The organism is Prosthecobacter fusiformis, from assembly GCF_004364345.1.
GTDB lineage: Bacteria > Verrucomicrobiota > Verrucomicrobiia > Verrucomicrobiales > Verrucomicrobiaceae > Prosthecobacter > Prosthecobacter fusiformis.
Map to the genome: position 1 here is coordinate 594,753 of NZ_SOCA01000002.1, position 115,343 is coordinate 710,095.

At 55.2% G+C, this 115,343-nt stretch carries 83 protein-coding genes and 1 other RNA gene (1 of these 84 only partly in view); 46 read left to right on the top strand and 38 right to left on the bottom strand.

Annotated elements, in window-relative coordinates; translation table 11 throughout:
- Positions 1-351 precede the first annotated feature (351 nt).
- On the bottom strand, positions 352-591 hold the full coding sequence (locus tag EI77_RS08365; RefSeq protein WP_243838722.1) for a helix-turn-helix domain-containing protein: 240 nt from the start codon (positions 589-591) through the stop codon (positions 352-354).
- 84 nt (positions 592-675) lie between these two features.
- Here EI77_RS08365 and EI77_RS08370 point away from each other — a divergent pair, with 84 nt between their 5' ends.
- A complete protein-coding gene (locus EI77_RS08370; protein WP_133794609.1) occupies positions 676-1,203 on the top strand; it encodes a hypothetical protein in 528 nt (175 codons plus the stop codon).
- Between the two features lie 26 nt (positions 1,204-1,229).
- Here EI77_RS08370 and EI77_RS24185 read toward each other — a convergent pair whose 3' ends face one another.
- Positions 1,230-1,484 (bottom strand): helix-turn-helix transcriptional regulator, encoded by a 255-nt coding sequence (locus EI77_RS24185; RefSeq protein WP_166647125.1) that lies wholly within the window; start codon positions 1,482-1,484, stop codon positions 1,230-1,232.
- Positions 1,485-1,704: 220 nt separating this feature from the next.
- Between EI77_RS24185 and EI77_RS08380 the strand changes: the two genes are divergently transcribed.
- From EI77_RS08380 to EI77_RS08420, 9 genes are all read left to right on the top strand, one after another.
- Positions 1,705-3,348 (top strand): McrB family protein, encoded by a 1,644-nt coding sequence (locus EI77_RS08380; protein ID WP_208300303.1) that lies wholly within the window; start codon positions 1,705-1,707, stop codon positions 3,346-3,348.
- A complete protein-coding gene (locus tag EI77_RS08385; protein WP_166647126.1) occupies positions 3,345-4,799 on the top strand; it encodes an McrC family protein in 1,455 nt (484 codons plus the stop codon). Before EI77_RS08380 ends, EI77_RS08385 begins: the two co-directional genes overlap by 4 nt.
- Positions 4,800-5,306: 507 nt before the next feature.
- A complete protein-coding gene (locus tag EI77_RS08390; protein WP_133794615.1) occupies positions 5,307-10,460 on the top strand; it encodes a DEAD/DEAH box helicase in 5,154 nt (1,717 codons plus the stop codon).
- A gap of 6 nt (positions 10,461-10,466) precedes the next feature.
- Complete coding sequence (locus tag EI77_RS08395; protein ID WP_133794617.1) at positions 10,467-13,328, top strand: SNF2-related protein; 2,862 nt, start codon at positions 10,467-10,469, stop codon at positions 13,326-13,328.
- An 18-nt stretch (positions 13,329-13,346) separates the two neighbouring features.
- Entirely contained in the window at positions 13,347-13,913 is a 567-nt protein-coding gene (locus EI77_RS08400; protein ID WP_133794619.1) for a DUF6998 domain-containing protein, read from the top strand.
- Positions 13,914-13,919: 6 nt separating this feature from the next.
- On the top strand, positions 13,920-18,317 hold the full coding sequence (locus EI77_RS08405) for an Eco57I restriction-modification methylase domain-containing protein (RefSeq protein WP_208300304.1): 4,398 nt from the start codon (positions 13,920-13,922) through the stop codon (positions 18,315-18,317).
- Between the two features lie 11 nt (positions 18,318-18,328).
- Positions 18,329-20,407: a coiled-coil domain-containing protein gene (locus EI77_RS08410; RefSeq protein WP_133794621.1), complete on the top strand. Its 2,079-nt coding sequence runs from the start codon at positions 18,329-18,331 to the stop codon at positions 20,405-20,407.
- Positions 20,408-20,438: 31 nt separating this feature from the next.
- Positions 20,439-22,739 carry a restriction endonuclease subunit S domain-containing protein gene (locus EI77_RS08415; protein WP_133794624.1) on the top strand — a complete coding sequence of 767 codons (2,301 nt, stop codon included), beginning with the start codon at positions 20,439-20,441 and terminating at the stop codon, positions 22,737-22,739.
- A 24-nt stretch (positions 22,740-22,763) separates the two neighbouring features.
- On the top strand, positions 22,764-24,194 hold the full coding sequence (locus EI77_RS08420; RefSeq protein ID WP_133794626.1) for a hypothetical protein: 1,431 nt from the start codon (positions 22,764-22,766) through the stop codon (positions 24,192-24,194).
- A gap of 104 nt (positions 24,195-24,298) precedes the next feature.
- Here EI77_RS08420 and EI77_RS23310 read toward each other — a convergent pair whose 3' ends face one another.
- Complete coding sequence (locus EI77_RS23310) at positions 24,299-24,454, bottom strand: hypothetical protein (RefSeq protein ID WP_166647127.1); 156 nt, start codon at positions 24,452-24,454, stop codon at positions 24,299-24,301.
- On the opposite strand from EI77_RS23310, the gene EI77_RS24240 reads away from it, so the two are divergent.
- On the top strand, positions 24,453-24,674 hold the full coding sequence (locus EI77_RS24240) for a transposase domain-containing protein (RefSeq protein ID WP_486659998.1): 222 nt from the start codon (positions 24,453-24,455) through the stop codon (positions 24,672-24,674). The two genes, EI77_RS23310 and EI77_RS24240, sit on opposite strands and share 2 nt — an antisense overlap.
- On the opposite strand, the gene EI77_RS08425 is transcribed toward EI77_RS24240, so the two are convergent.
- The gene (locus tag EI77_RS08425; RefSeq protein WP_133794628.1) at positions 24,581-25,090 is read right to left on the bottom strand and encodes a hypothetical protein; all 510 of its coding nucleotides are present in this window, start codon (positions 25,088-25,090) and stop codon (positions 24,581-24,583) included. The genes EI77_RS24240 and EI77_RS08425 overlap by 94 nt on opposite strands.
- 146 nt (positions 25,091-25,236) lie before the next feature.
- Here EI77_RS08425 and EI77_RS23315 point away from each other — a divergent pair, with 146 nt between their 5' ends.
- A complete protein-coding gene (locus EI77_RS23315) occupies positions 25,237-25,395 on the top strand; it encodes a hypothetical protein (protein WP_166647128.1) in 159 nt (52 codons plus the stop codon).
- 34 nt (positions 25,396-25,429) lie between these two features.
- On the opposite strand, the gene EI77_RS08430 is transcribed toward EI77_RS23315, so the two are convergent.
- From EI77_RS08430 to EI77_RS08455, 6 genes are read right to left on the bottom strand one after another with little or no spacing between them, the layout of a single operon-like run.
- Entirely contained in the window at positions 25,430-26,782 is a 1,353-nt protein-coding gene (locus tag EI77_RS08430) for a hypothetical protein (protein WP_133794630.1), read from the bottom strand.
- Between the two features lie 8 nt (positions 26,783-26,790).
- Complete coding sequence (locus EI77_RS08435; protein ID WP_133794631.1) at positions 26,791-27,540, bottom strand: response regulator; 750 nt, start codon at positions 27,538-27,540, stop codon at positions 26,791-26,793.
- Positions 27,537-31,301, bottom strand: a complete 3,765-nt coding sequence (locus EI77_RS08440) for an ATP-binding protein (protein ID WP_133794633.1) — start codon at positions 31,299-31,301, stop codon at positions 27,537-27,539. The genes EI77_RS08435 and EI77_RS08440 overlap by 4 nt, the downstream gene beginning before the upstream one ends.
- Positions 31,298-32,854: an ATP-binding protein gene (locus EI77_RS08445; protein WP_133794635.1), complete on the bottom strand. Its 1,557-nt coding sequence runs from the start codon at positions 32,852-32,854 to the stop codon at positions 31,298-31,300. Before EI77_RS08445 ends, EI77_RS08440 begins: the two co-directional genes overlap by 4 nt.
- Positions 32,855-32,856: 2 nt before the next feature.
- The gene (locus tag EI77_RS08450) at positions 32,857-33,417 is read right to left on the bottom strand and encodes a hypothetical protein (RefSeq protein ID WP_133794637.1); all 561 of its coding nucleotides are present in this window, start codon (positions 33,415-33,417) and stop codon (positions 32,857-32,859) included.
- Positions 33,418-33,460: 43 nt separating this feature from the next.
- Positions 33,461-34,042 carry an RNA polymerase sigma factor gene (locus EI77_RS08455; protein ID WP_133794639.1) on the bottom strand — a complete coding sequence of 194 codons (582 nt, stop codon included), beginning with the start codon at positions 34,040-34,042 and terminating at the stop codon, positions 33,461-33,463.
- Between the two features lie 102 nt (positions 34,043-34,144).
- On the opposite strand from EI77_RS08455, the gene EI77_RS08460 reads away from it, so the two are divergent.
- From EI77_RS08460 to EI77_RS08495, 8 genes are all read left to right on the top strand, one after another.
- A complete protein-coding gene (locus EI77_RS08460; RefSeq protein ID WP_133794641.1) occupies positions 34,145-34,555 on the top strand; it encodes an EF-hand domain-containing protein in 411 nt (136 codons plus the stop codon).
- Between the two features lie 72 nt (positions 34,556-34,627).
- On the top strand, positions 34,628-36,094 hold the full coding sequence (locus EI77_RS08465; RefSeq protein WP_133794643.1) for a DUF1549 domain-containing protein: 1,467 nt from the start codon (positions 34,628-34,630) through the stop codon (positions 36,092-36,094).
- 1,144 nt (positions 36,095-37,238) lie between these two features.
- A complete protein-coding gene (locus EI77_RS08470) occupies positions 37,239-39,515 on the top strand; it encodes an AAA family ATPase (RefSeq protein ID WP_133794645.1) in 2,277 nt (758 codons plus the stop codon).
- Between the two features lies 1 nt (position 39,516).
- Positions 39,517-41,493 carry a UvrD-helicase domain-containing protein gene (locus tag EI77_RS08475; RefSeq protein WP_133794647.1) on the top strand — a complete coding sequence of 659 codons (1,977 nt, stop codon included), beginning with the start codon at positions 39,517-39,519 and terminating at the stop codon, positions 41,491-41,493.
- Positions 41,494-42,154: 661 nt separating this feature from the next.
- Positions 42,155-42,607 (top strand): SRPBCC domain-containing protein, encoded by a 453-nt coding sequence (locus tag EI77_RS08480; protein ID WP_133794649.1) that lies wholly within the window; start codon positions 42,155-42,157, stop codon positions 42,605-42,607.
- Positions 42,608-42,694: 87 nt separating this feature from the next.
- Positions 42,695-43,966: a DUF1552 domain-containing protein gene (locus tag EI77_RS08485; RefSeq protein WP_133794651.1), complete on the top strand. Its 1,272-nt coding sequence runs from the start codon at positions 42,695-42,697 to the stop codon at positions 43,964-43,966.
- 50 nt (positions 43,967-44,016) lie between these two features.
- The gene (locus EI77_RS08490; RefSeq protein ID WP_425606518.1) at positions 44,017-46,473 is read left to right on the top strand and encodes a DUF1592 domain-containing protein; all 2,457 of its coding nucleotides are present in this window, start codon (positions 44,017-44,019) and stop codon (positions 46,471-46,473) included.
- 74 nt (positions 46,474-46,547) lie between these two features.
- Positions 46,548-47,258 carry a hypothetical protein gene (locus EI77_RS08495; RefSeq protein ID WP_133794656.1) on the top strand — a complete coding sequence of 237 codons (711 nt, stop codon included), beginning with the start codon at positions 46,548-46,550 and terminating at the stop codon, positions 47,256-47,258.
- 27 nt (positions 47,259-47,285) lie between these two features.
- Here EI77_RS08495 and EI77_RS08500 read toward each other — a convergent pair whose 3' ends face one another.
- Complete coding sequence (locus EI77_RS08500) at positions 47,286-48,419, bottom strand: L,D-transpeptidase family protein (RefSeq protein ID WP_166647129.1); 1,134 nt, start codon at positions 48,417-48,419, stop codon at positions 47,286-47,288.
- Positions 48,420-48,491: 72 nt separating this feature from the next.
- Positions 48,492-49,460, bottom strand: coding sequence for a class I SAM-dependent methyltransferase (locus tag EI77_RS08505; RefSeq protein ID WP_133794660.1), 969 nt, complete (start codon positions 49,458-49,460; stop codon positions 48,492-48,494).
- A gap of 395 nt (positions 49,461-49,855) precedes the next feature.
- Here EI77_RS08505 and EI77_RS08510 point away from each other — a divergent pair, with 395 nt between their 5' ends.
- Complete coding sequence (locus EI77_RS08510; RefSeq protein WP_133794662.1) at positions 49,856-50,629, top strand: hypothetical protein; 774 nt, start codon at positions 49,856-49,858, stop codon at positions 50,627-50,629.
- A gap of 26 nt (positions 50,630-50,655) precedes the next feature.
- Here EI77_RS08510 and EI77_RS08515 read toward each other — a convergent pair whose 3' ends face one another.
- The 12 genes from EI77_RS08515 to trpA form a co-directional block, all read right to left on the bottom strand.
- Positions 50,656-52,971, bottom strand: a complete 2,316-nt coding sequence (locus tag EI77_RS08515) for a prolyl oligopeptidase family serine peptidase (protein WP_133794664.1) — start codon at positions 52,969-52,971, stop codon at positions 50,656-50,658.
- A gap of 68 nt (positions 52,972-53,039) precedes the next feature.
- Complete coding sequence (locus tag EI77_RS08520; protein WP_133794666.1) at positions 53,040-54,758, bottom strand: hypothetical protein; 1,719 nt, start codon at positions 54,756-54,758, stop codon at positions 53,040-53,042.
- 57 nt (positions 54,759-54,815) lie between these two features.
- Positions 54,816-56,546, bottom strand: a complete 1,731-nt coding sequence (locus tag EI77_RS08525; protein WP_133794668.1) for a dynamin family protein — start codon at positions 56,544-56,546, stop codon at positions 54,816-54,818.
- A 124-nt stretch (positions 56,547-56,670) separates the two neighbouring features.
- On the bottom strand, positions 56,671-57,540 hold the full coding sequence (locus EI77_RS08530) for a polysaccharide deacetylase family protein (protein WP_133794670.1): 870 nt from the start codon (positions 57,538-57,540) through the stop codon (positions 56,671-56,673).
- Between the two features lie 122 nt (positions 57,541-57,662).
- A complete protein-coding gene (gene recR, locus EI77_RS08535; RefSeq protein WP_133794672.1) occupies positions 57,663-58,268 on the bottom strand; it encodes a recombination mediator RecR in 606 nt (201 codons plus the stop codon).
- 132 nt (positions 58,269-58,400) lie between these two features.
- On the bottom strand, positions 58,401-59,117 hold the full coding sequence (locus EI77_RS08540; protein WP_243838724.1) for a glycosyltransferase family 2 protein: 717 nt from the start codon (positions 59,115-59,117) through the stop codon (positions 58,401-58,403).
- Between the two features lie 46 nt (positions 59,118-59,163).
- Entirely contained in the window at positions 59,164-60,237 is a 1,074-nt protein-coding gene (locus EI77_RS08545; protein WP_166647130.1) for a phosphodiester glycosidase family protein, read from the bottom strand.
- A gap of 39 nt (positions 60,238-60,276) precedes the next feature.
- A complete protein-coding gene (locus EI77_RS08550) occupies positions 60,277-61,689 on the bottom strand; it encodes a DUF1501 domain-containing protein (RefSeq protein WP_133794677.1) in 1,413 nt (470 codons plus the stop codon).
- A gap of 30 nt (positions 61,690-61,719) precedes the next feature.
- Positions 61,720-64,233, bottom strand: coding sequence for a PSD1 and planctomycete cytochrome C domain-containing protein (locus EI77_RS08555; RefSeq protein WP_133794680.1), 2,514 nt, complete (start codon positions 64,231-64,233; stop codon positions 61,720-61,722).
- 81 nt (positions 64,234-64,314) lie between these two features.
- Entirely contained in the window at positions 64,315-65,193 is an 879-nt protein-coding gene (dapA, locus tag EI77_RS08560) for a 4-hydroxy-tetrahydrodipicolinate synthase (RefSeq protein WP_133794682.1), read from the bottom strand.
- A gap of 20 nt (positions 65,194-65,213) precedes the next feature.
- Positions 65,214-66,026, bottom strand: a complete 813-nt coding sequence (dapF, locus tag EI77_RS08565) for a diaminopimelate epimerase (protein ID WP_133794684.1) — start codon at positions 66,024-66,026, stop codon at positions 65,214-65,216.
- 18 nt (positions 66,027-66,044) lie between these two features.
- Positions 66,045-66,860, bottom strand: a complete 816-nt coding sequence (gene trpA / locus EI77_RS08570) for a tryptophan synthase subunit alpha (protein WP_133794686.1) — start codon at positions 66,858-66,860, stop codon at positions 66,045-66,047.
- Between the two features lie 138 nt (positions 66,861-66,998).
- Between trpA and EI77_RS08575 the strand changes: the two genes are divergently transcribed.
- A complete protein-coding gene (locus tag EI77_RS08575) occupies positions 66,999-67,739 on the top strand; it encodes a 3-keto-disaccharide hydrolase (protein ID WP_133794688.1) in 741 nt (246 codons plus the stop codon).
- Here the strand turns inward: EI77_RS08575 and smc are convergent.
- The 4 genes from smc to dusB all read right to left on the bottom strand — a co-directional run bounded on the left by smc (position 67,714) and on the right by dusB (position 74,263).
- Positions 67,714-71,706 carry a chromosome segregation protein SMC gene (gene smc / locus EI77_RS08580; RefSeq protein ID WP_133794690.1) on the bottom strand — a complete coding sequence of 1,331 codons (3,993 nt, stop codon included), beginning with the start codon at positions 71,704-71,706 and terminating at the stop codon, positions 67,714-67,716. The genes EI77_RS08575 and smc overlap by 26 nt on opposite strands.
- A gap of 179 nt (positions 71,707-71,885) precedes the next feature.
- Complete coding sequence (locus EI77_RS08585) at positions 71,886-72,602, bottom strand: N-acetylmuramoyl-L-alanine amidase family protein (protein ID WP_133794692.1); 717 nt, start codon at positions 72,600-72,602, stop codon at positions 71,886-71,888.
- Positions 72,603-72,644: 42 nt separating this feature from the next.
- Complete coding sequence (locus tag EI77_RS08590; protein WP_133794694.1) at positions 72,645-73,187, bottom strand: hypothetical protein; 543 nt, start codon at positions 73,185-73,187, stop codon at positions 72,645-72,647.
- A 56-nt stretch (positions 73,188-73,243) separates the two neighbouring features.
- Positions 73,244-74,263 (bottom strand): tRNA dihydrouridine synthase DusB, encoded by a 1,020-nt coding sequence (dusB, locus tag EI77_RS08595; protein ID WP_133794696.1) that lies wholly within the window; start codon positions 74,261-74,263, stop codon positions 73,244-73,246.
- 234 nt (positions 74,264-74,497) lie between these two features.
- Here dusB and EI77_RS08600 point away from each other — a divergent pair, with 234 nt between their 5' ends.
- Entirely contained in the window at positions 74,498-75,736 is a 1,239-nt protein-coding gene (locus EI77_RS08600; protein ID WP_133794698.1) for a hypothetical protein, read from the top strand.
- A gap of 53 nt (positions 75,737-75,789) precedes the next feature.
- Here EI77_RS08600 and cobA read toward each other — a convergent pair whose 3' ends face one another.
- Positions 75,790-77,319 carry a uroporphyrinogen-III C-methyltransferase gene (gene cobA, locus EI77_RS08605; RefSeq protein ID WP_133794699.1) on the bottom strand — a complete coding sequence of 510 codons (1,530 nt, stop codon included), beginning with the start codon at positions 77,317-77,319 and terminating at the stop codon, positions 75,790-75,792.
- 70 nt (positions 77,320-77,389) lie between these two features.
- Positions 77,390-77,484, bottom strand: an RNA gene (gene ffs / locus EI77_RS08610) — signal recognition particle sRNA small type.
- Between the two features lie 160 nt (positions 77,485-77,644).
- Between ffs and EI77_RS08615 the strand changes: the two genes are divergently transcribed.
- The 6 genes from EI77_RS08615 (at position 77,645) to EI77_RS08640 (ending at position 83,161) form a co-directional block, all read left to right on the top strand.
- Positions 77,645-78,727 carry a hypothetical protein gene (locus EI77_RS08615; protein WP_133794702.1) on the top strand — a complete coding sequence of 361 codons (1,083 nt, stop codon included), beginning with the start codon at positions 77,645-77,647 and terminating at the stop codon, positions 78,725-78,727.
- Between the two features lie 51 nt (positions 78,728-78,778).
- Entirely contained in the window at positions 78,779-79,564 is a 786-nt protein-coding gene (locus tag EI77_RS08620; protein WP_133794704.1) for a hypothetical protein, read from the top strand.
- Positions 79,565-79,590: 26 nt separating this feature from the next.
- Positions 79,591-79,788, top strand: a complete 198-nt coding sequence (locus EI77_RS08625; protein WP_133794706.1) for a hypothetical protein — start codon at positions 79,591-79,593, stop codon at positions 79,786-79,788.
- A 145-nt stretch (positions 79,789-79,933) separates the two neighbouring features.
- Positions 79,934-81,160 carry a radical SAM/SPASM domain-containing protein gene (locus EI77_RS08630; RefSeq protein ID WP_133794708.1) on the top strand — a complete coding sequence of 409 codons (1,227 nt, stop codon included), beginning with the start codon at positions 79,934-79,936 and terminating at the stop codon, positions 81,158-81,160.
- Between the two features lie 88 nt (positions 81,161-81,248).
- Positions 81,249-82,313 carry a PA0069 family radical SAM protein gene (locus EI77_RS08635; RefSeq protein WP_133794709.1) on the top strand — a complete coding sequence of 355 codons (1,065 nt, stop codon included), beginning with the start codon at positions 81,249-81,251 and terminating at the stop codon, positions 82,311-82,313.
- Positions 82,314-82,366: 53 nt separating this feature from the next.
- Entirely contained in the window at positions 82,367-83,161 is a 795-nt protein-coding gene (locus tag EI77_RS08640) for a 3-keto-disaccharide hydrolase (RefSeq protein ID WP_133794712.1), read from the top strand.
- A gap of 76 nt (positions 83,162-83,237) precedes the next feature.
- Here the strand turns inward: EI77_RS08640 and EI77_RS08645 are convergent, their stop codons facing one another.
- Positions 83,238-83,678, bottom strand: a complete 441-nt coding sequence (locus tag EI77_RS08645) for a DUF5069 domain-containing protein (RefSeq protein ID WP_133794714.1) — start codon at positions 83,676-83,678, stop codon at positions 83,238-83,240.
- 113 nt (positions 83,679-83,791) lie between these two features.
- Entirely contained in the window at positions 83,792-84,901 is a 1,110-nt protein-coding gene (locus tag EI77_RS08650) for a tetratricopeptide repeat protein (protein ID WP_133794716.1), read from the bottom strand.
- A gap of 184 nt (positions 84,902-85,085) precedes the next feature.
- Here EI77_RS08650 and dapB point away from each other — a divergent pair, with 184 nt between their 5' ends.
- The 6 genes from dapB to EI77_RS08680 all read left to right on the top strand — a co-directional run bounded on the left by dapB (position 85,086) and on the right by EI77_RS08680 (position 91,269).
- The gene (dapB, locus tag EI77_RS08655) at positions 85,086-85,823 is read left to right on the top strand and encodes a 4-hydroxy-tetrahydrodipicolinate reductase (RefSeq protein ID WP_133794718.1); all 738 of its coding nucleotides are present in this window, start codon (positions 85,086-85,088) and stop codon (positions 85,821-85,823) included.
- 17 nt (positions 85,824-85,840) lie between these two features.
- On the top strand, positions 85,841-86,377 hold the full coding sequence (gene folK / locus EI77_RS08660) for a 2-amino-4-hydroxy-6-hydroxymethyldihydropteridine diphosphokinase (RefSeq protein WP_133794720.1): 537 nt from the start codon (positions 85,841-85,843) through the stop codon (positions 86,375-86,377).
- 81 nt (positions 86,378-86,458) lie between these two features.
- Positions 86,459-86,959: an RNA pyrophosphohydrolase gene (locus tag EI77_RS08665; protein ID WP_133794721.1), complete on the top strand. Its 501-nt coding sequence runs from the start codon at positions 86,459-86,461 to the stop codon at positions 86,957-86,959.
- A 16-nt stretch (positions 86,960-86,975) separates the two neighbouring features.
- Positions 86,976-88,745, top strand: a complete 1,770-nt coding sequence (locus tag EI77_RS23320; protein ID WP_166647131.1) for a hypothetical protein — start codon at positions 86,976-86,978, stop codon at positions 88,743-88,745.
- A gap of 72 nt (positions 88,746-88,817) precedes the next feature.
- Positions 88,818-90,239, top strand: coding sequence for a DUF1501 domain-containing protein (locus EI77_RS08675; protein ID WP_133794723.1), 1,422 nt, complete (start codon positions 88,818-88,820; stop codon positions 90,237-90,239).
- A 43-nt stretch (positions 90,240-90,282) separates the two neighbouring features.
- A complete protein-coding gene (locus tag EI77_RS08680) occupies positions 90,283-91,269 on the top strand; it encodes a hypothetical protein (RefSeq protein WP_133794725.1) in 987 nt (328 codons plus the stop codon).
- 35 nt (positions 91,270-91,304) lie between these two features.
- On the opposite strand, the gene EI77_RS08685 is transcribed toward EI77_RS08680, so the two are convergent.
- The 3 genes from EI77_RS08685 to EI77_RS08695 form a co-directional block, all read right to left on the bottom strand.
- Positions 91,305-93,320, bottom strand: a complete 2,016-nt coding sequence (locus EI77_RS08685; protein WP_133794727.1) for an ATP-dependent helicase — start codon at positions 93,318-93,320, stop codon at positions 91,305-91,307.
- 639 nt (positions 93,321-93,959) lie between these two features.
- On the bottom strand, positions 93,960-94,853 hold the full coding sequence (locus tag EI77_RS08690; protein ID WP_166647132.1) for a serine hydrolase: 894 nt from the start codon (positions 94,851-94,853) through the stop codon (positions 93,960-93,962).
- Between the two features lie 292 nt (positions 94,854-95,145).
- Positions 95,146-100,836 (bottom strand): beta strand repeat-containing protein, encoded by a 5,691-nt coding sequence (locus EI77_RS08695; RefSeq protein WP_133794731.1) that lies wholly within the window; start codon positions 100,834-100,836, stop codon positions 95,146-95,148.
- A gap of 411 nt (positions 100,837-101,247) precedes the next feature.
- Here EI77_RS08695 and EI77_RS08700 point away from each other — a divergent pair, with 411 nt between their 5' ends.
- From EI77_RS08700 to EI77_RS08715, 4 genes are all read left to right on the top strand, one after another.
- Positions 101,248-101,697, top strand: coding sequence for a MarR family winged helix-turn-helix transcriptional regulator (locus tag EI77_RS08700; RefSeq protein ID WP_133794733.1), 450 nt, complete (start codon positions 101,248-101,250; stop codon positions 101,695-101,697).
- An 86-nt stretch (positions 101,698-101,783) separates the two neighbouring features.
- Entirely contained in the window at positions 101,784-102,449 is a 666-nt protein-coding gene (locus EI77_RS08705; protein WP_243838727.1) for a purine nucleoside phosphorylase YfiH/LACC1 family protein, read from the top strand.
- A gap of 18 nt (positions 102,450-102,467) precedes the next feature.
- The gene (gene ispE, locus EI77_RS08710) at positions 102,468-103,325 is read left to right on the top strand and encodes a 4-(cytidine 5'-diphospho)-2-C-methyl-D-erythritol kinase (RefSeq protein WP_243838729.1); all 858 of its coding nucleotides are present in this window, start codon (positions 102,468-102,470) and stop codon (positions 103,323-103,325) included.
- A gap of 353 nt (positions 103,326-103,678) precedes the next feature.
- Complete coding sequence (locus tag EI77_RS08715) at positions 103,679-104,122, top strand: SufE family protein (RefSeq protein WP_133794737.1); 444 nt, start codon at positions 103,679-103,681, stop codon at positions 104,120-104,122.
- An 8-nt stretch (positions 104,123-104,130) separates the two neighbouring features.
- On the opposite strand, the gene EI77_RS08720 is transcribed toward EI77_RS08715, so the two are convergent.
- Both EI77_RS08720 and carA read right to left on the bottom strand, forming a co-directional pair.
- Positions 104,131-105,855, bottom strand: a complete 1,725-nt coding sequence (locus EI77_RS08720) for a potassium channel family protein (protein WP_133794739.1) — start codon at positions 105,853-105,855, stop codon at positions 104,131-104,133.
- 86 nt (positions 105,856-105,941) lie between these two features.
- Positions 105,942-107,105 (bottom strand): glutamine-hydrolyzing carbamoyl-phosphate synthase small subunit, encoded by a 1,164-nt coding sequence (gene carA, locus EI77_RS08725; RefSeq protein ID WP_133794741.1) that lies wholly within the window; start codon positions 107,103-107,105, stop codon positions 105,942-105,944.
- 141 nt (positions 107,106-107,246) lie between these two features.
- On the opposite strand from carA, the gene EI77_RS08730 reads away from it, so the two are divergent.
- The 3 genes from EI77_RS08730 to purN all read left to right on the top strand — a co-directional run bounded on the left by EI77_RS08730 (position 107,247) and on the right by purN (position 109,967).
- A complete protein-coding gene (locus EI77_RS08730; RefSeq protein WP_133794743.1) occupies positions 107,247-107,855 on the top strand; it encodes a lysophospholipid acyltransferase family protein in 609 nt (202 codons plus the stop codon).
- A gap of 7 nt (positions 107,856-107,862) precedes the next feature.
- On the top strand, positions 107,863-108,828 hold the full coding sequence (locus EI77_RS08735; protein ID WP_133794745.1) for a phosphatidate cytidylyltransferase: 966 nt from the start codon (positions 107,863-107,865) through the stop codon (positions 108,826-108,828).
- 71 nt (positions 108,829-108,899) lie between these two features.
- Positions 108,900-109,967, top strand: coding sequence for a phosphoribosylglycinamide formyltransferase (gene purN / locus EI77_RS23765; protein ID WP_243838730.1), 1,068 nt, complete (start codon positions 108,900-108,902; stop codon positions 109,965-109,967).
- A 34-nt stretch (positions 109,968-110,001) separates the two neighbouring features.
- On the opposite strand, the gene EI77_RS08745 is transcribed toward purN, so the two are convergent.
- A complete protein-coding gene (locus EI77_RS08745; protein ID WP_166647133.1) occupies positions 110,002-111,501 on the bottom strand; it encodes an alpha/beta hydrolase-fold protein in 1,500 nt (499 codons plus the stop codon).
- 138 nt (positions 111,502-111,639) lie between these two features.
- Between EI77_RS08745 and EI77_RS08750 the strand changes: the two genes are divergently transcribed.
- The 4 genes from EI77_RS08750 to EI77_RS08765 form a co-directional block, all read left to right on the top strand.
- Positions 111,640-112,692: an ABC transporter substrate-binding protein gene (locus EI77_RS08750; RefSeq protein WP_133794749.1), complete on the top strand. Its 1,053-nt coding sequence runs from the start codon at positions 111,640-111,642 to the stop codon at positions 112,690-112,692.
- A gap of 36 nt (positions 112,693-112,728) precedes the next feature.
- Positions 112,729-113,493: an ABC transporter permease gene (locus EI77_RS08755; protein WP_133794751.1), complete on the top strand. Its 765-nt coding sequence runs from the start codon at positions 112,729-112,731 to the stop codon at positions 113,491-113,493.
- A 55-nt stretch (positions 113,494-113,548) separates the two neighbouring features.
- Complete coding sequence (locus EI77_RS08760) at positions 113,549-114,262, top strand: ABC transporter ATP-binding protein (protein WP_208300305.1); 714 nt, start codon at positions 113,549-113,551, stop codon at positions 114,260-114,262.
- Positions 114,263-114,350: 88 nt separating this feature from the next.
- Positions 114,351-115,343, top strand: the 5' portion of a protein-coding gene (locus EI77_RS08765) for an NAD(P)/FAD-dependent oxidoreductase (RefSeq protein WP_133794754.1). The gene runs 264 nt beyond the window's last position; 993 of the gene's 1,257 nt are visible here — the first part of the coding sequence; its start codon is at positions 114,351-114,353; its stop codon lies off the right edge, out of view.

A 115,343-nucleotide genomic window follows, 5' to 3' on the forward strand; every position in this document is an offset into this window, starting at 1 on the left:
CACTGCCGCCTCCGTGTGAGAATTCTGGGGCACTGCCGCCAAAATTCTGGCACGCTTTCATTTGGGTCTGACGTCACATTTTATCAAATGACGGGCATCTCGCCCTGGCTGGCACCGCCGAGCCTAATGAGAAACTTTATGGGCACCGCCGCACAAAGATTTCAGTGACCGCAGATAGAATCATAACGACAATCAAATGCAAGCATTTTATGGCTGAAAACGCATCATCGAAGCGGCATAACAAGCTGTTGTTTCTGACACCCCTTGAGGCTACTCACACGCACCTTCTTGGCCAGCTCTCCGGTTGATCTGAGCCCAACTCAGAAGCTGAATCTTGATGGCATGGAAAGATCAATACCCCGCTTCCCGAAGCAAATCAGACGCCTTCAATTCCAGAGCACGAGCAATGCGGTCAACCGTCTCAATATTGGGCGAACGCTCTCCGCGTTCCAGAAAGCCGATGTAGGTCCGGTGGTGCCCTGTCAGCACCGCAAATTCCTCCTGGGACAGACTCCTCTCTTCACGCAACTGCCTCACCACGCGTCCAAGACTGCGGGCGATTTCACGGGAGTTTTTTGAGAGCGAGGCCAAGCCTCAATGAATAGCGCGCTGCTACTTTTGATTCGACATACAGAAAGTAGCGTTAAATGTGTTTGAGCCGCTGGGCTCAACATCATGAAATCCATCCATCCTCGCTTCATTGCCCCTCTGCTCGCCATCTCCATCTTGGCCAGCTGCCAGTCCTTCAACTCAGCCGTGACGCCTGGAGTGCGTGTCACCAAAGATGATTTTGATGGTGCGACGATCATCCGCCAGGATCCCGTTTGCGCAGCATCCAGCATGCGTGAGGAACCGCTGCCTCTGGGCTTCAGTTGGAATTCCTCCACCCCTGACAAAGTTTACCTCACTGTTGGAGTGGTCGGTATTCAAAACGTGTTTGGCCTCGCCTTCAATGTCGGTGGCCGGACAATTGTGGCTCAAACGGCCAGTCTCACCACAGAGTACGGCCCCTGGTCCACCCGCCGTTTTATGATCGACTACAACGACTTCGAGACCATCGCCACGGCCCCGCTGGTGAAGATGAAAGTCTCAGTAGCCAACAGCTACGGAGTCTGCTCCTTCGGCACCTCAACGAACGCACTGGTTGGAAAGAAGATCCCAGCATTTCTTCAGCAAGTGCGCGCTGCAAGGGGCAGCCAATAAGGATGCAAGCTGCTGAATTTTCAGGCTCAACACCGGGAAGAATTCAATCGGCGCTCAACCTCCGCCACAATATTTGCCAGTGGCACCTTCATTCCATCTGCCAGCATTTTGCAGATGAGGATTGATGGAATCCGGTCCCCTGCCTCCATGGTCACAATACCGGTTCTTCCCACGCCGGAAATTTCGGAAAGCCTCTTCTGCGACAGTCCAGCCTTCTCCCGCGTCTCCTTGAAGACGGAGGCGAGAACACTGGAAAATTGGTCGGGAGGCGGGTTTGCCACCCAACACGTTATCGCTTGCTAAGTATTGCAATATGTCCGCATTAGGACACGTCTGGATAACACCCCACTCCATGTCCTGGCAGCAGACAACCACTCCTTCTTTATCGTGACTAGTGCTACTCGAATTCGAAATCTCTACACCTACTTGATCGACCATCGACGGCCTCATGTAGATGGATGGCTTCTCGACTACCTGCATTTTTGTCGTAAGGTGGCAAATGTGCGTGAAGCACTGGTGGCTGGGCACAAACTCCGCGAACACTCCGCTTACACCAACACTGCCTTTGCTGAGTCAGAGGATCCCTGGCGGGCATTCGCCAAGCAGCTGATCTATGAAAAGACAAACGGCATTTCATCCCGAGGCCAGTCGGTTCTTAGCTGGGAAAATTTCCTCCGCTTCATCGAGGAGAACAGCTTCGTTTTGGCTTTGGAGGAAATGATCAAGGCTCCGAACCGCGAGACATTTGATGGCTTCTCGGCTGCGTGGGAGATGGTCCGCCAAAAGCATGGAGCCAGCCGGAATCCGCTGCTGATCAACCGCACCCTCGCAGCCTGCACTTGTGATGTCAGCAGCACGGTGAACGGGGCTGATTTTGAAACAGTTTTCGCGTGGCTGGTTAATGAAGAACTCATCGCGCCGACAGATGCTCTTGAGGCAGACTGGTATGATAAAAATGTCCACTTGATGGGCTGCCTTCACGAGGTGTTTGCCCATGAAATATCGATGAGCGATAACGACCCGAAAAAGATCCCTGAACAGCTGCTGAGCATCTTTGTCTGGGAGCTTTCTCAAAACATCGCCAACCCCTTCAGTCTTAAGAAGCAAGTGGTGAAGTATGGCGCACCAGGGACGGGAAAAACGTACAGCGCCAAACAGAACTCCCGGCTCCTGTTCTCCATCTGGCAGGAAAAACATGGGCGAATTGATCCTGAGTTGAAGTTTGATCAATGCTCCGAGATCGTCCAGTTCCATCCCTCCTACGGTTACGAAGATTTTATTGAGGGATTGCGTCCCGTCTCCACGCTGGAAGGCAGCTGGCAGCTCCGGTTGCAGAATGGCATCTTCAAGCGGTTCTGTCAGAGAGCAGGTGCCTGGGAAATTGACGTTTACCAGATTCCCGGTGATGGGCCGGATTTGGCCGCGAAGTGGCCTGAGTTGACCCTTGGACAACTGAAGCCTCACATTGGAGGATCCTTACAGCATCCGAGTTGGCAGAACATTGCCACCTTGGATGATTCGGTGAAGATTGCGGACGTCACTCCGCCTTTCTTTTTCATCATTGATGAAATCAACCGGGCCGAGCTTTCACGGGTGCTGGGTGAACTGATGCTCTGCATTGAGTATCGGGGGACTCAAGGAGCCATCTCCACACAGTACGCCGCTTTGAATACCGGAGAGAGCACCATGCTTAACACTGCGGGTGGGCCAAGGTTTTTCATCCCGCACAATGTTTATCTGATTGGCACCATGAACACCATTGACCGCAGCGTGGAGAGTTTTGACCTCGCTCTCCGCCGCCGGTTCCGCTGGGAGCGGATTGATCCTGACATCTCGACTCTTCGGTATCATCTTACTCAGCGGGATGTTTTGCAGGCAAACAGATCAAGGCCGTGGGCAAAGCTTGCAGACAACCTGGAGGCCTTGAATAGAGCGATCCGGCAAACGGATATCCTCGGTCCCGACTATGAAATTGGGCATGCCTATTTGATGAATCTCAGGTATCCCAACACGCTGAGTTGCAGCGAAGTCCGCTCTAGAGTCTGGGAGGATTCCATCGAACCCCTGCTTGAAGAATATCTCCGAGGATCGGGGCGAGCGGAGGGCCTCATGCCTGAATTCAGAAAAGCTTTTGGAATCGCGTGATCAAGTCACTGAGCCAGATCTTGAGCGACGGGACTTTGGTGGACAACACGCATCACCAGGCAGTTCTGGGAGTCTTCCAGTCGGGATGGCGTCAAGAAAAGGTAGAGATTAGACAGGGACGCACTGCGAATAATCCAGCGGCTGTGTGGCCACTTTTGCAAAGCGCTGCCAACCTCCAGATCGACCCAGCTAACATTGTTCTGCGTTCTCCACAGGCTGACTACGAACACAACACGGATGATCCGTTGATCGCCCTGAGTGGATTCGATCCTCTGAATTTCAGCCTCACCACAGGAAACCTCATTGGCTCCATCAAGTCGGGAGGCCACACCCTCCGCATCTCAAGCCGCTTTGGCGACGAGTTCCTCCGCTACATCATCGCAGACGCCGATGGGTTTGCCGAGATCCCAGAACAGGGTGGAACGGCCAAAGGAGGTTACGAATGGCTGCTGAATTACTTTTGGCTGATCAAGCTGAAGAAGGCGTTTCGCTTGGGAATGCCGAAATCGTATGAAACCCGCAAAGAATCCCTGACGCAGGTGCGAGGACGGATGGATCCAATCGATTGCCATTTGAATCAGTCGAGGGCTCGCTTTGCCTGTACCTACCGCGAGCACAGCTATAATAATCCAGCAACTCAGCTCATAGCCCGCACTCTTGAGGATCTGGATGCACGCTCAGGTCTTCACGGCCTGCATTCTCTCAAGCAGACTTTCCAGACGGCCACAGGAGGTCGTCGTCATCCTCTGCAAACACTGCTTGCAGCACCTCCCATCCGAAACCCTTACTATGCCGATTACAATCCGGTCATGGACCTGGCCAAGCGCATCTTGAAAGGTGATCTGGCCGATGTAGGTCACAACAATCAGACCAGCGCTCTCCTGTTTGATGTCTCGATGCTGTTTGAGTATTTCATACGAAAGCTGCTTCGCAAAGCGGGCATGCAGTTGCATGACAAAGCGACAAGCAAGTGGTCCATTTCCCCAGGCATTCCTCACGCCCGCCGAGCGCTGATCCCGGACCTCGTTTTTGAGCATAAGGGCCGAACTTTTGTGTTTGATGTCAAATACAAGAACTTTCATTTCGACGGGAGAAGCCCCGGTGTGAATCGAGAAGATCTCTTCCAACTGCACACCTACGTCGGACAGGCCACGAACCATTTTGATGTCGGGGGCTGCGGTTTGATTTACCCGGTGAGGGAATCGCAATGGCATCGCCAAAACCTCGCTACTACCGGAGGTATTCTCACCAGCACAATCAGGCAAGGAGGTCGGGACATTCCTTTGCACGTCGCCTTCGTCATGGTGCCCGAGCGTGGGGATGTTCCAGAATCTGAATGGGGACAGGTGTTTCAGAGGCGCTTTCAGACGAGCATTGATACCTTTTTGGATTGTTTTTGTAGCAATATTTTCGGGGCATTCCACATCGGCCAGAGAGGCGTGTGGGGGTAAAGCAGCCAAGCTGCATGTGCAATTCTGGGATCACTGCTCATTCGCTCCAGCGCCTTGTCCGCAGCTGACATGGTCGCGTCAGCAATTTTCGACACCCCTGCATCCTCGGCAAGCAGTCGGATGACCTCCTTCCAACGGCGAGTCATCGGAAGGGTTCCAAGGCACGTGTCCCATAGTTCAGTGAGAGAATTGCTTAACTGTGTCCCACCAAGGCGGTGTTTGGCAACCAAATGTTCCAGCTCGGGAGATTTCCATGTTGTCGACGACAAGATCAGCTCGCGGTGGATAAAAAGGCTTCGCCCCTTCTGTGCCCAAGGGCTTTGAGAGAGGATGCTCGTTTGTAAGGCTTCTTTGGGCGGAGTTGACCACCACGGCGTCTAAAATTGAGCAGTTTTTCGAGCGGGTCGCTGCTATTCTTGCAGTTTTTGTCGAAATTGCGAGGCGGCAACCCTATGAATGTCTCATCACACGCAAATGCTGGCCACCAGTCGCACATAAAAATCGCAAATGGACGCTCTCTCCCTTCACTCCAAAATTCTGGAAGGCTACCAGGACTACATCAAGAGCTTCATCGATATTCACGACTCCGATATTCGGTACAAAGTCGAGGAAGCACTGAAAACAGGGAAACTCTGGCCTGAGCCACTCATTCAGTTCAACCCTTCCTTCGAGAAGAATGGCTCCATTGAAACCCTGGTCAATGATGGAATGCTGCACGCTGAGGGTGGAAAGGTTTTTAGCGGATTTTCTCTCTACTCTCATCAAATTGAGGCGATGAGGCTGGGGGCAAAGCCAAGCAGTTTTGTCGTCACCTCGGGCACGGGCTCAGGCAAGTCACTGACCTATCTGGGTTCCATCTTCAATCATCTGTTTCGCTCCGGCGCAGGCAAGGGTGTGCAGGCGATCCTGGTCTATCCGATGAACGCTCTCATCAACTCCCAGGAAGAGGAATTGAAGAAGCTCGCCGCAGCCTATGAAGCTAGCACGGGCAAACCTTTCCCGCTCAAGTTTGTTGCATACACAGGACAGACCAAATCCGAAATTCGCAAGCAAGTCATCGACTCACCACCAGACATCCTTCTCACGAACTACATGATGCTGGAGTTGCTGCTGACTCGGCACGGCGAGCGTGGGATCCGGGACTCAATCTACAGCTCACTGCGCTTCTTGGTTTTTGATGAACTCCACACCTATCGAGGAAGGCAGGGAGCTGATATTGGAATGCTCATCCGGCGAATTCGTGGTTGTTGCAAATACCCGATAACGACCATTGGCACGTCGGCGACGATGGTCTCCAGCGGCAGCTATCATGATCAAAAAGTCGCAGTGGCATCAGTCGCGGAGCAGATCTTTGGCGAGCCTTTCACCGCAGATCAAATCATTGGAGAAACACTGGCTAGGTCATTACCAGGGTCAGGCGTTACCCCAGAGGCTGTGGAGCTGTCAAAAGCCGTCCATTCGCGCATACCGACTGCTGCTGGCGTTGAAGCTTTAATGACCTACCCAACCGCCCTTTGGCTGGAAGGAAAGATCGCTCTTAGTGTTGACCACGAATCGGGTGGGAGACTGAAACGCGGCACTCCCCGCCAACTTCGAGACATCGCTTCTTTGCTTGCCGAAGATAGCGGTGAGGACGTGGAGGCATGCATTTCACATCTTGCCGCACTCTTGTTGTGGATCAGTGAAATCAATCTTCGGCTAGCAAAAGCTGGCCAGCGCTACACCATTCTCCCGTTCCGGCTCCACCAGTTCTTCGCTCAGACAGGTTCCGTCTATTCCACCCTCGGCATTCCTGGAGACCGCTTCATCACACTCGAACCCGGCGTTCACCACTCCGACCCTTCAGGTGAGCGGTTCATCTTTCCCCACGTCTTCAGCCGCGCCTCGGGCAAAACGTACATCTGCGTTTTCCACGACACAAAGACGGGCAGGTTGCTCCCTCGCGATTTCAACACTCCGGAATCGCAAAGCGAAGATCATGTCGCTGGCTACATCATCCCCGGTGAATTAGAGATCTGGAACCCATCTGAAGATCTCGAGAATCTTCCGCCTGCCTGGATTCAAAATCTCGACGCAGGGACCGTAAAGAAGGAATATGCCGAGCGAATGCCCATGCAGGTGTCCTACGATGCTGAAGGACGTGTCGAGTTCGGAAAGGTGAGCCTTCCACTCATGGGGTGGTTCATGCGTTCTGCCCCCAAGGGACTTCTTTTCGATCCTACCGCCGGATTGTTCTTCGATGGCAACACAAACGAGCGCACCAAGCTGACAACCCTTGGCAATGAAGGTCGCAGCACTTCGACCACCATCACTTCTTTTCTCGTCCTACGAGAGATGTCCGCGCGGCAATTTCCCCTACAAGATCAGAAGATACTCAGCTTTACTGATAATCGTCAGGATGCGGCTCTCCAAGCTGGCCACTTCAACGACTTCATCCGTGTTGTCCGCGTCCGCGCAGCTATTGCCCGCGCCCTTGCCACGGCTCCTGGCAAAACTCTCAATTACAAGCAAATCGGAGAAGCTGTTTTCTGCGAGTTGAAACTGAACTTTGCCAGCTATGCCCACTCGTCAGACCTGAATCCATTTCCTGCCGTCCGCACTCAATACGAAGAGGTCTTTAGTCGCTACCTTGCCTATCAAGCCATTCACGATCTTCGCCGAGGCTGGCGCGTCATTCTGCCCAATTTGGAGAAGTGCGCTCTGCTGACCATTGACTACGAACATCTCGACTCAAACGCAGCCCATGAGCCGGGCTGGGCCAATGTGCCATACGTTTGCAATCTCGGGCCAGAGAAGCGTGCTCTCTTCATTCGAAATGTTCTCGATTACTTTCGTTTAGAGTATGCGATTTACAGCCAAACGCTGCTGGAAAGCTCCACGCTAATCGAGGCTGACAAGGAGTTCAAAGACAAACTCCGTGCTCCTTGGACTTTTGAAGGCCCGGATGTGTTTCGTCCCACCATTCTGCGCACCTGCAAGCTGCACCGGCGGGAAAATCGCAGCGGTTCCTTGGGCATTGCCAGCGCCTTCGGCAAATACGTCAAACACTTCATCAAAGAACAGTTCCCTGAAGCCGTGGTGGACAGAAATGCCTATGACGAATTTCTTGCCACCTTACTGGATGCCCTGTGCCGCGCGGACTACCTGATCACCCGTAAGGCCCGTTCGGAATCCAATGCAGAAGTTTCTGTCTATCAGCTCAAACTCGATCACATCCTCTGGAGAGCAGGTGACCAAAAGACGGTGCGTCGTGATGAGGTGAAACTGCGGAGCTACCGAGAATATGGAGAAAAGCCCAATAACTTCTTCCAGTCTCTCTATCTGACCGACTTTTCCGCTCTGAAAAACCTCGTCGGTGCCGACCACACCGGGCAGCTAAAGAATGAGCCTCGTATCGAGCGTGAGGAGAAGTTCCGCGCTGAATGGAAGCTCCCCGATGGCTCGGCTGATGAGTCTAAGATTCGCGCTGACTCCATCAGTGCCCTGTTCTGCTCGCCCACCATGGAATTAGGCATCGACATCTCCAGCCTTAGCATTGTTCACATGCGCAATGCTCCACCGAATCCGGCCAACTACGCTCAACGCAGCGGACGTGCTGGACGCAGTGGACAGGCAGCGCTGGTCTTCACCTATTGCTCATCCTATTCGCCTCACGACCGGCACTATTTCCAAAACCGCGAGAAACTCGTCTCAGGTTCCGTGGAAGCACCGCGCCTGGACCTTGCCAATCGAGAACTGCTCGAATCCCACCTCAATGCCTTTGTTCTTTCCGATGTAGGCCTGCCGCAACTTCACGATTCTGTGACGGACATTCTGGAAGTCGAGCATCCGCAATTGCAAATGCGCACCGATGTTCGTGCCCGTCTTACGCTTGATGAACCTACCCGTTCCCGGATTACCAAACAGTTCCGCAATGTGCTTGGCCTTCTCCACGCGAATCTTGAAACACAGCTTTGGTTTACCCAGGAATGGCTGGACAAGCACATCACCGGTATTCCCAATTCTCTTGATGCCGCGCTCACTCGCTGGCGGACCTTATACAGGGAGGCTCGAGCCAGCCTAACCAAAGCATCGCAAAGCATTGAGAGCGGGCTGCTCATTTTCGGCAGCGATGAATATAAGCAGCAAAAGCGCCTTCAGGATCAGGCATCAATCCAACTTAAACTCCTGAAAAACGAGAGTTCCGGAGGAAGCACGGAAATGACGGAGTTCTATGTATTCCGCTATCTAGCCTCCGAGGGCTTCCTTCCTGGTTACAACTTCACGCGTCTTCCCGTCCGTGTTTTCGTGAGCGAAGGAGATGGTGGAGACTACATCTCACGCCCTCGCCTCATCGCCCTGCGTGAATTCGGCCCCGGAAACATTATTTATCACAGCGGCGCGAAGTATCGCATCAACCAAGTGATTCAGCCAGAGATCGCCACTCAGCTCCGCACGGTTCGTGTTTGCAAGTCCTCGGGCTACTGGCTCAGTGACACGGAGAGCATGCTCAATTGTTGTCCTTTCACGGGTGTGGATCTTACCGAATCCAAGAATCGCGAAGACTTTGTAGATGTCTTACCGCTGACGGAATGCAAAGCCGAAGTCAGGGAATACATCACCTGCGAGGAGGAGGAACGCCGCCGTTTGGGCTTCGAGATCGATACCTACTTTTCCGTTCCCGACGGTGACATGTCTCGGGTTCAGCGTGCAGTCGTCAGGTCGGGTACTGACGATTTACTCAATCTCGCCTTTATTCCTGCCGCTCGCCTGGTTCAGCTCAATCGACGTGACCGAGGCCGCAAACAGGAAGGATTTCCCCTGGGCCTGAATACAGGCTTCTGGAAAAGCGCAAATCAGGATCAACCCTCGAAAGAAGAAATCCGCTCCGTCCTGATTCAAACCCACTCCACCGCTGATGCCCTATACATCGAGCCGGTCAAAAGTCTGGGTTTGAACCGCGATGGCGTACTTTCACTCATGTATGCGCTCAAACGTGCCATTGAGAACACCTTCCAGATCGAATCCTCCGAACTCGGCAGTCAGCCTATGGGAGGCAGCGACACGCCCAACCTCTTTCTCTATGAAGCCAGTGAAGGCAGCCTCGGTGTCTTGTCTGAACTCGCTACAGATAAGGATGCCTTCCAGCTTGTGGTCGCCGAGGCCATCCGCCTGTGTCGTTTTGAGGATGCGACACACACCGAGCGTGCGACTTACGATGACCTTCTCAGCTACTACAATCAGCCTCATCACCTGACGCTCGACCGCTTTTTGATTCAGGATGCCCTGCAAAAAATGGCTTCCTGCACCATTGAGGTGCGCACTTCGCAGAGCCATCTCAGCTACGATCAGCAGTTCGAGCAGTTGATGAAGGACAAAGACCCGACTTCCTCCACGGAGGAAACCTTTCTGAAGTTCATCCACAAGCATGGCCGCCGCCTTCCAGACGCCGCCCAAAAAGGTGTCCCAGGCCTGTATATCCGCCCGGATTTCTTTTACGCGCCCGACACCTGGGTCTTCTGTGATGGGTCACCGCACGATGAGAACAGCGTCATGGAGGATGACCATACGAAACGAGAAGCAATTCGCAACAAAGGCGACGAAGTCATCATCTGGCACTACAAAGACGACCTCGCTGCACTCGTCTTAAAATACCCCGACATCTTCAAAAAAGTCCGCTAGCAAGCCATGTCTCAAACTCTCTCCCGACAGCCCGGCACACTCGTCCGCATCCGTGAACGCGACTGGGTCGTGCAGCCTTCGGAGAATGCCGATCTTCTCATGGTCAAGCCACTCGGTGGCTCCGATGAGGAACTCACAGGCATCTTCCTTCCTCTGGCTGAAGGTGCCGATACTCCCCGTGATGCCGAGTTTCCTTGTCCAGGAAAGGATGATCTCGGAGACTTTGCCCGCGCCCGTCTGCTGTATGATGCCGCCCGTCTTGCCTTTCGCAGCGGCGCGGGGCCATTCCGTTCTCTTGCCAGGATATCATTCCGCCCGCGCAGCTACCAAATGGTGCCCCTGGTCATGGCATTGCGTCAGGAAACTGTGCGTCTGCTCGTCGCTGATGATGTCGGTGTCGGTAAAACTATCGAGGCCCTCCTGATCGTGCGCGAGCTTTTGGACCGCCGCAAAATGCGCCGCTTTGCTGTCGTCTGTCTGCCTCATCTTTGTGACCAATGGCAACAGGAAATACGCGACAAGATCGGCGTCGAGGCCGTGGTCATTCGGTCGAATACGCAGGCCCGTCTGGATCGCGAAATCCAGGGAGACACATCCGTCTATCAGTATTACCCGTTTCAGGTCCTCTCGATTGATTACATCAAGCAAGACTCCCGCAAGGCTACCTTCATCAATGAATGTCCTGAGCTGGTGATCGTGGACGAAGTTCATACCTGCGCCCGCCCACAGGGAGCCGCCGCTTCTCAGCAGCAGCGCCATGCTCTAATTAAAGCAATCGCGGCCAAGCAGGGCCAGCACCTCATCATGCTTTCCGCCACCCCCCACAGCGGAAAGCCGGAGGAGTTCGGCTCTTTACTCGGCCTAGTAGATCCATCTTTTGAAAATCTCGATGTCGCTACCGCATCTCAGCCAGAGCGTCAGCGGCTTGCCCGTCACTTTATCCAACGTCGTCGTCAAGACGTTGAGCGCTGGATGAATGAAGACACCCCATTCCCAAAACGCGATTCTGGCGAGTTCGACTATGACCTGTCAAAACCCTACCTCACGTTCTTCGATAAGGTGCTGGACTTCGCACGCAACCTCGTCGCTGGCGATGAATCTTCCGAACGCCAGCGACGCGTCCACTACTGGACAGCGCTCGGCCTCCTGCGAGGCGTCATGTCCAGTCCGGCGGCTGGTGTCGCCATGTTCCGGGCTCGGCGTTCCAAGCTCGGGGATGACCTCCTGCCGGATATCGAAGCAGATGATCCCAGCCCCGTCCACGATCACCCTGAGGGACACGAGTCCGATCTTGCCCCGGTCGAGGTGGTCGAGAGCACTGGTTGGTCTGAGTCTCAGCAACGCCGAATGAGGGAGTTCGAGAAGGAACTCGCCAGCCTCACAGGGCCGAGGTTTGATCACAAGCTAGAAGCCGCTCGCATGATCATTGAAGACTGGCTTCAGCTAGGCTTTTATCCAGTGATCTTCTGCCGCTACATCCAAACAGCAATTTATTTGGGCGAGCAGCTTAAGCCATTGCTCGCCAAAAAATTTCCCAAAGCTGCCGTTGAAGTCGTCACCTCCGAAGATCCTGACGAAGTCCGCCGCGACCGCATTGCGGCCATGGGTGCCTACCCTCAGCGGGCCCTGATCGCCACCGACTGCCTTTCTGAAGGCATCAACCTTCATGAGCACTTCACTGCGGTTCTCCACTATGATCTGCCCTGGAACCCGAATCGCTTGGAGCAGCGTGAAGGGCGTGTGGACCGCTTTGGTCAGCGGGCCAAAGAAGTGAAAGCCTACCTCCTCTTCTCCAAGGACAGCGCCGTGGATGGCGTCGTGCTGGACGTCATTCTGCGTAAAGTCCGCGAAATCAAAAAAGCCACAGGCATCAATGTCCCGTTCCCCGAGGATAGCAAAGGCATCATCGACACCATCACCCAGTCTCTGCTGCTCAATCCCGACAGGAAAATCAGCACCAGGCGGTCGGACGCGAATCAGATCGAATTCAATTTCGAGGAATTCAACGAGGCTCAAAAACTCGAACTCGAAGTCTCCGACAAATACAAAAAGGCCGCTGACCGTGCCAGCCAGAGCCGTTCCATCTTCGCCCAGCACGCCATCAAGGCGGAGGAGATCGAGCAAGACCTTCGTGAAAACGATGAGGCCATAGGCTCCCCTCAAGTTGTGGAAAATTATGTGGTGGTGGCACTACGTTCGCTGTTCGGCGTGCAGATTGACCGCGAGATAAATGGCTACCTGCTCTACACGGCCAACCTGCCACCAAGCGCTAAGATACTCTTGCCAGCTAAAGCTTCCGTGAAGGTGTCTTTCGAGTCTCCCACGCCTGAAGATCACATCTACCTCGGGCGCAATCATCCCCTCGTCGAGCAGCTTTGCCAGATAACTCTCGCCCGCAGCATCGAGAGGCATCGCAGCCGTGCCGCACGGACCGCCGTGCTCCGCACCACTGCTGTGGAAAAACCCACCACACTCCTCATGTTCCGCTGTCGGAATGTCATCGAGGAAAAGCGCGCTAGCGGACAACAGCTCGTGGCCGAGGAAATGCTGCTTTGGGGATATCGCGGTTCTTTGGATGATCAGGACTTTTTATCCACCTCAGAGGCTCAGCGACTACTCTCAACTGCTACGCCCTCAGGTGATTTCTCGCCAGAGCGCTCCGCACGTTTGATCACCGATCGAGTTGAGACTCTGAGCGACCTTCGCCCCGCCTTTGACCAGCTCGCCGAGCAGCGTTGCCAGCACCTTGTCGAAGCCCACGAACGCTTTTCTAGTCTTGTCGAAAAGAAACGCTTCGGCGTTGTCTATCCCGTCCTCCCCATGGACGTCCTCGGCATTTACGTGCTCATGCCCACGCAAGGAAACTGATTCATCACTCCTCAATTCATGGCACGTTCATACATCCATAACTCTACATGGTTGCTTCCCGACAAGTTTTCGAAGCCTATGCAGAAGGTTCGAGAAGCTGCCAGACAGCTCAAAGCATCTGCTGGCCACGAATTCCTCAGATTCACCCTTGATGGTCATCTTGTTGGCGATCTTGGCGTGGCAATTGCAGAGCACTTTTTTGCGATCAAACTGCATGATTCCCATCGAACGGGTCACGATGGCACGCTCGAATCGAAAGGAACAATTGAGTCCGTTGAAATCAAAATCCGTCGGGAATCAACGGGTATATGGTTCGATTCGGAGCCTGAACACATTATTGCCTTCCGCCTCGAAGATGCGGATTCTCGTGTCACGCTGGTTTATGCGGGACCCGGTTCAGTGCTGCGGGAAATTCGTCCCAACGCCGTAATCGCCAAGACTGTTCCCACAAATGTTGATGCGAAAATTCATAAGTTTACCGCACGCCAAACCGTCTCACTCAATCAATTAGCAAAGCACTTCACATATGAGGACTTCATGAAGAATCCTTCTATCCCCTTCCGCAATCAGCCCATTGTTGCCTGACAACCCATGCTTCACCCCTCCATCCGCCTTGAAGGCTCCATCCTTTCTGCTGACATCCTCGATGCTATTGAGCGGGGGGAGCGTTCGCATCAGATGCCCAGGGATTTCGGACTCGATCCCACCACCAAGGTCAAGGATGAGATCGCCGATGCCTGGGCCGCCGCCCGCGCCTTCTGGGCCGTCTATCAGGTGAAAATTTCCCGGCTCAAACCCGGAGCCACCGGCACCACTGAGACCCGTAATCAATGGCTCGTTCCTCTGCTAGGCCTGCTCGGCTACCAGCTCAACCTTGCCGATTCAGAGATCCTCCAAGGAAAAACCTACCGCATCTCCCACCGCGATCCCGCGCGTGATCAACTCCCCGTCCACCTCATCGGCTGGCACGAGTCGCTTGACCGCCGCAGCACCGTACCCAACGCCCCACGCATGTCCCCACATGGGCTGGTTCAGGAGTACCTCAACCTCACCGAGCACCTCTACGGCATCGTTTCTAACGGCCGCCTGATCCGCCTGCTCAGGGATTCCCCCCGCCTCGTCAAACTCACCTTTATCGAGTTCGACCTCGAACGCATCTTCACTGAGGAACTATTTGCGGACTTCGCCCTCTTCTACCGCCTGCTCCATGCCTCCCGCATGCCCGTTCGGCAGGACGCCGTCGCCGAGGCACCAATTGAAATCTATCACCAGGACTCCCTCGACTCCGGCTCTCGCATCCGGGACGGCCTCAGCACCGCCGTTCATCGCGTTATCCTCGATCTCGCCAACGGCATGCTCAACCACCCGGCCAACCACCACCTCCGGGATCTGGCTGCTAACGATCCCCACGAGCGCTTCGCTGCCGACTTCTACACCCACCTCCTCCGCCTCATCTATCGCCTTCTCTTCCTCATGGTCATTGAGGAACGCGGCCTCGCCCATCTCCCTAAAACCGACAAGCGTCTCCTTGAAATCTATGACCTCGGCTACTCGCTCACCCGCTTGCGCCGCCTATCCGAAAAGCCCCACTTCGGCGACGCTCGCCACTGTGATGCCTGGCTAGCCCTCATCGCCCTCTTCCGCCTCGTGGATGAATCGGGAAGGGGGCTCAAACTCGGCGTCGCCCCGCTTGGTGGCGATCTCTTCAATCATGGCACGCTCGGGGTGCTGGAAGATTGCTCGCTCGACAACGCCACCTTCCTCGGGGCTCTCCGCCAGCTCACCCTTTTCACCAATCCAGTCACCCGTCAGCTCATGCGGGTCAATTACGGTGCCCTCAATGTGGAGGAATTCGGCTCCGTCTATCAGAGCCTGTTAGAGTTCAAACCCCGCGTGACCGGAATCAACGGCAAATGGCACTTCGCCTTCGCGCAAGGTGATGACCGCGCTGCAACCGGCTCCCACTACACCGAGGACGAACTCGTCCAGCCCCTCCTCAAGCACTCCCTCGATCACCTCATCGCGGACAAACTTAAACAACCCGATCCAGCCGCTGCCCTTCTTTCCCTCCGCGTTGCCGATATTGCCTGCGGCTCCGGCCACATCCTGCTCGCCGCCGCCCGCCGCATCGGCATGGCCCTCGCCATTGTTCGCACCGGCGATGACCAACCCAGCCCCGCCGCCCACCGCGAGGCCGTCCGCGATGTGATAAAGCGCTGCATCTACGGCGTGGATCTCAATCCCCTCGCGGTCGAACTCTGCAAAGTCGCCCTCTGGTTGGAAGCCCACGTCCCCGGCGAACCCATCGGCTTCCTCGACCACCATATCAAATGCGGCAACGCCATCGTCGGCTTCGTCACCCGCGACGAACTCGACAAAGGCATTCCCGACGAGGCCTTCAAGACCCTTCCTGGCGACGACAAGGACATCGCTGCCGCCTTCCGGAAAACCAACAGAGCCGAACGCAAGGAACGAATTACCGGCCAGAAGCAACTCATGCTTGCTCCCGAGCTTCAGGAGAAACTCGACGCCGTCCTCGCTCGCATGACGGAACTATCCGCCATGCCCGAGCAAACCCCCGCCGAAATCGCCGTCAAGAAACAGCGCTACGCCACAACCCAATCCCAGGAAGCCGAGTTACTCGGCCAGATCGCCGCCATCCCCGTCGCCCAGTTCTACCAACCGAAAACCGCCGGCAACAAAGCCAACCTCATCACAGACGCCACCTTCCGTCACTACCTCGCCGGCCACACCCCGCAAGGCCAGGCCACCGCATCAGCTTGGGCACTCGCCGAACGCAAAAAAGCCTTCCACTGGTTCCTCGAATTCCCCGACATCATCGCCAATGGCGGCTTCGACTGCATTCTGGGAAACCCTCCCTACCTCGGCGGCCAAGCCCTCAGCGGGACCTACGGCCATGCCTTCTGCGAATATGTGAAGTGGCAATATGCCCCCACCGGACTCAGTGAATTACTCGTCTTTTTTCTCCGCCGTATTTTCACCATTCTTCGCCCCAATGGCTTCACCGCCTTCATCACCACCAACTCGATCAAGGATGGCGACGTGCGGAAGGATGGCTTGGAACAAGTGATTGCCGCAGGCGGCACCATCAACATGGCTGTGCGCGGCATTAAATGGCCGGGCGTTGCAAATCTCGTCGTCTCCATCGTTTCCATTCATCGCGGCAATTGGAAGTCTCAGTGCTACCTCGACGGCAAATCGGTGGAATTAATCAGCGCATTCTTCGAGGACTCCCAAGACGGTGGCGAGCCTGTGAAACTCGAAGAGAATGAGAAGAAAATCTTCCAAGGTTCGATCTTTCTCGGAGAAGGTTTTCTTCTCTCTCACGAAGTGGCAGACACTTTGCTGAAGAATTCTGCTAAAAACGCGGAGGTGATTTTTCCGATTCTCAATGGCCAAGAAATCAACAGCTATCCAGATCAGAAGCCCGAACGAAAGATTATCAATTTTCGAGACTGGCCGATAGAGAGAGCGAGCGATTACTCAGAACCATTCGCAAAAATCGAACGGGATGTAAAACCGGTTCGAGAGAAATCAAATCGTCAAACCCGCAAAGACCGCTGGTGGCAATATGCCGAGAGAGCGACTGGTTTATATACAAGAATTGGTAATCTTGATCGATGCTTCGCCGCTGCCGTGGTAACAAAGCACCTGTCATTCTCCACTGTTCCCACCGATATAGTTTTCACTCACAAGCTATACGTCCTCACCAGCGACCGATGGGATCTCTTTTCAGTGATTCACTCGACGATTCACGAGATATGGGCCAGGAAATTCAGTGGGACACTCGAAACCCGACTGAACTACTCACCCTCTGAGTGCTTTTTGACCTTCGCCTTCCCCGCCGGGCAGTGGCAGCACCCCGACCCGGACCTAGCCGCCATCGGCGAGCGCTATCACGAGCACCGCCGCGACCTCATGCTCCGCCTCTGGCTCGGCCTCACCGACATTTACAACCTCTTCCACGCCCCCGATCTCGACGCGCGCCTCGACAAGCTCTTCCAGAAGCGCGCCAAGGCCGGCGATTGGCAGCGCGCCGAAAGCGTCCCATCTGAACACCGCGCCACCGCCGGCTGCCTCACCCCTGAACAAGCTAACACCGCCATCATCGAGCTCCGCGCCCTCCACCGCCAGCTCGACCAAGCCGTTCTCACCGCATACGCCTGGCACCAACCCGGCCCCGACGGCCCCGCCATTGATCTAGCCCACGACTTCCAACAAGTCGAAACCCTCCCCGAAAACGACCGCACCCGCTACACCATCACCCCCCAAGCCCGCAAAGAACTCCTCAAACGCCTTCTCACGCTCAATCACCGCCGCGCCGAAGACCAAAGGAATTCAGGATCCGCAAATGCAAAACCTGCACCATTCGCCAAATCGACGAGCAAAGCAACCAAATCTCAGGAACCACAACTCAACCTCGACATCTTCAATGTCCCTGCGCTCACGCCCGCAACACCTGCAATGGCATCATTTGCTTCGTCTTATCCTGTCACATTGGCAGACAGCTTCTTCTGCTCCATTACTTTGGCGATGCTCGATTGGTCTGACGCTATCTCAGCATCCGATCATCTCGATGCACTAATCCTCATCACTGATGTCAATCTTTGTGACACTCTTTTCTCGCCAGGGTTGACACCGGAAAACAAGCGCCTCTTAAAATCCATCTCAAAAGAGGCTGATATGGCCAGGAGGGACGGACTCAAATGGTCAACATGTCTCCATTACCTCCAGCACCGTAAAGCGGTCACGGTCGACCAAAATACCCCACGGATCATTTGCAAGGGGACGGAATTCATCACGGTTCAAAAATCCCTGCCCAGTGCCAAGAGCGCGATTGCTGTTCTGGCTCTCGCGGTAGTCCGAAATCTCAACGAGATCAGGAATCACCACGATCTCACACCGGTTCAAAGAGCCGCCTTTGCCAGCTTCAATAAAATCCACGACGAAATCTACGCTGCGGCTTAACCCAATTAATCATGAGCATCCTCGCCCAAATTTCGCAGTCGCCAATCAAGGCCTCACCCGAAGTGTGGATTCACAAGATCGGCCTTCTGAGCCGAATTGTTCCTGAACCCGAGTTCATTCGCGAGACCATCACCCTTCGCAAGGGGCTCAATATCATATGGGCTGAGGAGCCAGAGTCAGCAGAAGCCGGAGGCGACATTGCCGGCCACAGCGCTGGGAAAACAACCCTATGCCGGATTATTCGCTACATTCTCGGGGAAAAGACCTTCTCCAACAAAGCTAACACGCATGCTGTCAAAAAGGCATTCCCGAATGGCTACGTCGCCGCAGAACTCTACGTGAAGGGGCAGCTTTATGCTGTGCTTCGGCCCCTGGGTGAAAATCGCAACTCCTACGTTCTAAAGGGGGGCACAATGGAACAAGTGATCAAAGACAAGGGCGAAGTGGCCTATCAGGAAAACTATCCAGTGAAACTCGGATTAGCTCAGCTTATTGATGATTTTCCGACCGGCACCGTTGTTCGAACTAACGAGCCCATACAGTGGGGCCATATTCTCGCATGGTGCGCTCGTGACCAAGAAGCACGTTTTCAAAATATCCATGATTGGCGCTCGTCCCGTAGCGAATCTGACTGGCCATCTTTTCGTTTCCCCAAGTCGGATCCACTATTTGTCATGCGAGTCGCATTGGGTCTGTTCCTTCCTGATGAGTTAAAATCGGAAGAAAGTCTCGCTGAAATTTCAAGGCAGCTAGCTAACGCGGAATCAGAGTTTGAACGAGCGAAACGCGAACCTGAATACTGGCGAGATCACCTCACTGACAAGCTTAGAAAGGAGTTGATCAAGTACGCGCCTAACCGACGAACAGAAATCCAAGAAGCTCCATTACAGGGGGAAGGTCTTTTCCCAGACCTGAAGCGACTAACAGCTAAAACTGCATATGAATTAGGAGAGAAGCAAGACACTGAGGAGGAGCAGATCAAGGTCATCGACACCCAAGCCAAGGATCTCCTAGAACAGACCGTGCAGATAAAAAGTGAAATCAAACAACTGCAGGCACTTTTTCAAGTGGACACGAGAGCAGCATTAGAACTCAAGAAGGAGCTAAATGCTCATGAGACCGCAAAAAAGCAAATTGATGAGGCTAAGTTTCTAATGTGTGGATACGGCCACCTTTTAGTGGGTGAATGTGCTCATGTAAAAAATCGTCAAATGCTTCTTTCGGGGAAACCGATGCCTAATGAAGTTTTGAGTCCTGAAGATCTAAAAGCTCGCGAGGCGGAACGCAAAAAGGTTGAAAATCAAATTTCAGGCCTCGACCGAGTCATTAAAGCCAAGGAATTCGAAAGTGATGGACTCGCCAAGCGGAGGGAGGAGATTAAAACTTCAATAGAGACGCGAGGTAGACTCTTGACTGACCTGCAAGAGTGTTTAGAAGACTTGATCACTTGGTCAGAGCGTGCTTCGAGCCCACTCAAATTTGAGAAGCTAAAGCATAAAGCAATAGAAATAGAAAAACTAAAACTCAGTATCACCGCTAAGCAGGTAGCACTGAATGAGCTGATTGCAGAGCATGATAGCAATAGGGATTTACTGTCGCTGATTTTCTCTGCGTCTGCCAAAGCAGTGTTGCCGTCTTCAGCCTACGATGGGGTTGTGAAATTCCAAGATCGTGAGCTTAATTTTCAGATTACCAAGAAGGGTACAATGAGTGGTGAGGCAATGGAGACCTTGGCGGTCTTGCTTGGTGACCTAAGCTGCTTGATCTACAATTCTCTCTCCGAAAAGTCTCACCTGCCCGGCATTATGATCCACGACAGTCCACGGGAAGCTGATTTGGGACTTAGACTGTACCACAGTTTCATCCGCTTCGTTGCCAAACTGGACCAATCGTTCACAGAGAAGACCGGTTGTCCGTTTCAATACATTCTTACGACCACCACTCCGCCTCCCGACACCTTAAAAAAATCGGATGCGGTGCGTCTGCAACTGGACGCATCCAAGCCGGGCGGACTGCTTTTTAGGACCGATCTGTCCTTTGTAGGCCAGGAATCAGACCTACTGTCGGGCCAGCCACAGCCTTTGTCCTAATTCCTATCAGCCCCCACCCTGCCATAATCTCATGAACTATTATCGGGACCTGCTGGCCTCCGCCTTTGGCGTCCTTTCCGGCAACAACACTCCGAAGATCATGGCCCTCGTGACCTCAGCCGAAAGATCTTCGGGCACGAACGAGACGTTGAACGAGCCGTGGCCGGTGGGCTTTCTGAGTGCGTCTCTGCCTCCGGGTACAAACATTCAATGCCTTGAGGGCGGAGAGTCCTTCATAAATGACGCAACTTCGGCGGTTGGCATATCAAAAGAAAAAAATGTGTTCGCGTTTCCACCACTTTTAGGAGGCCCCAGAATGACTGCGGAGTGGCATGATCGCTTCGGAAGACTGGATATCGCGGGTGCTTTGGCCGAAACCCTCATGAATCAGACAGATGACGGACGGCAGGTCGAAGTCCTTGCCATGCTGGTTCCAACGCACTTTTTGAGTTCGTTACGGTCCAGCTCCTGGCGCAAAGAATTCTTTCCAGCTCACAGCGCAGTCGTGATCGAGCATGAACACGATGACGTGCCTGCGGCACTGGGACTTCCGTTTCACAGTGCGGTCCGGCTTACCACGGTCTTCTTTCGACGACAACCTGGCCCCATTCGATTTTTCAAGATCACGACTGAAGCCCTTGCTGAACCTCCTCAACGTCTGGCGTCCGCTTTGCAATCACTGATCAAGCAGCCGGCTGGAAAGAACCGTTTAGGCTACGTCTATAAGGGCCAACTAGAGGATGGCTATCCATGCAGCCATGACTATTACTCAGAGGAAACCGAAAGGCTCCGCCAGGAAATCGGGGTGCTTGGTCAGCGCGTAGCGCTGAAATCTGTTGCCGATGTATTAATGGGCCTGAGACCGTGCAATCCAGACCAGCTACCCGGAAATGGCGAGGTCGGCCTACTTACGATTCGTGCCGCCGACATCACGCGAGATGGGCGGGTGGATCTATCTGATATTCAGCCTTACATCCGCCCGGCTATTGTTCGGCACTACCTAAAAGATGGTGATTTCTGCATTCGCAGCATTTATCAGGGAGACACAGGTTTTGTCGTGGGAGTTTTTGAAGGAGATGGGCGGCCAGTTACTTTCGGGCACTCCGTCATTGTGGTGCGTCCCCATGCCAGCCTTAATTCTGCACAGCGTCAGGTGCTTTTGAGTTTTCTCCGTTCTCCGCTGGCCCATCGCCTGGGCAACGCCAAGCAGGTGATGTCCAGCATGGCAGGTAGGTACCGGGTGTCGCCCCATGTATTGTGTGAATTCCCTGTGCCTATCGCAGATGAGGAACTTGTCTCCAGCATTCAACAGCTCAACGACGCCAGAATGGCCTTCACAAAGTGGATTAGCCACATTGATGAGGAATCCAACGCCATATTGATTGAATCAACCGCACATGGATCGCGCAGCCGCCTCTTGAACGCAGGGCAATTAGCCCGCCAAAGACACCGGGCAGGCGAGCAGGTGGAAGAATTCGACTATCGCGTCCGAACGCAGTTTCCACATCCACTGGCTTATGTCTGGAGAGAACTGCAGGTAGCAGGCGCTGATCGCTACCACCGGTTTAGGGCCGTCACGAAAGCTGCGGAAGGCCACACCTGTTTCCTGGCCTTGATTGCAGTTCTAATGAGCCGTGCGGCAGGCCAACCCATCAAGTATGTTGGAGAGATCGCGAAACGGCTCTCTCAAAGACGCAGCGGCACCAATTTCGGCGACTGGTTTGCCATCCTCGAGGAGGTTAATGAAGGCAAAACATTCCGTGGACTCAAAGGCAGCAGTCCCTTTGTCGAATTGACACAACTCAGTGCCAATGGAACTTGGGAGCAAGCGATCAGGCATTTGATGGCCCTGCGAAACGATGACAGCCATGGACGAATTGCACCGGCCAGCGTCTCCGCAAATCTTCTCACGGAGGCCGAGAAGTCGCTCGAAACTGTTTATCGTGCCACTGAGTTCCTGACAGACTATCAGCTTCTTTTCATCACGGACACGCAGTTAGATTCACTCCGACAAATCAACCGGTTTCAGTACCGGGACCTCACAGGAGACAATGCACTGGCTCAATTACGTGAAGATCAATCATCACGGGCCGACCTTGAAAAAAACAGCCTGTACCTGCGGGACCGCCAGAAGAACCTCCATCTTTTCCGGCCTCTGCTGCAATATTTGGAGTGTCCTGAGTGCCATCAGTTGTCCACCTTCTTCCTCGACACCTACGACCCGGCTTCTGGCGGCAGTGCCGTGGGACTGAAAAGCTTTGAGAGAAACTCCGTGCGCACCGAGCCTATCGCCGAGGACTTCCGGCATGTGGGGCTTTTGCCCACAATATGAAGACAGCCCGACCGCTCAATCACCATGGCACGCAAACCTTTCCATCGGGCATCATTCGACGATCTGAACATTAGCCCCTATCAATCGGCCTTGGTCAGAGAATGTGAGATTTGCAAGTGTCAATACACCATCGACGCCCATGAACCTTGGGAGTGGGCGGGAGGTGTAACATCGTTTGCCAATTTCGAGTGCTGTGAACACTGGTGCCTCGCCTGCACACTCGGAGTAGGCCCGACCGATTTTCCTGAATCCTATCCCGAAGAGGAGAGTGCAGCAGAACTTGATCCGACCGATGAAGCCGCTGTTGCAGAGCAAGCCAGAGGAAACATCGCTGCTCTCCAGATCGGACCAAGGTATGAAGATTGGGCAGATGACCGCACAGACGAGGTTTATGCAGCCCAGTGTCGTGGAGACATCCTGAAAGCTTATTCCTTCTTCACGGATCAGGGCATTACACTGATCATCATGCCACTGAATCGGGCTATCAGTGACCGCTCGGTTCACTACCCCAACGGCATCACCTATTACCCTCCTGGCACGCCAAATCTCGATGGCCTGGATCATCTAGACCAAGTGGCAGACCCAGATGATCATGATCGAGCAATGCGCTTGTCCGAATACGCGGGAGCGAACCTCGGCAATCTCAGACAGCACGCACTGCTGGTTTTTCCCGCAACCCTGAATCCTCAGCTCATCGCGAAAGCAGATCACGATGTTCATCTCGATCTCATTCGCCGCATTTCAGAAGAGGTGGACAAGGTTTGCCTCAACTTTGTGCGCTACTACAGTTGCAAACTGGAAAAGCCTCATGCCATTCCTGCACGGGCGGGCCAGACGGAGTCGGACCCGGCCATGAGTATTTGCCTCGTTTATGATCCCGCGAAAAAGACGTCCCGAATCTACGGGGGAGCAGCATTCCCATTCGCTTTCACAGGCGGAATCGGCATCTGGCTGCGACAGCCCGAGTGGCAAAGATTCCCAGGCGAAGGGGAGGTAGGCAAGATCGTGTATCACGCACTCACGCTCTATGCCACCATGCTGGAATCCAGCAGCGATACTAACCGGTTTATTCAGGCACTTTCACTGTTGGAATTTCTAGCCTTCCCCAGCGGCTATGCAAAAATGGTGGAGGTCAAGAAAGTCATTGCGCGTTACGTCGCGACAGATCAAGCCTCCTATAATTCCGTTCTCGAACGATTTCGTGAACTAACCGCAAATAAAGACCCCGTTTCAAAAATCGAGTCGGGCCTGCGCACCCGCGTGATTCATATCGGTGACCGGATCGAATCGCTGATCCCAAATCCCAGAGACCGGCGGAAGCTATTTGTGGAGCTGGACGGTTATATACGCCCGGTGATCGATCACATGATTCTCCACTCCGAACTCGGGTTTGATGAATATTCCGAGATCCGCAAAACCTTGCCTGCATTCTTACAGCAGACTTTGCCCTCCTGAGCACGGCGCAGCCATCCAGTTTATCATCAATCAGTCTCCTCCCATTCTCATGAGAAAACAATCTGGCAGTGTGGTTTACTCCCCAAGCGATCTGGTTCGCTATTTCACATCACCGTTTGCGTCATGGATGGATCGTTTTCATCTGGAAAATCCAGCTGTGTATGTTCCTGAAGAGGAGACGGAGGATCAACGATTGATTTAAGCTTTCGCATCTCAGCCCAGGCTTTGGGGGTGATGTCCTTGACCTGCTGGTTGTTCATGGGCGACGCCAAAAGCGGTGCACGCGCCGCCGTGTTCTACACGCTGATTGGCAACTGTCACCGAGAAGGCATCAACGCCGAATCCTATCTCACAGACCTCTTCACCCGCCTGCCCTCAGAGACCAATCAGACCGTCCACCGCCTCACCCCCAAAGCCTGGGCGGCTGAACAAAGTGCTCTCAACCAATCGCAAGCAAAAACCTGCGTGGCCTCAATGTAGCCAAAACTGTCAAGCTCCCAGGGGCGGAGCTGCGTTTGACGGATACTGAGAAGCTGCATCGCCAGCGGGATTTGCGTGGCATCTGTGATCACCATCTGCGCGCCGCCCGGCAGCAACACCTTCAATGCACCCGCCAAGGCCGGGGCAGGCTGCAAGCCTGCGTCCACCAGCACCTGGGCAAAACACACCGGCTCGGGCCTGTCCATCTCCTGGTCCCGGGATGTTGTCCCCGCCTTGTTCCTGCGCTGCTGGAGCCAGGTGGCGAAGGTTGAGTAACGCACCCCGGCCAGTTCAGCGAACCGGGTCAAGCTCAGGCCGCTGCGATCAAACTCGGCTAGCAACGCCTCCCGGCGCTCCGGCGGCAGCCTCACACGCCCCCGTTTGTCTGTCTTCAAGATCATCGACGTCACACTCATAAACGTCGTACTTCATTCGCTACGAGATTTACGATTCCACCGCTATCCCATGGCGCTTGGCGTAACGGTTACCGGCAAAATGGAGCGATACTCAAACATGCGGGCGAACCCGGCCAAAAGCATCGGCTTCAGCTCCGCCGAAGCCGATGCGCAAAAAGCAGATCGCCGCTCGCGGTGTGCCGTCGAAATATCACGTCGTCAAAGGCATCACACACTACGGCATCTATCGCGAAGGCTTCGAGGAAGCCATGCGAGTAGAGACAGCTTGGTTTGAGAAGCATCTGAGAGGGGCGACACTGAGGTGACACGCACTCATGAAGTATATCATCAACTCACCAACTAGGCGCAAGCAGAGGTAAACGTCACTCTTAGATTCGGATCTGAAGTCCCCAGATAAAGTTCATGACCCAGCAGGTTTGACATGTCGAGGACGGTTGCATCAACAAGAAGGACATCCCAGTTTGTTGAGCCCTCCTTGAACTCAAGAGTCTGCCCACGCAGTTCTTGCCAAGGCATACCGTATGGTTTTATCAAAACGACCAAGTCTGCACTGTTGCTAAAACCAGAGGCTTCCCATGTCAGCGTCCAGTGACTTCCTGCTTCCACACTGACTTGTATCCAGTGAACACTCAGCGGCCAAGTTTTACATTCCCATTCCAAGTTGCCTTCCCCCGGTACAACTCTCAGTTCTATCCGAAGGCTCGGCAGCCGAGGTGGAAAACGACGAGCTATGGCCTCCGCAGTGCTCCCAGGGACAGGGATAATCAGCGTCTTGCAGAAATTCAGCCATTCATTCTTCAGGGTGGTCTGGTTATCGTTCAGGATGACATCAAGGGCTTTCCACGGCCCCTTCGTCAACGCGGCGGTATTCGTATCTGAAATGGAAGGCCCTGATCTCATTCCGGGTCTGCACCAGATTTCGCGGTGAATCCCCTGACAGGTGGATTCCAAATGTTCCATGAAAGGGAAAGTCCAGTATGGACTCGGACTCAGACGGGAAATGTTACCCACACCGGTGATTCCAAGAGGAGCACAGCGGAGGAAATCAGGTCCATAATCAAGATACGAAGCGGTATTTTTAGCTGCGCCAACTTCTGCAAAGACTGCACTCATTTCTGCCAGAGAGAGCCAGTGTGGCTCCATGAGGGTGTCATTCAATGCGATGAACTGCCAAACGTGCTCCAGTTCGTGGGTCAATGCCGAGCACAGCCAATCTTTTTCTTGCTCGACCGAACGCAGAGGTTGGGGCAACTCGATGCAGACCAGAAACTCGAAGCAGTCTCGCTCATCATTAAAATGCGGCATTGTGAACGCCTCACTGGTTTCACCCGTGACGAACTTCATGACTGGACCGATGACAACCAGCAGCTCAAACTTGACGCCGTTCGTCTCCGAAAGGAGTCCAAGATGAGCAGCCCCCCAGTTACTCAGGACGTCCTTCGCTGCCACCACCAGTTCTTCTCGCACACCGATCCAAACCTGAGAATGGAATTCAGGGAGCAGTTTTGGATATGAATTCCATTTGGACGGTGGTCTGAAACTGATCAAATACTCCCCGGCGTCGGGCTTCTCTGGCACCAAGCGCATCTCGATGTTCTTACTGACTGGCTTGCTACGCCAGGGTAGGCTTGAAGTGACATGGCGAACACGCTCATGGCACCGTTTTTGCCTGTTGTTGGTTTTGGGTGGCATGGGGACAGCTAGTTTTTGGTGGAACGATCCCAGCAACTGAATGCCCGGAATCCGATGCGCGTAATCTTGGTTGAGAGAGTGTCATTTGGCTCAATGTCGAACAGTTCCAAGGCCCTGCCGCGTGTCGGTTCGTCCAAAGCGGGCCAGACAGTGTGCATCCGATGAATGAACTTGTAGATATTGAATCCCTCCGGAGTATTGCTTGTTCTACGTCCAATAGGCATCTCAACGGCACCCAACTCTTCGGGTAGCCACTCGCTTGCCAGTGGCTCCTTAATCTCAGGAAAGAACAAGTCTTTGGCTAGCAGAGGGAGGTCGGATGCTTTTTTCGTGTAAAGTCCCCCACGAAAAGGAATCGGATGATCCGAACTCGGCCAGAGCGCTACCATGTCAGGATCGTCGGAATATGAAGTGATTTGCCCTATCCAACGTGCTGGAGGCTTGCCGGCTAGCGCCTGATATACACAATACTTACCCAATTCAGTGCTTTTCACAGGATCTGCTCCAGTGATGGACGGGAGAAGATAGTCCAGTAAAACAGCATCGTATGGTGAGGCTTGTTCGACGGCTGACCTGAGTAGCGACATTGCTGACTCGGCATCCTGGGCAAGTGTGAATTGGATATCGTAGTAGCTCCCAGCAAAGTCGATCAAGAACTTCATTAGTTGATCGCGCCAGATAACTTCATCCTCGACCATCAGAAGACGAAAGGCAGGCAATACAATTGAGATGTTTGTTAGTGACTCTTGTGTGTTCATGTGTTCATTGCATTTAATCCCATCTTTTCCATGGAGGTGCGTACAGGCATAACAAATTCAAAAACGGCACCTTTGCCAAGCTCCCCTATTTCGCGAACACTTCCACCGTGCGCCTCAATGACTCTCCGAACATAGGCAAGTCCTAACCCTCGCCCGTTAGTGTTTGCCGCGTTGCGAAAAGATCTTCCGTCAAAAATTCGCTCTTTAATATCCCCTGCCACACCACAGCCATTGTCTGCATAGCGCAAAACGACAGACTCTTGATCATTCAAAAAGACCGACTGTAATGACAAGACGATACTCAATTCTGCATCCTTCCTTACAAAATCACGTGAGTTGTATGCGAGCTCGATAAAGACATTCGCCAAGTGATTCCTGTCCCAAAGTCCATTTACTTGCCGGGGGATGCTCTCCCAGCACCACTGCCCGTCGTTCGTAACGACGATGCGGAGTGCTCCCTCGACAATCTTTGAAAGGTCAGATTGCTCAAGATGAAGTCTGACTTCACCGATTCGATCTTTAAGTCTTCGCACAGAATTGCGCGCTTGATCGTGAAATGCTTCAAGATCATCATTTATGGGTTTCAGTTCCGGCAACTTTGCCTCGCGGAGACGGTAACGGGCTATAAAGGCGGCAAATGGACTGATCTGGCTCAATAAATTATGGGCGGTCGTCCGAAGCGCCTGTTCATGGGCATCCACGACGATCATCTTCTGTCGTATCTCCTCCCGGCTAACTCTATCGAGCAATCCCCCCAAAACCACGGACAATGCACCAAGTTGCTTGGGCAACTCTGCGGGCAATTCTTCGACCGCATCAGCGGAGAAATTGATCGTCAACTTGCCTAAGACGCTTTTTTCTGAAAGCAGCGGCAGATCAATGGAGATGTCGCCCTTTTTGCGTTCGAGAACTTCAAACTGAGATTTCCATTTTATGCAATAATACTTTAATCCTCTTAATGTGCTGCCCTCACGATCAGCCTGGCCATCGTCAGTCAATCTCAGTGCGATCGGCTCGCGTTTCCTGATGCAAAGCCAAGCGGTCTCATTGTCGGCTCCATCGTCGTCGAAATAGACCTCCCCCGCCATGAAACGTTGCTTGTGTTCTGAACTGAGTCCAAGAGAGAGTTTTCCGACAAGCCGATTGGGGCGTTCAGCGTCGCGAAGATAAAATCGCAGCTTTGCATGTTCAACGCGAAGCCATTTCTTGATCTCAGCCAAAATGAGTTCCAGAGCAGCCGAGAAATTGTTCATGCCCTCCAGCTTTCTTATCAACTCAAAGGAGTTGTAGAGAAAGGCGCGATCTCGAAAAGTTAAAACCCACCCCCTAGGGGCACCTTCTTTGTCTGACAGTGGATGACACTCCCTCAGCCAGACACCACTCATCCTGCTAGTGATGCACTCTTCCTCTCGGCTTTCTCTTACTTTTGAAGGAGTGAGAGCTTCGCGAACTTTTGGCGTGAGTTCAAGAGAATCAAGATAAATGGGCTCCGTTTGCCATCCTGGAACGGAGAGCCGTAGTTCAAGCAAGTCACAAGCTCTCTGATTGGCGAATAGGATGCGCTGGTTGCGATCTAGAAGGAGCGATGGCGAATAATTGGCTTCAATGCTCTCTTGTAGCAGCTTGAGACGAAGCCCCTGATCCCAACTAGGTTTGATGCGTTCACTCAAGTTGCAGACAAACCTAGCATCTGCCTGACTGAATACCTCATTTTCTGCGCTCTCCAAAAGGAGAATGCCTTTGACATCCGGCAACATAATGCACGCGACCTCTCTCTTGAAGGCACTCAGTCGGGTTTGGCGTAGAACGCTGTTCACGCGATCGGCTGGAAGCAGAATGCCTTTTTGGCCACTGATACCCAACAATTGAGCGAAATGAGATGGGATCGGTATGTGAACGAAGTCGCTTCGCTTGAGCCCTGGTGCCAACGAATCGAAAAGAGGTGAAAGGGTTTCGCCCTCAGCCTGAGGGTGCCTAATCGCTAAGTAGATGATTCTGCTGACCGAACGCAGTGAACGAAGAATTGGTGGCGCTATGGCAGAGAGCACAGAATCCGTCTCCCAGGCTGCGTCCTTAGTGAGTCTCCAGAAAACCTTGAGAATCTCCTGCTCAGCCTTCTCTCGAAGCGCCCTGTCCAAGAAAAGCCGCCTCTCCCTAGCCCGCCTGTATCCCCGGAGAATACGCTGGATAGCACTAGTGCGCAGCGGGTGTTCATGCAGCGGGTCGTCCCTGCCATCAATCAATATAGCGGAAGCCGGTTTTCCATCGTGATCACGACAAAGAACCCAGTGGTATCCATCTTTGCTGGAGTGAAACTCTTCCTCTTTCGTTTCAGGTTTGGTTGCAAGCAAAGCCCATATTGAACGCACAGGCTGGGGTAGCTGCTCAATATCGCCAAGTTGGCTGGTTTTGACCCATGCTTCCTGCCAATCGAGTGACCAGCAGCTGATCTTTTCATTAGGAATACCTGTGAGATGATTCAAAGCCTGGCGCAATTGATAACGCAAGTTAGCAATTGCCTCACCATGACCATTTGTAGCCTCACTTATTGTGCGGTGAAAGCGTATCGCGACACCATCCACAAGTCGCATGAGAGAAACGTGATCGCTGTCGGAGAGAGGGCGCACCTTTTCCTCAAACGGAAGTTCCTCGTAGAGGCGGTAGGCGTTGCCCCAGTCATGTCCAAACGCATAAAGGTCACCGATGCTGCGTCTCGTAAAATAGTCGGTGGCGAAAGATTCCGTATAGGGGCTGAACCATCTAAGCATGCCCTCTTCACGCCGGGCGAAGCCTGCAAGTTCTAACAGGTGGGGTTCCTCGCCGACATAAACTGGCTCGTGCGTCCATAGCAATTTTTCCAGATCCCCCAGCACTGCGAGGCTTTCTCTCTCGGAGTGCAAAGATAGCCTGTTAGATTCGACCGGACTTGCTTCTTTCGCTGCAGCGAGAATGCAGTGACAACCGTAGCGAAAGGGCACGACGCCTGCGACTGGAACAATATGTGTATCAGTCAGTTTTACAGGTAGATGCCCCAATCCAATGCGTGTCGGAACCAATCCTGGTTGTTCGAAATGAAAGTTCAGTTTGTCTCCGATACTCCAGAACACTGCACGAGCCAGAGACACATCTCCGCCAGTTCTCTGAAAAATCTCATGGAAGACCTTGCGCGCCTCGTTCAGCGCTTTGGGGAATTGAAGGCGTGCTTGCCTCATGCGCTTGGTCAAAAACCGGTGAAAATGGCGGCGGTCATGCGAATGAACCACAAGTTGATTAGCGCAACTCCACGCTGACGTGGGGCTGCCGTCAACGAGATCGATCAGATTTCCCTCTCCGGTGACGACCGTGATCAGCACCCTGTCTTTAACAAGGCTCTGAACGCTGCTAAGCACGCGATGAGCCAGCGTCTTGGAGATTCCATCCAAATTTGTCAGGAACAACCTTAGCGGGTGGTTGGGCGAGTAGTTTTGTCTCACCGCATCCGACCACTCTTCTATCGTATCACAAGACTTCACATCACCTTTTATTGAAAGAGCCTGAGCCACGACGTGTTCTCGACATATTAACTTAGGTCCCGCAAAGGCCACTATTGGGAACGGCTCCCTGCCTTGTTTTTCGCGGAGCCGATTAATGAGTTCAAGCAGGTAACGTTTGCCTGCACCAGGCGGCCCGATGATTACAGCGCTCAAATCGCGATCAAGCAACTCGTCGAGCTTCCGCGTAGATTGGTCACCAATCAGGCAATATTCAAAGTGGGGCTTCATGAGAGAGGCGAACTGGTTCTTGCTCCTTCCAACTCTTCTTCTAACAGAGCTTCAAATCGGGAGCGTTGCTGGTGGCTCTCCGCAACGATGTCCCATCGCGCCATCCGGTAAACACCACTCTCATAGCCAAGGAGGTGATGAATAACAAGTTCGTCGCAAATCTCGATGCAACGAGCGACTCCCACTCCAATACCGTGCTTTTTGAACTGAGTTTTAAGCCAAAGAGGCTCTGCCTCGCCTCCCTTTTCTGCCGAGTGGGCAAACAGCAGAGCTGCCGCACGCGCCTCGACACAAGACAAATCGTTCAATAACCCAATGATTCGTGTTGCTGAGATGATTCTGTTGAGAGCCTTGCGCAACGCCTCTGAGGGACTGGCTCTGCCGGCTTCCTCGACGAAAAATGCTCCCAATTCCTGGACGAGTCCAGGGACGCGTCCAAGCCTGTGGATCGCATTGCGAAAGTCATGACGACAAGACGAAAAATCGAAGCCCATATCTACTAGCGGGCGCTCTATAATCTCCATGGCCTCATCAATGCTCAACGGCGGCATTGGGGCAGCTTCCAACCTGATAAAATTGTCGTCTTTCGAGTGCACAGCATGTTTCATCAAGCCCCAGCGACCAACGAGAATCATGCGATAAAGTCCATTGACGGCGAGATGAATGAGCACGCCCATCGTAGGCAGGTCCAAATGTTTATCCGTCTCGTCGAGGACGATTTCGAAAGGCCCGCCCAGTCTTGACTTTACCTTTGCCAAGAAATCGGGCAATGAGTCGGCCGGATCGTGATAGGCTGACAAACTAGGGTCAATGGCCATTCGAATCGCTCTGGCAAGCGCGAGGTCTTGGACCGGTCGGGCGAATAGATCCACATAAACGCCTCGGCCATCCCGATTTCCACCTGATGAGGCGGACAAGTGACGCTTAACCAATGACGTTTTTCCCATCATGGAAGGACCGATTAAGGCAAAGTTTGTGTTCGGATTATCTCGGAGTGTTTGCAAGATTGCATGGCGTCCACGAAACGAGGCATCCACAGCCGGTCGCTGATGGTCAAACGGGTGAAGCTGTCCAGGCTTGAATTGGGAACGGATCAATTGCTTCAGAGTCTCAATGGGACGAGGTGAGGATAACAGTTCTGCAATATTTGCAGGCTGTAGCACAAGGGCGAGTCGCCCGGCTGTTCGATGTTTTGCGAGTTCATACTCTTCATCACCACAGGCGAGAATAATCGGCATGTCCCCCGCGCTCTCGACTTTTTTCCAGAACAAAGAGTCTGCCTTAGCCCACGAAGCATCGCATGATGCGAGAATCAGGATGTAAACTTGATCGGCACCAAGGCCCCGCAATGCCACATTCGGACGATTAATCGTGAAGACTAGTGTTCTGTTGACGATCTGTCCAGGGCGGGCCGTCACGCCGAGCGCACCTGCAAACATGTGCATCAGAGTGTGCGCATGCCCTTCAAAAGCGGAATCGCGGCCTTCGCGGAGCAATGAAAACCTGCCCTGGGAGGTTGCTATCCCTTCTTGAAGATGAGGGAGTGAGGTCATGATCAAAAAGCAGGTTCTAACTCTGCGAGGCAGGCTTCCAGTTGAGTCCGGGCTTCAGGGGTGTATGTGGCCTCAATTACGTCAAGTTGAGCTGAAACTTGGGATTCCGACATGCCCCCAAGCGGGTTAGAATGGCGAAAGCCTCCGTTGTGACCAGTTCTTGCCAAGACTTGGACGGCTTGGTGGACGGTAAGATTCTCCGCCACCCATAGACGAAGGTGAAGTCGGATCCGTTCGGCTGCCATTCCAACAGATTTTGCTAGGCTAATCCAAACTGAAGCGGGAGATGTGCCTTTAGCTCCGGGTGTCATAACGTTGGAAAGTCGCACCTGCGCATGCAGAGCAACCGAGGAAAGATAGTCAGGGAGTGAAAGTGCCTGAAAACCAGCAACATGCACAGCGGCGTCCAGTTTACGTAATTCGGCTGCGCACCGGGCGGCCGTCCTTGCCCGTTCAAGGTATCGTTCCGTAGGTTTGGGTTGGCTCATATGAGCGGTGGTGGAAAGGACAAGCCGCTCGATGAGCAAGGCATCCATGGCATGGGATTGAGTATTATTGTTCATAGTAGGTCAAGATGGAGGGTTTGGGCTGAAAGAAGTGCAAAGTTCAAGCAGACAGGAGATCACGCATGCGACCGAGAAGGCGGTGTTTGCGAACGCGAACCTGCCCAACGGACATTCCCATCTGCGGGGCAATCTGTGCGGCGGTTTGGCTTGCATTAATGGACAGCTGCAACAACTCGCGTTCTGATGGATCAAGTTGTTTGAGAGCCTGATCCAACCGATCAAAAACTTCCGGTCGGGATTCTACGGCCACTTCATCAAAGTGAAGAACCGCGTCCTCGCCTCCAATCTCCATCCATGCCTGTAATTCAAGGCTCTCTTGGCGAAGCGGATCATTTTTGTCCTTGTCGAGCATGTCATAGGCGTGGTTACGACCAATCACAAAAATCCAAGTGCTGAGCTTGGCACGCTTCACCTTGAAACGATGCAAGCGGTTCAGTGCCTTTACCACGACTTCGGAGGCGAGGTCTTCGGCATCGCATGGACGCACCCCCCAAGAGTGTGCGTGTGCGTTCACAATGCCCCAGACAAGCTCAAAGAACTCCTCCTCAGCAGTTTTTTCCTGGGCTATGACCGCCCTGATCAATTCGGCCTGACTGGCGTATGATGAAGTGTGGTTGGGCATAATGCGTTTGGTTCACAAGATGATACGGGAGAGCGTTACAGGATTCTGTTTTTCCATTCTTTTGTCCACCTTTCGCCGGTCCGGGGAACAACCTTTGTGACCATGACTGCGAACCATTCCCTTTTCCTCCTCTCTGTCCTCGGTACCTCGATGATGCCGGTGTCAGCGCAGACGGTGCCGGCGACAACACCCAAGCAGGCTGGAGTGCCTGCTTCACCTCCTGCGTGGTTCAAGAAGCTGGACCGGGATGGGAGCGACGAGATTTCGCGGGAGGAGATGCCGAAGTTGTTCGGGCGGATGGATGTGGACAAGCGTCTGGTTAGGAGCATCATTCATGGCGGTGGGGATGGATGGTTAACGAGAACTCTTCCTTGCAAATACGAGCTAATCATGGGGACCTGGGCCGCCATGATTGCTCAATCAACTGTTCGAGTTAGTGTCTGTCCTGGCGTCAGAGCGGCTATGCTGTCCGACGGCCTCAAAGGGCCAAGAGTGCCCGCAAGCTCACGCTGACGCACTGTGGCAGGTCGGTCCCATCCGACCTGCCACAGCATCCGGACAGCGACCAGCTTAGCCGCAACCTGGATGTCAGGACAGCTTCAACATACAAAGAGTGTCCGCTTTACCGATGCCGATCTCGCCTTCTTTGAGAAGAACATCCGCCCGGTGCTCATCACGAGCTGCTACGAGTGGCACAGTGTGGAGGCAGACAAGCTGAAGGCCGGGCTGGCACTGGATGCGTGGGCGGCCTTGCTGAAGGGAAAGCCGGAGGAGAGTCTGCTCATCGCCTCTCTGCGGCATGATGATCCTGATTTGAAAATGCCGCCGGAGAAGCATGGCGGAAAGTTGAGCGATGCAGTCATCGCGAACTTCGTGGAGTGGGTGAAGCGCGGCGTGCCGATGCCGGAGGGCCAGTCAGTGGCCGCTCAGCAGAAGATGAAGGCGCGTATGGATCATTGGGCGTTCAAGCCGGTGCAGGACTCGCCTGCGCCAGTGGTGAAGAACGCGAACTGGCCGCTCATGGAGGTAGATCGCTTTGTTTTGGCGGAGTTGGAGAACAAGGGCCTCGCACCCGTGGCGGATGCGGAGCCTGCGGCCTTGCTTCGTCGCGTGCATCTTGATCTGACAGGCCTGCCGCCGACAGCGGAGCAGGTGCAGGCTTTTCTCGCGGCACCGAGCGAGTCGCGAATCGAGGCGGTGATCGATGAACTCATGAAGTCGCCGCAGTTTGGCGAGCGCTGGGGCCGTCACTGGTTGGATGTGGCGCGGTATGCGGAGAGCAGTGGCAAGGAGACGGATTTCGCCTATCCGCAGGCGTGGCGGCATCGCGATTATGTCATCAAGGCCTTCAATGCTGACATGCCGTTTGATCAGTTCATCCGCGAGCAGATCGCGGGCGATTTGTTTGCGGCACGCGATGACAAGCAGCGGGCGGAGTTGCTCATCGCGACCGGATTCCTCGCCATCGGGCCGAAGTCGCACATCGAAAAGAATCCGCTCCAGTTTGAGATGGATGTCGTGGATGAGCAGATCGACACCGTGAGCCAGGCCTTCCTCGGCATGACGATGGCCTGCGCCCGCTGCCACGATCACAAATACGATCCCGTCTCGCAGCGCGACTACTACGCGCTGGTGGGCATCTTCCGCAGCACGGACACGAAGTTTGGTACGATCAAAGTCATCCAGAACAACAACCCCAGCACGCTCGTGGCACTGCCCGCCGTAGCGGAGCAGCCCGATGCGCTGAAGCCCCTCTCGCCGCGTGAACGCAGCCGTTTGGAGACCGCCATCGCGAAGAGTGCGGCCCACATCGCCGAGCTGACGAAGAATCGCGAGTTCGCCTCTGCCCAGTTTGTGCGCACGCGGCTTCGTCTGGAGACGAATCGCGCCCACCTCGCCGCGTATGAGGAGGACGGCACGCCGAAGCAGTTCGTCACCTGCATGCTGGAGCGTGAGAGGCCGCGCGGCACCGCGCTGCTGCTCCGTGGCGATCTCCCAGTTCCGATACCTGAAGCTTCGACACATGCTGAGGGTCTGCGACCACGCCGGTGACCCGGCGGTCTCGCCTCGGCGACCAGGGCATTGTAGCCTTCCGCTTCGCTTAACAGCGTCGGCAATCCGGGAGAGCGTATATCGGGGCTCAATATCTCGCCTGCGTCTGCCCCTGTCAACGCTTCGGAGCAGTCCTCACAGACTGGCCAGCATGACTGGCTGGGTCTTTGCTGTATGACTCTTTCATACACGGCTTCAAGTTCGTTTCAACTGGCGCATCTATCCGTCAAGACAAGCGCCTGCTGAAGCCAGGTTGACGGAAGTGTGCCAAGAGCTACGCGGCTCGTTGTTTCAGCTTCTGGTTCTCTGCCCAGGCTCTTGGCGTGACGTCTTTGACCTGATGGCATGGTCATGCTCGGCAGGCGGGTCAGCACGATCGAGGCATTCATGCATTCGCAGAACTCAGACAGATTTCCCTTGCAACTTATGATAACAGGGAACACGGGAATTGGAGTCCAAAACTGCTGACAATCAGGGCCTTGGAGAGAAGGCGAGAGCTCCAAAACCCGAGATTAGTTACGTTTTGCTCGGAATGTCGCTGTAAATTCGCGTTATCAGGGAATTCAGAGAGACCATTTCGATCTTAGAATAGTCCACCGCGGCGAACAAAGGGAGCAAGGAGAGGGCATCTTTTCCAGGCGAAGCCAAATTCGGAAAGCCACGCGAAGCACGGCAATCCCACCCTCTCCGCCATTCTTCGCTGACTTTAGGAGGCGAAGAATGCCCTCCGAAGCTCGCAGAGCGAAGGATGGGGCTGATCTTGTCCCGCCCGGCTTCGAATGGCACGCCATCTTTGCAACTCCGGTGCATCATTTATGCCCTACATCTATTTGATTTGAAGTCCGACTTTAGGAGGCGAAGAATGCCCTCCGAAGCTCGCAGAGCGAAGGATGGGGTCCACCTTTCCTGCAATAGTTTAATCAGGTCTTTTTCAAAGCCAAGCCACCATTCGAGGTGGGTGAATGCCATCCGGGGCTGAAATTAGAGAAATACCGCAACATATGAGGCTCAAGATGGCTAGTGGTAGCCGACATAATGGACCCGTCTTCGGGCGTATCCTAAGCTACTCCCTGCGGACATCTAATTCGGTAAATTTTGTGCTAGCGTTCCACAGTGTAAGCTGGATTATGAAGAATATTCTACAATGTCCTTAGATATTTATCTCCGCTTCTTGGAATTTAGCCAGTTTCGCAGACTCGGCCATGTACAACTCGATATAGATAAGAAGACCACGATTCTGGTCGGAGCCAACAATAGCGGTAAGACATCCATCTTATCAGCAATACGCCATTTTCTCGCTGATAGCACTACCTTTGGGGCTTTCGACATTAGCCTGTCTGTGTGGCCTAAACTGCGGGCGCTTGGTAAAACCTGGGAGAATCTGACGGAAGATCCTTTAACAGTTGGAGGACCTGACGATGTTTGGCAAACACAACTCGAAACGCTTCTCTTGTGCATGCCTTCCCTGGATCTCTGGTTCCACGCAGAAGCTGGCATGTATCACTATGTTTCTCCTTTTCTTTCAAAACTCAGTTGGGACGGCGGACTTGTGGGACTTCGTTTGAGGCTGGAACCAGCGTCGGACATTGACGCCCTGAAGCAGCTTGCTTGGACCTATGCGACCGCACGCGCACCAGTCAAAGACATGGGAAACGACTCCCTTGCTTGGCCCATCGACATTTTGGACTTCTGGCTACGCGAACCACTCGAACTGGGGCAAGTCCGTGCCTACAAGCTGAATGCGGATAACAATCCACTGAACGCCTCTGAAAGCTATACAAGGCAGGTTCTGCCCCCCGGGGCCGATTCGGTGGATCGCAAGCAAGTCAAGAAACTGATATGCGTTGATTTCGTCGCGGCCCAACGGGGACTTGGCAGAGAAGAGGCTGATTCACGATCCGCTGTCGGGGCTCATCGGGTTGGAATGTTCTCAACACAACTGCTGAAATTTGCACGTCAACACTTCAATGTTACCAGCACAGGGCACGGACATCGCGCTGACCTTATCAAGGCCGTCGCTGACGCTCAGCTAGACTTGGACAAAAAAATTCGGGACGCTCTCGCTGACTCCGTAGAGGAAGTGAAGATGCTCGGCTATCCCGGCTTGAACGACCCCCAAGAAATTCGTTTTCGCACGCGCATCCAAACGGCTGACCTGCTCGATCATGGAACAGCAGTCCAATACAGCATGCGCCCGGACTCCCTTGACGAACTCCTGCCGGAGTATTCCATCGGCCTCGGCTACCAGAATCTTCAATCCCTCAGCTACCAGTTGGTTTCGTTCAAAACAGCCCGACTGAGACCTGAAAAGGATTCCCCTGCACCCGTTCACCTAGTGATGATCGAGGAGCCGGAGGCGCACCTCCATGTTCAGGTGCAACGCATCTTTGCAGACAAGGCGCACAAACTGATCAGCCCGACTGAAAAGGATCAATCAGATCTCAAGAGTCAGCTCTTGATAAGCACTCATTCGAGCCACCTCGCTCATGCGGAGAGCTTTGACAGATTGCGATATGTTCGCCGAGTTGCAAGGGGCGAGAACAATCTCATGCCATCGACCGAGGTGGTCAATTTGGGACAAGTCTTTGGGAACGACAATGCGACTCGAATTTTTGCTGAGCGCTATTTCCGCGTTCAGCACACGGATTTGCTGTTTGCAAATGCGGCTATTTTTGTAGAAGGAGTCGCCGAGAGAATGTTGGTACCGCTTTTCATTGAGCGGGACTTTAAATCGCTGGACAGCCGGTACATCTCCTTCCTCGACATTGGTGGAAGTCATGCCCACCGACTGAAGCCCCTTGTCGAAAAGTTGCGAATTCCGACGGTCATCATTACTGATGTCGATCCTTGCGAAGAAAGGGACGGCAAGCCAAAGAATAATGGCACCCCTACCAAGAAGCTCGTTGCAGTTGCAAACACGGGACAACCTGGACTCCACTGCGGCAATCCAACCCTGCGAGACTGGCATCCAAAACGACAGTTACTCGACAACTATAAAGAGCCTACCGAGGCGGAGATGGTATGGCAAGAGGCTCCGGATTGTTCTGTTAGATTTGCTTGGCAGTTGCCAATTGAATCAGCCGCGGGGTGCTGGCCCAGCACTTTTGAAGATTCACTCGTTCTCACAAACCTGCCATGGTTTGGAAGTCTCATGGAAGAGCAACGCGACGAAAAGGGACAACCAATTAAGCCGCCCACTGGAGCACTGGGCTCCGTAGCGAAGATGGTCGCGGGAGAAACAGATGTTCCAACTCTTCTTAATTCGCTCCACACCCTCATGCACAAGTCATTCGACAAAGGGGACTTTTCTACGAGCATCTTCGAAATGGTCTCATTGAATGAGCCCGTTGCATGCCCATCGTATATCGCGAAAGCCCTCACGTGGTTGCAAGCACAGCTTGAGCCAATCAAGCCCTCGTGAAATGAGTACCGATCTAATCCTTCCCAGCAACGACCGAGATGCCGGGGTTGTTGAAGAAATCTGCGGCTATCTCACCGAAGATCCTCCTCGCAGCTACTTCCTTTTCGCAGGCGCAGGCTCTGGAAAGACCCGCACGCTTGTAGAGGTGTTGCGCCGGATGACTGGTGTCGTGGAGCACGAGAAAGGCGGCCAGCTTGCTCTGCGCTTGCGCATGTACGGCCGTTCGATACGCGTGATCACCTACACGAAAAACGCGGTAGCGGTGATCAATGGTCGCCTGGGGGACAATAGTTTAGTGGGGGTCTCCACGATCCACGCATTCTGCTGGGAGCTTATCAGCGGGTTCAATGATGACATCCGCGCGGCGCTCATTGCCTTAAAAGAAATTCAATTTGAAAAGATAAGGTTCGAAGCGCTTGCAAAGCCAAGGGGTATCACCCCGGTCAAGCAGCGGGATCTCGATGAGATCACGGCAGAGATCGAAGCGATTCGATCAATTGCAGTCTTCATCTACCATCCTGACCGCGAGTCGCATGGCCCTGGAGCACTTGCTCACCATAACGTGCTCGACGCGACAGCCTGGCTTTTGAACAACAGACCAACCCTTCGAACGATCCTGAAGGATCGCTATCCTATCGTTCTTATCGATGAATCACAGGATACAATGAAAGGCGTGCTGGATGCTCTGATGGGCTTGGCAGAGCCGAGGGGTAGCGGTCTGACTCTTGGATTGCTAGGCGACCATCGTCAGCGGATCTACACCGACGGCCATTCGGACCTCCCGAGTCGGGTGCCGTCAAACTGGGCGACGCCCGAACTGCAGATGAACCATCGGAGCCAGCAGCGTATCGTGACCCTAATCAACCGCATCTGGGTTGCCAAGCTAGAGGGTAGAACCCAACCGGCAAACGGCGTAGAACAGCATTGGAGGACCGAGAAGACGGGTGGCTTGGTACGGCTGTTTGTCGGGAGCACCTCTCTCTCCTCCGAGAACAAGGTTCTTGGCGAACGTTGGTGCGCCGATCAAATGCGCGTTGAGAGTGGTTCAGCTGCATGGAACGACGGCGAGCACCAAGTGCTCGCTCTGGAACACAAGCTTGTCGCGATGCGAGGATCGTTCCTTGATGTTTATGGTGCCATGGCACTACTTGACCCCAATGCTGCAGCACCTTCGGGTAGTGGCGAAAATAAGGGGCCTGCCGTCGCAAAGTTCCTGCTGAATGAACTTGCCGAACTCGAACTATGCGTGGGTAGAGACGGCTATATCGACGAGTTCAAGCTCACGGAGGTTCTACGGCGGCACGGTCGCCTCGAAATCATGCCCGGAGACGCGGTGGCTAGAGCAAGCCGAGTTGCCGAGATTCTTCAGGGCATTAGGGAATTTGGTGTTGCATGCGTCAACCCTGCCTCCACGATTGGAGAGATAATCGCACCCGTGTTGACGGCAAAGATCTTTGAGATAGACCACCGCCTTTTGGAAGCTCATGCGGACAAGTCCGCTCCGCCTACTGCACCCACAAGAGGCCAAGAGGAGTCGAAACTAGACCGGATGCGGCGGGGCTGGTGCGCGCTTTTTGCTTCTCCTTGGCCTCAGCTGCAGAAGTACCGCAATTACCTCGCCGGTAATTCCGTGCTCGCCACGCATCAGGTCGTTAAGGGGTCCGAGTATCCCGATGTCATGGTTGTGATGGACGATGTGTCAGCTGGCGGCTTTCTCATTTCCTACGATAAGATCTTTGGTGGCAAGGATCTCAGCGATACGGACAAGGACAATGCGGGTATTGGGAAGGAAACGACCATTGATCGAACTTTACGGCTCCTGTATGTCACTTGCAGCCGTGCTCGGGAAACGCTGGCACTTGTTCTCTGGTCATCAGACACCACTGCGGCCTTAGCGCGTATCCAAGACAGTGGATGGTTCTCACTCGACGAGGTTCGAGAAATACCCGATCCACCATTTACAACGCAAACGCCTTGAGCCCTTTGGCGCGGTAGCACAGCAATCGCGACAAATAGATTCATCGGTACGTAGTTTCTTATCTAGACTGGCTTCTCGGTGGGGAATAAGCTGCCAGGCAAACAATGAACTAATCGGCCTAAGATATTGATCTTCAGGCGTATATCCTTGGAATTCAGCCGCAGTATTGGCGCGGGTCTGTTGTTAGCACACATTTCGGCGAAGGCCCACCTACCATTTCAAGCAAGCCTCGACGGCATCCCCGCTCCAATTTTTTCGCCACTTGTCCCAAGTCCCCCATACCACCACTTGGCATTCTCTCCGCTACCCACGATCTTTATTCGCCCTGTGGCTTAGCTACGCCGCCATGACATCGGTTTACCTCTCCCTCCCATCCCCATTTCCCCACGTATCCCCCCATGGGGATTTTGATCCCCATGGAATCCCCATCCCAGAGCGTTCATATTCAGTCGATTACATCCAGAAATCCCCAAATGGGGAAAATTTGAATTTCTTCCCCATTCCCCAAGCCACGGTTTCCCCAATCAACAATCTCTCCAACCAATCAAAAAACCATAAAACGGCTTCGAGTTTTCACACTTTCGTATAGGTGGCCTGGGAACGCGTCCTGAATGAATGTGGTGCAGAAACTCGTTAAAAACATCAATTCATCCTGAACCCTATGAGTACCCATTCTGGTCCAATCAACTCGGCGGCTGTGACGACGGAGCGTGTTTTCTCTGCCAGTCCTCGAACGGTCTTTGCGACATTCGCGCAACCAGATCGCCTGGCTCAGTGGTGGGGGCCGAAGGGGTTTACGAATACGTTTGAGCTATTCGAGTTCAGGCCCGGTGGGCGCTGGGTCTTGGTGATGCACGGGCCGAATGGGGCTGACTATCCCAACGAGAGTATTTTTCGGGAGATCCAGACCGATGTGAAGATCGTCATCGAGCACGTGGTGAAGCCCTGGTATCTGCTAACGATAACGCTGTCTGCCGTGGGTGACCAAACTCATTTGTCCTGGGTTCAGGAGTTTGAAACCCCCGAGTTCGCTGAACGGATGCGGCCCCTCAGCGAAAGGGCCAATGAAGAGGTCCTGGACCGGCTCGAAGGGGTGGTCAGGAATGAAGCGTGAGTAGGTTTCACTCAAGAGCTGCGGTCTGCTGCAATAACGGTGGCGGCAGGAGCGTATTTCAATGATCTTCTCAGTTCTCATCCCCCTATGAACCGTCGTCGTTTCCTGCTTCAATCCATCGGCACCTCCCTCGCGCTGCCGGGGCTGCCTTCGCTCATGGCCAAGTCCGTCGGCGGAAATTCCGCCGTGCAGGCGGCCAAGGGAGCCGGAGCTGGCGCAGCACGTTTTGTCGCCATTGGCAACCTGCTGGGATATCAGGTAAAGTCTCTTTTTCCCTCCACCACAGGGCGCAATTATGAGAAGACGACGCTGCTGGAGCCGCTGTGGGAAAACCGCCCGCAGATGACGGTCTTCAAAGGCCTGGACCACGGCGTGAAGGGCGGGCACTTCGCCGTGCATTCTTTCCTTTCGGGCGTGTTGAATTCGGAGGCTCAAAATCGCCCGGATGGCAATGTGAGCATTGATCAGTTCATCGCCGATGAGGTGGGCTTTCAGACGCGGTTCCCATCCCTGACGGTGGGGTCCGAAGGCGGCATCCATGGGGGCTGCCAGATCGCCTGGACGAAGTCGGGTGTGCGGGTGCCACCGATCACGGGGCCTGCGGAATTGTTCGAACGGCTTTTCATCAGTGACTCGAAGGAGCGCCAGGCACGCCGCAAAGAGGAAAACAAAGTTCAGGCCTCCATTCTCGATTCCGTCCTGGGGGAGGCGAATCGCCTTTCCCGTCAGGTGAACAAAGAGGACAAGGATAAGCTGGACGAATACCTGACGTCCGTCCGCGATGTGGAGAAGCGCCTGGAACTCCGCAAGCGCTGGGCCAGCCAGCCGAAGCCGCAAGCTCCATTTGAAAAACCGGCCAACCGCAATCCGGTACAGGATCTGCCCATGCTCTATGAGCTGATCGCCCTGGCCTTGCAGACAGATTCCACTCGGATCGCCACCCTGGAGATCGGTGGGGATTTCTTGCCGCAGGACCTTGGCATCGATAAATCCTACCACGGACTTTCCCACCACAGCAATGATCCAGAGACCATCGCCCACCTCATCACTCTGGAGAAGTACCAGATTGAGCACTTTGGTAAATTTATCACTCGCCTGTCCAAAATGCAGGATGGAGAACGGTCCCTACTTGATTCCACCTCGGTGCTATTCGGCAGCGGTATGAGCGATGCTAACTCGCATAAGAACTCCGACCTGCCCATCATCCTGGCCGGTGGCGGTTACAAGCATGGCGAGTTCCGTGAAGTGCCGCGTGAGGGGATCAACAAGGTGCCGCTTTGCAATCTCTTTGTGGACATCGCCCAGCGCATGGGTGTGGAGACAGATTCCTTTGGCAGCAGCACAGGCCGCTTTTCCTGATGCGTACGTACCTTTTTCACCAGGCCAGTCTCGCTGTCAGCATGGCGGTGATGGCATTGACCATGACTGCGCAGGCTGAGGACGCACTGCCTTCGCAAAAGATCGTTCAGCAGTTCATGGGCAGGTATTGCCTGGAGTGCCACGATGCCGATGTGCAGAAGGGGGATCGCGAGTTCGAAAAGTTCGCACTTCCTTTGAAGTCGGAGGCAGACCTCATCTCCGCCAAGGAGATCATTGACCAGCTCACGCTGAAAGAAATGCCACCGAAAAAGGCAGATCAGCCCGGTGATGATGAGCGCCTGGCCATGCTACGTGCATTGCGTGAAGGCACCGTGGCAGCCCGTGGAAAGATCGAGAGTTCCGGTGCCCGTACTGTGATGCGCCGTCTCTCCAGCCGTGAGTATGAAAACACGCTTGCCGCCCTCTTTGGTCGCCGGGTGGATACGCTGGGTCTCACGGGAGATTTCCCCAAGGAGAAAACAAGTCGTCACATGGACACCATTGGTCAGTCATTGGTGACTTCAGGCTTTCTCGTGGACCAGTATTTTCAAGCAGCAAACCGGCTGGTGGAAATGCGCTTGGGCAAACCCCAAATGGAGCCGAAGAGCTGGCTCTTTAATAAAAACTTTGTCCAATACGAAGAACTGCAAGGCTCGCACAAAGCGGCCTTTAAATTCCGCTACCTGAATCTATACGAGCAGCCGAACACGGATACCCGCCAGGGTGGCTACGGCCACATTGAAGACTTTCTCAAAGGCGTGCCAGTCTCCGGCCTATACGATATCGAAGTGGAAGCGCAGGCCATGCATCGCAATACTCATTTCGATCATGCCATCTTCGGCATCGACTTTTCAGAGCCTTTCATCATCGGCGTCGTTCCTGGGGATGTCACCCGTGGCCATATCCACTATCCGCAGACCATTGAGCCATTGCTCGGCAGCAGTACAGTGCCTGATGACAAGCCTGCCAAGTTGAAATTCCGCGTCTGGCTGGAGGCCGGACAGACCCCGCGCTTCATCTTCCCAAACGGCCCGTATGAATCCCGCGCCGCCGTCGTCACCATCAACAAGCGTTATAAGGATGAATTCAACATCCCGCCCGGCACCTCCGGTGTCAGTCGCACTCACTTGCTGCGGGATGGGGATCTTCCACACATCCGCATCAGCGAGGTCAAGATCCAGGGGCCCATGCCTGAAAAGGGCGGCAGCGCAGAGGAACGCGCCGTCTTTGGCAAAGACGGCTTCCAGCCAGACCGGGCACTGGAGCAGCTCCATGCCTTTGCAGGAAAAGCCTACCGCCGCCCGCTCACAGAGACAGACCGTCAGCCAATCGATGCTTTTTACCAAAAGCGTCTTGCCGAGAAAGCCACGCCACGCCAGGCCGCGCTGGATGCTTTAAAGCTCATTCTTTGCTCGCCTTCCTTCCTTTACTTCAGCGAGATCACGGATGAATCCGAGAAGGCACTCAGCGCCTACGATCTCGCCTCACGCCTCTCTTTCGCCCTCTGGGCCACGCCACCGGATAGGGAACTGCTGGCCGTCGCGAAATCTGGCAAGCTCACACAGAAAGCCGAATTGGCAAAACAGGTCCAGCGGATGATCGCGGATGCGCGCATCAGTGGGTTCGTGGACGGCTTTCTCGATAGTTGGTTAAACCTCCGCGACCTGGGCAGCATGCCGCCCCCGCGTGAAACCAACCGCAGCTATTACGCCGAGGACCTTCCGACCTCCATGAAGACCGAGGTGAAACTCTTTTTCACCGACCTGCTGAAGAACAATGGTTCTGCGGGCCAGTTCCTTCACGCAGAGTATACCTTTGCCGATAAAAAACTCGCCAAACTTTACGACCTGCCGGAGCAGAAAACCCTGCGTCTTGCCGATGGATTTCAAAAGGTCAGTCTGAAGGGCAATGCACGTCGTGGCGGGCTTCTAGGCATGGCCGGCGTGCTCACGGTCAGTGCCAACGGTGTCGAAACATCGCCCGTTACCCGTGGCGTATGGGTCAGTGAAAACATCCTGGGCATCCAGCCCCCACCGCCCCCCGATGAAGTGCCCGCCATTGAGGCCGACATCTCCGGTGCCACTACCATCCGTGAGCGCCTGGCCAAGCACAGCACCGATAAAACATGTGCCGAGTGTCATCGTAAAATTGATCCGCTAGGATTCAGCCTCGAAACCTTTGATCCCATCGGCCGCTGGCGCAGCTCCTACCCCAAGCCTAAAAACGGCAAACAACCCGCACCCAAGGTGGATTCCTCCGGCGAGTTTCCTTCCGGTGAAACATACAAGGACTTCGCCAGCTTCAAAAAGATCATCCGCGAAACTCGCGAAGACATCTTCACCCGTCATCTCATCCGCCAAGTCCTCACCTATACCACAGGTCGCCACATGGAACCTGTCGATGATTTTGAACTCGACGAAATCCATCTCGCAGTGAAAAAGAACCAGTTAGGCCTCCAGACCCTGATTGTCGAATGCCTGACGAGTGACATCTTTCGTTCCAGGTGAGGCTTTGCGGGCGATACGTTCCAAATGCTGATGATAGAGATGGAGATGACTTTCGTTGAAGGGACACGCCTTCGATGAAGAACTTCATTCATTTTCTCAGTCTTGTGATCCTGACCACTGCCAGTCTCCAGGCTGAAGAGCTCCCCCCTTTGACCGACCCCGATTTGCCCCAGCCACTGGACTTGGGGTATGCAGAAGATTTGGTCACTCATTCACCCTTCACCCGCTCCGTGAATTTGGAGGAATCCCTGCAACTGACCAGCATCTCCTACGTCAATGGAAGACCTGTTGCCACCGTGCTGAACAAAGCCACGAATGAGAGAATCCTCGTATTCGAAGAACCCAATGCCCTGGGATGGAGGCTGACTGGAGCGGTCGCAGGCACGGATCTAACCAATACCCAGGTGGAGATGATGGTGGGGCCGGAACTCCTGGTCATGCATTACCATCAGTCATCTCCAGGGACGGAGATGGCAGGCAGTCCCAAAGCCCGGCTGGCGGGAAAAAGCTCTGGCAAAAAAGAGGGCGGCAAACTCTCCGTTTCTTCACTGCTGGGAGACGATGGGCGTGAGCTTTATGGCTCACTTTCCTCGGATGCCCGCAGCAAGTTCAAGAAGATCATCCATGAACAGATGACCAAGAAGCCGGACATGACCAAGGAACAGAGTTCCGCCTATGCCCAAAAGATCTACGCCAAGATCAAGGAGAATGACCGCCCCAGCGGAACCCCCAGCCCGAAGTCTCCCAAGAGTGCAAAACCCTCCAAGAAAAAGCAGGGTGCTTGATCGACTCCGCTGGTTAAAGAACCATCTTTAGTGGATGGATACGGTCACACCCGTGCGGAGCTGGGTAGCTAAGCGGGCAATGTCCCAATTCGCTAAACGCACGCAGCCATGGCTGGCACTGCGCCCGATGCTATCCGGGTCAGAAGTCCCATGCAGACCGATGCCGCTCTTGTTGAGAGCGATCCAAACGACGCCAACTGCATTGTTAGGCCCCGGTGGCAGGAGGAACGTTTCCTCGCTGCGTTCACCCGTGGTTAGGAATGATTTGTCATAACGAAAGTCAGGCAGCCGGGCGATGCCGCGCACCTTCCAGTCGCCCTGGGGTGACTTCGTCTGATCCGACCCGATGGTGACTGGATAAGCGGCGACGAGCTTTCCCTTTTCCATGAGGTGCAGCATGCTGTCTGCGGTATTCACCGTCACAACGATCTGGTCGGCTGATGGATACTCTTCGCTATCTTCTTTAGGGTCGGATGCATCTTGGTCATCCTTTTTGTTGGGCTTTGCGGACTTCTTTTCTTTGTCCTTATCCTCACGTTTGGCGTTAAGGTCCAGCAGTGGCATGTCTTTGACGCCATTGATATCAAAGGGCTCCACATTGGGCACCTTGATGGTATCTCCGGCCTTGAGCTTTTCGAGCTTGCCTGGATTCAGCTCTTTAAGGAAATCGAGATCGCTATGGAACTTCTCGGCGACGGCTTCTGCCAGACTTGTATAAGGTAGCCATTTCAGCTTGGCCATGTCTGGGATTTCCTTTGGAAGTTCACCCACGGTTTTCACATCGGCCTCAGTTACCTGATATTCGATGAATACGGGGTCCACACTTGCCACGTCCAGGTCTTGGAGATCTGGAAGAGGGAGTTTGGTTTTGGCCTCCTTGCCTTTTTCCTCAGTGGGGGATTTGGGGGCTGGCTCGGGTGCCGTTTCGATCGTCTTTCCCTGGGCTTGCCGATAGAGAGTGAGCGCCTTTTCGGTAAAACCACCGTAGTGCCCGTCAATCTTGCCGGGGCCAAAGTTGGCTCTGTCGAGGAAGACTTGCAGGCGGGTGGCAGCCTCCATGTCGGAGACAGGACTCTCGGGAGTCTTATCTTCGGCGGTTAGGGAAGTGGAGGAGCTCAGAAGACAGGCGGCCAGGAGCCAATAGCGCAAAGGGAGATGCATGACGAACATTCGTCACTGCTGCCGCACACGGCTGTGTATGTCTCACCGTGGCCTAAATGAGGTTCCGCCTGATTAACGAACCATCATCCAAAGGGTGCTGGCCCCGTGACCTGGAGGAAAATCGATCAGCGAAGGAATGCGCAGGTAATCCACTGCCCGGCGCTTGATCTTGGCACACATTCGTGACCGGCGTTCCAGAGCCACGGGGTCCAGTTTGGTGCAATTTGTGGAAAGCAGAATTGCGCATTTGGGCATGGCGATTTCCAGCGCGGCATTGAGAAGGTCTTCAAAGTGCTGCTCCACCTGCCAGAGGCGGCCGTTGCTGTTGCGGGAGAAAGTGGGCGGATCCAGGATGATGACGTCGAAGCGCTCGCCCTTCCGCTCGAGCTTGGGCATCAGGTCCAGAGCATCTTCGACGATGAACTTATGCTTCGTTTCAGGAAGATTATTGAGTGCCAGATTCTGCCTCCCTCGGTCCAGAGATTTTTTGGACAGGTCCACACTCACTGTTTCGGCCCCTTGCAGTGCGGCCACCACGGTGAAACTGCAAGTATAGGCAAAGGTGTTTAGCACGCGTTTGGGTTTCCAGACCCGTAGCTGGGCGCGATTCGCACGCTGGTCCAGGAATAGGCCGTGGCTATAGCCCGCAGCGAAGTCGAGTCCGTATCGAATGCCAGCCTCAGTGACGACGGTGGTCAGCGGCAGAGAGGTGTCGCCACTGCGCAGGGCAGGGGATATGCGTTCGTCATTCTTCAGAGGCAAAAAACGTGTGAAGACACGCGCAGGTGTCCACCCTGCCTCCACGGCCCAGTTTTCTAAACCCTTGGCCATTTCCTCCAGCGCTGCATCATTCTTGTGGGAGATCATCGCGTCATCCCCGAGCCGCTCCACCCAACCTCCAGAGCCAGAGGCAAGCCTATGCGCGGTCGTCCCGGCAGTTTCAAAGGCGACTCGTTGCGCGGGAGCGATCCACGTGATGGGCTGGACTGGCGGGCGACGGGAAAGGGAAGGATGCACTAGCGGACACTGTCGCAGGATCATCTCTCATTCAACAGCCACTCGAAAGCAGGGATTTGAATCTAAATGCTTTGGTCTGGGCGGGGCGTAGGGCTGAAACAAAGAAATACGCTGGCATTAGCTGAAGGTTTTTCTTTGCCAAAATCGCGGACCACCGCAACGATAGGATGCGGACGACATCAAACAGATCCGCTATGTAAGCCCATGAGGAGCCAGAAACAGACCAATAAAGCACCCCGGCCATTTAAGAGCGGCCAGTCCACTACCGGCTGGGGGAAACAGAACAATGGCTTCATTCCGGCTCCAAAACCCATTTTTATCATGAAGAAAAAGGAGAAGGCAGCCGTTTCCAGTGACAGTTCTTCTCCTGCATCGTCAGCCCCAGAAACACCACCGCCAGATAACGTTTAAATATCCCGATGAAAACCGTCGCATTGCTTCCAGCCCTTGCCTTCCTGGCATTTTCAGCCATTGCCGAAGCTCAAAGTGATACGGCTCATCACCGTGCCGTTTACAAGCAGATCAACGAAAACGAGGCGAGCCTCAAAAAGGTATCCGGCAAGTATAAGGACGAGCCATTGGAGTTCACCCTGACTGGCTGGATGGAAGACGGAAAGCTGGTGAAGATTGTGGCAAAATCCAACGAAGACGGTGCGGGTGTGGAAGAATTTTACCTCGAGGATGAGGCGCCACTGTTCGTCTTCAGTTCCTACTTCAAGAACCATCTCAGCAAGACCCCTGAGCGTGTTGAAAACCGTCTGTATTTCAAGGATGGTGACATCTTCAAGTGGCTCACCACTGAGAAAGATGCCGGTGTTCTCCATGGAGAAGATTATGTCTCTGAAGGTGAGCGCCTGACCTCCAATTGTGCTGCTTTCGTTACCGTATTGAAAAAGAAAGGATCCGCTGCTGCTAGCAATGCCCAGGCGATGCAGGTGCTTGAAGGTGTCTTTGTGGGCATCGAAGAGGGGGATTACTTTCACTGGAATATGCGTAACTCCGCCGGGGAAGACGTATCCTTCTTTATGCTTCAGCCGGATGCCTCGGTGGAAAAAGTGATCGCCAGCCCGGAAAAATTCATTGGCCGGAAGTGTCAGGTCACCTGGAAAAAGAGCACTGAAAATATCCCTGAGGCGGGTGGTAAAATGGAGATCGAGCAGATCATCAGCGTGCAGTGGCTGGGCAAAAAGTAGCTCGATCCGTGCTTCATTGTCCTCTTTTAAGGGAGGAGATGCCGCTTCAGAAATTCCATCCGCAAACGTGACCCATAAGGTGTCTCGGCAGCCCCATGCCCCGTGCCTATGATGGGCATGAAATCGAAACTCTTGCCCGCTTTTTGCAGGGCACGAACGACTTGGTAGGTGCTGGCCGGGTCCACATTCACATCCAATTCTCCGACGATGAGCAAAAGCTGCCCCTGAAGCTTTGCTGCATCTTCGGCATTGGAATTGAGTTTGTAACTGTCATCCACAGGCCAGCCCATCCACTGCTCATTCCACCAGATCTTGTCCATCCGGTTGTCGTGGCAGCCGCAGTCCGCCACGGCCACTTTGTAAAAGTCGTGATGGTCCAGCAGGGCACGCATCGCGCTCTGTCCACCAGCACTGCCTCCATAGATCCCAATACTGCTCAGATCCATCCAGGGTCTCGTTTCAGCCGCCGCCCGGATCCACGCTATGCGGTCGGGAAATCCGGCATCCTTGAGATTTTTCCAGCATAGCTCATGGAACTCCTTACCACGATGATTGGTGCCCATGCCATCGGCCTGCACCACGATGAATCCCAATTCCGCAAGCTCATGCTGTCTTTTTAAAATTCCAAACTCCTTCGGCGTGAAGGCACCATGTGGCCCTGCATAGACTTGCTCCACCACGGGATAGGATTTCGCAGGGTCAAAGGAGGCCGGCTTGATGATGATGCCGTGGATGTCCGTCCTGCCGTCCCGTCCTTTGGCGACAAAACGTTCCGGCATCTGCCAGCCGGTGGCCAGCAGGGCTCGGGCATCTGCCTTCTCCAGGGTGCATATTAATTGGCCATCCTTGCTTCGCCGCAGTTCCGTCACCGGCGGATGGTCAGCGCGAGACCAGACATCAATGAAATACTTTTTGTTCGGGGACCATTGGATCCTGTGCTGCCCATCCCCTTCGGTCAGTTGTATAAAATCCGTGCCGTCCAGGTTCACACGGCACAGATGCTCATGATAGGGGTCCTCTTCCTCACGCAAACCCGATGCGAGAAACCACACCTGCCGCTTTTCTTCATCCACATGCTCCACCTTGCGCAGCACCCAGCGTCCGCTAGTGACCTGCTGCCGGACCTTGCCAGAGGCGATTTCATAGAGCCAGAGGTGGCACCACCCGTCACGCTCACTCAGCCATAACAGCTCACCCGATTTTTCAAGCCAGTGCCGCCAAGTCTTCTGTGTGTGGTCGATAAAAGTATCGCTGGTTTCCTCCACCACTATGCGCACCTCACCAGTCATGGCATTCACCCCAAGAATGCGATAGCACTGGTGACCGCGCTCATTGTAATCCAGATAAAATTCACCGCTGTCCTTTGCCCATCGGATATCAAAGTGACTTTTTTGAATAAACGGATTTTTAAAGAGTGCTGTAGCTGCCGCCTGCACCTCCGGCTCTTTGTCAGTGAGGCGAACGATCACAGGTTGAGGTTTCGGCAACGGGTCACCGGCCTTTGGATAATCAATCTCCAGTCGTTTAGGTTGGAGTTGGTCCTCAGGGGAAGAATCGACGATCGTGATTTTCCTTTTTACCACCTGTTCAGTACTGGAAAAAACGAAAGCGGATGAATCTGGTGCCCAGGTGATACCCTCATTGACACGGCGTCCTGGTAACCCCGTTTTCACCGGCACCGTCTTACCGCTGTGCAGGTCTTTGAGCATCACCCGGCCATCCACGACTGAGACGTTCCATCGTCCGTCGGGTGACGCTCGTGGATTTTTGGGCTTGGATTCGGCTCCTACAAAGACAGGGGAGATTGCATCAATCTCCACATCCAGATGAAAAGGTCTGGCTGTGACCACCGCCAGAGGCTTGTCCTGAAGGTCTCTGACCAGCCACACATGACCTGCATACGTATTTTGGTGAAACTTTCCCCCGGGTCCCACTTCCTCATACACATGATGTTTTCCATCCGGATCAATCCAGATCATCTTCACGGGCTCTCGCAGTTGGTTATGAAAAACAATACCCGTTTCACTGCCGCCATTTGTGGAGGCCTGTTCGTTCTCCTGGCTGTCCGAGGTTTTTAAAGTTTCCTGCTCAGGCTGGCCGATGCCGCGACCGTTAGACGCACTTTTTCGTTCCCCTGTCGCCGCATTCACCACTACGTATTCGTGACTTTTGGGGCCCGTCTGGAGGCGATACCAAAAATGATCTTCATCTAGCCACAGTGCTTGCACTTCATTGCGAAAAATCTTATTCGTCCATTTCTTTCCAGCCTCCAACGCTTCATCCACGGTCGTGGCAAAAAGGGGAGAAGTCAGTAACAGCGCGGCAAAGAGGGGCAGTTTCATGAAGGATGCCCTTAGCAAACGAAGTCAACCGCATCGTCCTTTGGCCAAATGCCATGTCTTCCAAATCCTCAGCGAAACACCACGTCCACACCCATCGCGCTTTTGGATGCAAATCCAGGAATCCAGTGCGGGCGGCGTGCCGCGATGAAGCGATAGATCAACGATAGAGCACTGAGGATGATGAGCCTGTCCACCATCCGGTAACCACGTCTTCTTCTCATCAGAAACTTCACTGCCCAGCCCAGGTGGCGGGGATTGAGCAGCAGCGGCTTAAAGTCCGTTTTAACTCGGTAGCGTGCACGCAGTCCGCGCTTGTTGTACTTTCCCTTATAAGCCGTCTTCGCTGCCAGGATGCGTTCTTCGATGTCCGTCGCATCATCGGCGAAGTAGTATTCCCTGGCCAGGGCCAGGAGGCCAAAGGTATCCCGCATGTATTCGATGTCTGCCACAGGCACTCCCGCACGCTCCGCCAGCGGCATCATCCGGTCCAGATTATCCATGCACCGCTGGGCGCTGCGCAGTGCCCCATCGGCATCCCGGACGAAGTAACGCAGGAGCTTGCGGATGCTGTGACTGACAAACAAATTCCCCCAGTAAACCGTCAGCATCGGTGGGATGCGCACCCGCCGGAAGAAAAGCTTCTGCTGGGCAAACTCTTCCACATACAGCAGTTCACGCACACACTCATCCGCCAGCCGCAGCAGTTCCAGCAGCGCATCTGCATCTCCCAGCCGCCGTTCTTTGGCAAAGGCACGCACCGCATCTTCCACGAGTGCGCCATCCTTGACCACCCGGATGGTCACATAGGTATTGAGGTCATTCCAAAGAGCCTCTTTATCAATGAAGGCGAGCCGCCGAAATGGCACCCAGCCTCCCGTCTGGCACCACACCATGCAGCCGATCACATTCTCTGCCTGCTTCAGCTCACGGGCATACCTTTCATACTGCCAGCCCACGAAGCTCGGGTATTCCCCACAGCCCTCGTATTCCCTCCTCGTTTGCAGTTCCACGATTTTCGCCAGCGGCGTGCGGAAGAAGTTTCGGTTCAGTGGCAAATATCGGAAAAAATCCGTCTCCCCATACTTCATGGAAACGACCAATGCCTTGCTGGTGATGCCTTTAAAGGTATCCGCAAAGGTGCCCCGATGCCACATCAGGTCCCCGATGGGATAGGCACCGACTGTCCAGGTACGAAAGATCAGCCGACGCTGATGCTTCTCAAAAACCGGCAATATCTTCTGGAGAAATTCACGGGCATCAGCAGGGGTCTTGATCACAAGCTGACTGCGGAAATCGTCGTGTACATCCTTGCCATCCGATTCACCGATGCGCACGATCACCCCGGCTACCTCTGGGAAATCAGAGAGAAACCGGTCCAGCAACGCGGTAAGGTAATCATTGACGTTGAGGCCTTCGATGGACAGCCGTTTGAGCAAGCCGGGTGTCGCAGAAAAGACGTCCATGGTCACATGCACTGCCAGTCCGGTATGCGCCAGCACCCGAAAGCAGTTCCGCATTTCACTGCGATATCGTGCTATCCGCCGCCTCACTTCCGGCTCGATCCATTCATGGTCCGCCAGGTGCGCCACATCATCCATGGAGGCGGCATTGAATCCCCAGCTCGCAGCTTGCCTGCCGATCACGTTCAACTCACGGCAAACCGTCTCCCACCATGCTGCGCCCTGGCGTCCCGCATGGTCCCAGGGGATCTTGGACCAGTTGATGACACGGCGGTCATACCCCCGGAAAAAAGGTCCGATGGTGTCAATGAGGAGCAGTTCAGTCACAAGCCTTGCTGGATGCAAACATAGGGCAGTGGCAAAGGGTGGCGAGTGACGATTCGGTCACCTCCACTGGCTGAGCTCACGCTGATAAATCAGAAAAGCATCCGTCAGTGCCTGCAGGCGCTCTGTTTGGCTGAGCAGCAGATGTTCGCGCTCACGGCATTCCTTCTGTGCGGGCTCCAGCATGGGCAGGAAGCGGGAAAAGAGGCTTTCCACATCGCTCTCGACCTGGGTCTGGAGCATCTCGCGCAGCTTCAGCGTAGAATTTTCAAGTCGGTCCACCATCAGACCTCTCGTCTTGTTCAGGGCAGACTGGGCGATCAGCAGCGCAAAGCCTAGCAGCAGCATTCCTCCCCCTGCTGAAATAGCCGCGCCGATGGGGCCATCATAATACCAGGCTGCGCCCACTGCGCCCAGTACCGGCAGGATCAGCCAGGGCACCCAGCGCGCCCGCTTGCGGGCCTTGTTCAGTCCGGGTTCAATCGCTTCATCCAGTTTCAATCCCAGGACAAACCGCCGGATGGTGCTGTCTATGTGTGCGGAAAAGAGACGCCGTAATTCAGGGTCGGCTTCGGTTGGCAGAACCACATCTTCAGGGAAAAGAGTGCCGCGACCCTGCGAGTGCAGAAAGCGGTCATACTGGAGGCAGTCTTCTTCCAGAATGATACCGACCTGACGCCATCGGTCCCCGCTACGATGTTGTAAATCCTGGAAAAGGCGATGATCCAGGCTCTCTGGCTTGGTCTCTTCCATCTCCAGCGCGGGGTCCTTTTTAAAGGCTTGGCGTGTGGCCAGCACATCATCGGCCAGCCCCGCCACGTGTGCGCATGCCTCATGGTAATCACGTTCCGTCGCATCCAGGGCGGGGAGGATTTTCTTCAGGGTACGGTCCACCTGCATCTCCCGCTCCGTGAGAAACTCCTGGGTTAGGGTGGAAGTACGCTGTGTCTGCTGAGTTTGCTGCAGCACATGCTCCCGCAAATTGGTCAGCAGTTGCCGCGCCAGCCTGACGGTACTGGATAGCTTGTTCATCCGGGATGCGTTGCGCTCTACTAAGCTGGAGATGTGATCCTCCAGCTGCTGGAAGCCGCTTTCCTCCATCAGGCTTTCTTGGTTCCCGTCTGAGTTTTTGGCGATGTAAGCCTTCTTGGCCGAGACTGGAAAAAGAGGGAAATCCTGGCCGTAGCGCTGCCGGGAAAGCTGTCCCATGTAATCTGTGATCACCTGGATTTCCTCCGGGCTTCTCAGGTCGCACTGCTGGAGGACGAAGACGACGTGGCGCATCCAGTGCTTGTGCACTTTGTCCAAAAACTGCCACGCCGAGGCACCCCACGGGTTCATGGCACTGAACACAAAGATCACCAGATCTGCGATGGGTACAAAACGCTCTGTGATTTCCTGGTGCTCATCCGCAATGGAGTTTGTCCCCGGTGTGTCCACGATATGGAAGTCACGCAAGATATCGATGGGCACATGAACCTCATCCAGTGTCGGCGTGACTGGCACGATTTGCAGCACCGGGCCATGCTTGAAAAACAAGATTTTGTCCGTCGTCGGCATCACCCCGGTCTTGGAAAAATCCTGGCCGAAGAGTGCATTCAAAAAGGTGGACTTACCCACATTCACCTCTCCTACCACCACGAAGACAAACGGTTCCTTGAGGCTGGCAATCAAGTTTTCCGCAATGGCGATGGATTCCGTATCCCCGCCCAGGTCACGGATCACTTCCGCGAGCGTGTGCAATTCCCCGCTTAGGCGGTCGCGCAGCTGGAAATACTCATCACCGATCATGGTCTTGGGGTTTTCAGAATGTGGGAGAATGGATCAAGGATTGTTTAAACAGGAACCCGCACCTTTGAGGGTGCGGCCACACTAACCTTGAACCCCCAGCTCTCATAGCCAAACCCCGCCACACTTACTGTGGCAGCGGAGCTGGATCTGCGTCATCCACAGCCATCGCTGGCCGGATGACCATGCCCACTGGCATATTCGCCTTCTCCATGTTTAGAAGCTGGCTCACCGTGACAAACTGATAACCCTTGGCCAGTAACTGATCAAACATCGCCGGCATCGCTTCGATGGTGGGTGGATGGATGTCATGGGCCAGCATGATCGCACCGGGATGCGCTCCGTTCACCAGACGACTGGTCACTACAGACACTCCTGGCCGACGCCAGTCCTGCGGGTCCACAGACCACATGATCGTCGAGTAACCAAACTCGCTGAACATCAATTGTTTGATGCGCGCATTGATGGCCCCATACGGAGGGCGGATGAGGTGGGGGCGATAATTGGCTACTTCCACCAGCGCATCTTCACTTTGCTGCAACTCCGAGCGGATCTGTTCATCAGAGCGGCTGGTCAGGCTCGCATGGGTCCAGGTATGGTTGGCGATTTCATGCCCTTCCGCGATCATGCGACGGATGATGTTTGGATACATCTTTGTCTGCTTGCCGATCACAAAAAACGTACACTTGATGTTTCGTGCCTTCAGGATGTCCAGCAGCTTTGGCGTCAGGCTGGGGTGCGGGCCGTCATCAAAGGTCATTGCCACCACTTTTTCGGTGATGTTCACCTGGGAATAACTGATCTTTGCCCCTGCTGGCGGTACCGTGGGCATCGTCGAAGGATTGTTCAGGCGCTTAGACAGCGGATTGTCCAAAATGACGGGATCAGCTTCCATCAAAGTGGCTTTACGCACCTCTGCCAAGTCCTCCTTTTTCTTGTCCGTAGAACTGCAGCCAGCGCTGCCCATGAGGATGCCGAGCCAAATACTGAGATACATGCGTTGGGAAATCACGGTGGCGAGATTAGTTCAGTGCTGAATTTAGGAAAGCGTGAAGTTTGTGGAAATTGCATCTTCTGCTTCCCCTTAGTAATGACAGGGCAAAGCGCATGCTTTTGCCTTTATACTCGCCGCCGTCCATTCAGGGCCTGGTATAAGGTCAGTTCATCCACATGATCCAAACCGCCCCCCGCAGGCATTCCCTGCGCCAGTCTGGATACTGCTATTCCCTCTAACCGCAGCATATCTCCCAGATAACTGGCCGTTGCTTCTCCCTCCACATCGCTTCCCACGGCTAGGATCACTTCCTCCACGCCTAGGATTTTGACCCGCTCCATGAGTGGGTCGATGCGCAAATCCTCCGGCGTGATGTTATCCAGCGGGGAAAGTTTTCCCCCCAGCACATGATAGAGGCCTGAAAATGCGCCGGACCTCTCCAGCCTCAGCACATCCGCCGCCTGCTCCACCACACAGATGAGGCGATGATTCCTCTTCGGGCTCTCACACAGCACACACTCGTGATCTCGCTCAATGAAGAATCCGCATTGGTCACAGGCCTGAACCCGGGCACTCAGCTCTTCCAGACTATCGATGAGGGGCTCGATCCTGCCGCCGTCCTGCATCAGCCATAGTACCAGCCTTTCAGCACTACGTGGCCCCAGTCCTGGCAATGAGCGGATCTGGGCAATCATGCGCTGGAGTGGCGGCGGGTAATCTAGGGCAGGCATGGTAAAAAGGACTGGCTAATGACTCACGCAAAGCCGCCAGGACGCAAAGTTTAAAAGCCGAAATTCTAAAGCGACTGTATCCCTACCCGAAGCATGACCAGACAAGCCTAAGTGGCCTAACGCGCGCTGTTTTTAATTCTTTAAACGGTAACGCGTCCGACGGCTGTTCAGCCAGCGCACGCCAAACATGTCGCAAGTGGCCCGCCAGGCGCGGTTGCCGAACCCGTATTTGCTGACGCCATGCACCCGGGGGCGATGGTTGACTGGCATCTCCGTGACCCGGAAATCCATGTTGCGGATCAGGGCTGGGATGAAGCGGTGCATGCCATTGAACAGCAGCAAGGCCTCACGGCATTCACGACGCATCACTTTGAGGGTGCAGCCTGTATCGCGAACATGATCCCCAATGAAACGTGAGCGTACGCCATTGGCGATGCGGCTTTGCAGGCGTTTGAACGGTGTGTCTTTGCGCTTGGCACGGTAACCACAGACAAGGTCGAATCCTTCTTGGAGCTTGGCGACCATGGCCGGAATGTCCGCTGGATCATTCTGCAAGTCGCCATCCAGGGTGACGATGATTTCGCCAAGAGATTGGTGAATGCCAGCGTGCATGGCTGCACTCTGACCTGCATTGTGGGCAAATTCGAGCACTCGCACCCGCTCATCACGCTGGACACGGCTCACGGTTGCATCGGTGCTGCCATCATCCACCAGCACCAGTTCATAATCCAGGCCGGTCAGGGCGGTCGCGATCTGGGCTTGCAGTTCGACGACGTTATCCTCCTCGTTATAGAGCGGAACGACGACGGAGATGGCTGGTGACGAAGGCATGGTGGCGGGAGCCTTCATCCATCCCGCGCCCGCTTGACGTGGCAAGTGGAGATTTGCACGAAGCTCACTGAGGAAGCGGAACGCGGATGATATTGGGTGCCCGGCGGCGGACGCCGATAAAGACGGGGGAAAGCTGCTGCTCAAACCAGCGGTGATTGAGCTTCAGCCGCGTATTCAGGGCGGTGAAATGCCAGGGACCATCCTCCGTACGGATACTGTATTGCAGGGCACGGCCTCCATCCAGCAGCGTCGCGTGCTGGACCTCCAGCTTCCGGGCGATTTCGGTGACTTCAGCCACATTCATCACGCCGCCATCGCCGGATACGATGAAAATGATCGTGCCGTCCTTTCTCATGCCTGCCAGGGAGCGGTAGGTGATTTTGGAGCCATCGAAGAACTGATCTGGCTTCATGGAGACATAGGAAAAGGTCGTGTGATTTTTCATCACAGAGGGATAGCCCTGGGTGCCTTCCTCAATAGGACCAGGCACATCATCCAGCAGGGACTTCGGGCCGAAGTAAGGGCGGCCACCTTTGACAAAAAAACACCCGCTCCATTCTGGAAAGGCTCCATTGACCTGCACCCCCTCATGCCAGACCCAGCCCAGCGGTTTGCCTTTGGGATCACGGAAATTGGCGGTGATGGAAAACCACAGATTGTCTTCAGCCATCCTGTTTGCTGCGGTGGTAACAGCAAACTTAGGCTGCTTTTCGTAGCTCGTCATGAACTCGAAATGCTCGGGCGAAAAGGTGATGACATGCACTTCTGCCCCCAGGATCTGATGAGCGACCTTTGCCATCGATCCCTCTCCACGCTTGATCTTTAGGGTGGACCAGCGCATGCCTTGTTCCGCATGGCGCTCAATAAGCCCCTGACGAATTTCCGCTGCGGTGATCTTGGGAGCTGCTTTCCAGATCCCACCACCTCCGCGGATGAGTAGTGGCTCTTTCGAATCGCGCACACTGAGGGCCACCAGATTGCTATCCAGATTGAAAAAGAAGACCCCCGCTATCCAAAGCGCTACGCCTGCAGCCAGCCCTAGAAATAGCAGCGCCTTGAGGCAACCTCGATTTTTTGCACCCTTCTTCTTCACAGGGGAGGATGATGGGCGGGAATCCAGCGGAGTCAAAGATTCCAATGCTTGTAATTGCCGCCCTACCCGCCTCATGCATTTGATTTAAGCCATGATCTCGGACGCCACTGTGCCATAGACATCCGTCAGGCGGAAGTCGCGGCCAGCATAGCGATAGGTCAGCTTTTCGTGGTCCAGGCCAAGCAAATGTAGGACTGTGGCGTGCCAGTCGTGGATGTGCATTTTATTTTCCTCGGCTTCGTATCCGTACTCGTCGGTTTTGCCATAATTCATGCCGCCCTTCACGCCGCCTCCGGCCATCCATAGGGTGAATCCTTTATTGTTATGGTCGCGGCCATCATCACCCTGGCTATGCGGGGTGCGGCCAAATTCTCCGCCCCAGATGACCAGTGTATCCTTCAGCAGGCCGCGTTGTTTTAAATCCTGAAGCAATCCGGCGACAGGGGTGTCGATGGCATCGCAATTGCGTTGTAGGGCGGTCTTGAGATTGAAGTGCTGGTCCCAGTTTCCATGGGTGATCTCGATGAAGCGCACGCCTGCTTCCAAGAGCTTGCGCGCCATGAGGCATTGTTTGCCAAAGGTATCCGTATTGTCGTTGCCAATCCCGTAGAGGTCTTTGGTCGCATCTGTCTCTTGGCTGAGATCCAGGACTTTTGGCACCTCCGCCTGCATGCGGAAAGCCAGCTCATAGGATTCGATGACGCCTTCCACTTCCGCACTTGTTCCGCCATCTGCGGCCATTCGGGACTGGTTTAATGCCTGCACCAGATCCAACTGGGTGCGCTGGGTATCCAGACTGTAACGGTCGTTTTTGACATTGGCGATGCTGGTCTCCTCTGCCGCTCCGTTATAACGTCGGGCAAAGGCTCCACCGCCAGGAAGGCTATTGCCCCCGATCTTTGTCCCCTGGTAAATGGCGGGCAAAAAGGCGCTGCCGTAGCTGCGGGTGGCATTGGCTGGCGGATTGATGGTGATGAAGCCGGGTAAATTTTCATTCTGGGTGCCCAGTCCGTAAAGAGCCCAGGAGCCGAGCGATGGCCTAACAAATTGCGTGGTGCCTGTGTGCAACTGGGTGAAAGCCTGCGGATGAGCTGGCACATCCGTGGTCATCGAATTGATGACGCAGAGGTCATCGGCGTGCTTGGCCAGGCTGGGCAGCAATTCGGAAATCCAGAGTCCACTTTTCCCATGGCGGTTGAATTTCCAGGGGGAGCCCATCAGTTTGGCCTGACCATAACGGCCCGCCAGGGCAGGGGCACTCTTGCCGTCATCTGCCGTGAGTTTGGGTTTGTAATCGAGAAGGTCCACATGCGATGGCGCACCCTGCATGCATAGGAAAATCACATGTTTGGCTCTGGGCTGGAGATGCGGGTTTTTGGGGGCCAAAGGTGATCCGGCACGCAGGGCCTGCTGCTGGGCCAGTGCGGCAAATGCGAGGTATCCGAAGCCATTCGAGGTCGTTTTTAGAAACTGACGGCGGTTTGATGGAGCATTCATGGCGATAGGTTTGAATGGACTAACAAAGGATCAGTTTAAATAGCGAAATTCAGCACTGGCGATGAGGCTCTGGCAAAAGGCGGAGAGGGTGGCCATCTGCGCTTTTTCTTTCTCCGATGGCGTGTTCTTACCCTCTGCGGCTTGTTGGGGAAATCGCATCCAGAAGCTCTTGATGGATGTCATTTCCTGCTCGGTGGGAAAACGGGCAAAGGCGAGTTGGAAGGCGTAAGTCAGCTTCTCCAATGGCGTGCCAGGGTGTTTGGCCACCCTGGAGGCAAATGCATCCGCAGCACTGAGAGCCTGTGGATTGTTCATCATAAACAGGCTTTGTCCGGGAACGTTGGTGGTATCCCGTTCGCCATTGACCAGACTGGCATCGGGGAAGTCAAAGACACTGAGGACCTCGGGGATCTGGTCACGGATGATCGGCAGATAGATGCTGCGGTAGCTATAAGGTTGAGTGCTGATCTCTCGAAAAAGTGAGAAAAGACCTTCGCGTCCTTCTCCTGCTCTGGCGACAGGAGAACCATCAATGGGATAAAGATTGAGGTTTCCAGACACGGCGAGCATCGCATCCCGGATGGCTTCAGCATCCAGCCGTCTCTGATTCATCCTCCAATGCAGTTTGTTATCTGGGTCCACGGCGAAGTTTTGATCATCATAAGCAGAGGCCATCTGATAGCTGCGGGAAAGCATGATCTCTCGGATCATCTGTTTGACCGACCAGCCTTGCTCCATGAATGAGAGGGCGAGTTCGTCCAGCAGTTCGGGATGGGTGGGTTTCTGTCCCATGAGGCCGAAGTTATCTGGAGTGGCGACGAGGCCGCTGCCCATCAATTTCAACCAGATTCGGTTCGCCATCACGCGAGCGGTGAGGGGATTTTCTTTGGAAGCAATGAAGAAAGCCAAGTCCAGTCGTCCGCTGCCTTCACTGATATTGCGGGGTTCTCCTTCAGCGCACAATACCTCCACCAAACCGCGTGGCACAGTGTCTCCAGGCTGCTTCAGGTCACCGCGAATCAGCAGCGGGCTGTTCACAGGACTATCCTTATCCAGCAAGCCCATGGCCAGCGTGCGCGGGCTGCCATCCGCATGAAATTGATCGAGATCCGCTTTGATGGCATCCGCCCGATCGGCAGAACTGCGCACGCGGAGGAAATTCTGAGCATTGTTGTCGCGTTGCCCTGAACTCATGCTGCGCACTTGGTCACGAATGTTGTTTGCCGTATTCAAGGCTTCATCATAATTGCGTTTCAGGGTCGCATAATCCGCCTTGGGCAGAGCAGCGAGGGCGGAGACCTGCGCGGCAGCGGGGTCCAGCTCAATCAGCGTGCTGGTATTCTGGTTCTGCAACTGGCGATAAGTGCCGAAAAGAGTCTCACTGCTCAGGAAGATGCCCGCCAGCGCATAGTAGTCACGTTGCGTCACAGGATCAAACTTGTGGTCATGACAGCGAGCACAGGCCAGGGTGAGGCCTAACATAGATTGCGATAATGCATCAATTTGCTCATCCACCAGATCCATGGTGAATTGCCTTTTGTCGCGGTTGTTATGACCTTTGGGACCGATGGCCAGGAAGCCGGTGGCGACGATCTTTTCTGCCTGGTCGCGTTTGTTGTCATAGCGCATCAGGTCTCCGGCGATCTGCTCTTTCAAAAACTGGTCGTAAGGCTTGTCGCGGTTGAAGGCATCAATCACGTAGTCGCGGTAACGCCAGGCATGTGGATACAGCAGGTTGACCTCCTTGCCGCTGCTCTCAGCATACCGGGCGATGTCCAGCCAGTGCCGCCCCCAGCGCTCGCCAAAACGAGAGGAGTCCAAGTATTGGTCAATCACACGCTTGGTGGCCTCAGGCGATGTGTCTTTGACATACGCTTCCACCTCATCTGGCGTAGGCGGCAGTCCGGTGAGGTCAAAGGCGATGCGGCGGATGAGCGTCCGGCGGTCTGCATCAGGGGCTGGTTTTAAACCGGCTTTCTCCAGTCCGGCCTGGATCCATTGATCAATGGTGGAACGTGCCCAGCTTTCATCTTTGAGATCAGGAACGGCAGAGCTTGCCGGTTTTTGGAATGCCCAGTGTTGCCGACCTTCCTGCATATTAATCTCACGCTTGCCTCCGCTGGCATTGGGGATGATTTGCTCACGGGGATCCGGGGCACCCATTTCGATCCACTTGCGAAAATGGGCGATTACTTCATCCGGCAGCTTCGTCTTCGGTGGCATCTGCATGTCTTCATCCGCCCAGGTCATGGCCGTATAAATCGCGCTTTCGGAAAGGCTGCCAGGAGTCACCCCTGGATGCCCAGATTCGCCGCCTAAGACAGTGCCTTGCCGTGTATCAAGGGTGAGTCCTCCTTTGACTTTTTCGGCCTCGGCGGAGTGGCATTGATAACAATGCTCCACCAGTGCTGGACGGATGTTCTTTTCAAAAAAGCTCAGTTGATCCGCAGGTATGCCTGCATGATCAGCCATCGCGGCTTCCACCGCCAGGGCAGAGGATGCCGCTAAACTGAAAGCAAAGATGCAGAGTGAGAAAAACTTCATGGCCAAAACAGCGTTTCAGTTTCCTGAAACACAGTTAGGCCATGGAAGTTGCGCGGGATAATGCCCGACTCTCACTTTTAATTAGACCAAGCCCAGGCTCTTTAGTGTGGCGCGGAGCTCTTCGACCTTGGCGGCCTCCATCGGCACCAGCGGCAGACGCAACTCGTCGGTGCAGTGACCGGCCAGGGCCATCGCCGTTTTGATCGGGATAGGATTGGTGGAAAGCTTCAAGAAAGCAGCGAATAGCGGGTAATACTGCTGGTGGATACCCAACGCGCCTGCGTAATCGCCCTTCAATGCCAGTTTCACCATGTCGCTGATCTGCTTTGGAATAAGATTGGAGGCCACACTGACGATGCCAACGCCACCCACGGACATGAAGGGCAGGGTAAGGCCGTCATCACCGGACAGGATTTCGAATTCTCCCGGCAGGAGCTGCTTCATCTGGCTCACTCGCTCAGGATTACCGCCTGCCTCTTTGATGGCGCGGATGTTCGGGCAGCTTTCGGCAAGCCGCACGATTACATCCAGGCCAATCTCAATGCCGCAGCGTCCTGGAATACTATACAGCATGATCGGCAGCTTGGTATTGTCGGCGATGGCCTTGAAATGCTGATACAGGCCTTCCGGGGTCGGCTTGTTATAATAAGGAGCCACCTGGAGAGATGCCGTTGCACCAGCAGCCTCCGCTTCTTGCGTCAGTTCAATGGCCTCACGGGTGCTGTTGGAGCCTGTGCCCGCCATGACGATGCCACGACCTTTGGCAAATTCGACCGTCAGCTTCACCACCTGTTCATGCTCGTCATAATCCAGGGTCGGAGATTCCCCGGTGGTGCCGCAAGGAACCACGCCAGAGACGCCGTTATCGAACTGGAAATCGACAAGTTTTTTGAGCGCTTCCTCGTCGAGCTGGCCGTTACGGAAGGGGGTGACAATGGCGGTGTGGGTTCCTGCGAACATGATTGAGGGAGTGGAAAAGATTATAGCGTAACCGTGCCTTGGAAAACAAAATCCGCAGGGCCGAAGAGGGTCACGTCAGTGTATTCGTGGGGGGGATTTTCTGTGAAGCCGACACGCAGGGTATCCCCGCCCTTCACCAAGACGGTGACGGGGCTGGGGGCACCCGTCAGTTCGTGATGGATAAGAGCGCAGGCCACCATGCCCGTGCCGCAGGCCAGGGTCTCATCTTCTACCCCGCGCTCATAGGTGCGGATGGAGATGCTGCCTGGGGCCAGTACTTTGGCGAAGTTCGCATTGGTGCCTTTAGGCTTGAAGGCGTCGTGATATCGAAGCCCGGCACCCCAGGCCTTCACGGGCACGGTATCCAGATCTTCCACAAAAACGACAGCATGAGGCACGCCGGTGTTCACACTGTGCACGGTCAGTACATCACCTGCGACGGGCAGATCCGTGGCCAGTTTCAGGCCATGGGGAGCACTCATGTTGATGCGCACCTGGTCACCCTCAAACTCGGCGGAGATCATCCCGGCCAGGGTTTCAAAACGGACGAGTGTCAGCTTGCCATCATGCAACCGGTTGACGAAGCTGCCAAAACAGCGCGCACCATTGCCGCACATCTCAGCTTCACTACCATCCGCATTGTAGTAGCGCATTTTGAAGTCGCCGCCTTCAGTGGCAGGCTCCACACAGAGAAGGCCATCCGCACCGATGCCGCGATGGCGGTCGCAAAGCTGGGCAATTTGCTCCGTGGACAGGGACAGGGCGAGGTCGCGATTGTCCAGCATGACGAAGTCATTGCCGGCACCGTTCATTTTCCAGAAGTTCAGGGTCATGTGATGAATTAAAAAAGGTTACGCCAGGGCTTTCACGGCGGCGACGAGAGGTTTCACAAAGGCTTCCACCTGATCGGCCAGATCGGCGGCGGCACCATTCTTCTCGATAAGCTTGACGATGGCGCTGCCGACCACGACTCCATCCGCCATGCTGGCCACCTTTGCGGCTTGCTCCGGATTAGAAACGCCAAAGCCGACACAGACCGGTACATCCGTGGATTCCTTGATCAGAGCTACCTGCTCGGCAATGCCGCTGGCGATTTCCACCTGCGCACCAGTGACGCCCAGACGCGATACGTAATAGACAAAGCCTTCCGCGTTTTTCGCAATGAGGTCAATGCGCTCACGGGGGGAAGTCGGCGCGATAAGCTGAATGTGACGCAATTCTGCCGTGGGCTTCAGTTCGGCGTTTTGCAGAGCCTCTTCCGGGGGCAGGTCAAGTACCAGCACTCCGTCCACACCCGCCGCAGCGGCGTCGATATGGAAGCGCTCATAACCATAAGTATAGACCGGATTCAGATACGTGAAGAAAACCAGAGGGATTTGGGACTGGGTGCGCAGCTTGCGGACCATCTCCAGCACCTTGGGAAAGGTGGCTCCGGCTTTCAGTGCCCGGTCTGCCGCCATCTGGTTCACCACGCCGTCAGCGAGGGGATCGGAAAACGGCACGCCCAGTTCCACGATGTCCACCCCGGCACGTTCCAGGGCCAGCACGATGTCCACCGTGATGTCCAAAGTCGGGTCTCCTGCGCAGATATAGGCGACGAAAGCGCGCTTGCCGGAGGTGCGTAGCTCAGCGAAATGGCGGTCAATGCGGTTGGTTGGGGCGGACATGGAGGGCTGTGTATTTAGCGCGTCCCTTTCATCTGTGCAACTGGACGGCTTCACTTCAGCAGACACAAAAAGCTGAATCCTGGCCACTCCCGGACGCATTTGACGGGGTTCGGTATCCGTTTTCACCCTTCTCATTTCATGAAATTCACTCCTGCCGCTCTTTTTCTCACCCTTTTGGGTTCCATTTCTCTCTCCTCTTCAGGTGCCGAACCGACTCCTCCTCCCGGTTTTCGTACCCTTTTTAATGGGCGTGATCTCACTGGCTGGCACGGCTTGAACCCTCATTCCGTCGTCAAACTCAAGGACGCAAAAAAAGACGAAGCCTTGAAAGCAATGCGCGCGGAATTTGCCAAGCATTGGCATGTGGAAAATGGCGAGCTGGTAAATGTCGGCACAGGTCCCTATGCCACCACGGATGAAGCCTTTGGCGACATCGAATTTCTTATCGAATACAAGACCGTGGCCAAAGCGGACAGCGGCATCTACCTGCGGGGCACACCCCAGGTTCAGATCTGGGACATCAACCAGCCTGATGATGCCAAAAAGCCGGACCGCCATCCCAAGCTCGGCTCCGGTGGCCTCTTTAACAACACACCGAAAACCCCAGGTCGTGATCCGCTGGTGGTCGCCGATAAACCTTTTGGCGAGTGGAACAGCTTTCGCATCCGCCAGATTGGCGATGTGACCTGGGTCTGGTTGAATGACAAGCTGGTGGTGGATGCCGCCAAGATGGAAAACTATTGGGATAAAACCCAGCCGCTTCCAGCCACCGGACCCTTGATGCTGCAAACCCACGGCGGTGAAATCCGCTGGCGCAATCTCTTCATTCGCGAGATTGGCAAGGAAGAAGCGACTAAGATCTTGAGCGAAAAGAAGTAAGGTCTTGAAGAGGTAAAGCTTCCTGAATTGCTCCAGGTAGCTTTATCGCCAGACCCGCCAACGATGCCAGCACAGGCTCCTCTTGTGCTTCCTCCAGAGGTTCATCGCCATGATGACTTTCCTCGGCAGCCACCTCGGCATCCAGTCGCAGCTCTTGCTGCTTCGGTGGTCGGGTATCCTCCGTGGTCATGCGTACGCCGATCGGTTTGCTGATGCCAAATTCCTGCATCGACACTCCATAGATGACGTCCGCGCGGCTCATGGTGCGCTTATTGTGCGTCACGATGATGAACTGGGAGTTATCGATGAAGTTGTCCAGCATCTTCAGGAAGCGGGAGATGTTGGATTCATCCAGCGGAGCATCAAGCTCGTCCAGTACGCAGAAGGGGCTGGGCTTCACTTGATAGATGGAGAAGAGCAGCGCCACGGCCGTCATGCTGCGTTCACCCCCGGAGAGCAGGGAAATAGTCTGCAATTTCTTACCAGGTGGCTTGGCAATGATCTCGATACCAGACTCGAGCGGATCCGTGTCATCCGTAAGCATGAGGTCAGCTTTCGCCGTGGGGCCGAACAGCTCGCGGAAGTTGTTGTGGAAGAAGCCACGCACGAGTTCAAAAGTCTCGGAGAACATGATCTTCGTGGTCTCGTTGATCCTGGCGATGACCTGGAGAAGTTCTTCCTTGGAATTCACCAGATCGTTGTGCTGGGTATCGAGGAAGTTGTGACGCTCTTCCAGCTCCTCAAATTCCTGAATGGCATCCAGGTTGACTGCGCCGATGCTTTCCAGCTTCTGCCGCAATTCACCGACGACTTCGCTGACGAAATCCCAATCTGGGTGACCTTCTTCACCAGGAATCTCAATGGCATCCAGGTCCACTTCATCCGCATCGACCACTGGCATGTCAGTGGCTGCGCTTGAGGATTCGTCGGCCTCCTCCGTTTCATTCTGTTGCTCTTCAGCGGTGTCTTGAGCAGTGACTTCCTGCACGGCCTCATTGAAAGCAGTGGTCGAGGACTTGCGCTTGTCACCGCCGCGACCGCGTGACTTCTTCTGCTCGCTGATGCTGTACATGAGCGCGTGATAGTCCGGCTCAAAGGCCGAGATGTGGAAGGCGTAACGCTCCTGCACCTGATTGATCAGGTTTTCCAGGCGCAGATCCACGCGGGTAAGCTGCACCTCGATGCGGTTGCGGGAATCGCTGAGTCCGGAGGTCTGCTGGCGCAATTGGACGAGCTGGTTTTCCAGTTCAGTCACACGCTCGAAGGCGCCTGCACGCTCTTCAGTCTTGTTTTGTAAATGTTCATCAATGGCCTCAATCGCCCCACGCTGGGATTCTACCTGCTCGGCGAAACGGGCGTTTTCTGCCATCCCTTGCTCGATGCGACTGCGCCAAGTATTGATCTCCAAATCGAAGCGCTGAATCGCCGCTTCCAGTTCATGCAGACGCGTGGCCATCGGCGCTTTCTGCCGCTCCAGCGATTGCAGGGCACTTTGCTCCAGAGCTAGCGCGGTGCGGAGTTCATTGAGACGCTCGCTGGATTCAAGTTCACGCCGAAGGAAAGCCTCCATTTCGATTTCCAGCTCGCCTTCGTGGATGCGTGCTCCTTCGAGCTGCTCCTGGGCCACGGTGGATTCCTCCCTCTGCCAGGCGATCTGGGCCTCGGCGGCTTGGATGCGTCCGGTGATCTGGTTTTGATCCCACTCCACACTTTCCAGTTTTGTGGAGGCTTGCTGGAGTGCACGCTGAACGACCGAAAGCTTGCCTGTGAGTTGTGAAAAGCCTTCTCGGGCGCGCTGGCTTTGCTCCCGCAGAGTCAGCTCCTCTCGCTGCATGTCTTCCACCTGGGCGCGCAGTTGGGCCACAGCGTCTTCCTTTTCCAGGACCTGATACTCGTATCCTTCCAGCTCCACCTTCAGGGTGCGTACTTCGGCCTCTCTCCGCAGCATGGAGGCGGCTTCTTCTTTCGTCGCACCGCCATGGATGACGCCGTCAGCGGCGATGAATTCACCCTGCAAAGTGGCAATGGCCACATCGCGAAGCTGCTTTTTCAGACGCAGTGCGGTGTGCAGATCATCGACGATGAGCACATTGTTCAGCAGTCTGTCAGTGAGCTCTTGCACGCCCTGGCGAGCCTTCACTTTGTCAATCGCCCACGCAATGCCGCCTTCAGGCACCAGTTGCCGGTCCGGCACGGCCCGCATGGTGGCGAAGTCGTGCGGAAGCAGGGCGGCCTTGCCAAGCATTTTGTTAGACAGCCGGTCCAGTATCTGTGAGGCCAGCTCACTGTCAGTGAGAAGTACGGCCTGTAAATGATCTCGCAAGGCAGCTTCAATGGCGGCGATGAAACGCGGTTCCACTTCGATGGCGGAAGCCAGGAGACCGCGCACACCCACGGAATAGACCTCTGGATTGTCCAGGCCTTTCAAGACCTGCTGAGTACCTTCAGCCAGGCCCTCGCCTTTTTGCAAAAGCTGCTCGATAATCTCGATGCGGGACCGGCGCTGGGTGACGGCACGTTGCAGCTCTGTCAGTTCTTCATTGAGGGCATCCCTCTGGCCGCGCTTCTCGATGATTTCGCGCGCGCAGTACTTCGCTTTTTCATCCAGTTCGTTGCGCGTTTCTTCCAGGTCTTGGATCTCCTTTTGAAGATTGTCGAATTCGATCTGGCTGGTTTCTTTGGCCTCGGCGGAGACCTGCCGGTCATGAGCCAGGGTCTCATATCGCTGGCGGTCCGCAGTGATTTGGTTGGTCAGCGACTGCGCCCGCGCATCGGCGGAGGCAATCTGGCCTTCGAATTGGCGGATGGATTCCCGTACGGACCTCCGGTCACTGTCCAGCCGGCTGCGATCAGGCAGGATGGCATTGTGAATGCTCAGGTGCTCATTGAGGGAAATCTGCCTTGTCTCGATGTTTTCACGGATGCTGATGAGCTGCTCATCCGCGCTGATCATCTCCTGCCGCTGCTGCTCCAAATGGTGCTGCCCCTGGGTGATCTGCTCCTCATTCTGGCGGATGCGGCCGTGAAGTTCTTCGTTACGCTCATTGTTAAACCCGATGCGGCCCTCGGCGCTTTGCACCTGACTGCGCAGCTCCTGCGACTGTTGGCGGAGCTGGTTGATCTGAGATTCGACTGAGTGATAGGCCTCACGCGTTTCGGTGGCTTCTAGCTCGGTGGTTTGCAGGCGCTGCTGCAATTGCTCAAGCTGCTCCGTCATCATGCGCACATGATTTTCAGATTCGGCCTTTTCTGCGCTGTATTCGCTATACTGGCGGTGAGCCAGATGCGTGTCGAACATCCGCACATCATCCAGCAAGGTCTGATAACGGCGTGCCTTTGCCGCTTGGCGCTGGAGCGTGCCCATCTGTCGCTTCACTTCGGCGATGACGTCCGCCACGCGCAGCAGGTTGGCTTCCGTATATTCTAGCTTGCGCAGAGCCTCCTTTTTCTGGCCTTTAAATTTGGTGATGCCAGCGGCCTCTTCGAAAACCATGCGTCGATCTTCCGGCTTTGAGCTCAAAAGCATGTCAATCTGGCCCTGAGCCATGATGGAGTATGCTTGTCGGCCAATCCCCGTTCCTGAAAACAGGTCATTGATGTCCTTCAGTCGGCACACCGTATTGTTCAGCCGGTATTCGCTGCGCCCATCGCGGAAGACTCGTCGGCAAATGGCCACCTCGTTATATGCCACTCCCAGTGCCTGCTCACAGTCGGCCATGGTCAGCACCACTTCTGCTAGACCCACTGGCTTACGTTTATCCGTACCATTGAAAATAACATCCGCCATTTCCTCACCACGCAGGGCCTTGGCCGATGTCTCCCCCAGCACCCAGCGGATGGCATCCACCACATTGGATTTGCCACAACCATTCGGACCCACGATGCCAGTGACTCCTTTGTGAAACTCAAAATGCGTCTTGTCCGCAAAGGACTTGAAGCCGTGAAGGGTGAGGCTCTTGAGGTACATAATGGCGAAAGGTTAACAGGTGAAAGTGCCTGCTTTCGCCACCTTAGAGCAAGCAAGAAGCGAATATTTTACCACATCTTGTGTTTATTTAATACTCATTAAACAATATATGGGATTTAGAGGGTTCGTTTTCCTGTGAATAGATCCCCTCGTTGTGAATAAACACAACCTCCTCCCATTCATCCCCGCGCATCACCTGCTTTGCTCGGTGGCGCGTAGATGGGCCGTGGAATTGGTCCCATGCCTGCATCGCCATCACGGGCTTGATCCTTGATCGCACGTGCAATCGCTTCAGCCAATTTTTCTCGGTAGGAAGAAGTCGCTACCAGGGCTGCCTCCTTCGCATTCGTCAAGTATCCGCATTCTACGAGAATGCAGGGCAGGGCAGGATTTCGGGTTAGACGCAGTCGTCGGCGTACGAGGCCTGCATTATCACGTTCGTAAGGAGCCAGGGCGGAAAGGTTTCGCTGTACTCGTTTGGCCAGTGCATAGCTGTCGCTGCGCCAGTAATAAGTCTCCGGCCCGGCGCGGTAGCGGCTGCCATAATTGAAATGAATGCTCACCAGCACGGCATCGCCATAACGGTTGGCCCTGGCCACGCGTTGATCCAGGTCCACAAAGAAATCAGAATCCCTCATCAGCACCACTTTATAGCCGGGCCAGAGCTCACTGCGCAGCCGCTTGGCCACATCCAGAGCCAGTTGTTTTTCCACTAAGCCACGAGCACGCGCACCCGAATCCTTGCCGCCATGTCCAGCATCGATAATGACAGTATTAAATCCCTTGGGCCCGGGCCGGTCCCCATAAATGCTGCGCTGGCTTAAACGCGGGGCGCTTCCGCAAGCGACTAGAAAAAGGCAAAGGAGGGCTGCGGCGAGGTGGCGGGTCAGTGGCATGATGTGGTGCGATTGAATGCAAGGGGCGTGCCAGTTCCTTGCTCAGCCTTGCGGCGAAAAGACCGCCATAGATTGCACCGGGGTTTCCTCGATCTCTGGGTATTCTCCTTCGCCTGGAGGGCCGGGGAAATTTTCATCCACAAAACGCCGCCATGTATCTCGTGTTTTGACGGAGATCAGCTCCTGGATCCCATCTCCACATTTGCCGCAGACCATGATGCTGTGCAGGAGATTGATACCCTCGCAGATGCCGGTGATCACAAAATCGTCCACACCCGTATCCCCGCGCCGAATGCCGCAGACGGAGCAATGATGCAGCCCCCGATGCAGATCCACATTCTCATCCTGATATTCGGCCAGGCGCTTTTTGGACTCCTGGGAAAACTCTTCCATCATGCTGATGCGGCAATGGTCACACAGCGCGTATTCCATCACGCATTCGCCCTGTTTATAGGCCTTGGAAATTTGGAAGCCACCTCGGTCATCCTCCAGGGTTTCCCCACATCGGGTGCAATGACGGAACGGCCGCTCCTCGTATTCGCAATGGAGGTCACGGGGTATAGGCGGGGGAGTCTCATCGGCCATGGGGTATCATGCCTCCGAAGCAGGCCCTTGCCAAGACATATGGCAGGACAATTTATTTAAGCCGGCACATCTTCATCCGGCTCAGGCCGTGAGTGAAAACGATGGCTCTGGCGTTGATATTCAGCCAGGATGTCATCCAGTTCCATTAGGCTGCCGATCTGGCCAAACCGTCCGCGTAAAAATTTACCGCCGGGAATGCTGCGGGTATATCCCATCAGGCGTGAACGCATCGAGCGCACGATCTCAAATTCCCCACCCCGATTGCTCCTTGCGATGGCCAGTTCACAATGCTTCCGCATGAAGGCAAAACGCTGCTCGACTGTGGCTGGGGTAGCATGCACGCCGGTTTCCAGGTATTGCTTGGCCTCCTGGAAAACCCATGGATTCGCCATCGCGGCCCGGCCGATCATGATGCCCCGTACATTTGTTTGCGCCCGGCGCACCTCCACATCCATCCCGCTGGCGATGTCGCCATTGCCGATGACGGGTATTTTTACCGCATCTGCCACTTGGCCAATCACTTCCCAGTCCGCCTGTCCGGTATATCCTTGCGCCCGCGTGCGGCCATGGACCGTGATGGCTTGAATACCACAGTCTTCCAGGATTTTAGCCACCTCCACGGCATTGATGCTTTGGGCATCCCACCCGATACGCATTTTCGCCGTCACCGGGATGGGCACGGCTTTGGCCACCTCACGAGCCACCTCCGCCAGCATGGGGCAGTTTTTCAGGAGGGAAGAACCGCCGTTTTTAGAGACCACCTTATTTACGGGGCAGCCAAAATTGATGTCGATGAAGTCGGGTTGTTTCCAATCGATGATCTTCCTCGCCGCCTCTCCCATACGAACCCCGTCGGCACCAAAGAGCTGAACGCCCAGCGGTCGTTGGCCATCTTCAAAGTCCGTATAGTGGCGCGTCCGGTCATCCCGCTGCAGAATACCTTCCGCACTGACGAATTCAGTGACCACCACATCTGCACCCAGATCCTTGCATAGACCGCGAAAAGTCACATCGGTGACTCCCGCCATCGGGGCGAGGTAGAGAGGAAAACGATCACTGTTCAGCCAAGGAAGCATCTTTTAGAATAAGCGCAGTTGTGCAATGGGCAAGGTTCGTGCTTGCTCTCCAGGTCAGATAGCGTTCGAATGATCCGGTAAAATACGATGGATAATCAATACAGCGATGACTTTCAACGCTTTGCTGCGGAACCGACATGGGGCGGGGGTCATTACCGAACCCCTGACCCTGACTTGGAGTCTAGGGCGCGTGAACTGGCTTCCTACGTGGTCAAGACAGGTTCTGAAGCCTCAATGACCCAGTTCTGTGAACAGCTTTATGTGAATCCAGGGGCGGCACACCAGGGCAGCCAGGCTTTGCTCGCTACTTTTGATGACAGCGGCCTTTGGCTGGCCAGTCTGGCCCAGCCAGCGCATCTGGTGGCAGAACTCCGCCATCAATGCGCACTGCTGACCCGGGTCGTTGTGACGCAATGGACTCGACAGGGGGAAACGCATAAACTGGTGCGTCTTGCCGAAGCTCTTATGGATGCCCAGCCTCCAGTTTTGTCCCATGAGGCAGGGCAGATCATGGCGCTTTTGGCCAGTCTTCTTGGCATTTTGCGGCCAGGGCCTGCACCACGCTGGCTGGCCGCCAGCCGCCCGCTGTTGCGGGATTCTGTGGATCCGCATTTGATTAAGGAGGCCGTCCAGTGGGTCAGTGTAGGCCAGCTGCTCGCCCCGCTACCTCAGGAAGACCGCCATCTATGGAACCGTCGGCTGCGGGATCCTGAGCACGACTGGGACTGGGAAAGCCAGGAGGCCTTGGATGCCTTGCGTCACCTCGCTGTACTACTTCCAGAGGACCATGATTCATTGCACTTATTCCGGGCCACCATTCCGCGCTGTTGGTGGGAGCTCTGGCGTGATCAGCGGCAACCCCGAGCCCCGGCAGTAGATTCAAAGGCACCTCGTTTTTCTAACTTCATCCTCGGCTTGGCCGTGGGTGTCGGCTGCATGATGCTGGCTGGCGGGTGGACGACTTTCCAGAACTCTTCGCCAGACACCGCCGAGTCAGTTGCTCCCCAGTCTCCTGTGGAAAAGGGTTATAGCTTCCATGCGGTGGATACCTCCGTGCCGCAGTCTCCCTACATGAAAGCTCGGCAGGATGAAATCGCCAGCATCCTCAAATCCATGCCGGAACTGGAGCGTATGTATGGCTTGGTCAAAAAAGGGAACTTGAATGACTCCCTGAATTATGTCCAGGGGCAGACATCCTTGGCCGCTCAGGGCAGCCGTGAATATCAATCCCTGTTGCGCTGCCTCATGCTGGACCCGCCATTGGATCTCGCCGTGCGCAGTCAGGTAGCCAAAGCTGCCGTGCGCGTACTGACTGCCAAAGAAATGTTCACGACCTTGCAGCTTTGTCTCCACCCGGACTCGCCCAATCTCAAAGAAGCTCGCGAATGCGCCGAGCTCCTGCTTGCCCTCAGCAGTGACGATCTGACGGAAGACGAACGCCAAATACTTTTCGCTGCCTCCACCAGCAAATAAAGGAAAAGGCGCATGCCCGTGCATGACGGCATGCGCCCCGACAATAGATCAGCCTATTTCCAATACTTCTCGATCGCACTGACCAGGCCAGGGATTGTATTGGCTTCGGCTTCGATATCCACCTTCAGACCGCGTTTGCGTGCAGCCTCAGAGGTGATCGGCCCGATGCTCGCCACTTTGATATCCGCTGGCATGGCGATGTTCAGATTCATGAAGCAATCCACCGTGCTGGCACTGGTGAAAGTGATCATGTCCGCCCCCTCATTCACCACGCGGGAGATGGCTTCCAGATTGTCATCCTTTTCAGGCACGGTGCGGTAAGCGATGGCCTCATCCACGATTGCACCTAAACCGGTAAGTTCATTGGCGATGACCTCGCGCGTCTCTTCACCACGCACCCAGAGGACGTTCACGTTCTCCATATTCTGGTATTCTTTGAGTGCTGCCACCAAGCCTTCAGCCACAAAGTTTTTCTCCGGCATCAGGTCCACATCCAGGTGCTGCTCCCGCACCTTTTCCGCAGTACCCGGTCCCACCACCGCGATGCGCACACCGCCGATGCTGCGTGCATCCTTGTAGATTTTGTAAAACATCTTGAAGAATGCATCCACGGCATTCGGGCTGGTGAAAATCAGCCATTCATACTGATGGCAGTCCTGCACCAGTTCACCGAAAAGCACGAGATTATGCGGCTCCTCAATGCGGATGGTGGGCAGTTCGATCACGTCCGCGCCCAAAAGACGCAGTTTCTTGCTCAATGCCCCCACCTGCTGGCGGGTCCGTGTCACCACGATGCGCTTGCCAAATAAAGGCCGGTTTTCGAACCAGTTGATGTTTTTACGCTCGTTCACCACGTTACCCACCACTGCGACAGCAGGTGCTTTAAATCCGGCTTCTTTGACCTTCGCCGCCATGGTGCCAAGAGTGCCGATAAGCGTCTGCTGGCGGCCATGAGTTGCCCATCGCACCAATGCCATCGGCGTCTCAGGATCCGCTCCATTTTCGATGAATTTTCCCGTGATCTCTTCCATCCGTTCCACACCCATCAGGAAGACTTTGGTGCCGTCCGCCTTGGCCAGCTTGGCATAGTCCAGGCTCGTCTCCTCCTTGGTCGGATCCTCATGCCCGGTAAAAATGGTCAATTGGCTGCAATGATCACGATGCGTCACCGGAATGCCCGCATAGGCCGGGCCCGCAATCGCGCTGGTGATGCCTGGCACAATTTCAAAAGCCACACCTGCCTCCGCCAGCTCCGCCGCTTCTTCCGCTCCACGGCCGAAGAGGACCGGATCTCCGCCTTTAAGTCGCGTCACCACCTTGCCCTCACGCGTCAGTTTGACGATCAGAGCATTGATCTGGTCTTGCGTCAGCGTGTGCTCCTTGGCTTTTTTGCCCACATACATCCTTTCGGTGCCCGGTTTTGCGTGGCGCAGCAGCTCTGGATTGCACAGATAATCATACACGAGAACATCGGCCGCTTCGATGCACTCCTTGCCTTTGATCGTCAGCAGCCCCGGATCGCCAGGACCGGCGCCGACGAGATAACAGATGCCTGGGGAAGGGGATGCAGATGATTTCGACATGATTGGGAAAGGGGCTACGACTGTGGCGAGCCTTCCGCGCATGGCAACTCCCGCTCATCATGGAGCAAAGGAGTGTCAGGGAACCGCAGCATGGACAGGCATGCTGCCGTTGCTTCCGTCAGGACCTGGCGGGATTCACAAGCTGGACATCCGCGGCCCCTGACACCGTTTGATTAGTGCAGACATCCGGCTTCGACAAGCGGCAAAACTTCTCTTTGAAGCATAATTTTTCCACGAAATCACCAGATGTGAAAAATGGTGTTGTCGAAAAAGCGCAGATTCGGTAGAAGACAGGACGTAATTCATATTACCCAACAATAATATCATGGTCTGGAAGATTCTATCTGCCCTCTCTGCCGCCTGTCTCGCAGGCGCTGCTTGCTTCGCTTGGCTCAATCAACAGGACCTCGAGAAGGAGCGTAACCGCTTGTCCTTCGCCAATACCAACCTCGCATTGGCTCAGACACGCAAGGTGGAGGGAGATGAAGCGCTCAAGGTGAAGCAGGAACTCCTCGCTTCCAGCCAGAAAGAACGTGACACATCTCGCGAAGAAGTCCTCAAGCTGACTGCTGAAGCTCAGGAAAAAGAAGCCGCGATGGCCGTCATCAAAGGCAATCTGGATCAGGTTACCGCACAGGTCACCTCGGTGGAAAAACAGATCGCAGATGCTGGCGACATCGAAAAACTGGTCGCCCAGATCGAAAAGCTCAAAAAAGAGCAGCAGGATGCTGAAGGCGCTGTCGCCAATCAGAATCAGCGGGTCGCTTCCGCCAAGGAACAGTACGATTACGTCGTTTCCCAGATCAATACCCTCCGGGACACCGAAGCCCAGGGACGTCGCGGCATTGTTTCTCCAGATTTCACAGCCCGTGTTTCCCAATACTTCCCAGAGTGGGATTTCGCCATCCTCAGCAAGGGCAATTCCCAAGGTGTCTTTGCCAACGCGGATCTTGAGGTCAAGCGCGGCCGTCAGGTCATCGCCAAACTCAAAGTGCGCAATGTGGAACAGCACGGCGCCATCGCTGACCTTATTCCTGGGACTTTGGTCGAAGGCAATGCCATCCGCGCAGGTGACATGGTCGTCGCTGCCGCCAAGCAAAGCTCCGAAGAGGCCAAGCCCACAGGTGGCGCTCCTGTCCCGACTGAAGGTGCTACTCCAGCCATGGACACGACCGTTCCTGGATCTCCCGCTCCAGCCACAAGTGATCCTTTTGGTGCTCCCGCAGCCCCGGCTGCTCCAGCCATGAGCGATCCTTTCGGTGCCCCAGCCGCCCCGGCTGCTCCTGCTAATTCTGATCCTTTCGGTGCTCCTGCCGCCCCGGCTGCTCCCGCTAACTCGGATCCTTTTGGCGCTGCTCCTCCCCCTGCGGCAGGTGCATCCATGACATCCGATCCTTTTGCTAATTAAGACCCTGGGCTTCCCTTCCTGTTTCCAGGTAACTTTTCTTTTCTCTCCCCCATGACCAAAGTCCTTTTCATTCTCAGCGCCGTGGTGATGCTCGTCGCCACTTTCTTCGCTTATCAAAATGGCCGTGCTTTCGCTGAAGTTCGCCAGTCCGTGGCCAATACTAACAGCAATGTCCTGAAGGAACTCAATGCTGCTAAGAAGATCGTCGCCGAAGTTACCCAGGTCTCCAATGACGCAGAAGCCGTCAAACAAGAACTGGATATCGAAGCTGAAAAGATCAAAAGCCAGAAGCTCAAAATCGTTCAGGCTGACAACGATACCAAGCGTGCCCAGGAAGACCTGGACGGTCGCAATTCCAAGCTGGCCGAATTGAAAATCAAGCTCGACAAACTCCCTCAGGGCGTCAAGCCCGAGACACTTGTCGAGGATATGAACAACATCAAAAAGGCCATCGCTGAGCTTCAGACAGCAGCCGAGATGAAGAAAAAAGAAGTGGATGCTGAAGAAGCCAAAGTGGCTGAAACCCGCAAAGGACTGGATGATCTCATCCGCAAGATCGAAGACCGCAAAAAAGGTTTCGATCGCAACGGTCTCAGTGCCCAGGTCGTGGCTGTTAACAGCGATTGGGGTTTTGTCGTCGTCAATGCCGGTCAGAGCAAAGGCATCACCGAAGCCACCAAACTTCTCGTCACTCGCGGCACCCAAACTGTGGGCAAGCTCAGCATCGTCTCGGTTGAAGGCAATCGCACCGTCGCCAATATTCTCCCAGATACCCTGGCAGAAGGCATGACCATCGCTCCTGGAGATCGCGTCATTTTAGAAAATCTCTACCAATAACTCCAAAATTGAGTAGCTTGAGCGTTATGTCCCCCCGTCTCATTCTTCAGTCCATCCTCGCCCTCGTGCTGGCTCAGACGATGGTTTCCTGCGCGTCAGACAAGCCTAAGCGTCGTGAACGCGTGCCACCACCCGCTGTGGGTGACAGCAGCCTGCCTTGGAATCGTCCACCCAAGTGGGAAGGAAACGCCAAGTATGGATCCATGATGCAGGGCAGCCGCTAAGATTGTCCCTCGCCGCATTTTTTCGAAAGGCAGCCTCCCAAAAGGCTGCCTTTTGTTTTGTTCATCCTGCGTGATGTTCCTCATCACCATCGTTATCTGTAGAGCCGTCGTCTCTCCTGCCTTCTTCTGTCCGTAATCCCCTCTGATGATCTTTTCCCTCACCTCCCGCATGCTGCGCACTGTGGATCCCAAGTGCCTCACAAAGATCGCCTGGAACTTTGGTTACAAAGGAGCGCGCTCAGTCATGCTTTTCAAAAAACGCATGGAGCAAGGGACCTACTTCCCGCCTTTCCTGTACATCTCCATCCTCAATTCATGCAACCTGCGTTGCCAGGGCTGCTGGGTGGATGTGGATAAACCTCGCGAAGCCATCAAGCTCGAGGAACTGAACAAAATCATCAACGACGCCAAAAATCACGGCAATGCCTTTTTCGGCCTCCTGGGTGGAGAGCCCTTCATGCATCCCGAGCTTCTGGACCTCCTGGCAATGCATCCGGACTGCTACTTTCAGGTCTTCACCAATGGCCAGTTCATTACTGCCAAAACCGCCGATGCCCTTCGCAAAATCGGCAATTCCACACCTCTCGTCAGTGTCGAAGGTAACAGCACCGTCAGCGACGAGCGTCGTGGCAAAAAAGATGTGCTGAACAAAACTCTGCGTGGTCTGCAAAATTGCCTGGATGCCAAGCTCATGACCGGCGTGGCCACCAGTTTGTGCCAGACCAATATTGATGACCTGCTCACCCGCGAATGGCTGCAAAAGCTCATTGATATGGGGGTCCACTACACTTGGTATCACACCTACCGCCCCGTCGGCCCCAAGATCAACGACCAGCTCGCTCTCACCCCAGACCAGATCACCCAGGTCCGCCGTTTCGTCACCTCCATGCGGGCAGAGATGCCCATCGCCATCGTGGATGCTTATTATGACCACCAGGGCAAAGCGCTCTGCCCCATGGCCACCGGCATCAGCCATCACATTGGCCCTACTGGGGGGCTTGAGCCTTGCCCCATCATCCAGTTCGCCACCGAAAACATCCGTACCGACCGCGATATTTTCGATGTTTTCAACGAATCCGGATTCCTCAAAGACTTCCGTGAAACTGCCGCCAAGCACACCCGTGGCTGCATTGTCCTGGAGCGTCCAGATCTCGTCAAAGATCTAGCCCTCAAACACGGTGCCAAGGACACCACCATCCGCCAGACCGCCATGGCCGAGCTGGAAGCCATGACACCCCGCACAAGCCAATGGCGCGAGGAAGAAGAAATCCCAGAAAAACACTGGATGTATAAAGTCGCCAAACGCTACTTCTATTACGACTTCGGCGTCTATAAGCAGCTTGATCCCAAAGCACATTCGCCGACCATTTGAGTCCCTGCGTTTTGTAGTCCCGCCTTCAGGCGGCATCGGGTGCAAAAGCCCCCTTGAATTTCCCTTCCTTATGATTTAATAGGTGTTCATGCAAACACCTGACGCGCCCATCAATCGTCCTCGGGGACGTGGTGCCGCAGCGAATACGGAGCAGCGTTTCTCCGCTCTCCAAGTCAGCTATGACCCTGGTGAAGAGCCCACCAAGGTGGTGACCAAGTTCTTCCAGGATCATTCCACCTCCATCATCAGCCGCAACAACAGCCCGGACATGCCCTTCGGTGCCAGCCTGAATCCTTACCGGGGCTGCGAGCATGGTTGCGCTTATTGTTATGCCCGCCCCACTCATGAATGGCTCGGCTGGTCTGCCGGCGTGGATTTTGAATCCCGCATCATGGTGAAAATGGATGCTCCCGCCCTTTTGCGGACCGAGCTGGCCAGGGACAAATACCTACCCGAAAGCCTCTCCCTCAGCGGCGTCACGGATTGCTATCAGCCCGTGGAAAAGCGCCTGGAAATCACGCGTGGCTGCCTGGCCGTGCTGGCTGAGTGTCGGCACCCGGTCACCCTCATCACTAAAAACCATCTCATCACGCGGGACGTGGATCACCTTGCTGAACTTGCCCGTTATCAGGCCACCGCTGTTTACATCTCCATCACCACCTTGGATGCTGACCTCGCTCGTAAGCTCGAGCCACGTGCATCCTCCCCCAGTATGCGCCTGGAGGCGATACGCATCCTTGCTGCGCAGGGCATCCCGGTGGGTGTTTCCGTGGCCCCCATCATTCCGGGTCTCAATGACAGTGAAATACCCGCCATCATCAATGCCGCCCGGGATGCGGGCGCGCAGTTCGCCGGTTATACCGTTGTGCGCCTTCCCTTCAGCGTCAAAGAAGTCTTCGCGCTGTGGCTGGAGGAGCATTATCCGGGCATGAAGGACAAGGTCCTCAACCGCATTGAGGAAACGCAGGGACGCACCCTCTCACATCCTGAATTCGGCAAGCGCCTCAAAGGTGTCGGCGTCTGGTCAGATCAGATCTCCCAGGTCTTCAAGCTCTCCATCAAACGTGCCGGCATGTTGCATCGTCGTTCAGAGCTGACCACCGCTCATTTCCGTCGCCCTCGGGATACTGGTGGCCAGATGGAGCTGTGGTAAGCCGGACCGCAAGCCGTTGCAACAAGCGGCCCTTTCCATCGTATTGAAGGGCCATGCTCCGCTCCGCCCTTTGCTTGTTGTTGCTCTCCAGCTCCCTGCCTCTTTCTGCTGCCGATCCAGTGCCGCCGGATGGTTTTACTGCCATCTTCAATGGCAGGGATCTCACTGGCTGGAAAGGCAGCGATGCATACTGGTCCGTTGAAGACGGCTGCCTCACCGGTGTCGCCGATGGAACCCTGGATTACAACCGCTTCATCACCTGGACGGGCGGGAAAGTGAAAAACTTCGAGCTTCGCGTGAAGGTGAAAGTCACTCCAGATGGCAACAGTGGCCTTCAGTATCGCGGCCAGGAGCGGCCGGACCTTGGTGATTGGGTCGTCACCGGTTATCAGTGCGATGTCGTGCCAAAGCGTGCAGACTACAACGGCATGCTTTATGAAGAGCGTGGCCGCCGTATTCTTGCCCATGCGGGAGAAAAAGTGGTCATTGATTCCCAGGGGCAGCCTTGGGTCGTGGGCAAGATGCCGGTCAAAGAATTCCCCGGCGGCGAATGGCATGACTACCGCATTCGTGTGGAAGGTAATCACCATCGTCACTGGATTGATGGCGTGCAGACCGTGGACGTGATGGACCTTGATGAAAAAGGCCGTGCTCTTGAAGGCGTCATTGCCGTCCAGGTCCATGTCGGCCCACCCATGAAGATTCAGTATCAGGACTTCTTTCTTCAGCACCTGCCAGATGACCTGCCTTTGCTGAAAACGGCGGATGCACCCCTTCCTGTGGATGCCATCAAGGTAGTTCCCCAGGGCGGCGGAGCCAAGAAAAAGGCCGCACCCAAGGCTTCTTAACCTAAGGATGACGGCCTTGATACAAAAGTGATGCAGACTGGAACGTCCGCATCACTTCATAGACAAATCAGCGAGCTTACTTGATCTCGGTTGCCCAGAGCGTCTGCCAGTCATCCAGGTTGTTCAAGTCCACTGCGCCAGGATTCACTCCACCATCGTCAGGCAGGCCAACGGCATCCAGGATGCCCTGGCGTACGTCATCACCATGGACATAACCCAGGATGGCCTGATTATGTTTATAGATATCAGCCTTGGTCAGCTTCACGCCTGGATAATTTTTCACCCAAGCCTCAAGCTGCACATAGGTTGGTTTGGTCGTGATGAAGGCCAGGAAGACATCTTCTGGAATGCCCAGGGCAGCCAGGGTCATGCCATCATAACCGTTGCCGCAGGCCGGATAGTCGGCGTGCAGTTTACCTGCGGCAGCCAATGAAGCTTTCAGCCACAGACGGGGCAGATGCAGAACGCCGAGGGGACCGGCCACGCCGGAAGAGATGAGAGGAACGATTTGGCTCATGGTTGTATGGATGACTGATTTAAAATGGGGAAGAAATCCGACTTTCCCCAGTTAGAACGTGTTCTACGCCTGCCATTGGTCAAGCGATGGCGGAAAACCTCACGGCGTAGTCTTTAAACGACGGTCCCTCGGCTTTTACTCTTGCTGTTTTTTGGCTTGGTAGGGGCACCGGGGATGCCTTCTTCCTGCAGGATGGTGTCCTGGGGTAGGGGAGCTGTTTCCTCGCCCTGCTTCGGTTCCGCCTCTGTGTAAGGCGTCTGCTTTTGATAGAGCTTCAGACGGCTTTGAAATTCAGTCTCCAGGCTTTTCCGTTCTTCAGGTGGCAGCTCCTTGTCCGCAGGCAGCAAGGCCAACGCTTTTTTCTGCCAAAGCACGGCTTCGAGGAATTCACCATTCCGCGCTAGGCAAGCCGCTTTAGTGTCGATCATTTCGTAGCGTTGTTCTTCACCCGCCTCGTCCATGATTCTCAGGGCACGGGTTGCCAGTTGCACCGCCTGTTCCCCATTGTGTAGATTTTCGTCCGGGCAGGTGGATAGAAACCAAGCCAGATTGTTCGCCGCCCAGGGATCTTCACTGCGTGCCGCCCGCTGATACCAGGCCCCGGCCCGTCGGAAATCCACGGGCACACCCACGCCAGTATAATACAGATTTGCCAGCCGACTCATCGCCGGAACGAAATCCTGCTGGGCCGCGCGCAGGTAAAACAGGGCTGCTTTGGAAGGACTCTTTGCCGTTCCCACACCGCGCTCATATTTCGCAGCCAGGGCAGTCTGGGCGGGGGCATGATTTTGCTCAGCGGCTTTTTCCAGCCATTCCGTTGCTTTCTCGGGATCTAGTTTGACCCCACGGCCCAGGTCATAGGCCATTGCCACCGCATGCTGGCCTGCGGCAAAACCGTTTTCCGCTGATTTGCGATACCACTCAAAGGCGGTGGCTTCATTCTTCTTCACTCCCACCCCCTCTTCGTAAAGAGAGCCCAGGACAAATTGGGCACGCAAGTGCTTTTGAGCGGCGGCTTTTTCCACCCATGTGACACCCTCGGCCTCATTCTTCTTCAGGCCTTCACCCGTCAGCAGACGAAGGCCCAGTTCAAACTGGGAGTCTGCATCCCCATTGTCTGCCCAGGCACGCAGTTCTTTATCGTTGATCATCTCGGACTGCTGGCCGGTCACGGTCAGGACGTAGAGGCTGACAAAGGCAAGAGAGAGAAGAAAAAGTTTCATGATTTAAGACACTACGTTTCGTGAATCGTGCCTACAACAGACAAACTTGCGTTCTGAATGCTCGATCATGCATGAATCGGGCCGCTTTTCATAAAAGCCGGGCGGCACAGGCAGCTTTATTTCATGCACGGACTGCTGCTGGCAGGTTGCGTCCGGCCTAGAAACGGCTATCTCCACGGCTCTTATGAGCGAATTCAAACTTCTTGTGACAGGCTGCAACGGGCGCATGGGCCAGGCGGTCATCAGTGCAGCCGAGGCCCAAGGCGTGGCTGTCGGGGCTGGTATCGACGTTGGCGGCTCCTTGCCAGAAGCTTTGGCCAAGTGCGATTGCACCATTGATTTTAGCTCCCACCATTTCACAGATGAACTGCTGGCCGAATCCCTGCGGCAGAATAAGAGCTTGGTCATCGGCACCACCGGCCACACCAGCGAAGAACTAGCACGCATCAAAGACGCCTCCAAGACCATTCCTGTGGTCTTTGCCTCCAATTTTAGCGTGGGAGTGAACACCCTCTTCTGGCTTACCCGCAAAGCGGCTGAACTCCTCGGACCTGACTTCGATCTTGAGGTGGTGGAGATGCATCACCGCATGAAAAAGGATGCCCCCAGCGGCACCGCTCGTACACTGGTGGAAATCCTCGCCGATGTGCGCGGACTCGAATACGATACGGACTGCCGCCATGGCCGTTTTGGTGATGTGGGGGCTCGCACTCCCAAGGAGATCGGCGTGCATGCCCTTCGCGGGGGAGATGTTGTGGGAGATCACACCGTCGTTTTTGCCAATATCGGCGAGCGTGTGGAACTGACTCACAAAGCCAGCAGTCGCGACACCTTCGCGGGTGGTGCGGTGCGTGCAGCACGCTGGCTGGAAGGCAAGCCCGCAGGTCTCTATGACATGCAGGACGTGCTCGGTCTGAAGTAATCAGCCTCTTCTCTCCCATGTCGGTCACCACCGCTTTTGGCATCGCCCTGGGCTCCAATCTGGGGGATCGCCAGGATCATTTGCAGCAGGGGGTGGAACAACTTTTGATGCGTATTCCCGGAGCGAGGCTCACTGCTGGAGCCTCTTTATACGAGACAGATCCGGTGGATTGCGCCCCAGGAACTCAGGCCTTTCTGAATACAGTCATCGAATTGGAGACAGACTTGTTGCCAGTCGAAATACATGCCCATTTGATCGCTGTGGAGAGCCTTTTGGGTCGCCCTGCGCAGCGTGAACAGAACTCGCCTCGTACATTGGATCTCGATCTGCTTTATGCAGGAGAATACCGGAGTATCGATCCCATATTGACAGTGCCGCATCCGCGTCTTCACCTGCGCCGGTTCGTCCTTCAGCCTCTAGCCGAAATCCGCCCTACTTTGCAACTGCCGGGTTTGGCCATGAATATCACCGAAGCTTTGGCCGCACTGGAAGATGAACCTGGTAGTGTGCGGCCTGCTGGGGCATGGCGTTATCAGCTCATGCCGACAGGCTAAGATTCGTGCATATTTCCATGTGATTCTTCACGCCATCCGCAGGTGACAGGCAGCCTGGATGAGGTATCCTGCCAGTGCCCCATGTCTGAAAGCCTCGACCTGCCCATTGCTACCCCCATTCTTTATCGTCCCAATGTCGGCATCATTCTGACGAATGCGGCCGATGAGATTTTCGTTGCTGAGCGGATTAACATTCCCGGTGCTTGGCAGTTCCCTCAAGGCGGCATTGATGATGGTGAGGATGCGGAGACCGCCATGTATCGTGAAATGGCCGAAGAAATTGGTGTCACCCAAAACAACGTTGAATTGCTGGAGCGCCGTGATGGCTACCGTTATGCTTTTGCCAAAGGCCGTCTCAAATACGGAATCTATGGCGGGCAGGAGCAGAGCTATTTCCGCTGTCGGTTCCTGGGCCAGGACAGCGATATTAATCTGGCCGCCACCCATCAGGAATTCAGCCAATGGCGCTGGATTCGGCCTGAGGAGTTTCAGATGGACTGGGTGCCAAAGTTTAAACGCGCTGTTTACCGGCAGGTCTTTTTGGACTTTTTTGGCTTGGAACTCAATCCGCCTGTGAGTTGACTTCTGTCCTCATTCCATGAACAAGGAACCACGCCAATCCAAAGCCCGTGCCGTGCTAGGGGCGATGACTTGGCGTATCCCGAAGGATGACTGGGCCTCTCCATGGAGTTTTGAAAATGAGTGGATCGCGCCTCCGGAAGATAGCAGCGCCAGCCTTAAAGATTTCAAGCCAGAAGCCACATCTGTGGTCACTGCAAAGCACCGAGGTGATTCATCATCAGATGCTGGCCTTGTACCGCAGATCACTCCGCACGGTGTTCTTCTGCACTTTGAAAAAGATGAACCGAAGGAAGTGATCCCCCCCCGGCCTGCGGCTATACCGCTTCCGCAGGCAAAGACTAACAAGCCAAGTGTTGAGGAAGATCCTTTTCAACTTCCTCTGGATCTTCCTCCAAAAAGAAGGCTTCCTGAACCTTTAAAAGAACGATCAGAACTACCGGAGACCAAGGTGGCAACGGTTACGCCCCTTACTCCCCATCGCCGGCAGAGGCTACCTCGGCGATCCAGTGACTTTTCGTGGAACTCACTCATTTCACTGGCCCTGGGCACTCTCGGATTGACTCTCCTGGCCTGGATTTATCTCCATGATACGCCGCGTGATTCTGATGAGGATCTGCGCCCGCAGGTCTCAGTGGACCAGACCCCCACCACTCAGGCGCCGGTCAAACTGCGTGCCTTTTTGAACTCCGTCCTGCCGGTGGAAGATATCAGTCTGCGCGCTCAGGCTCCGTGGACTTGGGAGACACCTGCACTTTCTTCCTTCGTCCGGGCCAATGGCACGGCCCTGGATAACCTGCGTGATCTGCTGGAGGACTATGACTGGCATCCACATCACTCAAGCTGGTATCTTGAAGACGCCAGCAATCACCCCAACTGGCGGCATGCGGCCTGTCTGTTGCAGGCCCAGGCGGCCTATCTGGCCCGTCGAGGAGATGAGGAGCCGGCTTTTGTAGCAGCCATTGATCTGGCGGAAATGAGCCGCCGCCTCCAAGAGGTGTGGGCTTGGTCGGGTTATATGCAGCGTGCGCTGGAACTCCAGACTGCTTCGGTGCAGATCCTGGGGGAACTGTTGAAGTCCACTCACCTGGACAGCGCCACCCTGGGCAGGTTTCAGGAGGAGTTTATCCAATGCCGACCGGATGATGACCTGATGCGGCAGGCCTGTGCGGCCTATTACATTCACGAGAAAAAACTGCTGCTCGGTCCGGCCAGTGGTGAACTGCTGGATACCATGCCCGACGGCCGTCTGCACCGCCGTCCTGGGCGTCTGTTTTTCAAGATCAATGAGACCCTGGGGCTCTTCGCTTCCGCTTTCCGAAATTTGCGGGATGAGATCACTCGTCCACCCTATACTCGGCTTTCGGTGGATGTTACATCCGTCAACCGCATCCGCCTGACCACTCCCCGCTTTTATCATCCGAATTCGAATGGGGAAGCCTACTTCAGTAACCGGATCGAGCCTCACTTGCGCCTGCCGGAGGAACATAGTCTTGCTCAAGCACGCCATGGTCTTGTCCGCTGCCTTTTTGCCATTCGTCGGTTTGTGGCGGATCAGCATAAACTACCTTCGCAAATCAATGACCTGACCCCCAAATTTCTCACCTCGGTTCCCATGGATCCTTTTTCGGGGGAGCCCTTCCAGTATGATACGGCTCGAGGGCTGCTTTATTCTGTCGGCAGCAACCTGATCGGCGAAGGTGGTCGTCCATCTCTTCTGCCAATGGAGGATGAGCGTGAGCCGACTCTGGAACTGGGCATCAAAATGGCCGTGCCAGTGAAGAAGTAAGTGCAGGATCAGACATGGGGAGAGCGGTTTTGCCTTGATAGCCATTAGGCTGGCTTTCGTTATGGATGCATCATGACGCCGGACTTTTTGAATGTCTCACGCCGCCAGTTCTTTGCCGAGTCTGGAATGACTTTGGGAGCGGCTGCTTTGAGCTCGATGCTGGCTCGGGATCTGCCAGCAGCGCAGGCGAGTCTGATCGGGCAGCCGGGGCCGCATTTTGCGCCCAAGGCCAAGCAGGTCATCTACCTGCACATGATCGGGGCACCGTCCCAATTGGATCTGTTTGATTACAAACCTGTTCTGCAAAAACATGACGGTCAAATGTGCCCTCCAGAATTGCTCAAGGGTAAACGCTTCGCCTTCATCGGCGGAGAGATGACCCTTGCTGGATCTCCGTACGAATTCAAAAAGCATGGGCAAAGTGGTCAGGAGATGTCCGAGCTGCTGCCGCACCTGGCGACGGTGGCTGATGAGATCTGCCTGCTCAAAGGCATGCATACCAATGAGATCAATCATGCCCCGGCGCAGATGTTTCTGCATACGGGCTTTGGGCAGGGCGGGCGTCCCAGCATGGGGGCGTGGGTGACGTATGGGCTGGGCAGTGACAATCGTGACATGCCTTCTTATGTCGTGCTGCTTTCCGGGCCTCCAGGTGGGGCGGGTACCACGCTTTGGAGCACTGGCTTTCTGCCCAGTGTTTATCAAGGGGTACAGTTCCGGGGGACAGGTGAGCCGGTCCTGTTTCTGAACAATCCTAAAGGGCATAGCCGTGCGGATCGCCGACATGTGCTGGATGCAGTGCGTGCCCTCAACGAGCAGCAGCTTGGTCTGGTGGGTGACCCTGAAATCTCCACCCGCATCAGCCAGTACGAAATGGCCTATCGGATGCAGGCCAGTGTGCCTGAGCTGATGGATATTTCCCAGGAATCTCAAGCCACGCTGGACATGTATGGTGCCCAGCCTGGAAAGGCCTCCTTTGCCAATAACTGCCTGCTGGCCCGCCGTCTGGTGGAGCGCGGAGTGCGCATGGTGCAGCTCTATGATTCCGACTGGGATCACCATGGCGGTTTGGATAAACGCCTGCGTGCCAAGACCAAAGATGTGGACCAAGGGATGGCTGCGCTTGTGCGGGATCTGAAGCAGCGAGGTTTGCTCGATGAGACGTTGGTCGTATGGGGCGGGGAGTTTGGGCGTACGCCGTTGAGACAGGGTACCAATGGCAATGGTCAGAAACTTTCCGGTGGCCGCGACCATCACAAAGATGCCTATACCATGTGGATGGCCGGTGGCGGGGTGAAAGGAGGCATTACCCATGGCCGGACGGATGAGATGGGCTTCAATGTCATCGAAGGCGGCGTGCATACGCATGATCTGAATGCGACGCTTCTGCACCTTCTTGGGCTGGATCATGAGCGGTTGACCTTCCGGTATCAGGGACGTGACTTCCGCCTGACGGATGTGCATGGCGAGGTGGTAAAAGGCATCCTTGTTTAGGCTTGGGGTTGTCATCACGGCCAAGCTCGGTTTATCGTTAGTGATGCCTTGCAAAGTTGAGACTTACGCAGACAGCCCCGATAGCCGGGAGGAACTGATTTCGTTCCTCGCCCGGCAGTTCTCGGAGGTGGCTGACTTGTCTCTGTGGAGGAGGCGGCTGGCGCACTGGTGGGATGAAAACCCATGTGCAGCGGATGTCCCCCATCGTGGCTGGGTGCTTCGTCATGAGGACCGGCTGGTTGGCTTTTTGGGGGTTATTCCGGCCCTGTATGCGTATCAGGGAAAACCGGTCACGAGTTTGATCGCCACTAGCTGGGTCGTGGAGAAGGAGCATCGGAACAGTGCGGTGCCGATGGCGATTCACCTGCAAAGACTGGGGCGTACGCATCTGCTGCTGGATACCACTCCGAGCCTGGAGGTACAGTCCATCATCTCCCGGGGCGGATGGGTCGGGGAGACGCGGGTCAGGCGTATATTGGTGCTGCTGGGACTGCCGGGCCGACTGGTGGCGAGGTATCGAGGGCGGGGCTGGCCTGTATTGTCCGCAGGCCGCCGTATAACGACGGATATCCATGTGGTATCCGGGGTGGTGCGGCCCTGGCAGCGGGAGGACCGGATCGAGAAGTGGAACTCCCTGGAGTCCCTGCGCTGGTATGCGGCGGGTCCGGCACGAAAGCATCTGTTTATCGGAGCGGTGGATGCGGAAGGTATGCTGACATCCTATCTCTGGCTGACGCCGAGGCGGCGTATGGGTCTGGCCTGCTTGAGCCTGCTGGAGGCTTTCTCCACAGAGGCGGACGATATGGAACTGGAGGCGCTGGTCGGGGTTTTGGTCCGCCGGGAGGTGGACTTGCCCGGGCCGAAGGCGGCGCTGATGTCGCTGCTGGCTTTTCCTCAGGACCCGCGCTGGGCGGGGGTGCCGGGGATGGCTCAAGAGGAGGCACATGTCTGTCATTTCCACTTCTCCCCACCGGCCTTGCTTAATAAGCCCAAGCATACGGTCATGGCCGAAGGTGACTTTGGCCTGTGACTGCATACGGGTTGAGAAGGGGGTGAGGGGACAGCTTATTCCTGGCTGAGCATGGCTTTAAGACCAGCGAACATACTAGTGGTCTCCTCAACAGACGGAGCCTCTTTCATGTGTTTGGTATAGTCCATCTCATCCACATAGGTGCGGTCCAGCTCGTCCAGGAAAGGGCTGGGGAGCTCGGCCTGACGCTGGCCCCATTTGGTACGGTAACGTACGTAACTGATGGTTAGGCGCTGGCGGGCGCGGGTGATGCCGACGTAGAAGAGACGGCGTTCTTCATCCACGCGGTTTTCATCATAGCTGCGCTTGTGGGGAAGGATGCCTTTTTCCAGACCGGGGAGATAGACGATGGGGAATTCGAGACCCTTGCTGGCGTGCAGGGTGATGAGGCAGACGCCCTTTTTCTTTTCGATGTCGTCCTTGTCCTCGCGCTCGTCATTGAGGCAGACTTCATCCAAAAAGCCGCCCAAGCCGTCCTTGCGGTTACGCTCCTGGTAATTGCTGAGCTGGGTGAGAAACAGGGACAGGCCGTGCTCCCAAGCGTGAAACTCCTCCGGCTTTTTGGAGAGCTTTTGCAGATATTCCATGTATTCGACTTCCTTCAGCAGGGCCTCGGTCATGGTGACGAGATCAGTGCCCTGGCTGCCGGATGTGGCGGCGGAGGTGGAGTATTTGGAAATGATGTCTGTGAACTGGCGCACGGCAGTGCGGGCCTTTTCAGGGATCATTCGCAGGAACTCGGGATCGCACAGGGCCACCCAGATGCTGTACTGCTTTTCCATGCTGCGGTCACGGGCCAATTCGGCGGTGGTGTTGCCGATGCCGCGTGAGGGGGTATTCAGGATGCGCAGCAAGGAGATGTCATCGTGCGGATTGTGCAGCACGGTCAGGTAGCTGAGGGTGTCCTTAATCTCGCGCCGGTCAAAGAAGCTGCGGGCACCGACCACGCGATAGGGAATCTTGCGGGCGCGGAAGGCCTGCTCGAGCATGCGGCTCTGCTCATTGGTGCGGAAGAGAACGGCAAAGGATTCCCAGGGTTCCTTGTTGGAATAAAAGGCGGTTTCCACTTCCTTGGAGATCATCTCGGCCTCCTCCACATCTTCCTCGGTGGCGATGAGGCGGACGAGGTCGTTGCCTTTGTTGCGGCTCCAGAGGGTCTTGACGCGGCGACCGATGTTGTTGGTGATGAGGCTGTTCGCCGTATGAAGAATGGGCGTGGTGGAGCGGTAGTTTTCCTCCAGCTTGATCACCGTGGGATTGGGGAAGAAGTTTTCGAACTCGGTGATGTTGGTGATCTCGGCACCGCGCCAGCCGTAGATGGACTGGTCGTCATCGCCCACCACGCAGACGTTGTAGGGAGGGGGTGTGAGGGCGCGCAGGAGACGCATCTGGAGGGAGTTCGTATCCTGGAACTCATCCACCATGATGTATTTGTGCCGCTCGTAAAGGATCTCGCGGACGACGGCATTGTCCTCCAGCAGCTTGACTCCGAGGCAGAGTAGGTCATCGAAGTCCATGGCGTTGAGGGCACGCATTTCATCCGCGTATTTTTCCGCGACGGCCGGGATGAGGTCCTTGGTGGGATCGCCCAGATCTTCGTCGTTGTTCTTGGCCTTGCTGATGCGGGAGAGGGCCACCTGCGGGTCCATGTTTTCCTCCTTGATGAGGAGGCCCTTGAGCACCCGTTTCATGAGGCTGATCTGGTCGCCTTGGGAATAGATGACGAAGTTCTTTTTATAGCCGACGTATTCGGCGAACTCGCGCAGGAGCTTGGCGCAAAAGGCGTGGAAGGTCCCCAGGACGACCTTTTTCCCAGCAGAGCCACGGACCATGTCCTTCACACGCTCGCGCATTTCGGCAGCGGCCTTGTTGGTGAAGGTGACGGAAAGGATGTTCTCCGGCTTGATGCCTTCATTGACCATGTGGGCGATGCGGGCCGTGACAACACGTGTTTTGCCCGTCCCGGCCCCGGCGAGGATCAAAAGGGGGCCGTGGATATGTGTCGCAGCTTCGCGCTGCTGGGGATTGAGAGTGCCAGTGAATCCGCTCATGAAAGGTGTCTGACTGGATTTGGACGGGCAGGGGAGGGATGCAAGAGGAGGTTTACGATCGCCGCGCGATTGGTGCGGGGAGACGGGGGAATGGGAGGTGGGGGAGTTTTAGACAGGATTTCAGGATGGGCAGGATTTACAGGACAGTTGTTGAGTGGTTTATAGTGGGGGGGGAAATCGTTGGTATGGATTTTATATCTATAATGGTTGTTTGGTTTCCGCCAAGATGGGGATGATTTTGATTTTTCCCCATTTGGGGATTTTTAGGTGTAAAACGTTGATATTCAATGATTTGCGCGTGGGGATTGGTTTCCCCATGATTTCCCCGCAGCTCCCCGTGGGGATTTTTGGGGATGGGGCAGGGGAATGATCATGGTGGAACTGTCGGCGCATTATTTTTGGAAAAGATCCAAGGCGACCCTGATGAAAGCAAGGGAGTACGTGCCCGACTTGGGCTATGTGGGGTGGATAGTGAGTGCGGTGTCTCGCCCTTACAGGGCTCTTGGCAACTGCGGGGGTGTCGTGCCTCTCTTCCCAGGGCTGTGCTCGCTTAGGCTCGTTTGCCCTGGGCTGCGTTGCCTCGCCCCTTTGGGGCTGATGTGGGATGCGTATACCACAGCATGGTGAACTCGGCTTTGATCACGCAATGTACTCACGGAACAGGCCGCCGAAGAGGGCGCTGATGAGCCAGTAGTTGCCGTCGAGGGCGAAGCGTTGGCCTGTGTAGAGGACGATGGCGTAGGGGGTGCCCTGGTAATAGAAGAAGAGGCCTTCGTGCTGGTAATCGGCGTAGTTGCCGGTTTTGCCGCCGAGGTAGGTGACTTCGGCGGGGAGGTATTTGTGGCCGATGCCGTATTGGTTGCGGCGCATGGCTTCCAGCATGAGCTCGCAACCGTGATCGAGGCGGTAGTTGACGCAGCGTTCGAAGAATTCGGCGTAGTAGCGGGGGGACTGGGCGTTTTCGCGCAGGGGGACGTCGGGGAGGCTGTATTTGGCCTCGAAGGTCTGCTCGTTGTCGTGTGAGATGCGGGCGAGGAGGGCCATCCAGGAGGCGTTGATGCTGAGATCGCAGACGTTGACGATGTGCTGAAATTCCTCGCGGGTGAGGCGTCCGGCGCGGGCATCCAGGAGGACGGCAGAAAGGGCGGGCTTGGGCATGGAGCAGCCGTTCATGACGAGATCGGCCTGGTGCTCGGCGAGGTAGGTTCCTGTGGCGAGGTTTTTGACGGCGTAACCGATGCGGGGGTCCCTTTTGCTACGGGTGTAACCGTGCTGGAGGTGATTCGTCCAGGCGAGGCCGAAGGCGGGCTTGGGGGCGCAGCGGAAGCTGGCACCGGAGACGAGGAAGGTCTGCTGGTATTCCCTGAGGGCGAGGGTGCGGCGGGCTCCACCTGAAAGGAAGGGGGTGCCACCACCTGCGGGGGCGAAGACGAGGCCGGTGCGGCTGACCTCACTGAGGGGAGGTAGGGCGCAGCCGGTGAGGAGGGCCGAGGAGAGGCCGAGTGCGTTTTTCAGCAGGTGACGGCGTTTCATGGCGGGCATGATGAGCCAGTTCAGACGAGGTTGGACGGGGTGACAAGTGCAGAGCCTGAAGTTTGTTTATGACGGGTCTGGTTAGTCGGGTCGGATTTGGTGAGTTTGGGAAATGGGGGCGCGATGGAGGATCAGGCACCGTTTCCGGTAACCTTCTGGGGGGCGGCGTATGGACTTCGCACGTTCAGGATCCAGCCGGATACTTTTGCGAAGGTGGACGGGAGATGTGGAGGCTGCGGTGTGCGCAAAACACATCCAACCTACAGTCCGGCAGTCAAGCGGGGCCAGCTTACTAGTTCTTCCGGCGGCGGTGAAGAGTGAGGGAGAGAAGCGCGAGAAGGAGAAGGAGGGCGCGGGATGGCTCAGGAACGACGACGAGGACGCCGTGGCTGAGGAAGAGACTGGTGTCCCAACCAAGGCCGGAGGAGAGCTGGAAAAGTTTGAGGTCCTGGTTGGTCTCAAGGCCGGTCTGGTAACGGGGGCCGACGTTGAAGCTGTTATTGGTTAGGCCAAGGAGGGTGCTCCAGTCGAGGAAGTTGAAGACGTCGCCAAAGTTACCGGTGTAATTGTCAGCCGCGATGATGGTGATGCCGCCATTAGCATTGAGGGTGAGGCCGTCGGTGACGCTGATGAGATCATGGCCGGTGGCTGCACCGGTCATGAAGGTGCTGTGGGCGGTGGGGATGTTATTCACCCAGGTGGCGAGGTCGCTGCCACTGAGGGAGGAGGCGGCATTGCGGGTGGTGGCACCAGCCTGGAGGGTGGCGCGGTCCAGGCGGGTGGTATTGCCGGAGAGTACGAGGTTGCCTGCAATGTTGAGGGTGCCGGTGAGATCTCCGACGGTGTTTGCGCTGGCGGCGGTGGCGTTCAGGCTGGAGGCTCCGGGACGGAGGGTGCCGTTAGAATTGACGCTGCCGATGTTGCTGCCCACGGTGAGGGTGCCGCCCGTTACTTTGAGGGTACCTGTTCCGGAGATGACTGCATCACTGGTGTAGGAGGATGCGGTGCGCGGGGTGAAGTCAAGGGTCGTATCGGTAGCGAGATTGAACCAGGCGGCGTCGTCCATGGTGCCGGTGCCATGGAGGGCGAGGGTGCCTTCGGTGAGGCGGACGGTGCCTGTATTGACGTTGGTGCCATGCAGGGCGAGGGTGCCAGTGCCTTCCTTGGTGAAGGAGCCGGTGCCGGTGAATAAGGCATCCGTTTGGAAGGTGGCGGTGCGTCCGGTATCGACAGTGTATGCGCGGAGGGCGGGATTGGTGGCGGAGCCGCTGCCATTGAGGCTGATGGTGACGTTTTGGTTAGTCTGATTGGCCCCGGCGATGTTTTGGAGGGTGCCTCCCTGCCAGTTCCAAGTGGCCGTGCCATTGCCTTTGCTGAGGTCCATGAAACGGATGGTGGAGGTGCCGGACTGGGTGATGGTGCCTTGAGTGTTGACGTTATTGTTGGTCCCTGAGGAGTAGTTGGGGTCGGCCATGCGGATGGTGGTAGCCTCAATGAGACCTGTACCGACGGTGAGGGTTCCGCGTCCATAGCCGTTGGTGCCAGTGGAATTGACAACACTGACGCGTCCGAGGAGGAGGAGATTGAGTTTCATGTCCACGGTTGAAGCACCGGTGAGGTTGAGTGTTGAAACGTTGTTTGTGCCGGTATTGGTCGTGCTGTCATTGTCGCCAATGAAGAGGTTGGCAGCAGTGCTGCCGCCCTGCTGGCCACGAAGGGTGAAGGACCCGCCGTTGCCGATAGTGACGTTACCCGATGCGCGGGCACCGCCGATGACAAAAGTGTCAGTATTGATGGTGGTAATGCCGGTGCCGAGGTTTATTGAGGAAGGACTACCGGTGTTGTTGACCGAAATCGGACTGTGGCCGACGATAATTTTGCCTGCGGTGATGTCGTTCAGTGCATTTGAAAGAGTCAGGATGCCGGCAGAGGTGCGAGTAGCGTCAGGGACGAGACCATAGTAGCTCCCAAGTTCAATGCTGCTGACATTGATATTAACTGAACTTGCGTTACTAAAATTGACCGTGCCGGTGGTGTTGGAGGTGCTTTTGCCAGAGCTGGTGTCGCGATAGCCAATGAGGATGAAGTCATCCCCTTCGCCGTTGCCAATGTTGACGGCTCCGCCGCTGACAGTGAGTGTGGCGGTGACGCCGGTGGTGTCGCCAAGGTTGCCATAAGCTCCGGCAACAACAAGCTGCTGTACATTAAGACCACTGGTAATGGTGGAAGAAATGGTGCCGCCGACGCCTCTGCTGGCAAGGTAAAGGCCTTCCATGGTATCCGGGGCGATGGTCTGGAAGTTCATGGCACCCTGGGTGATGAGTGTGGTGCCCGTGTAAGTGGGGGCGGAACTAAGAGTGAGGGTGCCAGTGCCGACTTTCGTGAGGCCGCCAGGGCCGTTTCCGCCAACGGGGCCAGCTAGAGTGACGTTGTTGCTTCCCACATCGAAAGTACTGCCCGCCGAGGTAATGCTGCCGCCAACACTGGTGACTGAGGCTGCGGCTGGGGTAAGATAGACGGAAGAGCCAAGAAGCTGGACGGTGCGGCTGGAGGCAGTGATGTCGGTGGTGTTCCCCGCAGCCCAACGCAGTGTGCCGCCGGAAAGACGGAGGCTACCGCTGCCGAGCGTGCCTGTGGTCTGGCCGAACTCAAGCACGCCTTCATTGATGGTGGTGGTGCCGGTGTATGTATTGCTGCCGCCCAGCACGAGGGTACCACCGCCGGATTTGGTGAGGCTGGTGGCTCCACCGTTGTCAGCAATGGCGGAATTTACCGTGAGGGTGGCGGAGGCTGGGGATGCGAGAGAGGAGGTGACGAAGACCACAAGTTCATCCGCTGTGCCTGCACTGGTGCCAGCCAGGATCTGGCTGAAGCCACCGAGGGTGGCGTCGTTTTCAGTGGCTCCGGCGGTAAACAGGAGTGCGCCACTGGTGAGTGTGAGGGTGCCTGTGCCGGTGAATGCTAGCGGAGAGGTACCCGCGTTATTGACAATGCGGAGGGCATTGAATGTTTTTTCCGTGAGATTTAAGGCGCTGGCGTTGAGGCTGAGATTGGTGGTGGCCCCTGCGGTACCGTAGTCGGTGGCGTATTCGGTTTCAGACAGAGGGCGGAGACCGAGGGTGGTGGCATAGGTGAGAAAAGAGCTGCCGACGCCGGTGACGCTGTTTTCTCCGATACCATAGGGGAGGATTTTGAGCGTGGTGACGCTGGATGTCTGGAGGGCGGAAGTGCTGGCACCGATGAGGGCGTCATTGATAGCCGCAGGAGTGGTAAAGGTAAGGCGAGAGGCCAGGGCAACTGAATTGGCAACGGCGGTGCCAGCGAGGTTGTTGCCTCGCACAAGGAGAGTAGAGCCATTGCTGCGTGAGAACGATGCGCTGCTGGCCCCAAAGATGAGGGAAGTCGTGGCTGCGGTGCTGCTTGTGACTTCCATCGTGTTAGACAGGGTGATGGTATTGGCACCACCTGCGAGACTGAGTGTGCCAGCGGTCTCAGCACGTGAACCATTGACTATGCTGGAGACACTGAGTCCGTCCCGAGTCGTGCCTTCGAGAAGGACGGCGGTGGCATCTCCGAGTTTGTTTTCAGATGTGCTATTGCTTTGAATAGAGGTAAAGGAACCGCCGCGAAGGCGAAGCTGACTGATTTCAGAGAATGCTGTGCCAGATTCAAGGGCGATGATGGATCCTCCTTCAATATCGAGATTTCCCGAGAATGAGTGGGCATTGGTGGAGAGGGTAAGCGTCCGGTTGCCGCGCTTGGTGATGGTTCCAGTTCCGGTAAAATTGCCGCGGAATTCGGTGTCCAGTGTCTGGTTGAGAATGAGATGCCCATTGTTTCCCAGACTGACCTCACCTGGACCCGTGGTCTGATTGCTGTCTATACTCTCGTTGCCTCCAGACAAGTTGCCGATCCCCTCTTTGCTACCGTTCAGATTCAGGCGGGCTCCGCTGCTGGTCATATTGTCGCCGGTGGCGAGGACGGTATTGCGAAAATCATTGATGGCATTGCCGCCAGAGACCTGAACATTGCCCTGGATGAGGAGGCTTCCGGAATAAGTATTGGAACCGGAAAGCTCAGTGAGACCGCTTCCCACAACAGTGATGTTTTGGGTAGCTGTAAGAGGCGTATTACTACCGCCTATGTTCGCTGAGATGTCTAGTTTGGCTGTGGAGTGATTGGTGATGATAAGATCATTGGTGGCATTGGTAGCACTGTTTTGAGTGAGGATCTGCCCGCCTTCGATGGTGGTATCCGCCGTGACGTTTTTGCTGAGGAGAATGGCGGATGAAGTGAGGGTGAGTGCTTGGGCGTTGTTATCGATGGTGAAGGTGCCGCCTGCAGGATCGTCGAGGATAAGGGAGGCGATGGAGGGGGTAACAAGGGTGCCGGTGGGGGTGCCATTGAGGATGATATTTTCACCGGTAGCCCAGAGGCTTTTGTCGTTTTGGGTGGTTCCGGCGAGGGCGACGATCTCATTGCCATTGCGGGTGGCCCACCGGGTACCGTTAATGGTGGCCCAGCCGCCGAGGAAACCAGCGCTGTTGTTGGTCACACCGCCTCCGACGATGAGATGAGTTTTGGAGGTGTCATTGCTGCGGATGTCCAGAGCACCACCGGTGCGGGTGATGCCATTGGTGAGAGTAAAAGTGAGGTCCTGACCACCGTTGCTGACGAGAGAGAGGATATTGCTGCCACTGGAGATGGCAAGGGAATGAGTAGTCTCGGAGGTGGCATTGGTGCTGTGGCTGCGCAGTTCCAGATGGCCGCCGCGCAATCCGGTAGCGGCGGAATTTGAAAGTTTGTTGTCGCCATTCTTGAGGCTGTAATCGAGGATGAGTTTACCGCGATCAATATTGGTGGCCCCCGTGTAGGTATTGGCACCCTGCATCATGAGCGTGCCGATAGATAGCTTGGTCAAGGTACCGGTGCTGTCTCCATTGATGATGCCAATGGTAACAAGAAGGTCGATTTCGGATTCACTGTCATTGATGACGAAGTTTCTACTGCCATTCAAAGACATGGTGGCGGCAAAGGCGTCACCCGTGGATGTGATCATTGCACCATCACTTGATGTTTGGACATAGACGTTTGTCGTGCGGTAATTGATGGCTGCTGCCGTATTATCCAGAGTGAGGGTGCCGAATCCGTTGGAACCAGCAGCCGCACCGGAGTTCCCGAAAACGGTTTGGCCGCTCGCGGTGTTGGAATTTTTGAGGATGACTTCACCTGCAAGGATGCGGAAATTATTCGTGAAACTGTTTGCTCCAGAGAGGGTGAGGGTGCCAAGGCCGTCTTTAGTGATGCCTCCGACGCCTGAAATGACTCCCTTCACTTCAGGATTGAGTCCTTCTGCGACGTTCAAGGTGAGGATGTAGGCAGAGGTATTGTGAGTGGTGGCAATATTTCCAAAGGTAACAGGACCCGTGGTGGTAATATTGAGAGTACGGGTGTTGGAACTGGTGATGTTACCTGTGAAGGCAAATCCGCCGGTGCCGCTGAGCGTCATCGTCCGAGTGGTGGCAGTGCCGAAAGTGAGATTTCCAGCGACGGTAAATAGGCTGTTGCTCTGGTTGTCCCAAGTCTGGGTGGTATTGATGGAGAGGCTGGAATTCAGCGTGTGAGCGGCTGCACCAGAATCAATGGTGAGCCCTGATGTCCCTAGCGTGAGAGTGTAGTCATTGAGTGTGCCCAGGGTAATGGCGGTGCTGGAATTGCCATTGAAACGGAGTCCCGCCAGGGAAGTGTTGGCACCCAGCGTGGCGATTTGGTGCGTGAGCGGGGTATTGGCGTTGAAGAAGGCAATGTCGCTGGACCCCGGTATGGCGGTCGCGGCCGTGGTGCGGCCTATGGTGGTCCACCAGTTGCCCAGGGTCTGGAAGGAGTTGTTTACATCACCACCCCAGTAAAGATTCGCCGCAGGTGAATGCGTGGTAACGGCTGAAAGGAAAAGCAGGGGAATGAGATAGGCGCGCAATGTCATGGGGGGAAGACAATGTAAATACGGGAGTCGAGTCCGTAACGGTGGCCTTTTCTCTATTCAACCCTTGAGATGCAGGGAGAAGATTTTTTATCGGTATCCTTTATCCTCATGGAGGGTCGTAACGGTGCAATTTGCAAACACCTAAGGTTAGGGCATGAGGTAATTAGAGACCAGCGGGAGGCGGTGTGGGTTTTTAAATTTTCGCGAGCGGGGCACAAAATTTCTTGTGTTTTCTGGTTTCAGGGTTGATAGTCTGGTCTTGTTGAATTCTTGTTCGTGAGAATTTAGTATTCAATAAGCATGCTAATTTATGGATTCTATGGAATTAGCTTGCGCTTACCTTTGGAGTTGATTACCTTTCACGCAGATATTCAAAATCTTTCGCTCAGCCAGACTTTCAGCTCCCACTTTATGTCCACCCCACTTCAACCTGAAATCAAGGATCACGCTAAACTGGCTGATTTTATCCTCTTCAGTCAGCGTGAGTTTTTGCTTAACCTTTCGAAGGAGCTGAACCGTGACAATATCTCTTTTGCGCAGTTTTTCCTGCTGAGCTATCTGGCCTCTTCTAAAGAGCTGACGATGACAGACATTGCCCGTAAAATGGGGCATTCGACAGCGGCGGCGACAGGATTGGTGGATCGGTTAGAGAAGCTGGGATACATGGAGCGGACACACGCGATTGATGACCGCCGCAAGGTGATGGTGCGTGTGACGTCAAAAGGACTGGACCTGGTGAGCCGCCTGCGGGATGAGCTTCAGCATCAGATCGCTGAGGCGATGACTGAGACCGATGCTACTGATGCGGCATCTTTTATGACTTCCTACCGGACGATGGATACGAGCATGGCCAGCCGTTAATTGAGCCAGCGAGTTGATTTTCAAATTTTGGCGCACGGAGCGAGTTTGCTTCGTGCGCCTTTTTCTTTCTGTGCCAGGATCCGCTCATGGATGATTCTTTGTGGATGACTTTTCCTCTGCTGGAGGCGTTGCCTGATTTTCAGCATCGCTTTATACTGCGGCACCCGACAATACCTGTGGATGCTGAGCGTGCCCAGGTGGTGGAGAGGTTGTGGGAATGGCATCGGCAGCAGGCGGTGGAGATGGGATTTGATGGGCAGGCACTCTGTACCGCTGAGCAGGTGCACGGGGCCGAAGTGGCGGTGGTGAATGAACCACTGAAGGACGCTATACCCGGAGTGGACGGGCTGATCACCCGTACTTCGGGGCTGGTTTTGGGAATCTATGTGGCGGATTGTGGAGCTGTCTTCCTGGCGGACCCGGTGACGGGTGCGTATGGAATCGTGCATTCAGGGAAGAAGGGATCTGAACTGGGGATCGCAGCTGTGGCGATCCAGAAAATGGTGGAACATTTTGGGTCTGATCCGGCGAATATCCGGGTGCAGGTGGGGCCATGTATACGCCCTCCTGCTTATGAGGTGGATTTTGCCGCAGGTATTCGCCAAAGCTGCCTCGCTGCGGGGATTTTGCCCGAGCACTATGAAGACTGCGGTGTATGCACATCCTCAGACTTGCAGCGTTTCTATTCTTATCGGATGGAAAAAGGCCGCACGGGACGCTTGCTAGCGCTGATGGGGCGCCTGGCGGTATAATTTCAACCAACCTTTATTGTGGAGCTATCCTCACCTGCAAAGATCAACTTATGGCTGCGTGTCTTGGGACGCAGATCTGATGGATTTCATGAAGTCGAGACGCGACTTTGCAAAATCGGGATTGCCGATACGGTACAAATTGATCTTTTAGGAAGTGGAAATGATGTGGAGCTTACGTGCAATGTGCCAGGGATTCCGTTGGATGAAAGCAATCTGGTGATGAAGGCGCTGCGCGCTTTTGAGCAAAAGACACGGCAGACACGATCCTGGCGAATCCATTTGGAAAAGCGGATTCCATCCGGTGCTGGACTGGGAGGCGGCAGCAGTAATGCGGCAGTGGTATTGCGTGCGGTGAATGAGCTATGTGGAAATCCGCTGAAATTGGTAGATTTACTAAAGATCGCCGGAGGCATTGGTGCGGATGTTCCCTGTTTTCTGCTTGATACACCTGCGGCGGATGGATCGGGTCGTGGGGAGCAGGTAACAGGGGTGGAATTTCCCTGGAAGCTACCCCTGGTGCTGATCAAACCGGCATTTCCGATCCCGACACCTTGGGCTTACCAGCACTGGAAGGATTCAAAAGAATTGCGCGGGGTATTGTATGGGCCGCAAATTTGCCCCTGGGGGGAAATGGTGAATGGGCTGGAGCGGCCCGTATTTGAGAAATACAGGCTGTTACCGGCCTTGAAAACTTGGCTGTTGAGCCAAAAAGGGGTGACGGCTGCACTCATGTCCGGCTCAGGATCGACGATGTTTGCGATCACTAAATCGGGTGCGGAGGCGGGAGCGCTCGCTGAAGAGGCGAGGCGCTGGTGTGGTGAGACTGCCTGGGTGCAGGCGACTGAGACGCTAAGTTCTATCGAGAATCCGGCGTAAAAAACAATTGGGGCCGGACGGCTCCCGATTCCGTCCGACCCCTTTTTGTTTGCATCAACCTCAACACTGCCTGTGTTTCCACAGGGGTGATGACAACAACCAATCACTCTCAAGACAGCTTTGGGGGACTACTCCCGCCATCACTGTTGATAGTTTAGATTCTCCTGCGTGGAGGATGTTGAAAGAAAGTGATTTTTTTATCCTGTTTTTTTCACAGGGTTATTTGAGTGTTGAGGATGAGGGGATTATGTAAAGGAGGGCGGCTTTCTTCTCCTCTTGAATGAAGCGACTGGGGGCGCATGGTGCCGTTGAGGCTGGTTGAAATGACACGATTTGCTTCCCCCCTAATTGCCATGTCTTATCCGACAGCTCTGAACGAGATCATTCAACTCTTCGAATTCCTGCCTGAGGCGGAGAGGCGTGATTTGTTGATCAATTATTCTGAGGCTGTGGCCGGTTACGCTCGAAATGAGGAGAGCTGCTATGATCTGGAGGATGTGCGTAAAGATGAGGAATGCACGGATACGGTGGGTGTGTTCCTGCGGGTGGATGATGCGGAACGGGTGTCTTTTGCCATTGAACTAGGGCCAAAGGTACAAACGCTGACCAAGGCGATGACGGTCATCCTCTGCCGAGGGCTAAATGGCAGTACGCTAGCTGAAGTATTGGCTGTGCCTGCGGACTTTGTGCCGCGCATCATCGGTGCTGACCTAGTGAGGCTGCGCAGCCAGACAGTTTATTACGTGCTCGGCAGGATGAAGAAGGCGGCGAAAATGTATGTGGAACAAAATCTGTAGGCCTAACATTAAATGTGGCTGCCTTTTTTCCTGACTTGAAGGACGGGTTTGAATCTGGTGAGGAACTGATCTTCAGCCTCAATATTGCCGATGAGGAAGATGCGTCCAGAAAGGGGCAACTGATAGTCCGCCGGCGGATTGATGACGCGTTGACCATCATCTTCTACGGCAATGATGGTGCAGCCTGTCTGGGAGCGCACTTGGAGCTCGCTGATCTTTTTCCCTGCCATGGAAGGCGGGATTTCAGCGGGGAAAACGTTGACGCCTTCAGCTAAAAGGAGGTGGTCTGAACCCCGGAGGATGTTGAGGATGGTGTTGGCCCCCATGGCAGCATAAGAGAGGACAAGATCTGCGCCCGCACGCAGGAGCGTGGGAACATTGCGATCCATCGTACTGCGGGTGAGGATCTGCCAATTGCTGCGCAAACGGCGAAAGAAAATGGTGAGGGCGACATTGGTGTCATCATCATGAGTTGTGATGATGAGAGTGGTGGCCTCACGGGCAAAGGCTTGTTTGAGCACATCCATCTCAAGGGCGTCGCCGATAACGGCATCGGGGATGGTTTTGACGCGCTCCGGCATTTTTTCAATGAGGCTGATGGAGCAGACGTCCATCTCACGCAAGGCGTGGTAGGTGGCCCGGCCGACACGGCCACCGCCGATGATGAGGACCCGCGGTTTATCCACTGAATGGGTGGTGAAGGTGGCATTGAACCTGGCCAGTTGTTCCTTGGTGCCGGCCACGACAAACAAGGTCTGTGCGGTGATGAGCTTGTCCGGCTCAGCGATCTCGAGACAGCCGTGATTCCAGGTGCCGATGATGCTGGCCCCTGTGAGGGCACGGATACGGCTTTGGGAAAGGGTGCTGCCGACGAGGGAGGTGCCCGCCGCCGAAGCTTCAGCAATCATTAGGCCGTAGATGTTGCCAATCACGTGAGCATCTGAATCGCGAATACTGATGCGGCGGGCGAGTGTGTTGCCCATGACCTCTTCAAGCCTAAGGGCGAGGGTGACGCCGGCGAGTTCAAGCACATCCCTTGAAGCATTGGAGGCTGCGGATGCGACGATGGGCATGTGGGGCACCAGTTCACGGGCAGTGAAGGTGACGTTTACATTGATCATGTCACTCCGGGTGGTGACAAGCATAGCCGCTTTCTCGATGCGCATCTTGCGGTAGGTTTCGGGATCATCCAGATCACCCACTGCGGATTTGATGCCACGCTCGCCCAGCTCCAGGGCCTCCGCGAGGGTGGGGCAGAGGACCACATAAGGATGCCCGTATTTCTGAAGCATCGGAATGAGTGCGCTGGCCACGGCATCATACGCGGTGAGGATGACGTGGTGTTCCATCGTCTCCGGTAGCTCACGGGGGGCTTTGGAAGCGGCCTGTGCCCGCATCCAGGGCGCATAGAAAAATTCGATAAAAGTAAACGGCAGCAGGACCAGCATGAAGATGACGCCGGTAACAAGGACCACGATGGAAAAGAAGCGGCCGATGTCCCCGGCAAAGGTGATGTCTCCAAAACCCAGCGTGGTCATGACGGTGAGTGTCCAATACAAGCCAGTGACCCACGAATGGTGCTGGCCTTCCCTCTCCATGAGGAGATGAAAGACGACCGTGAAGCCGACAATCAGCCCGAGCAAGACCAGGAGCAGCTTCACCAGTGCCTGCAGATTGGTGCGGCTGGTGCGATCCTGCAGGATGGTGGCGATGACAGAGAAGAGGCCCTTCATGAAGGGCTTATCTTCTGCTGCGTTATCTAATCATGCAATGGCGGGCTGGAGCATGTTGCCTCCATGAAGTCGCCAAAGTACCGCACTCAATCCGCGTTATCAATCAGCTTGGCGAATTCGTCGAAGAAGTACTTCGCATCATTCGGGCCGGGAGCGGCTTCGGGGTGATACTGGACACTCATGACGGGCGCTTCGCGATGGCGCATGCCTTCGACGGTGCCGTCGTTGAGGTTGATGTGGGTCACCTCGACATTTGAAGGGAGGCTGCCTGGATCAATGGCGAAACCGTGATTCTGGCTGGTGATGGAGACTTTGCCGGTGCGCAGGTCCTTGACGGGTTGGTTGCCTCCGCGGTGGCCGAATTTCAGCTTGAAGGTCTTGCCGCCGTAGGCGTGGCCGAGGATCTGGTGACCGAGGCAGATGCCAAAGACGGGGGTTTTGCCGATGAGGGATTTGACTTCTTGATGGATGTATCCGAGGGCGGCTGGATCCCCAGGGCCATTGGAAAGGAAAACGCCATCCGGATTCCGTGCCAGCACCTCGGAGGCCGGGGTGTGGGCAGGGACGACTGTGACATGGAAGCCACTCTGGCGCAGACCGCGCAGGATATTCCTCTTCATGCCGAAATCATAAGCCACGATGTGGTGGCGGGCCTCACCCAGGGGATGGAAGGCACCTTCAGGGCCACCTTCGCGGTTCTGGCTGGGGCTGGGGATGTCCCACTGGCGGCTGAGCTCGCTTTCGGGATCCCAGGTATAAATGCTCTTGGTGCTGACTTCCTTGACGAAATCACTGCCGCTCATGGGGGCGCTTTCCTGGGCCAGCTTGACGGCTTCTTCCACGGTCGCGACCTCGCTGGTGATGACGGAGCGCATGGCCCCGAGGGTGCGGAGGTGCTTAGTCAGGGCGCGTGTGTCGATGCCCTGGATACCGGGGATGTTGTGCTGCTTGAGGTAAGCGTCCAGAGACTGGGTGCTGCGCCAGTTGCTGGGCACATCGCAAAGTTCTTCAATGACGAACCCGCGCACATGCGGCTCGTTGCTTTCGTCATCCAGGGTATTGATGCCGTAATTCCCGATCATCGGGTAGGTCATGGCGACGATCTGGCCACGGTAGGAAGGATCGGTCAGGACTTCCTGATATCCGCACATGGATGTGTTGAAGCAGATTTCTCCCGTGCGGGTGCCGGGTGCGCCAAAGGATGTGCCTTCAAAATATCTTCCGTCTTCGAGTGCCAGGATTGCTTTCATTAAATGGGAAACTTGGGCACCTAGCGCCATTGTACGGGGAATGCAAGGGACGGATGAAAGGTCTGCAACTTGTTGGAAGGTTGTTGCGGAATACGGGAATCGGCCTTGCAGGAGGAGGGCGTTGAGGATTCAATTAAAGAAATGATCTCAAGTCTCATCGCAGGCTCCTTACGTGTGGCCACCGGGGCGCTCGCCCGCTGGCACGGTTGCGGCCCCGAATTGCGCCAGCGAATCTATTTTGCCAACCATACCAGCAACCTGGACGGCCCCCTCCTCTGGGCCAGCCTGCCCACCCCGCTCCGAGTGCGTACCCGAATGGTGGCCGCCCATGATTACTGGAGCGTGGGAAAACTGCGTCCTTGGCTGGCCCAGCGGGTATTTAATGCTGTGCTCATCGAGCGGAAAAAGCCTACCGCCGAGTGCAACCCTCTCAACACCATGCTGGAGGCCATGGGCGACGACCACTCGCTGATCATTTTCCCCGAAGGCGGCCGCCAGACCAGCCCGGAGCCGGAACCTTTTAAGGCGGGTCTTTATCACCTGGCCAAACGCAGGCCGGAGGTGGAACTAGTGCCGGTGTGGATGGAAAATCTGAATCGCATCCTGCCGAAAGGGGAAATCCTGCCCGCACCGCTGCTGGGCAGCCTCGTCTTCGGCACGCCTATCCGGCTTCAAGAGGAGGAGACGAAGGTGGACTTTTTGGTGCGTGCCCGTGAATCGGTCATCTGCCTGCGGGGAATGTGCGGTTAATACTTTTATGAATTTCGATCACGAACTGACTTGTCTGATTGCCGGGGTGGTGGGTGTCCTCATCATTGCCTCATTGATCACGCGTATTCTTTTGAAAAAGGCGCGCAGTGAAGGGGCTAGGATGACTCTGGAAAATGTGGCGGCACGCACCCGGGCCTGGTGGGGGATGGTGATCATTTTTACACTAGCCATCCTGATGGGCATCACGGGTACCGTTATCCTCTTTGGCCTGCTGTCTTTCATGGCGCTGAGGGAATTCATCACGCTGACGCCAACGCGGCCGGGTGATCATCGGACTTTATTCTGGGTCTTCTTTGTGATCACACCGCTGCACTATTGGTATGTGCTGGATGAGTGGTACGGAATGTATTCCATTTTCATTCCGGTTTATGCCTTCATGTTTGTGCCGATGAGGAGTGCTCTGGCGGGAGATTGTGAGCACTTTTTGGAGCGATCGGCGAAGATCCAGTGGGGGCTTTTGATCTGTGTTTACAGCGTCAGCCACGCGCCCGCGCTGCTGTCCCTGCAGATCCCGGGGTATATTGGAGAGAATGCCAAGCTGCTGTTCTGGTTTGTCATCATCGTGGAGATCAGCGACGTGCTGCAATACGTGTGGGGGAAGACCTGCGGTAAGCACAAGGTGGCCCCCAAGGTCAGCCCGAACAAAACTTGGGAGGGGCTTATTGGTGGCGGACTGAGCACTGTGGTCATTGGGGCTTCGCTCTGGTGGGTGACGCCTTTTACGCTGATGCAAGCAGCAGCGATGACTGCCATGGTGGTGCTACTGGGCTTTTTGGGCGGGCTGATCATGTCCGCCATTAAGCGGGACCGTGGGGTGAAGGATTGGGGGCATGCCATCGCGGGACACGGCGGGGTGATGGACCGGCTGGATTCGCTAAGTTTTGCGGCGCCGATTTTTTTCCATGTGACGCGGTATGCGCTGATTCCCCCAAGCGTGATCGTACTTCCTTAACAAGGCTTGGTTTATCGATCTCTGCTGCATCCTGCACTTGTCCCCGCGCCTCAGTCGCATCATAGAATCCCATGCCCGAAGACGAATATTCTCCCATGACCCCCTCCCAGGTGCGGCAGCTCCGTGATGAACTGGACTCTCAGGGAAAAAAGCTGGTCTTCACCAATGGCTGCTTTGATCTCCTGCATGCCGGGCATGTGCGCTATCTGAATGAAGCCCGGGCGCTGGGGGATGCGATGGTGGTGGCGCTGAATTCGGATGAATCGGTGCGAGAACTCAAGGGACCATCTCGCCCCATCAATCCGGAGCATGATCGTGCGGAGGTGATGGCGGCGCTGCGTGCGGTGGATGCTGTGGTGGTCTTTGGCGACAAACGCGCCACCGGTTTGATCGAGACGATCCGTCCGCACATATATGCCAAAGGTGGCGACTATACGGTGGAGTCTCTGAATGCGGAAGAGCGGGCGGCTTTGGATGAGGCCGGTGCCAGCATCCGCATCCTGCCGCTGGTGCCAGGACGATCCACGACGAAAACGATTCAGCGTATGAATACAGATGGGGCAGGGGATCGCTTGCGCATCGGGGTACTGGGTTCTGGTGAAGGATCGAATTTCCGTGCGATCCTCGCCGCTATCGCGGCCGGTTCTCTGCAGGCGGATGTCTGTGTGGCGATTTCGGATCAGGCGGATTCGCGTTTTTTAAAAACGGCTAGGGAAGCAGGTATCCCGGCCATCCATGTGGACGGCGGACCGAATCCGCGCCGCTATAACGATGCAGCGCAAAAGGAGATTGCCGAGCATCTGCAGCGTGCGCAGGTGGATGTGGTGGTGCTCATTGGATTCATGCGAATTTTGAAGGAGCCGACGCTGAGCCTGTATGCGGACCGGATCGTGAATGTGCATCCCTCCCTGCTGCCGAAGTATAAAGGGGCGAATGCGCCGCAAATGGCGATTGAAGCCGGGGATACGGAAACGGGCTGCACGGTGCACTTGGTGACGGCGGAGATTGATGCCGGCCGCATCCTGGCAAAGGCGGCGGTGCCTGTGCTGCCGGGGGATACGCCGGAGACTTTGCATGGCCGCATCAAGGAGCAGGAGCACAAGCTGCTGCCGGGTGTGCTGGCGCAGTGGAAGAAGTGATGTGGCGATGCCGACGACTCGTCGGCGCTCCATGTTACAGCTTCGGGGCTGCGGGCTTGAGTGGGGGCTGCTGGCTGCTGATGATGCCGTGGACTATGGTCGGGCGCTTATAGATGGCATCACCACAGGCGATGAATAGCTCGCTCAAATCTTTGCCGCCGAAGCATACGTCATGAGCGGGCTGGGGTGTCGGGATGATGAAGTTGACACGGCCCGCCTGATCGCAGACCTGGATGCCGAGAGAGGTCGCGACGTAGAGGCGGCCGTCGGTGTCAACGCACAGGCCTGATGGGTTCTCGAGGGCAGGCAGACCGAAGGTTTCCAATTGATAGAACTTCTGCCCACTGCGAATCTCACGGCTCGTCGAAATGGGGAAGCTGTAAACAAAACTGTCTTGTTTGGCTTTCACATAGAGCACAGTCTGATCGGGTGACAGTGTGGTGGAGGCAAATTCAAACTGCTGTGCCGACGGGGGCAAAGGCTTTTGGAGGTTTCCATGGAGCAGTGTTCTAGCGTTGTGCTCGTCACTTAAAGTTATGCTGCCATCCATCTTTGCCAGGAGCACAGCACCGGTAGGACTTGATGCGTCCACGTCGGAATGCTTCTCCCAAAGGTTTTCGGTCACCACTTCATACCCTTTCCACTTCGACTCGTGTTTCGGGTTCGCTTTCACATTGATGTCTGTCTGCCAGTCCCTCCATAACCAGCGCATCACATCGGGAAAAATCTGACTGGCATGCTTTTGGTTATGTCCGCCTTCGCCCCAGGCGTGATCGACGTCGTAACCGGCCCAGGTGAGGCTGCGTTCCATCATCTGATTGGCCATCCACCAGTCACCGCAATAGAGGTTGTTATCTCCGGTGCCGCTTTGCAGAAAGATGCGCAGAGGCTTGGGCTCAAATTTACGGACGATAACAGGGAGCTGGTCTGCACCATGGATGCCCACATACGTTCCTACGCCCGTGAAGACGCGGCGGAAGCGGTCTGGCCGATGCCAGGCCACCATGAAGGCGCAGATGCCACCACTGCTGTTGCCGGAGATGGCGGCGTGGTTGGCATCGTGGCTCAGTTTTAAATCATGCTTCTTTTCGATCTCGGGCAGGAATTCGTTGATGAGGAATTTTGAATAGGTGTCTGTGATGCTGTCATACTCATAACTGCGGTTAAACCGGGGCAGGGCGTTGTCATTCGCGGCGGGAACGACGCCGGGCTTGATGAAGATGCCGACGAGCGGTGGGATGTCTTTTTTGGCGATGAGGTTGTCAAAGACGACAGGAGCTTTGTAGATGACACCGTCCTGAAAAACCATGAAGTGGACGGGCTGACTTTTGTCGAAACCGGCTGGCAGATAGATCTGATATTCCCGCGCTGTACCAGGGAAGACGCTGTTTTCCTGAGCGGTATAGATGTCCTTGAGCAAGGTGCCTTGAGCAATGCCCGGCTGCGGGTTGGAATCAGGCGTGAGGGGGAATTCAGGTTCGGCTGCCTGGATGAGCAAGCTAGTTAAACAGAGAAACAAAAGCGCAATTTTCATGAGGAGATGATGCTGATTGGAGAACGGAAATGGGAGGAACTTCCTGCACAGAGTTTTTTTTGTGATAACGAACCGGCATGGAAGTAATGCCGGAATGAGATTGTTAATCTGGTTTAAACTGACGGATAGGGCAGGCGAATGAAACTTCTTACCGCAACTTTTCTCTTTGGAGTCTTGTGGCTGGCTCTCATCACCGGGATGCATGGCAAGCTCAATTTGAAGTGGTTTGACACGAAAATGCAGGGGGCTTCATCAGTCGAGAAATCCAAGATCGGCTTCCTGCCGGTGACGTGTCACCTCACCTGCCCGGTGACGGATTTCATTAACAAGGAAACCACCGGAGAAGGCATTTTTGAGCCGGTGCGGTTCAATGGCTGGCCGGAGCTTAAAGAAGCCTACCTTTCCGGCTATACCCCGGCGACTTTCATCCTGGCACCCATGGCCATTGCGCTGAGGGAACAAGGGGTGCCGATCAAGATTGTTTATCTGGGACATCGCGATGGCAGCGCGGTGATGGTGCACAAGGATTCGAAGATTTACCGGATGGAAGATTTGCGTGGGAAGAAAGTGGCGGTGCCGAATCGTTATTCCAATCAGAGACTGCTGATCTTTCGCGCTCTGAAGCAGGCGGGCATGACGGTCAAAGACATCGAGTTGGTGGAAATGCCTCCGCCGGACATGCCTGCAGCGCTGTATTCCAAAGCAGTGGATGCCATCTCTAGCGGAGAGCCATTCATGGCGCAAACGGAGCTGGACGGATATGGGCGGGTGCTCTGGCTGACGAAGGATGTCTGGCCTAACTTCATTTCATGTGTGCTGGCTGTGCATGAGGACATGATTAAAAATGATCGGGCGGCGGTGCAAAAGCTGGTGGATGGCATCTCCAGCAGCGGCAAGTGGCTGGATGAAAAGATGGACCACCGCATGGATGCGGCTCAGTTTGTGGCCAAAAACTATTACAACCAGCACCCGCGCCTGCTCACCTTTGTGCTGAGCAAGCCGCCGGACAGAGTGAAATATACGAATCTGGCACTCCGAAAGGCTGACTTTGAAGAGATCGAAGAACTGGGCCGAGAAGCAGGCATCGTGACAGGCAGTGCACGTTTTGAAGACTATACCGATGTCTCCTTTGTGCCGGATGAATCCCTCGTGAAGCCCTATGTTTTTGAAGGCGTCGGCAAAGAAAAATGAAAACGGTGAACTCCACACTTTGTCACCTCACCTCGCATGAATAAATCACTTCGTGGTACGCTGTTACCTGTTCTCACTGGATTCGTCTTCCTCGCGCTTTGGCACGTTTTAGTAAAAATATCGGGCAGTGATCTTTTCCCCACACCCTTGGATGTCGCCAAGGGAATCAGGGAACTTTTTGATAAAGGTCTGTTGCTCAAATACATTGTGGCTTCGCTTTTCCGTGTGAGCTGGGGATTCATTCTTGCGGTGGTCGTTGGCGTGCCGCTCGGCTTGGCGTTGGGTTGGTTCCGGCCTGCCTATGAGGCGCTGAATCCGATGATCCAGATCATGCGTCCCATCTCGCCCATTGCCTGGATTCCTGTGGCCATCCTTTGGTTTGGCATTGATGACACGGCACCGGTCTTTTTGATCTTCCTGGCCAGCGTATTTCCCATCACCGTTTCCTCCATGGCAGCGGTCCAAAATATGCAATTGGTGTATTTGCGTGCCGCGCAGAACTTTGGTGTGCAGGGTTCCCAGCTTTTTCGTCGGGTGATCCTGCCCGCTGCGCTTCCTCAGATCATCACGGGCATCCGTATTGCGCTGGGCATCGCCTGGCTAGTCGTCGTGGCGGCGGAGATGATCGCCGTGAACAGCGGCTTGGGGTATCTCATCATTGATGCGCGCAACGCTGGCAAACGCTACGACTTGGTGGTCGCCGGCATGGTGATGATTGGGTTGATCGGGCTGGTGCTGGATCTGCTGGTGCGGCAGTTGGAAAAATTTGATGAGGTTCGCTGGGGCTATGGACAACGCTAAAACACTTATACAGGTCCGTGATTGTTGGAAGTCTTTCCCAGGTAAATCAGGGGAGATGATCCATGTGCTGGAGCGCGTGAATCTGGACGTTCATGAGGGGGAATTCGTCTGCATTGTCGGGCCCTCCGGCTGTGGGAAATCCACACTGCTGAACATCATCGGCGGCTTTTTCAAGGAAACACGTGGAGAGGTGCGCGTTGCGGGGGAACCTGTGACGGGACCCAACCCCAAACGCATCTTTGTGTTTCAGGAGAACGGTGTTTTTCCATGGCTGACGGTGGAGGAAAATGTGGGTTTCGGCCTGATGTCCAGGCCTAAGGCGGAGCGTGATGAACGGGTGGCGCACTACATTGCGATGGTGGGGCTGAAGGGGTTTGAAAAAGCGTATCCGCGCGAGCTTTCAGGAGGCATGCGCCAGCGGGTGGAGATCGCGCGTGCTTTGGCGGCCGATGCAGAGGTCCTGTATATGGATGAGCCTTTCGGCGCGCTTGATTTCCTGACGCGGCTCAAGATGCGCGCGGATCTGATCCGCATCTGGCAGGCTGAAAAGAAGACGATCATTTTCGTGACGCATGACATTGAAGAGGCGGTGCAACTGGCGGACCGGGTCGTGGTGATGAGCCGGCGCCCGGCCACCGTGGCAGAGACGGTGACGGTGGAATTGCCGCGCCCACGTGATCTGGACGCGCCTGGGTACTTGGCCACTCGTGACCGCATTTTTGCCATTATGGGCATGGATGTGCACAGTGGTGGCGACTTATCGCATTAAAGCATCACAGTGATGCGTTAATTGAATCACAGTTGCATGAAGTGCAGGCGTAGATCTTTGTGCATCTCCCTTCTTTTAAACGTTTCACATGAATTCCAATTACGATGTCCTGATCATTGGCGGTGGCCCAGCCGGGGCCAGTGTGGCCACCATTCTGGCGGAGCATGGGCATCGTGCCCTGGTGATTGAGCGCGAAAAATTTCCTCGGTATCATGTGGGTGAATCGTTGATTCCCTTCACGTTTGGACCGCTGGAACGGCTCGGCATGATCCCGAAGATGAAGAAGAGCCACTTCATGAAAAAGTACAGCGTCAGCTTTGTGCAGCCGGACGGGCGGCGTTCCCAGCCATTTTACTTTCACACGCGCTACGATAAGGAAACGATTGCCCAGACATGGCAGGTCCTGCGTTCAGAATTCGATGAAATGCTGCTGAACAATGCCCGCGAAAAAGGGGCTCATGTCCGCGAAGAAACGACCGTCGTGCAATTGCTGAAAAATGACAGCGGTGCGGTGATCGGTGTGGAAGTGAAGAACAAGGATGGCTCTATGGAGCAGCTTTATTCTCGGCTAGTGATTGACGCCTCTGGCAAAGAGGCCTTTGCTTCCAGCCGCCAAGGCTGGCGCGTGGGGGATCCGTTTCTAAACAAGGTGGCCATCTGGACGTATTACAAGGGTTCAAAGCGTGGCGCTGATCTGGATGAAGGGGCAACGACCATCGCTTTTGTGCCGGATAAAGGCTGGTTTTGGCACATCCCTCAGCACAATGACATGGTGAGCGTGGGAATCGTGGCCGAGGGTAAATACCTGACGCGCGACGGCGTACGCGATCCCGGAAAAATGTTCCAGCGTGAGATTGGCGAAAACCAGTGGATCAAGGATCATCTCTCCACTGGAGAATGCACGGGGGAATACTGGCTGACGAGCGAGTATAGCCGCCATTCCAAGTATGGGGCCTCACCCGGCCTGCTGCTGGTGGGAGATGCGTTTGCATTTTTAGATCCTGTTTTCAGCAGTGGGGTCATGCTGGCACTGAAGAGCGGGGTCTTGGCCGGGGATGCTGTGCATGAGGCTCTGTTGGCC

Coding starts and splice junctions, on each gene's coding strand:
- EI77_RS08620 (WP_133794704.1), top strand. CDS start 78,779: ATGACCAAAGTCCTTTTCATTCTCAGCGCCGTGGTGATGCTCGTCGCC.
- EI77_RS08475 (WP_133794647.1), top strand. CDS start 39,517: ATGAGTACCGATCTAATCCTTCCCAGCAACGACCGAGATGCCGGGGTT.
- EI77_RS08585 (WP_133794692.1), bottom strand. CDS start 72,602: ATGCCACTGACCCGCCACCTCGCCGCAGCCCTCCTTTGCCTTTTTCTA.
- EI77_RS08590 (WP_133794694.1), bottom strand. CDS start 73,187: ATGGCCGATGAGACTCCCCCGCCTATACCCCGTGACCTCCATTGCGAA.
- EI77_RS08625 (WP_133794706.1), top strand. CDS start 79,591: ATGTCCCCCCGTCTCATTCTTCAGTCCATCCTCGCCCTCGTGCTGGCT.
- EI77_RS08735 (WP_133794745.1), top strand. CDS start 107,863: ATGAATTTCGATCACGAACTGACTTGTCTGATTGCCGGGGTGGTGGGT.
- EI77_RS08510 (WP_133794662.1), top strand. CDS start 49,856: ATGAAAACCGTCGCATTGCTTCCAGCCCTTGCCTTCCTGGCATTTTCA.
- EI77_RS08530 (WP_133794670.1), bottom strand. CDS start 57,540: ATGTATCTCAGTATTTGGCTCGGCATCCTCATGGGCAGCGCTGGCTGC.
- EI77_RS08675 (WP_133794723.1), top strand. CDS start 88,818: ATGACGCCGGACTTTTTGAATGTCTCACGCCGCCAGTTCTTTGCCGAG.
- EI77_RS23310 (WP_166647127.1), bottom strand. CDS start 24,454: ATGAACAACCAGCAGGTCAAGGACATCACCCCCAAAGCCTGGGCTGAG.
- trpA (WP_133794686.1), bottom strand. CDS start 66,860: ATGTCCGCCCCAACCAACCGCATTGACCGCCATTTCGCTGAGCTACGC.
- dapB (WP_133794718.1), top strand. CDS start 85,086: ATGAGCGAATTCAAACTTCTTGTGACAGGCTGCAACGGGCGCATGGGC.
- folK (WP_133794720.1), top strand. CDS start 85,841: ATGTCGGTCACCACCGCTTTTGGCATCGCCCTGGGCTCCAATCTGGGG.
- EI77_RS08730 (WP_133794743.1), top strand. CDS start 107,247: ATGATCTCAAGTCTCATCGCAGGCTCCTTACGTGTGGCCACCGGGGCG.
- EI77_RS08370 (WP_133794609.1), top strand. CDS start 676: ATGAAATCCATCCATCCTCGCTTCATTGCCCCTCTGCTCGCCATCTCC.
- EI77_RS08575 (WP_133794688.1), top strand. CDS start 66,999: ATGAAATTCACTCCTGCCGCTCTTTTTCTCACCCTTTTGGGTTCCATT.
- EI77_RS08680 (WP_133794725.1), top strand. CDS start 90,283: ATGCCTTGCAAAGTTGAGACTTACGCAGACAGCCCCGATAGCCGGGAG.
- EI77_RS08405 (WP_208300304.1), top strand. CDS start 13,920: ATGCTTCACCCCTCCATCCGCCTTGAAGGCTCCATCCTTTCTGCTGAC.
- EI77_RS08420 (WP_133794626.1), top strand. CDS start 22,764: ATGGCACGCAAACCTTTCCATCGGGCATCATTCGACGATCTGAACATT.
- EI77_RS08490 (WP_425606518.1), top strand. CDS start 44,017: ATGGCATTGACCATGACTGCGCAGGCTGAGGACGCACTGCCTTCGCAA.
- EI77_RS08650 (WP_133794716.1), bottom strand. CDS start 84,901: ATGAAACTTTTTCTTCTCTCTCTTGCCTTTGTCAGCCTCTACGTCCTG.
- EI77_RS08500 (WP_166647129.1), bottom strand. CDS start 48,419: ATGCATCTCCCTTTGCGCTATTGGCTCCTGGCCGCCTGTCTTCTGAGC.
- EI77_RS24240 (WP_486659998.1), top strand. CDS start 24,453: ATGGGCGACGCCAAAAGCGGTGCACGCGCCGCCGTGTTCTACACGCTG.
- EI77_RS08390 (WP_133794615.1), top strand. CDS start 5,307: ATGGACGCTCTCTCCCTTCACTCCAAAATTCTGGAAGGCTACCAGGAC.
- EI77_RS08745 (WP_166647133.1), bottom strand. CDS start 111,501: ATGAAAATTGCGCTTTTGTTTCTCTGTTTAACTAGCTTGCTCATCCAG.
- purN (WP_243838730.1), top strand. CDS start 108,900: ATGCCCGAAGACGAATATTCTCCCATGACCCCCTCCCAGGTGCGGCAG.
- EI77_RS08695 (WP_133794731.1), bottom strand. CDS start 100,836: ATGACATTGCGCGCCTATCTCATTCCCCTGCTTTTCCTTTCAGCCGTT.
- EI77_RS08505 (WP_133794660.1), bottom strand. CDS start 49,460: ATGATCCTGCGACAGTGTCCGCTAGTGCATCCTTCCCTTTCCCGTCGC.
- EI77_RS08470 (WP_133794645.1), top strand. CDS start 37,239: ATGTCCTTAGATATTTATCTCCGCTTCTTGGAATTTAGCCAGTTTCGC.
- EI77_RS08525 (WP_133794668.1), bottom strand. CDS start 56,546: ATGATCGGTGATGAGTATTTCCAGCTGCGCGACCGCCTAAGCGGGGAA.
- EI77_RS23315 (WP_166647128.1), top strand. CDS start 25,237: ATGCGCAAAAAGCAGATCGCCGCTCGCGGTGTGCCGTCGAAATATCAC.
- EI77_RS08425 (WP_133794628.1), bottom strand. CDS start 25,090: ATGAGTGTGACGTCGATGATCTTGAAGACAGACAAACGGGGGCGTGTG.
- EI77_RS08395 (WP_133794617.1), top strand. CDS start 10,467: ATGTCTCAAACTCTCTCCCGACAGCCCGGCACACTCGTCCGCATCCGT.
- EI77_RS08450 (WP_133794637.1), bottom strand. CDS start 33,417: ATGAACAATAATACTCAATCCCATGCCATGGATGCCTTGCTCATCGAG.
- EI77_RS08700 (WP_133794733.1), top strand. CDS start 101,248: ATGTCCACCCCACTTCAACCTGAAATCAAGGATCACGCTAAACTGGCT.
- EI77_RS08540 (WP_243838724.1), bottom strand. CDS start 59,117: ATGAAGGCTCCCGCCACCATGCCTTCGTCACCAGCCATCTCCGTCGTC.
- dapF (WP_133794684.1), bottom strand. CDS start 66,026: ATGACCCTGAACTTCTGGAAAATGAACGGTGCCGGCAATGACTTCGTC.
- EI77_RS08485 (WP_133794651.1), top strand. CDS start 42,695: ATGAACCGTCGTCGTTTCCTGCTTCAATCCATCGGCACCTCCCTCGCG.
- EI77_RS08515 (WP_133794664.1), bottom strand. CDS start 52,971: ATGAAACTGCCCCTCTTTGCCGCGCTGTTACTGACTTCTCCCCTTTTT.
- EI77_RS08430 (WP_133794630.1), bottom strand. CDS start 26,782: ATGCCACCCAAAACCAACAACAGGCAAAAACGGTGCCATGAGCGTGTT.
- EI77_RS08705 (WP_243838727.1), top strand. CDS start 101,784: ATGGATGATTCTTTGTGGATGACTTTTCCTCTGCTGGAGGCGTTGCCT.
- EI77_RS08715 (WP_133794737.1), top strand. CDS start 103,679: ATGTCTTATCCGACAGCTCTGAACGAGATCATTCAACTCTTCGAATTC.
- EI77_RS08410 (WP_133794621.1), top strand. CDS start 18,329: ATGAGCATCCTCGCCCAAATTTCGCAGTCGCCAATCAAGGCCTCACCC.
- EI77_RS08435 (WP_133794631.1), bottom strand. CDS start 27,540: ATGAACACACAAGAGTCACTAACAAACATCTCAATTGTATTGCCTGCC.
- EI77_RS08400 (WP_133794619.1), top strand. CDS start 13,347: ATGGCACGTTCATACATCCATAACTCTACATGGTTGCTTCCCGACAAG.
- EI77_RS08615 (WP_133794702.1), top strand. CDS start 77,645: ATGGTCTGGAAGATTCTATCTGCCCTCTCTGCCGCCTGTCTCGCAGGC.
- EI77_RS08690 (WP_166647132.1), bottom strand. CDS start 94,853: ATGAAACGCCGTCACCTGCTGAAAAACGCACTCGGCCTCTCCTCGGCC.
- dapA (WP_133794682.1), bottom strand. CDS start 65,193: ATGTTCGCAGGAACCCACACCGCCATTGTCACCCCCTTCCGTAACGGC.
- EI77_RS08630 (WP_133794708.1), top strand. CDS start 79,934: ATGATCTTTTCCCTCACCTCCCGCATGCTGCGCACTGTGGATCCCAAG.
- EI77_RS08640 (WP_133794712.1), top strand. CDS start 82,367: ATGCTCCGCTCCGCCCTTTGCTTGTTGTTGCTCTCCAGCTCCCTGCCT.
- cobA (WP_133794699.1), bottom strand. CDS start 77,319: ATGTCGAAATCATCTGCATCCCCTTCCCCAGGCATCTGTTATCTCGTC.
- EI77_RS08550 (WP_133794677.1), bottom strand. CDS start 61,689: ATGAATGCTCCATCAAACCGCCGTCAGTTTCTAAAAACGACCTCGAAT.
- EI77_RS08465 (WP_133794643.1), top strand. CDS start 34,628: ATGTCAGGACAGCTTCAACATACAAAGAGTGTCCGCTTTACCGATGCC.
- dusB (WP_133794696.1), bottom strand. CDS start 74,263: ATGCTTCCTTGGCTGAACAGTGATCGTTTTCCTCTCTACCTCGCCCCG.
- EI77_RS08720 (WP_133794739.1), bottom strand. CDS start 105,855: ATGAAGGGCCTCTTCTCTGTCATCGCCACCATCCTGCAGGATCGCACC.
- EI77_RS08495 (WP_133794656.1), top strand. CDS start 46,548: ATGAAGAACTTCATTCATTTTCTCAGTCTTGTGATCCTGACCACTGCC.
- EI77_RS08755 (WP_133794751.1), top strand. CDS start 112,729: ATGAATAAATCACTTCGTGGTACGCTGTTACCTGTTCTCACTGGATTC.
- EI77_RS08760 (WP_208300305.1), top strand. CDS start 113,549: ATGATCCATGTGCTGGAGCGCGTGAATCTGGACGTTCATGAGGGGGAA.
- EI77_RS08600 (WP_133794698.1), top strand. CDS start 74,498: ATGACCCAGTTCTGTGAACAGCTTTATGTGAATCCAGGGGCGGCACAC.
- carA (WP_133794741.1), bottom strand. CDS start 107,105: ATGAAAGCAATCCTGGCACTCGAAGACGGAAGATATTTTGAAGGCACA.
- EI77_RS08440 (WP_133794633.1), bottom strand. CDS start 31,301: ATGAAGCCCCACTTTGAATATTGCCTGATTGGTGACCAATCTACGCGG.
- EI77_RS23320 (WP_166647131.1), top strand. CDS start 86,976: ATGAACAAGGAACCACGCCAATCCAAAGCCCGTGCCGTGCTAGGGGCG.
- EI77_RS08750 (WP_133794749.1), top strand. CDS start 111,640: ATGAAACTTCTTACCGCAACTTTTCTCTTTGGAGTCTTGTGGCTGGCT.
- EI77_RS08645 (WP_133794714.1), bottom strand. CDS start 83,678: ATGAGCCAAATCGTTCCTCTCATCTCTTCCGGCGTGGCCGGTCCCCTC.
- EI77_RS08635 (WP_133794709.1), top strand. CDS start 81,249: ATGCAAACACCTGACGCGCCCATCAATCGTCCTCGGGGACGTGGTGCC.
- EI77_RS08415 (WP_133794624.1), top strand. CDS start 20,439: ATGAACTATTATCGGGACCTGCTGGCCTCCGCCTTTGGCGTCCTTTCC.
- EI77_RS08480 (WP_133794649.1), top strand. CDS start 42,155: ATGAGTACCCATTCTGGTCCAATCAACTCGGCGGCTGTGACGACGGAG.
- EI77_RS08445 (WP_133794635.1), bottom strand. CDS start 32,854: ATGACCTCACTCCCTCATCTTCAAGAAGGGATAGCAACCTCCCAGGGC.
- EI77_RS08685 (WP_133794727.1), bottom strand. CDS start 93,320: ATGAGCGGATTCACTGGCACTCTCAATCCCCAGCAGCGCGAAGCTGCG.
- EI77_RS08460 (WP_133794641.1), top strand. CDS start 34,145: ATGACTGCGAACCATTCCCTTTTCCTCCTCTCTGTCCTCGGTACCTCG.
- EI77_RS08455 (WP_133794639.1), bottom strand. CDS start 34,042: ATGCCCAACCACACTTCATCATACGCCAGTCAGGCCGAATTGATCAGG.
- EI77_RS08555 (WP_133794680.1), bottom strand. CDS start 64,233: ATGAAGTTTTTCTCACTCTGCATCTTTGCTTTCAGTTTAGCGGCATCC.
- smc (WP_133794690.1), bottom strand. CDS start 71,706: ATGTACCTCAAGAGCCTCACCCTTCACGGCTTCAAGTCCTTTGCGGAC.
- recR (WP_133794672.1), bottom strand. CDS start 58,268: ATGCCTGCCCTAGATTACCCGCCGCCACTCCAGCGCATGATTGCCCAG.
- EI77_RS08665 (WP_133794721.1), top strand. CDS start 86,459: ATGTCTGAAAGCCTCGACCTGCCCATTGCTACCCCCATTCTTTATCGT.